This is a genomic window from Piscinibacter lacus (genome assembly GCF_016735685.1).
GTDB classification, from domain to species: Bacteria; Pseudomonadota; Gammaproteobacteria; order Burkholderiales; family Burkholderiaceae_C; genus Aquariibacter; species Aquariibacter lacus.
Map to the genome: position 1 here is coordinate 333,694 of NZ_JAERRA010000001.1, position 109,704 is coordinate 443,397.

Annotated in this window: 103 protein-coding genes, 2 tRNA genes and 1 riboswitch (2 of these 106 cut by a window edge); of the genes, 48 read left to right on the forward strand and 57 right to left on the reverse strand. The window is 71.4% G+C overall.

Going from position 1 to position 109,704, the window contains the following annotated elements; genetic code table 11:
* From JI742_RS01555 to rsmI, 4 genes are all read right to left on the reverse strand, one after another.
* Window positions 1-628 carry the 5' portion of a 3-deoxy-7-phosphoheptulonate synthase gene (locus JI742_RS01555; protein ID WP_201823342.1) on the reverse strand. Its footprint begins 494 nt before the window's first position, so only the first 628 of its 1,122 coding nucleotides appear in the window; its start codon is at window positions 626-628; the stop codon falls past the left edge of the window.
* Between the two features lie 278 nt (window positions 629-906).
* A complete protein-coding gene (tldD, locus tag JI742_RS01560; RefSeq protein WP_201823345.1) occupies window positions 907-2,370 on the reverse strand; it encodes a metalloprotease TldD in 1,464 nt (487 codons plus the stop codon).
* An 81-nt stretch (window positions 2,371-2,451) separates the two neighbouring features.
* Window positions 2,452-2,970, reverse strand: a complete 519-nt coding sequence (locus tag JI742_RS01565; protein ID WP_201823347.1) for a hypothetical protein — start codon at window positions 2,968-2,970, stop codon at window positions 2,452-2,454.
* 164 nt (window positions 2,971-3,134) lie between these two features.
* On the reverse strand, window positions 3,135-4,043 hold the full coding sequence (gene rsmI / locus JI742_RS01570; RefSeq protein ID WP_434057625.1) for a 16S rRNA (cytidine(1402)-2'-O)-methyltransferase: 909 nt from the start codon (window positions 4,041-4,043) through the stop codon (window positions 3,135-3,137).
* Between the two features lie 39 nt (window positions 4,044-4,082).
* Between rsmI and JI742_RS01575 the strand changes: the two genes are divergently transcribed.
* The 3 genes from JI742_RS01575 (at window position 4,083) to JI742_RS01585 (ending at window position 5,844) form a co-directional block, all read left to right on the forward strand.
* Complete coding sequence (locus JI742_RS01575) at window positions 4,083-4,472, forward strand: YraN family protein (RefSeq protein ID WP_201823351.1); 390 nt, start codon at window positions 4,083-4,085, stop codon at window positions 4,470-4,472.
* Window positions 4,473-4,603: 131 nt separating this feature from the next.
* Window positions 4,604-5,200: a phosphoheptose isomerase gene (locus JI742_RS01580; RefSeq protein WP_201823353.1), complete on the forward strand. Its 597-nt coding sequence runs from the start codon at window positions 4,604-4,606 to the stop codon at window positions 5,198-5,200.
* Entirely contained in the window at window positions 5,197-5,844 is a 648-nt protein-coding gene (locus JI742_RS01585) for a BON domain-containing protein (RefSeq protein WP_201823355.1), read from the forward strand. The genes JI742_RS01580 and JI742_RS01585 overlap by 4 nt, the downstream gene beginning before the upstream one ends.
* 69 nt (window positions 5,845-5,913) lie before the next feature.
* On the opposite strand, the gene JI742_RS01590 is transcribed toward JI742_RS01585, so the two are convergent.
* Genes JI742_RS01590 through JI742_RS01600 form a run of 3 tightly spaced genes read right to left on the reverse strand, consistent with a single transcriptional unit; the run spans window position 5,914 to window position 9,068 of the window.
* A complete protein-coding gene (locus tag JI742_RS01590) occupies window positions 5,914-6,822 on the reverse strand; it encodes an NAD(P)-dependent oxidoreductase (RefSeq protein ID WP_201823357.1) in 909 nt (302 codons plus the stop codon).
* A 35-nt stretch (window positions 6,823-6,857) separates the two neighbouring features.
* A complete protein-coding gene (locus JI742_RS01595; protein WP_201823360.1) occupies window positions 6,858-7,991 on the reverse strand; it encodes a PilT/PilU family type 4a pilus ATPase in 1,134 nt (377 codons plus the stop codon).
* 33 nt (window positions 7,992-8,024) lie between these two features.
* Window positions 8,025-9,068 (reverse strand): type IV pilus twitching motility protein PilT, encoded by a 1,044-nt coding sequence (locus tag JI742_RS01600; RefSeq protein WP_201823363.1) that lies wholly within the window; start codon window positions 9,066-9,068, stop codon window positions 8,025-8,027.
* Between the two features lie 63 nt (window positions 9,069-9,131).
* Here JI742_RS01600 and JI742_RS01605 point away from each other — a divergent pair, with 63 nt between their 5' ends.
* From JI742_RS01605 to JI742_RS01615, 3 genes are all read left to right on the forward strand, one after another.
* Window positions 9,132-9,818 carry a YggS family pyridoxal phosphate-dependent enzyme gene (locus JI742_RS01605; protein ID WP_201823365.1) on the forward strand — a complete coding sequence of 229 codons (687 nt, stop codon included), beginning with the start codon at window positions 9,132-9,134 and terminating at the stop codon, window positions 9,816-9,818.
* 38 nt (window positions 9,819-9,856) lie between these two features.
* Complete coding sequence (proC, locus tag JI742_RS01610; RefSeq protein ID WP_201823367.1) at window positions 9,857-10,684, forward strand: pyrroline-5-carboxylate reductase; 828 nt, start codon at window positions 9,857-9,859, stop codon at window positions 10,682-10,684.
* Window positions 10,685-10,756: 72 nt separating this feature from the next.
* The gene (locus JI742_RS01615; protein WP_201823369.1) at window positions 10,757-11,326 is read left to right on the forward strand and encodes a hypothetical protein; all 570 of its coding nucleotides are present in this window, start codon (window positions 10,757-10,759) and stop codon (window positions 11,324-11,326) included.
* Between the two features lie 54 nt (window positions 11,327-11,380).
* Here the strand turns inward: JI742_RS01615 and JI742_RS01620 are convergent, their stop codons facing one another.
* The gene (locus JI742_RS01620; protein WP_201823371.1) at window positions 11,381-12,421 is read right to left on the reverse strand and encodes an acyltransferase family protein; all 1,041 of its coding nucleotides are present in this window, start codon (window positions 12,419-12,421) and stop codon (window positions 11,381-11,383) included.
* 373 nt (window positions 12,422-12,794) lie between these two features.
* On the opposite strand from JI742_RS01620, the gene JI742_RS01625 reads away from it, so the two are divergent.
* Window positions 12,795-12,995, forward strand: a complete 201-nt coding sequence (locus JI742_RS01625) for a heavy-metal-associated domain-containing protein (protein WP_201823373.1) — start codon at window positions 12,795-12,797, stop codon at window positions 12,993-12,995.
* A gap of 6 nt (window positions 12,996-13,001) precedes the next feature.
* Window positions 13,002-13,907: a 4-hydroxybenzoate octaprenyltransferase gene (gene ubiA / locus JI742_RS01630; protein WP_201823376.1), complete on the forward strand. Its 906-nt coding sequence runs from the start codon at window positions 13,002-13,004 to the stop codon at window positions 13,905-13,907.
* Window positions 13,908-13,929: 22 nt separating this feature from the next.
* Here the strand turns inward: ubiA and JI742_RS01635 are convergent, their stop codons facing one another.
* The 9 genes from JI742_RS01635 to rpmH all read right to left on the reverse strand — a co-directional run bounded on the left by JI742_RS01635 (window position 13,930) and on the right by rpmH (window position 21,063).
* A complete protein-coding gene (locus JI742_RS01635; protein WP_236676736.1) occupies window positions 13,930-14,667 on the reverse strand; it encodes an anti-sigma factor in 738 nt (245 codons plus the stop codon).
* Window positions 14,664-15,221, reverse strand: a complete 558-nt coding sequence (locus tag JI742_RS01640; protein ID WP_201823380.1) for a sigma-70 family RNA polymerase sigma factor — start codon at window positions 15,219-15,221, stop codon at window positions 14,664-14,666. The genes JI742_RS01635 and JI742_RS01640 overlap by 4 nt, the downstream gene beginning before the upstream one ends.
* Window positions 15,222-15,325: 104 nt before the next feature.
* The gene (locus JI742_RS01645) at window positions 15,326-16,120 is read right to left on the reverse strand and encodes a metallophosphoesterase (protein WP_201823382.1); all 795 of its coding nucleotides are present in this window, start codon (window positions 16,118-16,120) and stop codon (window positions 15,326-15,328) included.
* Window positions 16,121-16,153: 33 nt separating this feature from the next.
* Complete coding sequence (locus tag JI742_RS01650) at window positions 16,154-16,960, reverse strand: UPF0149 family protein (RefSeq protein WP_201823383.1); 807 nt, start codon at window positions 16,958-16,960, stop codon at window positions 16,154-16,156.
* Window positions 16,961-16,988: 28 nt separating this feature from the next.
* Window positions 16,989-18,398 (reverse strand): tRNA uridine-5-carboxymethylaminomethyl(34) synthesis GTPase MnmE, encoded by a 1,410-nt coding sequence (gene mnmE / locus JI742_RS01655; RefSeq protein ID WP_201823384.1) that lies wholly within the window; start codon window positions 18,396-18,398, stop codon window positions 16,989-16,991.
* Between the two features lie 77 nt (window positions 18,399-18,475).
* Entirely contained in the window at window positions 18,476-20,143 is a 1,668-nt protein-coding gene (gene yidC, locus JI742_RS01660) for a membrane protein insertase YidC (RefSeq protein WP_201823385.1), read from the reverse strand.
* The gene (yidD, locus tag JI742_RS01665; protein WP_201823386.1) at window positions 20,140-20,451 is read right to left on the reverse strand and encodes a membrane protein insertion efficiency factor YidD; all 312 of its coding nucleotides are present in this window, start codon (window positions 20,449-20,451) and stop codon (window positions 20,140-20,142) included. Before yidD ends, yidC begins: the two co-directional genes overlap by 4 nt.
* Entirely contained in the window at window positions 20,448-20,960 is a 513-nt protein-coding gene (rnpA, locus tag JI742_RS01670) for a ribonuclease P protein component (protein ID WP_350309616.1), read from the reverse strand. The genes yidD and rnpA overlap by 4 nt, the downstream gene beginning before the upstream one ends.
* Window positions 20,929-21,063: a 50S ribosomal protein L34 gene (gene rpmH / locus JI742_RS01675; protein WP_182665448.1), complete on the reverse strand. Its 135-nt coding sequence runs from the start codon at window positions 21,061-21,063 to the stop codon at window positions 20,929-20,931. Before rpmH ends, rnpA begins: the two co-directional genes overlap by 32 nt.
* A 375-nt stretch (window positions 21,064-21,438) precedes the next feature.
* On the opposite strand from rpmH, the gene dnaA reads away from it, so the two are divergent.
* From dnaA to gyrB, 3 genes are all read left to right on the forward strand, one after another.
* Entirely contained in the window at window positions 21,439-22,836 is a 1,398-nt protein-coding gene (gene dnaA, locus JI742_RS01680) for a chromosomal replication initiator protein DnaA (protein WP_201823391.1), read from the forward strand.
* A 295-nt stretch (window positions 22,837-23,131) separates the two neighbouring features.
* Window positions 23,132-24,238: a DNA polymerase III subunit beta gene (gene dnaN, locus JI742_RS01685; protein ID WP_201826278.1), complete on the forward strand. Its 1,107-nt coding sequence runs from the start codon at window positions 23,132-23,134 to the stop codon at window positions 24,236-24,238.
* Between the two features lie 112 nt (window positions 24,239-24,350).
* On the forward strand, window positions 24,351-26,891 hold the full coding sequence (gene gyrB, locus JI742_RS01690) for a DNA topoisomerase (ATP-hydrolyzing) subunit B (protein WP_201823395.1): 2,541 nt from the start codon (window positions 24,351-24,353) through the stop codon (window positions 26,889-26,891).
* 646 nt (window positions 26,892-27,537) lie between these two features.
* Here gyrB and JI742_RS01695 read toward each other — a convergent pair.
* A complete protein-coding gene (locus JI742_RS01695; RefSeq protein ID WP_201823398.1) occupies window positions 27,538-28,554 on the reverse strand; it encodes an IS110 family RNA-guided transposase in 1,017 nt (338 codons plus the stop codon).
* 122 nt (window positions 28,555-28,676) lie between these two features.
* Here JI742_RS01695 and JI742_RS01700 point away from each other — a divergent pair, with 122 nt between their 5' ends.
* Together JI742_RS01700 and JI742_RS01705 are read left to right on the forward strand one after the other, a co-directional pair.
* Window positions 28,677-29,171, forward strand: coding sequence for a hypothetical protein (locus tag JI742_RS01700; RefSeq protein WP_201823401.1), 495 nt, complete (start codon window positions 28,677-28,679; stop codon window positions 29,169-29,171).
* Window positions 29,172-29,241: 70 nt separating this feature from the next.
* A complete protein-coding gene (locus JI742_RS01705) occupies window positions 29,242-29,937 on the forward strand; it encodes a hypothetical protein (RefSeq protein ID WP_201823405.1) in 696 nt (231 codons plus the stop codon).
* A 589-nt stretch (window positions 29,938-30,526) separates the two neighbouring features.
* Here JI742_RS01705 and JI742_RS01710 read toward each other — a convergent pair.
* A complete protein-coding gene (locus JI742_RS01710; protein WP_236676737.1) occupies window positions 30,527-31,471 on the reverse strand; it encodes a HipA domain-containing protein in 945 nt (314 codons plus the stop codon).
* Between JI742_RS01710 and JI742_RS01715 the strand changes: the two genes are divergently transcribed.
* Window positions 31,464-32,593 (forward strand): IS3 family transposase gene (locus tag JI742_RS01715; RefSeq protein ID WP_201823411.1). Its coding sequence is split into 2 segments (ribosomal slippage): window positions 31,464-31,725 and window positions 31,725-32,593, totalling 1,131 coding nucleotides; the frame shifts between segments, so codons are not numbered across the junction. The genes JI742_RS01710 and JI742_RS01715 overlap by 8 nt on opposite strands.
* 55 nt (window positions 32,594-32,648) lie before the next feature.
* On the opposite strand, the gene JI742_RS01720 is transcribed toward JI742_RS01715, so the two are convergent.
* The 11 genes from JI742_RS01720 to JI742_RS01770 form a co-directional block, all read right to left on the reverse strand.
* Entirely contained in the window at window positions 32,649-33,152 is a 504-nt protein-coding gene (locus JI742_RS01720; protein ID WP_201823414.1) for an ArsR family transcriptional regulator, read from the reverse strand.
* 41 nt (window positions 33,153-33,193) lie between these two features.
* On the reverse strand, window positions 33,194-35,260 hold the full coding sequence (locus JI742_RS01725; protein ID WP_201823417.1) for a hypothetical protein: 2,067 nt from the start codon (window positions 35,258-35,260) through the stop codon (window positions 33,194-33,196).
* Window positions 35,261-35,269: 9 nt separating this feature from the next.
* A complete protein-coding gene (locus JI742_RS01730) occupies window positions 35,270-35,407 on the reverse strand; it encodes a hypothetical protein (protein WP_201823420.1) in 138 nt (45 codons plus the stop codon).
* On the reverse strand, window positions 35,404-36,540 hold the full coding sequence (locus JI742_RS01735; protein ID WP_201823423.1) for an MBOAT family O-acyltransferase: 1,137 nt from the start codon (window positions 36,538-36,540) through the stop codon (window positions 35,404-35,406). The genes JI742_RS01730 and JI742_RS01735 overlap by 4 nt, the downstream gene beginning before the upstream one ends.
* Window positions 36,537-37,505: a hypothetical protein gene (locus tag JI742_RS01740; RefSeq protein WP_201823425.1), complete on the reverse strand. Its 969-nt coding sequence runs from the start codon at window positions 37,503-37,505 to the stop codon at window positions 36,537-36,539. Before JI742_RS01740 ends, JI742_RS01735 begins: the two co-directional genes overlap by 4 nt.
* Window positions 37,502-39,355: an AMP-binding protein gene (locus JI742_RS01745; RefSeq protein ID WP_201823426.1), complete on the reverse strand. Its 1,854-nt coding sequence runs from the start codon at window positions 39,353-39,355 to the stop codon at window positions 37,502-37,504. The genes JI742_RS01740 and JI742_RS01745 overlap by 4 nt, the downstream gene beginning before the upstream one ends.
* Window positions 39,352-40,881, reverse strand: a complete 1,530-nt coding sequence (locus JI742_RS01750) for a class I adenylate-forming enzyme family protein (protein WP_201823427.1) — start codon at window positions 40,879-40,881, stop codon at window positions 39,352-39,354. The genes JI742_RS01745 and JI742_RS01750 overlap by 4 nt, the downstream gene beginning before the upstream one ends.
* A 441-nt stretch (window positions 40,882-41,322) precedes the next feature.
* Complete coding sequence (locus JI742_RS01755; protein WP_201823428.1) at window positions 41,323-41,736, reverse strand: DsrE family protein; 414 nt, start codon at window positions 41,734-41,736, stop codon at window positions 41,323-41,325.
* Window positions 41,737-41,775: 39 nt separating this feature from the next.
* Complete coding sequence (locus tag JI742_RS01760) at window positions 41,776-41,964, reverse strand: YgaP family membrane protein (RefSeq protein ID WP_201823429.1); 189 nt, start codon at window positions 41,962-41,964, stop codon at window positions 41,776-41,778.
* A 74-nt stretch (window positions 41,965-42,038) separates the two neighbouring features.
* On the reverse strand, window positions 42,039-42,713 hold the full coding sequence (locus JI742_RS01765; RefSeq protein WP_201823431.1) for a Crp/Fnr family transcriptional regulator: 675 nt from the start codon (window positions 42,711-42,713) through the stop codon (window positions 42,039-42,041).
* Between the two features lie 6 nt (window positions 42,714-42,719).
* Window positions 42,720-43,163 carry a rhodanese-like domain-containing protein gene (locus JI742_RS01770; protein WP_236676739.1) on the reverse strand — a complete coding sequence of 148 codons (444 nt, stop codon included), beginning with the start codon at window positions 43,161-43,163 and terminating at the stop codon, window positions 42,720-42,722.
* Window positions 43,164-43,384: 221 nt separating this feature from the next.
* Window positions 43,385-43,482, forward strand: a riboswitch (cyclic di-GMP riboswitch).
* Window positions 43,483-43,528: 46 nt separating this feature from the next.
* Between JI742_RS01770 and JI742_RS01775 the strand changes: the two genes are divergently transcribed.
* Window positions 43,529-45,100, forward strand: a complete 1,572-nt coding sequence (locus JI742_RS01775) for a S8 family peptidase (RefSeq protein ID WP_201823435.1) — start codon at window positions 43,529-43,531, stop codon at window positions 45,098-45,100.
* A 60-nt stretch (window positions 45,101-45,160) separates the two neighbouring features.
* Here the strand turns inward: JI742_RS01775 and JI742_RS01780 are convergent, their stop codons facing one another.
* Window positions 45,161-45,760 (reverse strand): LuxR C-terminal-related transcriptional regulator, encoded by a 600-nt coding sequence (locus JI742_RS01780; RefSeq protein ID WP_201823439.1) that lies wholly within the window; start codon window positions 45,758-45,760, stop codon window positions 45,161-45,163.
* Between the two features lie 50 nt (window positions 45,761-45,810).
* Between JI742_RS01780 and JI742_RS01785 the strand changes: the two genes are divergently transcribed.
* Window positions 45,811-48,051: a CHASE domain-containing protein gene (locus JI742_RS01785; protein ID WP_201823442.1), complete on the forward strand. Its 2,241-nt coding sequence runs from the start codon at window positions 45,811-45,813 to the stop codon at window positions 48,049-48,051.
* Window positions 48,052-48,161: 110 nt separating this feature from the next.
* Window positions 48,162-48,323 carry a hypothetical protein gene (locus JI742_RS01790; protein WP_201823445.1) on the forward strand — a complete coding sequence of 54 codons (162 nt, stop codon included), beginning with the start codon at window positions 48,162-48,164 and terminating at the stop codon, window positions 48,321-48,323.
* Window positions 48,324-48,354: 31 nt separating this feature from the next.
* Here JI742_RS01790 and JI742_RS01795 read toward each other — a convergent pair whose 3' ends face one another.
* From JI742_RS01795 to JI742_RS01810, 4 genes are all read right to left on the reverse strand, one after another.
* The gene (locus JI742_RS01795; RefSeq protein WP_201823448.1) at window positions 48,355-49,392 is read right to left on the reverse strand and encodes a glycosyltransferase family 2 protein; all 1,038 of its coding nucleotides are present in this window, start codon (window positions 49,390-49,392) and stop codon (window positions 48,355-48,357) included.
* 1 nt (window position 49,393) lies between these two features.
* Complete coding sequence (locus JI742_RS01800) at window positions 49,394-50,845, reverse strand: O-antigen ligase family protein (protein WP_201823451.1); 1,452 nt, start codon at window positions 50,843-50,845, stop codon at window positions 49,394-49,396.
* An 85-nt stretch (window positions 50,846-50,930) separates the two neighbouring features.
* A complete protein-coding gene (locus JI742_RS01805) occupies window positions 50,931-51,596 on the reverse strand; it encodes a P-loop NTPase family protein (protein ID WP_201823454.1) in 666 nt (221 codons plus the stop codon).
* Window positions 51,593-53,131: a GumC family protein gene (locus tag JI742_RS01810; protein WP_201823457.1), complete on the reverse strand. Its 1,539-nt coding sequence runs from the start codon at window positions 53,129-53,131 to the stop codon at window positions 51,593-51,595. The genes JI742_RS01805 and JI742_RS01810 overlap by 4 nt, the downstream gene beginning before the upstream one ends.
* Window positions 53,132-53,416: 285 nt before the next feature.
* Between JI742_RS01810 and JI742_RS01815 the strand changes: the two genes are divergently transcribed.
* Genes JI742_RS01815 through fcl form a run of 7 tightly spaced genes read left to right on the forward strand, consistent with a single transcriptional unit; the run spans window position 53,417 to window position 61,153 of the window.
* Window positions 53,417-54,562 (forward strand): acyltransferase family protein, encoded by a 1,146-nt coding sequence (locus JI742_RS01815; protein WP_286184006.1) that lies wholly within the window; start codon window positions 53,417-53,419, stop codon window positions 54,560-54,562.
* 40 nt (window positions 54,563-54,602) lie between these two features.
* Window positions 54,603-55,841, forward strand: a complete 1,239-nt coding sequence (locus tag JI742_RS01820; RefSeq protein ID WP_201823462.1) for a glycosyltransferase — start codon at window positions 54,603-54,605, stop codon at window positions 55,839-55,841.
* A gap of 26 nt (window positions 55,842-55,867) precedes the next feature.
* Window positions 55,868-56,839 (forward strand): NAD-dependent epimerase/dehydratase family protein, encoded by a 972-nt coding sequence (locus JI742_RS01825; protein ID WP_201823464.1) that lies wholly within the window; start codon window positions 55,868-55,870, stop codon window positions 56,837-56,839.
* A gap of 2 nt (window positions 56,840-56,841) precedes the next feature.
* A complete protein-coding gene (locus JI742_RS01830; RefSeq protein ID WP_201823466.1) occupies window positions 56,842-58,071 on the forward strand; it encodes a WcaI family glycosyltransferase in 1,230 nt (409 codons plus the stop codon).
* A gap of 31 nt (window positions 58,072-58,102) precedes the next feature.
* Window positions 58,103-59,044 (forward strand): methyltransferase domain-containing protein, encoded by a 942-nt coding sequence (locus JI742_RS01835; RefSeq protein WP_201823468.1) that lies wholly within the window; start codon window positions 58,103-58,105, stop codon window positions 59,042-59,044.
* A gap of 13 nt (window positions 59,045-59,057) precedes the next feature.
* Window positions 59,058-60,191 (forward strand): GDP-mannose 4,6-dehydratase, encoded by a 1,134-nt coding sequence (gene gmd, locus JI742_RS01840; RefSeq protein ID WP_201823470.1) that lies wholly within the window; start codon window positions 59,058-59,060, stop codon window positions 60,189-60,191.
* Window positions 60,188-61,153 (forward strand): GDP-L-fucose synthase, encoded by a 966-nt coding sequence (fcl, locus tag JI742_RS01845; protein WP_201823472.1) that lies wholly within the window; start codon window positions 60,188-60,190, stop codon window positions 61,151-61,153. Before gmd ends, fcl begins: the two co-directional genes overlap by 4 nt.
* Window positions 61,154-61,196: 43 nt before the next feature.
* Here the strand turns inward: fcl and JI742_RS01850 are convergent, their stop codons facing one another.
* Window positions 61,197-62,354 carry a tannase/feruloyl esterase family alpha/beta hydrolase gene (locus tag JI742_RS01850; protein ID WP_201823474.1) on the reverse strand — a complete coding sequence of 386 codons (1,158 nt, stop codon included), beginning with the start codon at window positions 62,352-62,354 and terminating at the stop codon, window positions 61,197-61,199.
* 608 nt (window positions 62,355-62,962) lie between these two features.
* Between JI742_RS01850 and JI742_RS01855 the strand changes: the two genes are divergently transcribed.
* The 4 genes from JI742_RS01855 to JI742_RS01870 all read left to right on the forward strand — a co-directional run bounded on the left by JI742_RS01855 (window position 62,963) and on the right by JI742_RS01870 (window position 67,951).
* Window positions 62,963-64,072, forward strand: a complete 1,110-nt coding sequence (locus JI742_RS01855; RefSeq protein ID WP_201823476.1) for a sugar transferase — start codon at window positions 62,963-62,965, stop codon at window positions 64,070-64,072.
* A 177-nt stretch (window positions 64,073-64,249) separates the two neighbouring features.
* Window positions 64,250-65,395 (forward strand): glycosyltransferase family 9 protein, encoded by a 1,146-nt coding sequence (locus JI742_RS01860; protein ID WP_201823478.1) that lies wholly within the window; start codon window positions 64,250-64,252, stop codon window positions 65,393-65,395.
* Complete coding sequence (locus tag JI742_RS01865; protein WP_201823480.1) at window positions 65,392-66,417, forward strand: class I SAM-dependent methyltransferase; 1,026 nt, start codon at window positions 65,392-65,394, stop codon at window positions 66,415-66,417. Before JI742_RS01860 ends, JI742_RS01865 begins: the two co-directional genes overlap by 4 nt.
* 22 nt (window positions 66,418-66,439) lie before the next feature.
* Entirely contained in the window at window positions 66,440-67,951 is a 1,512-nt protein-coding gene (locus JI742_RS01870) for a hypothetical protein (protein ID WP_201823483.1), read from the forward strand.
* A 40-nt stretch (window positions 67,952-67,991) separates the two neighbouring features.
* Here JI742_RS01870 and JI742_RS01875 read toward each other — a convergent pair whose 3' ends face one another.
* From JI742_RS01875 to JI742_RS01890, 4 genes are all read right to left on the reverse strand, one after another.
* A complete protein-coding gene (locus JI742_RS01875; protein ID WP_201823487.1) occupies window positions 67,992-68,810 on the reverse strand; it encodes a polysaccharide biosynthesis/export family protein in 819 nt (272 codons plus the stop codon).
* 95 nt (window positions 68,811-68,905) lie between these two features.
* The gene (locus tag JI742_RS01880; protein ID WP_201823490.1) at window positions 68,906-69,871 is read right to left on the reverse strand and encodes an NAD-dependent epimerase/dehydratase family protein; all 966 of its coding nucleotides are present in this window, start codon (window positions 69,869-69,871) and stop codon (window positions 68,906-68,908) included.
* Window positions 69,853-71,952 carry a glycoside hydrolase family protein gene (locus JI742_RS01885; protein ID WP_201823494.1) on the reverse strand — a complete coding sequence of 700 codons (2,100 nt, stop codon included), beginning with the start codon at window positions 71,950-71,952 and terminating at the stop codon, window positions 69,853-69,855. The genes JI742_RS01880 and JI742_RS01885 overlap by 19 nt, the downstream gene beginning before the upstream one ends.
* A gap of 36 nt (window positions 71,953-71,988) precedes the next feature.
* The gene (locus tag JI742_RS01890) at window positions 71,989-72,936 is read right to left on the reverse strand and encodes an FkbM family methyltransferase (protein WP_201823497.1); all 948 of its coding nucleotides are present in this window, start codon (window positions 72,934-72,936) and stop codon (window positions 71,989-71,991) included.
* Between the two features lie 225 nt (window positions 72,937-73,161).
* On the opposite strand from JI742_RS01890, the gene rfaE1 reads away from it, so the two are divergent.
* Window positions 73,162-74,121 (forward strand): D-glycero-beta-D-manno-heptose-7-phosphate kinase, encoded by a 960-nt coding sequence (gene rfaE1, locus JI742_RS01895; protein WP_236676740.1) that lies wholly within the window; start codon window positions 73,162-73,164, stop codon window positions 74,119-74,121.
* Between the two features lie 5 nt (window positions 74,122-74,126).
* The gene (gene rfaD, locus JI742_RS01900) at window positions 74,127-75,134 is read left to right on the forward strand and encodes an ADP-glyceromanno-heptose 6-epimerase (protein ID WP_201826284.1); all 1,008 of its coding nucleotides are present in this window, start codon (window positions 74,127-74,129) and stop codon (window positions 75,132-75,134) included.
* Here the strand turns inward: rfaD and gmhA are convergent.
* Window positions 75,121-75,702, reverse strand: a complete 582-nt coding sequence (gene gmhA / locus JI742_RS01905) for a D-sedoheptulose 7-phosphate isomerase (RefSeq protein WP_201823500.1) — start codon at window positions 75,700-75,702, stop codon at window positions 75,121-75,123. The two genes, rfaD and gmhA, sit on opposite strands and share 14 nt — an antisense overlap.
* Before the next feature lie 118 nt (window positions 75,703-75,820).
* Here gmhA and JI742_RS01910 point away from each other — a divergent pair.
* Window positions 75,821-75,894, forward strand: a tRNA-Gly gene (locus tag JI742_RS01910).
* A gap of 171 nt (window positions 75,895-76,065) precedes the next feature.
* Here the strand turns inward: JI742_RS01910 and JI742_RS01915 are convergent.
* Window positions 76,066-76,140 (reverse strand) — tRNA-Arg (locus JI742_RS01915).
* Between the two features lie 166 nt (window positions 76,141-76,306).
* Here JI742_RS01915 and JI742_RS01920 point away from each other — a divergent pair.
* A complete protein-coding gene (locus JI742_RS01920) occupies window positions 76,307-76,837 on the forward strand; it encodes a c-type cytochrome (protein ID WP_201823503.1) in 531 nt (176 codons plus the stop codon).
* A 94-nt stretch (window positions 76,838-76,931) separates the two neighbouring features.
* Here the strand turns inward: JI742_RS01920 and JI742_RS01925 are convergent, their stop codons facing one another.
* The 3 genes from JI742_RS01925 to JI742_RS01935 are packed head-to-tail and all read right to left on the reverse strand — an operon-like array spanning window position 76,932 to window position 78,941.
* Window positions 76,932-77,471, reverse strand: a complete 540-nt coding sequence (locus JI742_RS01925; RefSeq protein WP_201823505.1) for a DUF2946 family protein — start codon at window positions 77,469-77,471, stop codon at window positions 76,932-76,934.
* Window positions 77,472-77,484: 13 nt separating this feature from the next.
* Window positions 77,485-78,498 (reverse strand): YheT family hydrolase, encoded by a 1,014-nt coding sequence (locus JI742_RS01930; RefSeq protein ID WP_201823507.1) that lies wholly within the window; start codon window positions 78,496-78,498, stop codon window positions 77,485-77,487.
* Window positions 78,495-78,941, reverse strand: a complete 447-nt coding sequence (locus JI742_RS01935; protein WP_201823508.1) for a YybH family protein — start codon at window positions 78,939-78,941, stop codon at window positions 78,495-78,497. The genes JI742_RS01930 and JI742_RS01935 overlap by 4 nt, the downstream gene beginning before the upstream one ends.
* A 60-nt stretch (window positions 78,942-79,001) precedes the next feature.
* On the opposite strand from JI742_RS01935, the gene JI742_RS01940 reads away from it, so the two are divergent.
* From JI742_RS01940 to JI742_RS01950, 3 genes are all read left to right on the forward strand, one after another.
* Window positions 79,002-79,631: a sigma-70 family RNA polymerase sigma factor gene (locus JI742_RS01940; RefSeq protein ID WP_201823509.1), complete on the forward strand. Its 630-nt coding sequence runs from the start codon at window positions 79,002-79,004 to the stop codon at window positions 79,629-79,631.
* A 7-nt stretch (window positions 79,632-79,638) separates the two neighbouring features.
* Window positions 79,639-80,415 carry an anti-sigma factor gene (locus JI742_RS01945; protein WP_201823510.1) on the forward strand — a complete coding sequence of 259 codons (777 nt, stop codon included), beginning with the start codon at window positions 79,639-79,641 and terminating at the stop codon, window positions 80,413-80,415.
* 252 nt (window positions 80,416-80,667) lie between these two features.
* The gene (locus tag JI742_RS01950; protein WP_201823512.1) at window positions 80,668-81,207 is read left to right on the forward strand and encodes a DUF3455 domain-containing protein; all 540 of its coding nucleotides are present in this window, start codon (window positions 80,668-80,670) and stop codon (window positions 81,205-81,207) included.
* Between the two features lie 172 nt (window positions 81,208-81,379).
* On the opposite strand, the gene JI742_RS01955 is transcribed toward JI742_RS01950, so the two are convergent.
* Window positions 81,380-81,613 (reverse strand): hypothetical protein, encoded by a 234-nt coding sequence (locus JI742_RS01955; protein ID WP_201823514.1) that lies wholly within the window; start codon window positions 81,611-81,613, stop codon window positions 81,380-81,382.
* A 108-nt stretch (window positions 81,614-81,721) separates the two neighbouring features.
* Here JI742_RS01955 and JI742_RS01960 point away from each other — a divergent pair, with 108 nt between their 5' ends.
* Entirely contained in the window at window positions 81,722-82,561 is an 840-nt protein-coding gene (locus JI742_RS01960) for a hydroxypyruvate isomerase family protein (protein WP_201823516.1), read from the forward strand.
* A gap of 29 nt (window positions 82,562-82,590) precedes the next feature.
* On the opposite strand, the gene JI742_RS01965 is transcribed toward JI742_RS01960, so the two are convergent.
* From JI742_RS01965 to pcaCD, 3 genes are all read right to left on the reverse strand, one after another.
* Window positions 82,591-83,556 carry a hypothetical protein gene (locus JI742_RS01965; protein ID WP_201823519.1) on the reverse strand — a complete coding sequence of 322 codons (966 nt, stop codon included), beginning with the start codon at window positions 83,554-83,556 and terminating at the stop codon, window positions 82,591-82,593.
* Complete coding sequence (locus tag JI742_RS01970; protein ID WP_201823521.1) at window positions 83,556-84,605, reverse strand: XdhC family protein; 1,050 nt, start codon at window positions 84,603-84,605, stop codon at window positions 83,556-83,558. Before JI742_RS01970 ends, JI742_RS01965 begins: the two co-directional genes overlap by 1 nt.
* A 163-nt stretch (window positions 84,606-84,768) precedes the next feature.
* Window positions 84,769-86,040, reverse strand: a complete 1,272-nt coding sequence (gene pcaCD, locus JI742_RS01975; RefSeq protein ID WP_201823523.1) for a bifunctional 4-carboxymuconolactone decarboxylase/3-oxoadipate enol-lactonase PcaCD — start codon at window positions 86,038-86,040, stop codon at window positions 84,769-84,771.
* A 70-nt stretch (window positions 86,041-86,110) separates the two neighbouring features.
* Here pcaCD and JI742_RS01980 point away from each other — a divergent pair, with 70 nt between their 5' ends.
* The 3 genes from JI742_RS01980 to JI742_RS01990 all read left to right on the forward strand — a co-directional run bounded on the left by JI742_RS01980 (window position 86,111) and on the right by JI742_RS01990 (window position 89,788).
* Window positions 86,111-86,716 (forward strand): septal ring lytic transglycosylase RlpA family protein, encoded by a 606-nt coding sequence (locus tag JI742_RS01980; RefSeq protein WP_201823525.1) that lies wholly within the window; start codon window positions 86,111-86,113, stop codon window positions 86,714-86,716.
* A 76-nt stretch (window positions 86,717-86,792) separates the two neighbouring features.
* Entirely contained in the window at window positions 86,793-88,529 is a 1,737-nt protein-coding gene (locus JI742_RS01985) for a DUF1800 family protein (RefSeq protein WP_201823526.1), read from the forward strand.
* Window positions 88,526-89,788 carry a DUF1501 domain-containing protein gene (locus JI742_RS01990; RefSeq protein ID WP_201823527.1) on the forward strand — a complete coding sequence of 421 codons (1,263 nt, stop codon included), beginning with the start codon at window positions 88,526-88,528 and terminating at the stop codon, window positions 89,786-89,788. The genes JI742_RS01985 and JI742_RS01990 overlap by 4 nt, the downstream gene beginning before the upstream one ends.
* A 15-nt stretch (window positions 89,789-89,803) precedes the next feature.
* Here the strand turns inward: JI742_RS01990 and JI742_RS01995 are convergent, their stop codons facing one another.
* Entirely contained in the window at window positions 89,804-91,327 is a 1,524-nt protein-coding gene (locus JI742_RS01995) for a CoA-acylating methylmalonate-semialdehyde dehydrogenase (protein ID WP_201823529.1), read from the reverse strand.
* 132 nt (window positions 91,328-91,459) lie between these two features.
* Here JI742_RS01995 and JI742_RS02000 point away from each other — a divergent pair, with 132 nt between their 5' ends.
* Window positions 91,460-92,452: a LysR family transcriptional regulator gene (locus tag JI742_RS02000; protein ID WP_201823530.1), complete on the forward strand. Its 993-nt coding sequence runs from the start codon at window positions 91,460-91,462 to the stop codon at window positions 92,450-92,452.
* A gap of 617 nt (window positions 92,453-93,069) precedes the next feature.
* The gene (locus JI742_RS02005) at window positions 93,070-93,681 is read left to right on the forward strand and encodes a TetR/AcrR family transcriptional regulator (protein ID WP_201823531.1); all 612 of its coding nucleotides are present in this window, start codon (window positions 93,070-93,072) and stop codon (window positions 93,679-93,681) included.
* 15 nt (window positions 93,682-93,696) lie between these two features.
* On the opposite strand, the gene JI742_RS02010 is transcribed toward JI742_RS02005, so the two are convergent.
* From JI742_RS02010 to JI742_RS02020, 3 genes are all read right to left on the reverse strand, one after another.
* Complete coding sequence (locus JI742_RS02010; RefSeq protein ID WP_201823532.1) at window positions 93,697-94,113, reverse strand: universal stress protein; 417 nt, start codon at window positions 94,111-94,113, stop codon at window positions 93,697-93,699.
* Window positions 94,114-94,294: 181 nt separating this feature from the next.
* Window positions 94,295-95,884, reverse strand: a complete 1,590-nt coding sequence (aceB, locus tag JI742_RS02015) for a malate synthase A (RefSeq protein WP_201823534.1) — start codon at window positions 95,882-95,884, stop codon at window positions 94,295-94,297.
* A 120-nt stretch (window positions 95,885-96,004) separates the two neighbouring features.
* Entirely contained in the window at window positions 96,005-96,751 is a 747-nt protein-coding gene (locus tag JI742_RS02020; protein ID WP_201823535.1) for a haloacid dehalogenase type II, read from the reverse strand.
* Window positions 96,752-96,948: 197 nt separating this feature from the next.
* On the opposite strand from JI742_RS02020, the gene JI742_RS02025 reads away from it, so the two are divergent.
* A complete protein-coding gene (locus JI742_RS02025) occupies window positions 96,949-97,869 on the forward strand; it encodes a LysR family transcriptional regulator (protein ID WP_201823537.1) in 921 nt (306 codons plus the stop codon).
* 18 nt (window positions 97,870-97,887) lie between these two features.
* On the opposite strand, the gene JI742_RS02030 is transcribed toward JI742_RS02025, so the two are convergent.
* A complete protein-coding gene (locus JI742_RS02030; protein WP_201823539.1) occupies window positions 97,888-99,234 on the reverse strand; it encodes a protein kinase domain-containing protein in 1,347 nt (448 codons plus the stop codon).
* Window positions 99,235-99,354: 120 nt separating this feature from the next.
* Between JI742_RS02030 and argS the strand changes: the two genes are divergently transcribed.
* The 4 genes from argS to JI742_RS02050 are packed head-to-tail and all read left to right on the forward strand — an operon-like array spanning window position 99,355 to window position 103,585.
* On the forward strand, window positions 99,355-101,064 hold the full coding sequence (gene argS / locus JI742_RS02035; protein ID WP_201823541.1) for an arginine--tRNA ligase: 1,710 nt from the start codon (window positions 99,355-99,357) through the stop codon (window positions 101,062-101,064).
* Between the two features lie 31 nt (window positions 101,065-101,095).
* Window positions 101,096-101,725 carry an SPOR domain-containing protein gene (locus JI742_RS02040; RefSeq protein ID WP_201823543.1) on the forward strand — a complete coding sequence of 210 codons (630 nt, stop codon included), beginning with the start codon at window positions 101,096-101,098 and terminating at the stop codon, window positions 101,723-101,725.
* Between the two features lie 52 nt (window positions 101,726-101,777).
* Window positions 101,778-102,485, forward strand: coding sequence for a thiol:disulfide interchange protein DsbA/DsbL (locus JI742_RS02045; protein ID WP_236676741.1), 708 nt, complete (start codon window positions 101,778-101,780; stop codon window positions 102,483-102,485).
* A gap of 11 nt (window positions 102,486-102,496) precedes the next feature.
* Window positions 102,497-103,585 (forward strand): UbiA family prenyltransferase, encoded by a 1,089-nt coding sequence (locus JI742_RS02050; protein WP_201823546.1) that lies wholly within the window; start codon window positions 102,497-102,499, stop codon window positions 103,583-103,585.
* A 10-nt stretch (window positions 103,586-103,595) separates the two neighbouring features.
* On the opposite strand, the gene JI742_RS02055 is transcribed toward JI742_RS02050, so the two are convergent.
* From JI742_RS02055 to JI742_RS02065, 3 genes are read right to left on the reverse strand one after another with little or no spacing between them, the layout of a single operon-like run.
* Entirely contained in the window at window positions 103,596-104,612 is a 1,017-nt protein-coding gene (locus JI742_RS02055; protein WP_201823549.1) for a glycosyltransferase family 2 protein, read from the reverse strand.
* Complete coding sequence (locus JI742_RS02060; protein WP_201823552.1) at window positions 104,609-106,081, reverse strand: FAD-dependent oxidoreductase; 1,473 nt, start codon at window positions 106,079-106,081, stop codon at window positions 104,609-104,611. The genes JI742_RS02055 and JI742_RS02060 overlap by 4 nt, the downstream gene beginning before the upstream one ends.
* A gap of 9 nt (window positions 106,082-106,090) precedes the next feature.
* Window positions 106,091-107,080 (reverse strand): NAD-dependent epimerase/dehydratase family protein, encoded by a 990-nt coding sequence (locus JI742_RS02065; protein ID WP_350309655.1) that lies wholly within the window; start codon window positions 107,078-107,080, stop codon window positions 106,091-106,093.
* Between the two features lie 277 nt (window positions 107,081-107,357).
* Here JI742_RS02065 and JI742_RS02070 point away from each other — a divergent pair, with 277 nt between their 5' ends.
* Both JI742_RS02070 and JI742_RS02075 read left to right on the forward strand, forming a co-directional pair.
* Complete coding sequence (locus tag JI742_RS02070) at window positions 107,358-107,906, forward strand: hypothetical protein (RefSeq protein WP_201823557.1); 549 nt, start codon at window positions 107,358-107,360, stop codon at window positions 107,904-107,906.
* Window positions 107,903-109,704: the 5' portion of a glycosyltransferase gene (locus JI742_RS02075; protein WP_201823559.1), read on the forward strand. The gene runs 1,141 nt beyond the window's last position; only the first 1,802 of its 2,943 coding nucleotides appear in the window; the start codon lies at window positions 107,903-107,905; the stop codon falls past the right edge of the window. Before JI742_RS02070 ends, JI742_RS02075 begins: the two co-directional genes overlap by 4 nt.

Consider the following 109,704-nt stretch of genomic DNA (forward strand, 5'->3'; position numbering starts at 1 on the left):
TGCCGTCGGTGCCGTTCTTGAAGCCGATCGGCGCGCTGATGCCGCTGGCCAGCTCGCGGTGGACCTGGCTTTCGGTCGTGCGCGCGCCGATGGCGCCCCAGGCGATCAGGTCGCCGATGTACTGCGGGCTGATCACGTCCAGGAACTCGCTGCCGGCCGGCAGGCCCAGGCGGCCCAGCTCCAGCAGGAGCTGGCGGGCCATGCGCAGGCCTTCGTCGATGCGGTAGCTCTCGTCCAGGTAGGGGTCGTTGATCAGGCCCTTCCAGCCGACCGTCGTGCGCGGCTTCTCGAAGTACACGCGCATGACCACTTCCAGCTCGCCGGCGTACTGGTCGCGCAGGGGCTTCAAGCGGCGGGCGTAGTCCAGCGCGGCGGCCGGGTCGTGGATGGAGCAGGGGCCGATGATGACGAGCAGGCGGTCGTCCTCGCCCTGCAGGATCTGGCGGATGCTGGCGCGCGTCTGCACGACCAGGTTCTCCACCGGCGTGCCGCGCACGGGGAAGAAGCGGATCAGGTGTTCGGGCGGCGGCAGCGGCACGACGTTGGCAATGCGTTCGTCATCGGTCTGGCTGGTCTTGTCCACGGGCGGGGTCCAGCCCTCGGGCGCGTGGGTGTTGATGGCGTTCATCGGACGGGTCCTCGTCGGGTCAGGTCGTGCAGGGATCGGGTCGGGGCTTCGTTGCGCGCATGAAAAAAGACCGCCGGGGCGTGGGCCCCGGCGGTCTTGAGGATTCGGTCGCGCTGTCGTCGCTTACAGGCTGGCCTCTCCTCCGCCGGGGCGGTGCGAGATCCAAAAGTAGCCAAAAAAGTAGAGCGTCGACATAGCCAAGATGCTAGCACGCAGGCTGTGGTGCCCGGTTCGGGGCAAGTGCTAGCGCGGCGATCGAGCGGCTCAATCGCTGCGCCTCAGGCCGTGCCGCCCACCGTCAGGCCGTCGATGCGCAGCGTCGGCTGGCCGACGCCCACCGGCACGCTCTGGCCTTCCTTGCCGCAGGTGCCCACGCCCTCGTCCAGCGAGAGATCGTTGCCGATCAGGCTGACACGGGTCAGCGCATCCGGGCCGTTGCCGATCAGGGTCGCGCCCTTCACCGGATACAGGATCTTGCCGTTCTCGACCCACCAGGCCTCGCTGGCCGAGAAGACGAACTTGCCGCTGGTGATGTCGACCGAGCCGCCGCCGAAATTGCTGGCATAGAGCCCGCGCTTGAGGCTGCCGATGATCTCCTCGGGCGACTTGTCGCCGGCCAGCATGTAGGTGTTGGTCATGCGCGGCATGGGCAGGTGGGCATAGCTTTCGCGCCGGCCGTTGCCGGTGGGCGCCACGCCCATCAGGCGGGCATTCATCGCGTCCTGGATGTAGCCCTTGAGGATGCCGTCCTCGATCAGCACATTGCGCTGGCTGGCGCAGCCCTCGTCGTCCACATTGAGGCTGCCGCGGCGGTCAGGCAGGGTGCCGTCGTCGAGCACGGTCACGCCCTTGGCCGCCACACGCTCGCCCACGCGGCCGGCGAAGGCGCTGGAGCCCTTGCGGTTGAAATCGCCTTCCAGTCCGTGGCCGATGGCCTCATGCAGCAGGATGCCGGGCCAGCCCGGGCCGAGCACCACGCTCATCGAGCCGGCCGGCGCCGGGCGGCTTTCCAGGTTGGTCAATGCGGTCTGCACCGCGCGCTCGACATAGCCGGCCAGCACCGTCTCGTCGAAGTGGGTCAGGCTGAAGCGGCCGCCGCCGCCGCTGCTGCCCTGCTCGCGGCGGCCGGCCTGCTCGGCGATCACCGTCAGCGACAGCCGCACCAGCGGTCGCACGTCGGCTGCACGCGTGCCGTCGGCCCGGGCGATCAGCACCACGTCGTATTCGGCGGCCACGCTGGCCATCACCTGCACGATGCGCGGATCGCGGGCGCGGGCCATGTGCTCGACCTTTTCGAGCAGGGCCACCTTCTGCGCCGAGTCGAGGGTGCCGATGGGATCCATCGGCGCATAGAGCACCCGGCTCTTGGCCACCTTGCCGGCACGGGCCAGCTTGACCTTGCGGCTCTGGCCGGCCGCGGCGATGGTGCGCACGGTGCGGGCGGCATCCTGCAGCGCGGCTTCGGAGATCTCGTCGCTGTAGGCAAAGGCCGTCTTCTCGCCGGCCACGGCGCGCACGCCGACGCCCTGGTCGATGCCGAAGCTGCCGCTCTTGACGATGCCCTCCTCCAGGCTCCAGCCCTCGCTGCGCGTGTGCTGGAAGTAGAGGTCGGCATCGTCGATGCGGTGCTCGCCGATGGTCGCCAGGGCGCGGGCCAGCGCCCCCTCGTCCAGCCCGAAGGGTTCGAGCAACAGGGACTGGGCAATGCCCAGGCGTTCAAGGGTGGGTTGGCGGGCGCTCATGCGATCGATTCTAGGCAGGCCCCCGCGGGCCGATGATCGAAAGGCCCGATGGCCGCGATCTGCGCGCCGCACCAGGCGGCATCAGGGCGCGGGCCGGAAGCGGAAGTTGTCCATGGCCAGGTGGTTCCAGTCCTTGCCGCTGCTGGGGAAGGCCAGGGCGATCATGTCCACCGCGCCGGTGTAGGGCGGCTTGAGCAGGGTCGGCGTTGCGGTGAAGCGCATGCGCGCCTTGCTGTTGTTGACGCCGGTGTAGACCGTCTTGCCCTTGAGGTAGAGCACGAACCAGAAGGCGCCGTTGGCATCGAGGCCGCGGCGGCTCCAGAAATCGGCGCCGTCGAAGAAGAAGGGCTTGCCATCGAAGCGACGCACGAACAGCGACGCGGTCGATGCCGAGGCGTAGACGGTGGGCTTGTCGGTCGTCTTGTAGGCGTACCAGCCGGCGCCCCACTGGAAGCCCTGGTAGGGCGTGGGCACCTGCACGCTGGAGAGCAGGTCGTTGAAGGTGAGGGTCTGGGCCTGGGCTTGGGCCGGTGCGGCAGCGGCCAGCAGGGCCGCGAGGGGCAGCGCGCGGCACAGGGTCCGCAGGGTCGGGGTGTTCATGGCGCAAGCGTCGGGATGGGGAGGCCCAGGCCCTTGCAGGCGCCGCGCCCGGGCGGTCCGGCCTTGTGAATCAGCCACTTGCGATACATCGCCCCGGCCCCGGCCGGCTCGCCGGGCCAAATGCCCCTGCACGCCACGGGGCATTTGCCCCGCGTGCGGGGGATTCAACCCGGCCCGCGCCGGGCCAGGGCCGCGGCATACAGGGCCTTGCGCGGCAGGCCGTGGGCCTCGGCGCTGAGGGCGGCAGCCTGCTTCAGCGGCAGCTCGCGCAGCAGCAGGTCGAGCAGGCGCAGGGCCTCGGCCGGCAGGGCATCGGCGGCAGCCTCCGCCGCGGGCTCGGCATGCAGCACCAGGACGAATTCGCCGCGCAGGCGGTTCGGATCGGCCGCCAGCCAGGCTGGCAGCTCGGCCAGCGGTCCGGTCACCAGGGTCTCGAACTGCTTGCTCAGCTCGCGGGCCAGGGTCAGGCGGCGGGTCGGCAGGGCGGCGGCCAGCGCGGCCACCAGGGCCTCGATGCGGTGCGGCGCCTCGAAGAGCACCTGCGCCTCGTCGGCTGCGGCGGCCAGGGCCTGGATCTCGCGCTCGCGGGCCTGGGCCTTGGGCGAGAGAAAGCCGAGGAAGCGGAAGCCGCGGGCCTGCGTGTCGCCGGCCGCGCTCAGCGCCGTCAGCACCGCGCTGGGCCCGGGCAGCGGCATCACCCGCAGGCCGGCGGCCTGCACCGCCGCGACCAGGCGCGCGCCCGGGTCGCTGACGGCCGGCGTGCCGGCATCGCTGGCATAGGCGATGCGCTCGCCCGCCTGCAGGCGCTGCACGATCTGCGCGGCGGCCTGGGCCTCGTTGTGCTCGTGCACGGCGATCAGCGGCCGGTCCAGGCCCAGGTGATGCAGCAGGCCGGCGGTCACGCGGGTGTCCTCGCAGGCCACCGCATCGACGCGGCCGAGCAGGTGGATGGCACGCAGGCTCAGGTCGGCCAGGTTGCCGATCGGCGTGGCGACCACATAGAGGGTGGCCGGCGGATACTGCTGGGCACCGGCCGCTTCGGCGGCGGCCTGCTGGATCAGGAGAGGGTTCACGCAGGCGGCACCGGCCGGGGGGAGGGAGGGAAAAAGGCGATGAGCACACCCGCCAAGGGGCCCACGCGCCAGCAAGTCGGCGCCGCCGCGGAGGACCGCGCGCTGGCCCATCTGCAGGCCGCCGGCCTGCGGCTGCTGGCGCGGAATTATCGAGTCGCCGCCGGCCCGCGGGCGCGCGGCGGCGAGATCGATCTGATCCTGCGCGCACGCGACGGCACCGTCGTCTTCGTCGAAGTCCGCCACCGCGCCGACGCCCGCCACGGCGGGGCCGCCGCCAGCATCGGCCCGACCAAGCAGGCGCGGCTGATCTTCGCGGCCCGACACTGGCTGCAACGCCAGCCCGGCGCGCTGCCGCCCTGCCGCTTTGATGTGGTCGCCCTCGACGGCGAGGCCCTGCAGTGGCTGCAAGCGGCCTTCGATGCCTCCTGAGGCGTCACGGCCCGGGCCCGGGCCGGTGCAGATGCGCCGAAAAGTAAGCGCACGCCCACCGCCTTACGCCGGGTGCCGGCGGCGTGCGGGCGGGAACCGGGGCGTCACGGGCCGGCTCGTATGATCGAGCCATGCTTGAACAAAGAATCCAGCGCCAGTTCTTCGACAGCGCCGACCTGAAGTACCAGGCCGCCGAGATCCTGTCGCGCCCGATCGCCGATGCGGCCCAGGCCCTGCTCGGCAGCCTGACGGGCGGCGGCAAGGTCCTGGTCTGCGGCAACGGCGGTTCGGCCGCCGATGCGCAGCACTTCGCGGCCGAGTTCGTCGGGCGCTTCGAGCGCGAGCGCCCCGGCCTCGCGGCGATCGCGCTGACCACCGACAGCTCCATCCTCACCGCCATCGCCAACGACTATGCCTACGAGCAGGTCTACGCGAAGCAGGTGCAGGCCCTGGGCCAGCCCGGCGATGTGCTGATCGCGATCAGCACCAGCGGCAATTCCGCCAATGTGCTGGCCGCCGTGCGGGCCGCGCACGAGCGCGAGCTGACCGTGATCGCGCTGACCGGCCGGGGCGGCGGCGCGCTGGCCACGGCCCTGGCCGACACCGATGTCCACATCTGCGTGCCCCACGAACGCACCGCGCGCATCCAGGAGGTTCACCTGCTGACCCTGCACTGCCTCTGCGACGCGGTCGACCATCAATTGCTTGGCGAACAGGATCCCGCATGAACACCCGTCTCCGATCGCTTCTGCTGTCCACCCTCGGCGCGGCCACCCTGGCCGCCAGCCTTTCGGCCTGCGTGCCGCTGATGGTCGGCGGCGCGGTGGGCACCGCCCTGGTCGCCACCGACCGCCGCACCTCGGGCGCGCAACTGGAGGACCAGGGCATCGAGCTCAAGGGCGGCCAGCGCCTGCGCGAGGTCCTCGGCGACCGCGGCCATGTCAACCTGACCAGCTTCAACCGCACGGTGCTGATCACCGGCGAGGTGCCGACGGCCGAGGACAAGGCGGCGATCGAACGCGCGATCGGCCAGGTCGACAATGTGCGCGGCGTGGTCAATGAGCTCGGCATCGGCCCGGTCAGCTCGATCGGTTCGCGCTCCAACGACGGCCTGATCACCACCAAGGTCAAGGGCCGCTTCGTCGAGGCACAGGACCTGTTCTCGAACGCCGTCAAGGTCGTGACCGAGCGCGGCATCGTCTACCTGATGGGCCGCGTGACCGAGCGCGAGGCCAAGCGAGCGACCGACCTGGCCCGCGGCACCACCGGCGTGCAGAAGGTCGTGACGGTCTTCGACCTGGTCAGCGAAGAAGAGCTGGCCCGCATCGGCGCCCCGGCGCCGAGCACGAACGTGACGCCGACCAAGCCCTGACCGGAACCCGCGCGGCCTGCCGCGCCAGCAGCGCCTCGCAAGGGCCCGCCTCGGCGGGCCCTTGGCCCTTCAGCGCAGGCGCCGGATCAGGCTGGAGGTGTCCTGGCGGCCGCCGCCCTGGGCCTGCACATCGCCATAGAACTGGTCGACCAGGGCCGTGACCGGCAGGCGCACGCCCTGGCGGCGGGCCTCGTCCAGCACGAGGCCCAGGTCCTTGCGCATCCAGTCGACGGCGAAGCCGAAGTCGAAGCGGCCCTCGACCATGGTCGGACCGCGGTTGTCCATCTGCCAGCTCTGCGCGGCACCCTTGCCGATCACGCCGAGCACGGCCTTCATGTCCAGGCCGGCCTTCTCGCCGAAGGCGATCGCCTCGGCCAGGCCCTGCACCAGGCCGGCAATCGCGATCTGGTTGACCATCTTGGCGAGCTGGCCCGAGCCGGCCGGGCCGAGCAGGGTCACGGCCTTGGCGAAGGCCATGGCCACCGGCTGGATGCGGGCGAAGACTTCGGGCGCGCCGCCGCACATCACGGTGAGCGCGCCATTGAGCGCGCCGAGGTTGCCGCCCGAGACCGGCGCATCGACGAAGCCCAGGCCGCGCGCCGTGGCCGCGGCGTCCAGCTCGCGGGCGATGTCGGCCGAGGCGGTGGTGTGGTCGACGAAGACCGCGCCCGGCGCCATGCCGTGGAAGGCGCCGTGCTCGCCGAGCGTCACCTCGCGCAGGTCCGCATCGTTGCCGACGCAGGCGAAGACGATGTCGGCCCCGGCCGCCGCTTCGCGCGGCGTGGCCGCGCTCGCGCCGCCGTAGGCCGCCACCCATTCGGCCGCCTTGGCCGCGGTGCGGTTGTAGACGGTGACCGCGTGGCCCGCACGGGCCAGGTGGCCGGCCATGGGATGGCCCATCACGCCCAGGCCGAGAAAGGCGACCCGGCGGGCGGGGGTGGCGTCGTAGGTCTTGGCGGCGGCAAGCGGGAAGCTCATGATCGATCGTCAGGCAGGAGGCAGGGCCTCGGACCTTACATGATCGTCAGGTGCTCGGTGCCTGCGGCCAGGTCGGGATTGCGCGCCTGCCCGCTGTGCAGCTTGATCTGCAGCCGCAGGTCGTTGAGCGAGTCGGCGTGGCGCAGCGCATCCTCGTAGCTGATCTGCTGCGCCTCGTGCAGGTCGAACAGGGCCTGGTCGAAGGTCTGCATGCCGGCCTCGCGCGAGCGTTTCATCAGCTCCTTCAGCGCGGCCACCTCGCCCTTGAAGATCAGGTCGGCCGCCAGCGGCGTGTTCAGCAGGATCTCCACCGCCGCCGCCCGGCCGCCGCCGGCGCGCGGCAGCAGGCGCTGCGAGACCATGGCGCGCAGGTTCAGCGACAGGTCCATCAGCAGTTGCGCATGGCGCTCCTGCGGGAAGAAGTTCAGCACCCGGTCCAAGGCCTGGTTGGCGCTGTTGGCATGCAGGGTGGCCATGCAGAGGTGGCCGGTCTCGGCGAAGGCGATGGCATGGTCCATGGTCTCGCGGTCGCGGATCTCGCCCATCAGGATCACGTCGGGCGCCTGGCGCAGGGTGTTCTTCAGCGCGGCCTCCCAGCTGTCGGTGTCGAGGCCGACCTCGCGCTGGGTGACGATGCAGTTCTTGTGCGGATGCACGAACTCGATCGGGTCCTCCACCGTCACGATGTGGCCGTGGCTGTGGGTGTTGCGGTGGTCGACCATGGCCGCCAGCGTCGTGCTCTTGCCCGAGCCGGTCGCGCCGACCACGATCACCAGGCCGCGCTTGCTGAGCGTGATGTCCTTGAGCACCGGCGGCAGGCCCAGGCCGTCAAGCGTCGGCAGCGTGCTGGGGATGGTGCGCAGCACCAGGCCGACCTGGCCCTGCTGCAGGAAGGCATTGGCGCGGAAGCGGCCGATGTCCTTGGGCGCGATCGCGAAATTGCACTCCTTGGTCTTCTCGAATTCGGCGGCCTGGCGGTCGTTCATCACCGCGCGGGCCAGGGCCAGGGTGTGCTGGCCGCTCAGCGGCTGGGCCGAGACCTTGGTCATCACGCCGTCGATCTTCATCGCGGGCGGGAAGTCGGCGGTCAGGAACAGGTCCGAGCCCTTGCGCGCGACCAGCAAGCGCAGCAGCTCGGCGATGAACTGGGCGGCGGCATCACGTTCCATCGCGGGGCTCCCGGGGTCAGGCGAGGCAGCGGCTCACAGCGGAAAGCTCTCGGGCGAGCGGGCCTTGCTGCGCGCCTCGGGCAGGCTGATCTGCTTGCGCCGCACCAGGTCGGCCAGGGCCTGGTCGAGCGTGACCATGCCCTGGCCCGCGCCGGTCTGCATGGCGCTGTACATCTGGGCGATCTTGTTCTCGCGGATCAGGTTCCGGATCGCCGGGGTGCCGAGCATGATCTCGTGCGCCGCCACGCGGCCCTGGCCGTCGAGCGTCTTGCACAGCGTCTGCGAGATCACCGCGACCAGCGATTCCGACAGCATGGTGCGCACCATGTCCTTCTCCGCCGCGGGGAAGACATCGACGATGCGGTCCACCGTCTTGGCCGCGCTGCTGGTGTGCAGGGTGCCGAAGACGAGGTGGCCGGTCTCGGCCGCGGTCAGGGCCAGGCGGATGGTCTCCAGGTCGCGCATCTCGCCGACCAGGATGGCGTCCGGGTCCTCGCGCAGCGCCGAGCGCAGCGCATTCGCGAAGCTTTGCGTGTGCGCGCCGACTTCGCGCTGGTTGACCAGGCACTGCTTGCTCTCGTGCACGAACTCGATCGGGTCCTCCACCGTCAGGATGTGGCCATGCTCCTGCTCGTTCAGGTGGTTGACCATGGCCGCCAGCGTGGTGCTCTTGCCCGAACCGGTCGGGCCGGTCACCAGCACCAGGCCGCGCGGCTTCAGGGCCAGCTCGCCGAAGATGCGCGGCGCGCTCAACTGCTCCAGCGTCAGCAGCGTGCTGGGGATGGTGCGCAGCACCGCGCCCGGGCCGCGCTGCTGGTTGTAGGCATTCACGCGGAAGCGCGCCAGGCCCTGCAGCTCGAAGGAGAAGTCGATCTCCAGCCGCTCCTCGAAGACCTTGCGCTGGGCATCGTTCATGATGTCGTAGACCATCGCATGGACGGCCTTCGCATCCAGCGCGTCCATGCTGATCCGGCGCACGTCCCCGTGCACGCGGATCATCGGCGGCAGCCCCGCCGACAGGTGCAGGTCCGAAGCCTTGTTCCTGACCGCGAAGGCCAGCAGTTGGGTGATGTCCATGGTTCATGGTCCCGGCTGCTCGGCGCCGACCCCTGTCGACCCCTTCTTCCCAGGCACCGTACCGTGATCGACCGCAAGCGACAAGAACTGAAGGACCGCATCGCCGCCGCCTGCCGGCAAGCCGGCCGGCCCGAGGACAGCGTCACGCTGCTGGCCGTCAGCAAGACCCAGCCCGCCGAGGCCGTGGCCGCCGCGCTCGCCGCCGGCCAGCAGGCCTTCGGCGAGAACTATGTGCAAGAGGCGCTCGACAAGATCGACGCGCTGATCGCCCATCGCGAGCACCTGCAATGGCATCTGATCGGCCCGCTGCAGAGCAACAAGACCCGCGTCGTGGCCGAGGCCTTCGACTGGGTCCACAGCATCGACCGGCTGAAGATCGCCGAGCGCCTGTCGGCCCAGCGCCCGCCCGGCCTGCCGCCGCTGGATGTCTGCCTGCAGGTCAATGTCAGCGGCGAGGCGAGCAAGAGCGGCATCGCGCCGGCCGAGCTGCCGGCCCTGGCCCATGCCGTCGCCGCCCTGCCGCGGCTGCGACTGCGCGGCCTGATGAGCATCCCCGAGCCGGTCGAGGGCCTGGCCGCGCAGCGCCTGCCGCATGCGCGGCTGCGCGCGCTCTTCGAGCAACTGCGCGACGCGGGCCTGCCGCTGGACACCCTCTCGATGGGCATGAGCGCCGACCTGGAAGCCGCCGTGCTGGAGGGCGCGACGATGCTGCGCATCGGCACCGCCCTGTTCGGCGCGCGAGCTGCCTAGACTCGCAGCCTTCCGCCCCTCCGTGCCCGAGCCGCGCCATGTCCTCTTCCTCCTTCCCAACCATCGCCTTCATCGGCGGCGGCAACATGGCCAGCGCGCTGATCGGCGGCCTGCGCCGCCAGGGCCATCCGGCCGAGGCCCTGGTCGTCATCGAGCCGCATGCGCCGCAGCGCGAGCGCCTGGCCGCGGAGCACGGCCTGCAGGCCCTAGCCGCACCCAGCCCGGCGCTGGCGGCAGCGCAAACCGTGGTCTGGGCGGTCAAGCCCCAGGTCTTTGCCGAGGCCGCCGCGCCCTGCCGCGCGCTGGTGGCCGGCGCGCTGCAGCTCAGCGTGATGGCCGGCATCCGAAGCGAGACCCTGGTCGCCGCCACCGGCAGCGAGCGCGTGGTGCGGGCGATGCCGAACACGCCGGCGCTGATCGGCCAGGGCATGGCCGGGTTGTATGCGCGGCCGGCGGTGAGTGCGGCCGAGCGCGCCGGCATCGAGGCGCTGCTGGCGCCGACCGGGCAGACGCTGTGGGTGGCGCAGGAAGCGCAGCTCGATGCGGTCACCGCCCTCAGCGGCTCCGGCCCGGCCTATGTCTTCCTCGTGCTGGAGGCGCTGATCGCCGGCGGCGAGGCCGTCGGCCTGAGCGCCGCGCAGGCCCGCAGCCTGGCCCTGCAGACCCTGGCCGGCGCGACGGCCCTGGCCGCGCAATCGGACGAGCCGCCGGCCGTGCTGCGCGAGCGCGTCACCTCCAAGGGCGGCACCACCTTTGCCGCGCTGGAGGTGATGCGCGCCGGCGGCCTGCCGGAGACCATCGTCCGCGCCGTGCAAGCCGCGGCGGCGCGGGCCGAGGAGCTCGGCCGGCCCGCCGCGCAGGCGTAAGCCCGGGCGCCCTGCGCCGACCCACTTTTACGCGCGCGCCTGGCCGCCCCCCTCATCCGACCGGAGAACCCCATGCCCTCCCTGCCCCCCTTCGCCGCCGCCCTGCTGCTGGGCAGCGGCCTACTCCTGGGCCCGACGGCCCAGGCCCTGGAGCTGTCCGGCCGCAAGACGCTGTCGGCCCACACCGCGGACGGCGGCAAGATCGAGCTGGGCTCGGTGCTGTTCAGCCCGGCAGCCGACGGGGCGGTGGGCTTCAAGGTCGAGATGAAGCATGAGGCGCTGAGCGACCACTTCCTCTCGATGCGCGAGTTCAAGTGCCTGCCCGGCCCCAAGGAAATCAGTTGCTACGTGCCCTACCCCTACCGCCATCCGGGCCAGGTGCGCCCTGGCCAGTTGGCCTGGCTGGAGCACAACCTGCTGTTCTTCTTCAAGACCCCGGCGGATTTCGGCGCCAAGCTCTGGAACGGCCTCTACTTCGAGTTCAAGGACACCGGCAAGGCCTTGGTGGGCCTGCCCAAGGCGGTCGATCTGAATGCCATCGGCGCCCCGCCGAACGATCTGAACAAGCCGCCCTATGCGCCGGCCGAGCGTCACGCGATCCCGGACGGCGCGCGCTGGATCGTCAGCCTGACGATCGAGTGAGGCCCGGGCGCGCCGGCCGCAGCGTGCTGCCGCTGCGGGGGCCAGGCCGATGATTCACACGATGGCCCGCAGGTAGGGCGTGCGGCGCATCAGATAGGTCAGCAGCGCCGCGCCGAACAGCCCACCGAGGATCCGAACGAGCAGGGTGACGTCAGGCGTAAGGCCGAAGTAGACCGAGAACTTGTCGGCCACGCGGAAGCACAGCGGGTGGGCCAGGTAGACGCCCAGCGTCAGGACCGAAAGCCGCATGACCCAGACCGAGCGCTGCATCGGCACGGTGCAGAAGAGGATGATCACGGCGCCCAGCAGGTAGGCCACTGCCACATGATCGGCCAGCCCGGCCCACCAGGCGATCAAGGCCGAGATCGCCATCGCCACCGACACCGCGATGAAGCGGCGCCGGCGCCCCTCGCCCTTGTAGCGCAGGGCATAGGAGTAGGCGAGGCCAAAGCCAGCCGACGGCACGGAGTAGACCAGGATGGGCTTGGAAGGCACGATGCTTGCGGCCAGCGGCACCATCGTCATCAGAAGCAGGCCCACCAAGCCGCCGATGCCCCAGCGCCAACCCAGGGGCACCTTGCGGACGAAGGGCCGGATGGAGAGCATCGCCGCGGTGGTGACCACGATGAAAGGCAAGTACCACAGGTGGAGTGCCGGCCAGTCCAGAACCGCCCAGATCGAATCGCGCGACAGCAGCCGATCGAAGCCCCGCTCCATCCATACGCGAGCGGCGGCGTAGATAAACCACCAACCCACCCAAGGCAGCACCAGCCGCAGGCTGCGGCGCAGCAGAAAAACTTTCAGGGAAATCGGCTGGGCGAGTTGCTGGAAGGACAGCAGCAGGAATATGCCCAAGGCGGTTGAACCGATGTATTCAGCCGGTTCTCCGACTGCGTGGTAGACCACAATACCGATGGCGGCCACGACGCGCAGGTAGTCGGCGGACGGCACGAGCGCTGGTGGTGCTGAGAGCTCTCCCTCGCGGGACCAGCGCTGCCACACGGACAGCCCGTCAGCCGGTGAACCGGCCGAACTCTCATTGCTGCGCCGTTTGCTGAAAAACCTACCGAATCCGGCCATTGCACGCTTGATCAAGGGGAGCTTTATCGATTGACGGGCTGCCCACCCGATAAAGCACGATGGGATCTCGATGCAGCAGGCAACAGTCCAAGTCTACCGCCACGACATTCTGCACTGCACTTGCGCAGCAATCATGCGGAAGCGCTGGTGACACAAGGCTCAATTAGCCCACCTAAGCCTTGCTTTTCGTGTCGTGGTGCCTGAACGCAACGCGCTCTCAAGAGCCACCGTGCGCTGGCGTATCGACCGCATCTCACGAGCAAATGCCGCGCCCAGGGTGCGCGCAATCGCGATGCCAACGCCGCCCGTGCACCCCGCGAGGCGCAAGCACCGCACGAGACGTGTGCCTCGGCGATGATGGCAGCGTTTCCTCTCGAGCGACCCCGCCATGCCCACCCTGCATCTGCTGATCCCCGACCTGAGCTGCGGCCACTGTGTCCGCAGCGTGACCGAAGCCGCGCAGGCGCTGGACCCACAGGCCCGCGTGCAGGCCGACCCGTCCACCAAGCAAGTGGTCATCGCGACCACCGCCGATCCAGCCGCCCTGCGGGCCGCGCTGACGGCCGCCGGCTACCCGCCGCAGGCCTGAGCGCGGATGCGGACCCGCCTTTCGGCCCGGCTGGCGCTGTGGCTGGACCTGATCCGCTGGAACCGCCCCGCCGGCTGGCTGCTGCTGCTGTGGCCAACCCTGGCCGCGCTGTGGCTGGCGGCGGGCGGCTGGCCGGGCTGGCATCTGTTCGGGGTCTTCGTCGCGGGCACGGTGCTGATGCGCAGCGCCGGCTGCTGCGTGAACGATGTGGCCGATCGCGACTTCGACCGCCATGTGAAGCGCACCGCGCAGCGGCCGGTGACCAGCGGCAGGGTGTCGGTGAAAGAAGCCCTGGCCCTGGGGGCCGGCCTGGCCCTGCTGGCCTTCGCCCTGGTGCTGACGACGACGCCCGCCGCGGTGGCCTGGTCCTTCGTCGCCCTGGCCGTGACGGTGGCCTATCCCTTTGCCAAGCGCCTTGTCGCCATGCCGCAGGCCGTGCTGGGCGTGGCCTTCAGCCTCGGCATGCCGATGGCCTTTGCGGCCGTGCACGGCGGCCGGCCTGACGCGGGCCCCTGGTGGTCGCTGATGCCGGCCTGGGGCTGGGTGCTTTGGACCGGCAACCTGGCCTGGGTGCTGGCCTACGACACCGAGTACGCCATGGTCGACCGCGACGACGACCTGAAGATCGGCATCCGCACCTCGGCCCTCACCCTGGGCCGGGCCGATGTGGCGGCGGTGATGGGCTTCTACGCCCTCTTCCTGGCCCTGTGGGGCGGCGTGGGCGCCTGGCTTGGCCTGGGGGCGGCCTATGCGGCGGGCTGGGCGGCGGCCCTGGCCCAGGTGGGCTGGCATTTCCGCCTGATCCGCGAGCGCACGCGCGAGGGCTGCTTCGCGGCCTTCCGCGCCAACCACTGGGTCGGCGCCAGCCTGTTCGCCGGCCTGGCGCTTGACCTGGCGCTCCGCCAGCCCTGAGGGCCGGCGGAGCGTCCCAGCCTCAAAGCTGCACGGTGCGGCCAAGGTAGAGGATGGGTCCGGTCGGCCTGCCGATCGGCGAACCGGCCTCGGGCTCCAGCGTCAGCTCGAAGAGCTGGCGCGCGCCCAGGGTGGGCATGCGCTCGACCGGCAGCTCGACCACCTGGCCGGGCTGCACCAAGCCCAGCGAGGTCGGGCCCGCCGCGCCCTCGGCCTTGGTCCAGAACTGCAAGGCCTTGCCGGCCGGCACCGCCTCGGGCGGCACGATGGGCACCAGGCGCAAGCGGCCCCCGGCCGTGGCCTCGACCAGCCAGCCATTGCGCTTGTCGTCCGGCGCCTCCAGCACAGCCAGGTAACGCGGCGCGACGGCGCCGCGTGCATCCCGCTCGACCTGCTCGCTCAGCATCACGCCCATCACCAGCGCCGCGGCGGTGGCCAGGGCGCTCACGCCCTGCCAGACGCGAAGCCGGCGCCACAGGCTGTCGTTGGCAGCCTCCACGGCCAGACCATCGACCTCGTCACGCGCTCTCGATGCCGGCAGCCGCGCCTCGATGCGCGACCACAGGCCAGCCGCCGGGGCGGCCGTGCCGACGTGATGGGCCAGGGGCAGCAGGCGGTCCTGCCAGTAGGCGGTCTCGGCCTGAAGGCCGGCATCGTTGACCAGGGCGGCCTCGAAGGCCTGGCGCTCCTCGGCCGACAGGGTGCCGAGCACGTATTCGCCGGCCGAGGCCGTGCGCTCGTCTCGATCGGTGAGGTTCATGACAGGCATTCCTTCAGCGAAACCAGACCGCGGCGGATCCAGCTTTTGACCGTCCCCACCGGCGTGGCCAGTTGCAGGGCGATCTGTTCATGGGTGTGGCCTTCGACGAAGGCCCGGACGATGCACTCGCGGCGCTTGGCCTCCAGCCCGGCCAGGCAGCGCTCGAGCGCGCGCAGCTCGCCCGGCAGGCGCTCGGGGGGCTCGTCGTGCAGGATGGGCAGGGCATCGGCCAGGTCCTCGACGGCATCGCCGACGCTGATCTCGCGGCCGGCCTTGCGCTGCACGTCCAGCGCGCGGTGGCGCACCACCGTGTAGATCCAGCCGCGCGCCGAGCCCAGCGAGCGCTGGTAGCTGCCGGCGCGCTGCCAGATCTGCAGGAAGGCGTCTTGCAGCACGTCATGCGCGGTGTCGCGGTCGCGCACGATGCGCAGCGCCACGCCGAGCAGCCAGCGCGACTCGCGTTCATAGATCTGGCGCAGCGCAAAGCGCTCGCCGCGGGCGCAGGCTTCAAGGGCTGCGGCATGGTCGAAATCGTCCGGGGCGGCGGTGGCCATCAGCGGGGCTTTCGGGTGCGGGGGGACGGGCGGGAGGCGGATCGCATGCGGCTCGCGAAGGTCCAGGTGGGTCTACGGGAAGCTGCCGGCGGCGGATGCAGGCCTCAAAGGCTGAGGCAGGCCAGCGGATCGTGGCCCTCGGCCTCGCCGCGCCGGCTGTGGCCGCGGGCCAGGCAGACGACGCGGGTCTGGCCGCCGCCCTCGTGCACGACGGTGTAGTCGTGGCGGCAGTGCAAGTGGCCGTGTATCCACACCGCCGCGGCCGGCAGCAGGGCATCGTCGGCATTGCAGAAGCTGGCGGTGGCGGGTTGCGCGCCGTAGCGCGGGTCGGCGCTCCTCAGGCTGGGGGCGAAATGCGTCATCACCACCGTGCTGTGCCAGTGGCCGGGGTCGGCCGGGTCGGGCGGCGGCGCCTGGCGCAGCGCGGCGGCCAGCCAGGCGCGGCTGTCGAGCGCCTCCTCGCGCACGGCCGCCGCGTCGAAGGGCAGGCCGTTGCGCGTGCTGCGCATCACGTCGACGAAGTAGCGCGCGGCGCGCAGGGCCTTGTCGCGGCGCGAGGGGCCGAAGAGGTCGAAGTCGCACCAGCGGGTGCAGGCCAGCAGGCGGTGGCGACGGCCGTCGGCGCCTTGCAGCAGCACGGCCTCCTTTTCTAGCAGCCGGATGCCCAGGCCCTGCAGGTGCGCGCGCAGCGCGGGCCAGGCCTCGTTCCACTCGCGCTGGTCGAACTCATGGTTGCCGGCAATCGCATAGACCGGCACCGGCCAGCCCGCGAACTTGCGGTAGCCCTCCCAGCCGGCGTCGATGTCGCCGGCCAGCAGCAGAGCCTCCGCGCCCGGCGCGGGCACGGGCGTGAAGTCCTCGGTTTCCAGGTGCAGGTCGGACAGGATCTGCAGGCGCATGGCGCGGCGGCCCTCAGCCGGCGGCGGCCGGGCTCAACGGCCGTGGCACTGCTTGAACTTGCGGCCGCTGCCGCAGGGGCAGGGGTCGTTGCGGCCCACCTTGGGCTCGCTGCGGCGCACGGTGTCGACCTTCAAGCGCTCGCCGCGCGCGATGTCGGCGATCGCCACCACGTTCTCGATCAGGTCCTCGATGGCCGCATCCAGGCTCTTCAGCGGATGCTCGGCATCCAGCGCCTTCACCACCTCCAGCAGATCGCCCTCGGGCTCGGGCAGGTGGCGGTGGATGCAGTCCAGCAGGTCCGGCAAATCCTCATGGCCCAACTCCTCCAGCATCGGGAAGTGGTTGAGCGCATGCTCGAAGCCCACGGCCCAGGGCGCCAGCGCCGGGCCGATGGCGGCGGCGCCCTTCAGCGGCTTGCCGTCCTCGCCCTCGGGCTCCATCACCAGGGGGTCGAAGAAGGCGTCCTCGCGCAGCTGGCGCTCCAGCGCGTCGTGGTGGCGCAGGATCAGCGCGACCAGGCGCTCGTGCTTGGCCGCATGCCAGCCGGGCGCGTCGGGGCCCAGCGGCTCCTGGCTGCTCGGGTCGGGCGGGGCGCCGTCCTCGCCAGGCTCGCCGAAGCGCCAGTCGAAGACCGGCGGCAGCCAGGCCTCGGGCGGCAGCAGCACCGGCTGGGCCAGCACGCCGCAGAGGTAGCCGTCGAGCATGACGACATCCAGCGCCTCGCGCGGCGCAGGGATGGCGGCCAGCAGGTCATCCAGCTCGCGGATCTCGGCGTCGTCGAGCGGGGTTTCGGGGCGCGGATCCGGCGCGGCGGGCGGGGGGGTCTTGGGGGCGGACATCGGGGCATTGTCGGCCAGCCGACCGGCATCACTTGCCGATGCAGAAGCGGCCGAAGATTTCGCCGAGCAGCTCGTCAGCCGTGGTGTGGCCGGTGATCGCGCCGAGCGCGTCGTGGGCGGCGCGCAGTTCCTCGGCCAGCAGTTCCAGCGGCGCCCCGGGCGCGTCGAGCAGCGCGCGGGCGGCGGCCAGGTGCCCGGCGGTGGCGGCCAGGGCATCGAGGTGGCGCGCGCGGGCGATGAAGCTGCCCTCCCCGGCCGGCTGGGCGCCGGCGGCCTGCAGCAGGCGCTGGCGCAGGGCCTCCAGGCCGGCGCCGCTGCGGGTCGACAGGCTGAGTGCGCCCTCGGGCGGCGGCGTGTCGAGCAGGTCGGCCTTGTTCCAGACCGCCAGCACCGTGTGGGCGCCGGCTTCGGCCAAGCCGGCGGCGATGCGCGCATCGGCGGCGTCGTACTCGGGCTGGCCGCGGCGGCCCAGGTCGCGCAGGAAGATCACCGCATCGGCTTCGGCGATGGCCGCCCAACTGCGGGCGATGCCCAGGCGCTCGACCTCGTCAGCCGTGTCCTCGTCGCGGCGCAGGCCGGCGGTGTCGGTGATGTGCAGGGGCAGGCCGCCGATTTGCAGCGATTCGGAGATGCTGTCGCGCGTGGTGCCGGGAATCGGCGTGACGATGGCCCGCTCGGCCCCGGCCAGCGCATTCAGCAGCGAGCTCTTGCCGACGTTCGGCTGGCCGGCCAGCACCACGCGCAGGCCGTCGCGCAGCAGCACGCCCTGCCGGGCGCGGGCGCGCAGCGCGGCCAGCGCCTCCTCCAGCGCGGCCAGGCGCGGGCGGGCGCGGGCTTGTTCGAGAAAGTCGAGGTCCTCTTCGGGGAAGTCGAGCGTGGCCTCGACCAGGGCGCGCAGCTCGATCAGGCGCTCGCGCAGCGCAGCGATGCCCTGCGAGAAGGCGCCGGCCAGCGCACGGCTGGCACTGCGGGCTGCGGCCTCGGTGCTGGCGTCGATCAGGTCGGCCACGGCCTCGGCCTGGGTCAGGTCCAGCTTGCCGTTCAGCCAGGCCCGGCGGGTGAACTCGCCCGGGTCGGCCAGGCGCAGCCGGGGCAGTGCCGCTGGGCCCTCGGCGGGGGCGGCGGTCTCCAGGCAGCGTGCCAGCAGCAGGTCCAGCAGCACCGGGCCACCATGGGCCTGAAGCTCCAGCACATGCTCGCCCGTGGCGCTGTGCGGGGCCGGGAAATGCAGGGCCAGGCCCTGGTCGAGCAACTGCCCCGCCGCATCGCGGAAGGGCAGGTAATGCGCATGGCGCGGCTGCAGGGCCTGGCCGAACAGGGCGTGGATCAAGCCCTCCAGCGGCTGCGGCGAGGAGATGCGCACGATGCCGATGGCCCCGCGCCCAGGCGCGGTGGCCAGGGCCAGGATGGGGTCGTCCAGGGTGGCCAGGGGGTTCATGCGCGGATTCTGCGGGGCCGGAAACAGCGACGCCCCGGGGCCGGGGCCGCGGGGCGTCGCTGCGCTTCCGTGCAGGCTCAGTTCACGCCGAGCTTGCGGTTGATGACCCACTGCTGCGCGATCGACAGCAGGTTGTTGGTGATCCAGTAGAGCACCAGGCCCGCCGGGAAGAAGAAGAACATCACCGAGAAGATCATCGGCATGATCCACATCATCTTGGCCTGCATGGGATCCGGCGGGGTCGGGTTCAGCCAGGTCTGCAGCAGGGTGGAGGCGGTCATCACCACCGGCAGGATGTAGTACGGGTCCTTGATCGACAGGTCGCTGATCCAGCCGATCCAGGGCGCGCCGCGCATCTCGACGCTGGACAGCAGCACCCAGTAGAGCGCGATGAAGACGGGGATCTGGACCAGGATGGGCAGGCAGCCGCCGAGCGGGTTGACCTTCTCCTCCCGGTAGAGCTTCATCATCTCCTGCTGCATTTCCTGCGGCTTGTCCTTCAGGCGCTCGCGCATCGCCATCACCCGCGGGCTGACGGCCTTCATCTTGGCCATCGAGCGGTAGGCGCTGGCATTGAGCCAGTAGAAGGCGGCCTTGAGCAGCACGACCAGCGCGACGATGGCCCAGCCCCAGTTGCCGATCAGGCCATGCAGCTTGTCGAGCAGCCAGAACAGCGGCTTGGCCAGGATGGTGACCCAGCCGTAGTCCTTGACCAGCTCCAGGCCGGGGGCCAGGGCGGCGAGCTTGTTCTCTTCCTGCGGGCCGACGAAGAGCTGGCTGTCGAAGCGCAGGCTGGCGCCCGGGGCCAGCTCGCCCAGCGGGAAGATCTGGCCCAGGGCGTAGAGGTTGGTGTCGACCTTCTTGGTATAGAACTCGCGCGGCTTGCTGTCGGCATGCAGCCAGGCGCTGGCGAAGTAGTGCTGGACCATCGCGATCCAGCCGTCGCTCGAGGTCTTGGGGTGCTCGGCCTGGCCCTTCTCGATGTCCTCGAAGTCGATCTTCCGGAACTTGTCCAGCTCGGTGTAGAGGGCCGGGCCGGTGAAGGTCTGGTAGAAGCTCGACTCGCCGGGGGGCGGGTTGCCGTCGCGAACGAGCTGCTGGTAAAGCTGCGGACGCAGGGCCTCGCTGCCCTCGTTCTGAAGCTCGTGGCGCACGGCGATGACAAAACTGCCGCGGCTGAAGCGCAGGATCTTGCGCAGCTTCAGGCCCTGGCTGCCCTGGGCGGTGAAGACCAGCTCCAGCGCGTCGGCTCCCGGAGCGAGCGTGGTGGGGCCCGGCTCAAGCTGGAAGGTGCTGAGGTGGGTGGGCAGGTCGGGTTCACCGACCAGGCCGGTCTGCGCCAGGTAGACACGCTCGGCCGAGCGGTCGAGCAGCACCGCGTTCTGGCCCGGCTTCTGGGCATCGTGGTAGCCCAGCAGCTCGACCCGCACGATGTCGGCCCCGCGGTGATCGACCGTGACCTTCAGGGCGTCGGTGGTGACGGTGACCGTCGGCGTCGTGCTGGCGGCGGTCGAGGCGGCCGGCGGGGTGGCGCCTGCCTCCACGCCCAGCGCGCTGGGCGTGGGCAGGGCGGCGGCAGCGGCCGAGCTGCCCGTCGGCGGCGCAGCCGAAGCGGCCGCTTGCTGCGTCGGCGTCGGCATGCCGAAGAGGGTGGGCTGGCCGGTGTGGCGATTCCACGCGTCCCACAGCAGGACCAGCGACATCAGGAAGACCACCCAGAGGATGGTGCGGCGCATATCGGTCATGGCGTGATTTCAGACGATGAAGATGACGAGGGCGGGTCGCTGTGTGGGCGCAGCAACCAGCCGGGCGCCAGGTGCTGGGGCACCGGATCGCAGCCCCCGGCGCAAGCCGGATGGCAGCGCAGCAGCCTGCGGGCCGTCAGCAAGCCGCCGCGGGCCGCGCCGTGCCGCTCGATCGCTTCCAGCCCGTAGACAGAGCAGGTGGGCGTGAAGCGGCAAGCGCTGCCGATCCAGGGGCTGAGCAGCAGGCGATAGGCCTGGAGCAGGCCGCGCAGGGCGCGGGCCGGCCAGGACAGCGAAGGGGAATTCATCGCTTGCGCCCCGCAGCCGCGTCGCCGAACAAGGCCTGGATCTCGGCACGGACGACGTCCCGCAGCGCCTGCGAAGCCGCGCTGGGAAAGCTTGTCCGCTCATAGCCCGTGCGCAGGCGCAGCACCCAGTCCCCCGGGGGGAGCTGGGCGGTGGCGGCGGCAAAGCAGACCTTGGCCTGGCGGCGGATGAGGTTACGCGTCACCGCCCGGCGGGCCTGCTTCTTCGGCAGGATCAGGCCGATGCGGTGGGTGTCGTCCACAGCCCGCGGTCGCTGCGCGCCGGGGGCTGTTGACAAGTCGGTGGACGACACGACCGGCGCCGGGGCTTGGTGGTGGAGCACGAAATGCGCACTCCGCGCACGGGGACGCGTGGCAAGCACAGCCTGGAAGGCCGGCGCCCCGCTCAGGCTGGCATGGCGTGACCGCAGGTCGGGAGACCCCGGATCACCGGACGACACGGCCCTGCGTGCCGCCAGATCAGACGGCCAGGCGCTTGCGGCCCTTGGCACGACGGGCCTTGATGACCTGCCGACCGCCGCGGGTCTTCATGCGGACGAGGAAGCCGTGGGTGCGGGCACGACGGGTCTTGGAAGGCTGGTAGGTACGCTTCATGATGATCCTCGGGCGCCGGCAGGTCGCAAACCCGGGCGCATCGTTCGACAGGGAACAGAGAAAAAGACAGGTCGCAGGGCACGCTGGGCCAAAGCCGGCGTGTCGCAGCGACGGTTTGCCGGCCCGATCGGCCGGATCCTCCGCAAGGCGAAAGCCCGAGGCCGGGCCGCCGCATCACGCGGAAAACCCGCAATTACAACACAGCCCGCATGCGCAGCAGCGCAAGGCATGCGCGCGCTGCGTGAGAAGGACGACTTCCCGGCCGCCTGTCAAGCCACAACTTGCACTCCACAGGCTGTGGATAAGTCCTGCCGGGCGGGGCTTGGCAGGTCTAGAATCCGGCCGCTCCGAAGCCCCTTGTCCACAAGCGATCCGATGGGTGAAACCACCTCGCGCAACCCCCTGTGGCAGCTCGGCTGCGAGCGACTCGCGGCCGAACTGCCCGAGCAGCAATTCAACACCTGGATCCGCCCGCTGCCGCCGGCGGAACTGAGCGAGGACGCCGAAGGCGGCCTCGTCCTCACCCTGAAGGTGCCCAACCGCTTCAAGATGGACTGGATCCGCAGCCAGTACGGCGCGCGCATCGAGGCCCTGATGGCCGAGCTGAGCGGCCAGAGCGTGCGGGTCGAGCTCCAGCTTGCCGCCCGCGAGCCGGCGCCTGCGCGCATCGGGGCCCCCCTGCCGGCCCAGGCCGGCCAGCCCGTCGGCGACAGCGCCCCCGCGCTGCGCCCCAGCGAGCCGCCAGCCCTGGCCACGCATCGCCTGAATGCCTCGCTGACCTTCGAGAACCTGGTCCCCGGCCGGGCCAACCAGATGGCGCGCACGGCCGCGCTGCACGTGGCCGGGGCGCCGGGAGTCATGTACAACCCGCTGTTCATCTACGGCGGCGTCGGCCTGGGCAAGACCCACCTGATCCATGCGGTGGGCAATGCGCTGCTGCGCGACAAGCCCGATGCCCGCATCCTCTACCTGCATGCCGAGCAGTTCATCTCGGATGTGGTCAAGAACTACCAGCGCAAGACCTTCGACGAGCTGAAGGCCAAGTACCACTCGCTGGACCTGCTGCTGATCGACGATGTGCAGTTCTTCGCCGGCAAGGAGCGCACCCAGGAGGAGTTCTTCAACGCCTTCGAAGCGCTGCTGGCCAAGCGCGCGCACATCATCATGACCAGCGACACCTACCCCAAGGGGCTGGCCGACATCGACGAGCGCCTGACCAGCCGCTTCGACGCCGGCCTGACGGTGGCCATCGAGCCACCGGAGCTGGAGATGCGGGTCGCCATCCTGCTGAAGAAGTCGGAATCCGAAGGCGCGCCCATGCCCGAGGACGTCGCCTTCTTCGTGGCCAAGAACGTGCGGGCGAATGTGCGCGAGCTCGAAGGCGCGCTGCGCAAGGTGCTGGCCTATGCGCGCTTCAGCCACAAGGACATCAACATCGGCCTGGCGCGCGAAGCGCTGAAGGACCTGCTGTCGATCCAGAACCGGCAGATCTCGGTCGAGAACATCCAGAAGACGGTGGCCGACTTCTACAAGATCAAGGTCGCCGACATGTACAGCAAGAAGCGCCCGGCCTCGATCGCCCGGCCGCGCCAGATCGCGATGTACCTGGCCAAGGAACTGACGCAGAAGAGCCTGCCCGAAATTGGCGAGCTCTTCGGCGGCCGCGACCACACCACCGTGCTGCATGCCGTGCGCAAGATCGGTGGCGAGCGGCAGAAGAACAGCGAACTCAACCAGCAGCTTCACGTGCTGGAGCAGACGCTCAAGGGCTGAATGCGGCGCGACGGCTGCCCGAGAGCCGGCACAAGCTCCTGCGCACCCGCCCCCGCACCCTTCTAGACCTGTTGAAAACCGGCGTCAAAGCACAAAGCTGTGGATCGTTTGCGGACAACTTCAGGCTTATCCACAGCTTCGGGCCGTCGCGCTGACTTGTTCATCCGCGCGGCACATCGGCGGCTGCCGGCATCCACAGACCTTCGCGAAGGCTAAACCCGCGCCGAAACGGGCGAAAATCGCCTTGTCCACAGGCAGAAGCCGCCTCTACGACTACGACCATCTTGAGGATTCCATGATTGTGTTGAAAGCACCGCAGGACAAGCTGCTCGCCACCTTGCAAACCGTGGCCGGCATCGTCGAAAGGCGACACACGCTGCCCGTGCTCGCCAACGTCCTGCTGCGCAAGCACAATGGCCAGATCGAACTGACCACGAGCGACCTTGAGATCCAGATCCGCACCCGGGCCAGCTTCGACGGCGATGCGGAAGACGCGTCGACCACCGTCGGCGCCAAGAAGCTGATCGACATCCTTCGCTCGCTGCCCAGCGACCAGACGGTCAGCCTCAAGGCCGAGCAGAACAAGCTGGTCCTCAGCGGCGGCAAGAGCCGCTTCAGCTTGCAGACCCTGCCGCCCGAGGACTTCCCCCTCGTCCAAGAGGCCGCCGACTTCGGCCCTGCCTTCGCGGTGCCGCAGAAGGTGCTGAAGGCCCTGATCGCGCAGGTGCACTTCGCGATGGCGGTTCATGACATCCGCTACTACCTCAACGGCATCCTCTTCGTCGCCGAAGGCCAGTCGCTGACCCTGGTGGCGACCGATGGTCACCGCCTGGCCCTGGCCCGCGCCACGCTGGAAACCGACTGTCCGAAGCAGGAAGTCATCCTGCCGCGCAAGACGGTGCTGGAGCTGCAACGCCTCCTCAAGGACGACGACAGCCCCATCGAAATGCGCTTTGCCGGCAACCAGGCGCGCTTCGACTTCAGCGGCCTGGAGTTCGTCACCAAGCTGGTCGAAGGCAAGTTCCCGGACTACCAGCGCGTGATCCCCAAGGGCCACCGCAACTTCATCACCCTGGGCCGTGCCACCCTGCTCTCGGCCCTGCAGCGCGCGGCCATCCTTACCAGCGAGAAGTTCAAGGGCGTGCGGCTCAACATCGAGCCCGGCCTGTTGCGCATTGCCTCCAGCAATGCCGAGCAGGAAGAAGCCAAGGAAGAGCTTGAGATCGACTATGGCGGCGACGCCATCGAGATCGGCTTCAACGTCAGCTACCTGATGGACGTGCTCGCCAACATGGACCAGGAGATGGTGACCCTGGCCCTGCAGGACGCGAACAGCTCGGTGCTGATCACCGTGCCCGGTGGCGAGGACTTCAAGTACGTCGTGATGCCCATGCGCATCTGAGCCCCGGAGGCCCGACCCCTGGCGGGCGGGCCTCGCGGCGTGAAGCGGGCCGGGTGCCCGCTTGTGTTTTTCTTGGGTGGCGCGTTTGCGTGTCGCCCGGCAGCGAATCCCCATGAGCGATCTTCCCGAACAAGCCCCCGCCCTTCCGCCCACCGCCGCGCCGCAGCCGCTGACTGGCGACGGCGCGAGCGCCGCCTACGGCTCGGATTCGATCCAGATCCTCGAAGGCCTGGAAGCCGTGCGCAAGCGGCCGGGCATGTACATCGGTGACACCTCCGACGGCACCGGCCTGCACCACCTCGTCTTCGAAGTGGTCGACAACTCCATCGACGAAGCGCTGGCCGGCCATTGCGACGACATCACCGTCACCATCCACAGCGACAACAGCATCAGCGTCATCGACAACGGCCGTGGCATCCCCACCGGCGTGAAGATGGACGACAAGCATGAGCCCAAGCGCAGTGCCGCCGAGATCGCGCTGACCGAGCTGCATGCCGGCGGCAAGTTCAACCAGAACAGCTACAAGGTCTCGGGTGGCCTGCACGGCGTGGGCGTGAGCTGCGTGAACGCGCTCAGCAAATGGCTGCGCCTGACCGTGCGCCGCGAGGGCAAGGTGCATCACCTGGAGTTCCGCCAGGGCGTGCCGCAGGACCGCGTGCTGGAGCAGCGCGAGGGTTTCGAGGTCAGCCCCATGCGCGTCATCGGCGACACCGACAAGCGCGGCACCGAAGTGCACTTCCTGCCTGACGAAACCATCTTCACGAATGTCGAGTTCCACTACGACATCCTGGCCAAACGCCTGCGCGAACTCAGCTTCCTGAACAACGGCGTCAAGATCCGCTTGGTCGACGAACGCCACAACAAGGAAGACAACTTCGCCTATGCCGGCGGCGTGAAGGGCTTCGTCGAGTTCATCAACCAGGGCAAGCGCACCCTGCATCCGAACATCTTCCATGCCGTGGGCGAGAAGCTCAGCGAGCAGGGCACCACCATCGGCGTCGAGGTTTCGATGCAGTGGAACGACGGCTACAACGAATCCGTCCTCTGCTTCACCAACAACATCCCCCAGCGCGACGGCGGCACCCACCTGACCGGCCTGCGCGCCGCGATGACCCGCGTCATCAACAAGTACATCGAAGACAACGAACTGGCCAAGAAGGCCAAGGTCGAGGTCGGTGGCGATGACATGCGCGAAGGCCTGGCCTGCGTCGTCAGCGTCAAGGTGCCCGAGCCCAAGTTCAGCAGCCAGACCAAAGACAAGCTGGTCAGCTCCGAGGTGCGTGCGCCGGTCGAGGACATCGTCGGCCGCCTGCTCAACGACTGGCTGCTTGAGAACCCGACCGACGCCAAGATCGTCTGCGGCAAGATCATCGACGCTGCCCGCGCCCGCGACGCCGCCCGCAAGGCCCGCGAGATGACGCGCCGCAAGGGTGTGCTCGACGGCCTGGGCCTGCCCGGCAAGCTGGCCGACTGCCAGGAGAAGGACCCGGCGCTCTGCGAGATCTACATCGTCGAGGGCGACTCCGCCGGCGGCTCGGCCAAGCAGGGCCGCGACCGGAAGTTCCAGGCCATCCTGCCCCTGCGCGGCAAGATCCTGAATGTCGAGAAAGCCCGCTACGAGAAGCTGCTGACCAGCAACGAAATCCTGACGCTCATCACGGCACTCGGCACCGGCATCGGCAAGGGCATGGGCGGGGACGATTTCAACCCCGACAAGCTGCGCTACCACCGCATCATCATCATGACCGACGCGGACGTGGACGGCGCCCACATCCGCACCCTGCTGCTCACCTTCCTGTTCCGGCAGATGCCCGAGCTGGTCGAGCGCGGTCACATCTACATCGCCCAGCCCCCGCTCTACAAGGTCAAGCACGGCAAGGCCGAGCAATACCTGAAGGACGGCCACGAGCTCGACAGCTACCTGATGAAGGTCGCGCTCGAAGGCGCTGTCGTCGAGCCCGGCGAAGGCCGCCCGGCCCTCAGCGGCCCCGTGCTGGAAGAGCTGGCCCGCCAGTACGTGCTGGCCACCAACGTCATCGAGCGCCTGTCCAACTGGATGGATGTCGAGGCCCTGCGCGCCCTGGCCGAAGGCCTGGTGCTGAACCTGGACACGCCCGAAGCAGCAGCCGCCAGCGCCACCGCCCTGGCCGCTGCCCTGCACGACGCGCAAGTCAGCGCCGAAGTCGATGCCCGCACCGACAAGCCCTACCTGCGCATCAGCCGCCGCCACCACGGCAATGTGAAGAGCAGCCTCATCACCGCCGATTTCGTCCACGGCGCCGACTACGAAGCGCTCAGCCAGGCCGGCCTCACCTTCAAGGGCCTGCTCAGCGGCGAAGCCGTCGTCAAGCGCGGCGAAGGCGAAAAGCAGAAGAGCGCCAAGGCCGCCGACTTCCGCGCCGCCATGGCCTGGCTGATGCAGCAAGCCGAGAACGGCGTCGCCCGCCAGCGCTACAAGGGCCTGGGCGAAATGAACCCCTCGCAGCTTTGGGAAACCACCATGGACCCGAGCGTGCGCCGCCTGCTGCGCGTGCAGATCGAAGACGCGATCGAAGCCGATCGCGTCTTCACCATGCTCATGGGCGATGAGGTGGAGCCGCGGCGGGAGTTCATCGAGAGCAATGCCTTGAGGGCGGCGAATATCGACGTGTGAGACAGGCCCTGCAAGATGCAGGCGGGGTGAAGCAAAACGCCGCGGCTTCTGTCGCGGCGTTTTGCTTTGGGGGGGGTGATCGTCGGAAGGCGCATGCATCCGGGCCCGAGGGTGTGCCGCTGCCGTGTTGCCGTTGGGCCGCCTAACGCGCCGTTGCAAGCCCTCGCAAGAAGGGGTTGTGTGGTCCCTATGCCTTGGAAGCAGGTCACGGTAGGCTCAAGGCATCTTGAACATTCGGCGTCATGTGGCGAGTGCTGCTGTGATGCCTAAAGTACTACAAGGGCTTCCCCACGAATAGCAACAAGAAAACCAGCCGATCTTGTTGGCGCAGCCAACGAGGTCGGAACTCGGGGTCTTGAATCGCCGCCAGCGTTTGGGGTTTGATCGTTGTCTGCAGAGCAAGTGCGGACTGGGGTTACTACAAACGGTCATTGCGGCAGCTTCAAAGTGCTGCGGACCCTGATGTGAAGACGCGCGCGGGGGTTCTCAATCGTTAGTCGGAGCCGGTTTTCCGCTCCCTTGAATTAACCAGAACCACCCCGCACAGGTCCAACCTTTGCTCATCAACGACAGGCCGGTCATGCGGCGGAAGAAATCGGTGTTGTGGTCTCCGGTTGAGCAGGTTGATCGGTGGGCAGCGTGCCGCTCAAGCCGGCAGCTTGAAGTCCTCGCCCTTGGCCAGCACCGCCCAGGCCAGGCGCGCGTTCTTGGCCGCCATGGCCACCACCGCTTTCCAGTAGCCGCGCCGCTCCTGCAGGCTCACGGCCCAGCGGCTGATCGGGTCGGCCTTGTTCTTGGCCGCGGCCAGCACCGCCCTGGCACCCAGCACCAAGAGGCTGCGCAGGTAGGCGTCTCCTGCTTTGTTGATGCGCCCCAGCCGCGTCTTGCCGCCCGAGCTGTACTGGCCCGGCACCAGGCCCAGCCAGGCGGCGAACTGGCGTCCACACTGGAAGTCGTGGCCATGACCGATGGCCGCCATCAGCGCCGTGGCCGTGGTCTCTCCGATGCCCGACAGGCGCATCAGGCGCCGGGCGGCTTCGCTCTGGCGGGCCAGTTGGCTCAGGTGCCGGTCGTACTCCCGGATGCGCTCGTCGAGCCTGCCGACCTCGCTCAAGCAATCGCCCACGGCGAGGTTGGCCCAGCCGGGCAAGTCCTCCAGGTGCAAGAGCGCCTCGCGCCGCACCGTGGTGGCTTTGAGCGGCAGCACGATGCCGAACTCGCTGAGCAGGCCGCGGATGCGGTTGATGAGGGCGGTGCGCTGCTCGACAAAGCCTTGGCGCACGCGGTGCAGGCACAGCTGACCTTGCTGCTCCAGGCTCTTGGCGGGCACGAAGCGCATGCTGGGGCGCTGGGCGGCTTCGCAGATGGCGGCAGCGTCGGCTGCATCATTTTTGCCGCGCTTACCCGAGAGCCGGTAAGGGATGACGAACTTGGGGGCGATGAGCTTGACGGTGTGGCCGAGCTGCTGGAACTGGCGCGCCCAGTGATGCGCACCCGAGCAGGCTTCCATGGCGACCAGGCAAGGCGGCAGCGCGGCGAGAGCCTCCAGAAGCTTGGCCCGCGGCACCGCCGGGCGCACCAGCGCGGGCTTGCCCGCCTCATCCACCCCGTGCAGGGCAAACACGTTCTTCGCCAAGTCGATGCCGACGCACACAATGGTCATGGACTTCCCCTTTCGAGTGAGTTGATGAGATTCGCAACCCCATCGTGGCACTTTGATGCCGGTCGCCGCTACACGCGGCTAGCTCGGGACGGGGAAGTCCCTTTCATTCGTTAGGCATCTCAATGAACCCTCTTGCAGTCATTAAGGCTAAGCGTCAGCACCTTGCTCGGATGGCGAATCAAAGCGGTGCATTGGGAGAACTGAGCGCATTGGCCGATATGGAACATTGGGTCCCTCGGCCACGAGGTGTTGGCCTAAAGGTCTTGTTGTCCGCTTTGTCAGAGACAGGTGTGGTTATCAAGGGTTCAAGCTTTGATGCCATTGCTTTTCCAACGTCTGAGCAAATTGACTTCACTAATCACGTTGCAGTCCGTACTGCTCTACCAAGAATGACATTCATCGAAATCAAAACCGCTAATCAAGAGAGGGTTCGTCCTGGTTTTACAGGTTTCTTTTTTGCACTCACCGAAGGCGAGATTGCCGCCTCCGATGCATTGAAGGAAAGGCACCGCGTTGCTCTATACAATAATGTGTCGGGAGAGCTACTTCTCACGTCTGTGCCAGAGATTTTGGCGCGGACGAAATCAATGAACTGGCAACTATCAGTTCAACTGTAAAGGTCCATTGCGACGGCGCCCACCACGCAAGGCGCCTGTCGCCCTGCAAGCTCACTGCAAGAGGGACTGTATGAGAAAGATCGCACCCAAAAACATCCGGGATGACTTCAAGACCCAACTGTTCGATCTGAAAAACTTCTACTTAGCAGGTGTGGCGGGCCTTCCTAGTGACAGTGATCAATCGACTTTGACAGAACACAGCCTTCTCGCCGCTGCAGTCGCATGGGAAGGGTTCATCAGTGATCTGTTTGTTGCGTATATCAATGTTGATGCCGCTCGCTTCAAGGTGCATCTTGAAGACTCCTTCAACGAGCACATCAAGACTCAAGAGAAGTCGAACCGCGTCTTTCAGAAGTTCGGCAGACTCGCACTTCCACTTCACCTGAGCAAGGCAGACGTACAGTCCCTAGCCAACGCCTCAGGCAACAACATCACCTTTCCAAACTTCGCTGAGCTGAAAAAGCGGGCTGCAATCTGGCTTGTCGAGGCACATGCCGATAGATTCCGCAGCCTGTCGGCGTCTCAAACGGCTCTCATCGACGCGGTCATTGCTCTCCGAAACCATGTGGCGCACCGGAGCCAACGCTCGCTAGATGCCATGAGCGATGCGCTCGCGGTAGGGGCACTTCACACAACTGGCATCAAGCGGAAAGACAACAAGTTTCACAACGTAGGTGCTTGGCTCAAGGCCACGCCTGTCGGGCGCACCGAATCCAGGCTTCTGATGATCATTTCAAACCTAGAGTTGATTGGCGCATCGTGCTAAATGCCAGTCTGTAGTTCGCGCGCTGATGCCTAACCAGTCGCTGGAGCCGACCCGCACCGGCGTGACACTTGGCCCGCATCCTGGAGTTGTACATCATCCATCCGGCGGGCCATGCACCATACCGGCGCTCGCGCCTCAGCTCAAACGCAAGGGCATCCCTGAAAGTCAACACGAAAGCATTCCCTGATGAATCGCGCAGCGATTCAGCTTGAATCTGAGCCAGTCACCACCAGCGACTCAGCAACATCGACAGGAACAAGGTGCGGACTGCAAAACGACAACCGGCCTCTGCTGCAGCATCGAGTGCTGAGGACCCTGATGAAAGACGCGCGCAGGGTGATGCCGGCTGGCTTGGATGAGCACCAACGCTGCGCAGGCATCTGGAAGCCATCCCACTCCTGAACGATGTCCTCATCGGCGGCCAGCGTGTCCGGCCATGGCTCCTGCGGATCATCGGTGCTGTGCAAGCGCACGCGGGTTCTGATCGCCGACGGGCTGCGCTACGGGTGCAAGGCCGCCTGGGTTGTCCTCAGGATAGATGCCTAAGCTCACCGGCGCTGTACCAACAGAACGGCCTGGGACCAACGCCTCAACCCATCCTCCCCACCCTCCCCTCCACCTCCCGCCACACCCCCTCCAAACCTTCCACACACCGTCCAAACCCCTGCGTGAACCCCGCCTCCCCCCGCAAGCGCCCCAGGTAATCCGCGCTCAATGCCAGCGCCTGTCGCCATGTGGCGGCAGGCACGATGCCTCGAAGATGAACGGGCGGTGGGGTGTCGGGCAGGTTGCCGCTGGCGCGGGGGGCGAAGGCCATGGGCAGCATGTCGTAGGCGGGGGCCAGGGTGTAGGGGCGGCCGCTGTCGCTTAGGAAGGACAGGTTGCCGGCATGCATGTCGGTGTTGCCGATGAGGGTGCCGAAGGCATGTAGCAGGGTGGCGCCGGCGTGGGCTTCCGGGGTGATGACGGCTTCTTTGCCGTTTGCCGCGGGCGTGGCCAGGCGCTGGGTCAGCTCGGGCCAGGCGGCGCCGGCGCCGCCGACGAATTCGGCTTCCACGGCGGCCAGTGAGAGCAGACCCCGGCGGCCCAGCGCGCCGACCCGGTCGAAGCGCTGGGTTTCCAGGAAGCGCTGGCCGGCGTGGTCGATCACGCGGCTCGCTGCGGCCGGCACACCTGCTGCGCTAAGGGTTTGCAGGGCATGGTGTTCGGCCAGCAGCAGGTCGCGCCAGCGGGCGGTGACGGGGTTGTCCTCGGGCAGGGTGAACTTGACGAGCACATGCCGCGGGCCGTCCGGGGTTTCGACATGGGCGCTGAACTTGGGCTGTTCGCCCCCGGCCGAGGAGCTGGGCGCCCCGCCCTGCAAGGCCTCGGCGGCAAGTTGCGCGTAGCGTTGTGCCAGCTCGGCGGCCGGCAGGGCCTGCGGGGCCGCGGCGTTGAGGAAGGCGTCCCGCGCGACATCGTGACCTGCAACCCGCCATCCGTACCAAGGCAATAGAGAAGAATCCGCGCAACCGACAGGAAGCGCGATGCGCAAGAGCAGATTCACAGACGAGCAAGTCATCGGGTTCATCAAGCAGGCCGACGCGGGCATGAGCGTGGCGGACCTGTGCCGCCGAGAGGGGTTCAGCTCGGCAACCTTTTACAAGTGGCGAGCCAAGTTCGGCGGCATGGAGCCCAGCGACGCCAAGCGGCTGCGCGAGCTGGAAGCCGAGAACAACCGACTCAAGAGGCTGCTGGCCGAGGCGGTACTGGACAACGAGGCGCTGAAGGTGGCCTTCGGCGTAAAGCGCTGAGCCCACCGGCGAAGCGACGCGCGGTGGGCACGATGTTGGAAGCGACCTTGATCAGTGAGCGGCGCGCTTGCGCCTTGGTGGGCCTGTCGCGCGATAGCTGGCGGCATCCGCCCCAGCGTGCGCAGCACGACCAAGTCACGAGCCAGCGCATCGTCGAGCTGGCGCACGAGCGGCGGCGTTTTGGCTACCGGCGCATCGCCGACTTGCTGCGCGCCACAGGCACCAAGATCAACGACAAGCGCGTGTACCGGCTCTACAAGCTGGCCGACCTGTCGGTGCGCAAGCGCCGGAGCAAGCAGCGCCTGAAGCTCGAACGCGTGCCGCTGCACGAGTGCCAGACGATCAACGAGGTGTGGAGCATGGACTTCGTCAGCGACAGCCTGGCCAGAGGGCGGCGCATCAAGTGCCTGACCGTCACCGATGACTTCAGCCACGAGTGCGTGGACATCGCCGTGGACCACGGCATCGGCGGCGAGTACGTCGCGCGGGTGCTGGACCAGGTTGCGCGGTTCCGGGGCTACCCGCAGGCCGTGAGGACCGACCAGGGGCCGGAGTTCACCAGCCGCGCCTTCATGGCCTGGGCGCAGGCCAAGGGCGTGCGCCATATCCTCAACCAGCCGGGCAAGCCCACACAGAACGCCTACATCGAGAGCTTCAACGGCAAGTTCCGCGACGAGTGCCTGAACGAGCACTGGTTCCAGAGCTTGAAGCAGGCGCGCGTCGAGATCGCGCGCTGGCGGACCGACTACAACGAGGTGCGACCGCACAGCAGTTGCGGACGGATGCCGCCAGCGACGTTCGCGGCGCAGCATCGCCAGACAACCGGCGGCGCCGTGCCGGCGCCGCAGAAAACCCAGGAGTAATCTCCTTCAACCAAGCGGATTCCTCACAAAGCCTGGTACGGGTGCTGGGGGCAGGTCAATCGCCCAGCAGCAGGTTGCCGACCGCATCGTGTCCGTGGACGAGCAGGGCGCGCAGGGCCTGGGTGTCGCTCCACTCGGCCAGGTTGGGCGGCAGGCCCAGGGCCTGGGCGTGGCGGGCGGCGTAGGCGCGGCCGACGAAGCCCTGTGGCCGCATGTCCAGCAGCCACCAGGGCAGGCCTTCGCTGTGCAGCGTCTTGCCATCGTCTTCCTGCATCAGGAAGCCCTCGGACGCGACCGGGCCGAGCAGGCCGAGGCGGGCGACCTGCCCTTCGGCCGTCACGCGGTAGACGGGGATCGGCGGCAGGCCGCGGGCGCTGTCGCGCAGCAGGTAATGAATGGATCGCGCCGCGCCAAGGCGCAGCACCTCGTCACCCAGTGCCGCCAGGGCGCGCGACAGCGTGGGCTGGCTGATCCCAAGCTTTTCAACAAGTTGCTGCGGTGTGGCCGGCCCGCGGGCCAGCAGGCGGCGCAGGGCCTCGGCGCGATCGGTGGTCTTCATGAATCAATCAGTGAATGGATTCATGAATGGATTAGAACCGTTCAGGCCGGGGTCTGCTCCCCGGCATTGACGCGGGCCACCTCGTCCCAGCCCAGCGCCTCGGCCTGCCACCGCCCCCAGCGCAGCAGCCAGCCCGGCACGCGCGCATCGGCCGGGCCGTCCCGGCCGATCACCCAGGGCTGGAGCAGCAGGCTGCCGCTCAGCCAGTGATGCAGGGGGGCGTGCAGGCCGGCGGCGGGCAGGTGCACGGGGGTGTCCAGCTTGAGGGAGATGGCCGGGGCTGCGGTTTCGCTGGCGTCGGCCAGCACCTGGGCCAGCAGGCCGGTGGGGTCGCCGTCGGCCCCCAGGGCTTGCCAGGGGGCGGGTGAATCATCCGGGCCGGGATCGGCGGGCAGGCGCTGCACGGCGGGGGGGCCGGGCTCCGCGGTCCAGTGCAGCGGGCAGCCGGCCAGGGCGGCGGCCAGGGCGAGCAGGTCCAGCAGGGGGTGATCGCCGCGCAGCCGCAGCGTCGCGGGCGCGAGGCCGCCGGGGGGCTGGCGCAGGGCCTGCTGCAGGGCCTGGATCAAGTGCCGGGCTTCGGCGCCGCTGAGGCCCTCGCCATCGTCCAGGCGCAGCACGGTGCGCGTCGGCTCGGCGGCCCAGCGGTCCAGCCATTGGGTCACGCGCGCGTGCAGGGCCTGGGGGTCGGCATCGGGCGGGTTCAGGGTGTCGGCCTGCAGGGCATGCACGTTCTGCACGTGCAGGGCGCAGCGGTCGACCGGCGCGGCATGCAGCAGCTCATGGCGGTTCAAGCGGGCCAGGCGCTGGTGGCTGCGCGGCGCGGCGGCTTCGTCGACGCAGGCGCGCAGGGCCGCGCCGTCCAGGCCCGCAGCACACAGGGCGAGCAGGGCCCAGTCCCCGCCGTCCAGCCTCAGGCCCTGAGCCGGCAGCCGCGCCTGGTAGACGGGATGCTGGCGCAGCAGGCCCGCCACCGTGCCACCCAGCGCGGCCGGGTGCACCCGCGCCTCGCCGGCCGAGGCCGAGCAGCGCATCAGGGGATTGAGTACCTGGCGCCAGCCGGGGGCCCAGGCGGGGAAGGCAGGGCCGGGCCCGCCCGGCGTTGGGGTGTCGCCCGGCGCCTCGGCGGCTGCATCGCCTGGCCCATCGGCTGGCGCGTGTTCGCTCAGGCGGTCGTCCGCATGCGCGGGCAGCAGCAGCAGCAGGCCGTTGTAGTCGGGGGTATTGGCGCCATCGGCAAGGCGGGTCAGCCGGGGCGTGTCGAAGACTTCGGATTCGCCCAGCACCCAGCCGCGCCGCGGGGGTTCGGCAGCCTCGACGCCGTCCAGCCAGGCCCGCCAGTCGCGACCATGCTCTTGCTGGCAGCCGCGCTCGAAGAAGGGCTCGGGCTCGCTGTTGCGCAGGTGCAGGTGGGTGTGCAGCACGGCGCCCTCGGCATGGGCCACGCGCAGGCTCTCGCCGGCCAGCGGCTGCCAGCCGTGGCGGTGCAGCACGTCGTGGCTGTAGACCAGGGAGAAGGCGGCATCGGCAAAGGGCAGGGGCTGGCGCGGGTCGGAAAAGACCACGTCCAGATTGCCGCGCCGCTGCCCCGGCCCCATCAGGTGGTGCCAGCCCTTGTAGCCCAGCACGCTGTGCGCGCCCTCCCACATCGCCACCACCGGCGTTTCGGGGAAGCAGCCGGCCAGCCACTGCGCGCTCCAGCCGGTGCGGCACCACAGGTCGAGGATGGCGCCGCCTTGGGCCGGCACGCGCGGCCGCAGCCAGGGCAGGAGCGGCTCGATCACCCGCATCGCCTCGTTGAAGGGCTGGAAGGCGGCATAGACCTCGCACGCGCCGCGCTGGCGACGCGCGCGCAGCGCGTCGGCCAGGGCCTCGGCGGGGCCGAACAGGCGCTCGCCCAGGGCGGCCAGGGCCTCGGGGCGGGCCTGGCCGGCATGCAGCAGGGGCTCGGTGAAGAGCACGAAGCCGTCGACGATGGGCGTGACGATGGCGCAGGCCGGGCACTGCAAGTGCCCGAGGTGCACCCGCTCGGCATCGGCCGACCAGGCACGCAGCCGCAGGCCGCGGCGGCAGGCGGGGCAGACGAGGCGGGGCAGCAGGTCGTGGCGCATGGCGGGGCCTCAGTGCAGATAAGCCAGGGTGGCGGACGGGCTGCTCCAGAAGTGCAGCACCGCCAGCAGCATCAGGGCATAGACCAGCACGCAGGCCCAGCCGCCGCGGCGGGCGCCCAGGCGGCGCCGAAGCCAGTCGTGGATCATGGCAAGGCACTCCCCAGGCGCAGCAGCGCCTGCTCGACGGCGGTGGTGATGGGAAAGCTCAGCAGCACCACATGCAGGGTCAGCAGCGTGGACAGGCCGTCCAACGGTCGCCGTGCCCAGGCCGGCGGCTGGGGCAGGCGCGGCGCCAGGGCCTGCCAGCGCCGCAGCAGGGCCAGGGCCAGGCCGTGGTACAGGCCCCAGAGCAGGTAGTGCATCGACAGCGCATGCCAAAGCCCCAGCACCACCATCGACGCCACCACCGCCAGGCCCGGCTGGCGGCGCCAGGCCAGCACCGGCGCGAAGACATGGTCGCGGCACCAGGCGGCCAGCGAGACGTGCCAGCGCTGCCAGAAATCCGCCAGGTTGCGGGCGCGGTAGGGATGGTTGAAGTTCTCGATCAGGCGCCAGCCCAGCATGGCGCTGCTGCCCAGGGCCACGTCGCTGCAACCGCTGAACACCACATAGAGCGGCAGCCACATCAGCAGGGCCGACACGTAGACACCCAGCAGGCCGGGTTGCGCGGCGGTCTCGGCCAGGGCCGGCGCCAGCTTGGCGGCCAGCAGCCCGCCGCCGATCACGACGATCTTGAAGACGCCGACCAGCACCCGCTCCAGGCCTTGCGAGCACTGGGCCGCGTCCCAGCGGCGGCGGCGGCTGTCGCGCAGGAAATCGTCGAAGCGGTGGATCGGGCCGACCGCCAGCGCGCCGGGCAGGAACTGGTAGGCCAGCAGCTCGTCCAGGGTGTGCGGCCGCAGGCTGCCCTTGTAGGACGCGACCAGGTAGTGGATCAGCCGCAGGCTGTAGAAGGCCGCGCCCAGGGGCAGCAGCACCGTCTCGCCCTGACCGGCCAGGGCCTGCACCGGCCCGGTCGCCAGGGCCATGACATAGGCCAGCGCGACCGCAGCCACCGCCACACCCAGCACCCAGCCGCGCTGCGGCCCGCGCTGCACCAGGGCCCGGCTGCCCAGGGTGCCGGCCAGCAGCCAGACCAGCGACAGCGGCGACACGCTGGCCAGCAGCCCGGCGCCGCAGGCAGCCACGCCGCCCAGTTGCCAGCGCGCCGGCAGCCGCCAGCCCAGCAGCACGGCCAGGCCGGACCAGCCCAGCACGAGCAGCAGCAGGTCCGTGCTCATGCCCCCGGCCCCGCAAGCGCCTGCGCCGCCGCACCGGCCGGCAGGCTCGCCGCCCTAGCTTGCAGCCAGCGCGCCAGGGCCTCGCGCAGCCAGGCGCTGTAGCGGGCCTGGCCGGATGCGCGCAGGTGCGCGGCATCGAAGAACTCGGCGTCCTCAAAGCGCAGCGGCGCCGACCAGTGCCGCCAGCCGCGCCCGGCGTCTGCCCGGGCCAGGGCCTCGACTTCATGCCGGGCGAGCGGTCCGGCCATCAGGGCCTGGGCAAAGGGCGCGCGCGGCAGGCTCAGCAGGGCGATCTCGGTGCCTGCGGCGTGCAGGCAGTCCAGGCTGTGCTGCCAGCTTTGCAGGGCTTCGGGCGCGGCGGGCTGCCAGCCGCGCAGGGCCTCGGCCTGGCGGGCTTGCAGCTCGGCAGGGCTCAGGCGCTGGGGCGGCCCGATGCGGCCTTCGGGCTGCCAGCCGTCCCGCGTGCGGCCCAGGTTGTCGGCCAGCAGGTAGGGATGGCGGCGGCCCCAGAGCAGGCCCAGCCGCTCCAGGTTCTCGCGGTAGTGCTGGCGCAGCCGCTGGCCGGGGCTTTCGACCGGCTCGCGCTGCCAGATCAGCAGGTCGGCCTGCACCAGCAGCAAGGCCGGCGGCTGCCGGCACAGGGCGGCCAGGGCCGGGGCCAGGTCCGCCGGCTTGGCGCTGTTCCAGTTGATGCGGACGAAGTCCAGCGGCAGGCCCTGGCGCAGTTCGCCGTCGAAAGCCACGCCGAAGCGCAGCTTGGAATCGCCCAGGGCCACCACCCGCGGGCCATGGCGCGGCGGCTCGTCCAGCCGGGCCAGGTTCAGGTAGGGCCCGGCCAGGGCCGGCAGGCCGGGCCAGAGCCGGTCCAGCGTCAGCATCAGCAGGGCCAGGCCCAGCGCGCCGCCCAGGGCCACGGACCAGACCCAGGCCGGCGCGCCGCCCCCCGGCGCGTGGGCCGTGCTCATGCCTTGGCGCGCACCAGGTCCAGGGCCTTGTCGAGGCGGTCCAGGGCCATCACCTCGCGCGGCGAGAGCTGCAAGCCGAACTCGGCCTCCAGCGCGACGACCAGCTCGATGTGGGCCAGCGAATCCCAGCCCGGCACTTGGTCGGGCGGGGCTTGCAGGTCCAGGGCCTCGGGCCGCTGGTGGAAGCACAGGCCGGCGACACGCCGCAGCCGGCTTTCGAGATCGGCCTCGTGGGCCGCGGCCGGGCGGGCGGCGGGGCCGCGAGCCTCGGTCTCGGCCAGCAGTTGGCGGGCTGCGTCGAGCATCACCTTGCCCGAGCGGCCGCGCGGCAGCGCGTCCACGCAGACCAGGCGGCTCGGCAGCTTGCGCGGCTCCAGGTGCTGCTGGCAGTGGCGGAGCAGCGCCTCGCGGTCCACGCCCTCGGCCACCACCAGGGCGGCCACGGTCTCGCCCCAGGTCGCGTCGGGCAGGCCGAAGGTCACGGCCTCGCGCACGCCGGGGTGGCGTTGCAGCACCTCGGTCACTTCCTCGGGGTGGATGTTGTAGCCGCCGCGGATGACGATGTTCTTCTTGCGGCCGACGATCCAGTGGAAGCCGTCGGCATCGCGGCGCGCGATGTCGCCGGTGTGGAACCAGCCCTCGCGCATCACCTCGGCGGTTTGCGCCGGATCGCGGAAGTAGCCGCTCATCAGCAGGGCGCCGCGCATCAGCAGCTCACCGCTTTCGCCTTCGGCCACCGGCTGGCCCTCGGCATCGACGATGCGCAGCTCGCAATCCACCGGCCGGCCGATGCTGCCGGGCGGGCCGCTGTCGGCCGCCGGGCCGGCGAAGACGCCGCCCACCACCGTCTCGGTCAGGCCGTAGACATTGATCAGCGGCACCTTGAACTGCGCCTGCACGCCGGTCCACAGCTCGGCCTCAAGCTGCGCGCCGCAGGAGATCAGCAGCTTGAAGTCGCCGCCCTGGAAGGCATCGCGCTGCTCGCCGCCCAGCCGCAGCATCAGGGCCAGCATGGTCGGCACCGTCACCATGTGGGTGATGCGCAGTTGCCAGACGGTGTCGAGCAGCGCGGCCAGCCGCGTCACCTCGAAGGCCATCGGCCGGTGCAGGGTGGCGCGGGCGAAGAAGGCCATCACCGGGCCCTGGATCATGCCGTCGGCATGCGAAAGCATCAGGGTGTTCAGGATGCGGCTGGCCGGCGTGTAGCCATAGACCCGCTGCAGCGTGGCCAGGTGGGCGAACAGCGCGCGGTGCGAAACCGCCACCCCCTTGGGCTGGCTGGTCGTGCCGGAGGTGAAGAGGATGTAGGCCAGGCCCTCCGCCGGCAAGGCCGCGGGCGGCGCGGCGGGCGGCTGCGCGGCCAGCTCGGCCAGCAGGCCTTCGAGCTGCGGGCCGCGGCCCAGCAGGCGGCCCATCAAGCGGCCCTTGGGCGGCTCCACCCACGGCACCACGGCGGCTTGCGGCGCCGGCTGGCCGGCCGACCACCATGCGGCTTGCAGCGCCGGGTCCAGCACCAGCAGGGCCGGCTCGGCGGTGTCGACCAGGGCGCGGGCGCGCTCGGGGCCGGTGTCGGGGTCGAGGTGGATGGCCGTCACGCCATTGCAGACCAGGGCGATGAAGAGCATCGCCACCTCGACCTCGTCGCGCATCGAATACACCAGCCGGTCCCCCGGCTTCAGGCCGCGCGCGGCCAGCCAGCCGGCCACCTGGTCGATGCGCTGGCGCAGCTCGCCGAAGCTGACGCTGCGCGTCGGCGTCACCAGCCAGGCCTGGCGGGCGGTCTCGGGATCGGCCAGGGCCGCATAGACGGCATGCACCGGCGAGGCGGAGTCGGGGGCAGTGGGGTTCATGCGGTGAACATCGAAGGAAGCTGGGGCCGCAGCAACTTGCCGTGCGCGCCGCGCGGCAGGCTGGGGACGAAACGGATGCGCGAGGGCGCGCGGGCGGTGCCGAGCAGGCGGGCGACATGCGCGATCAGCGCCGCCTGCAGCGCGGTGCCTTCCGCCTCGTGGGCGGTCGCCGGGCGCAGCACCACCAGGGCCGCGATGCGCTCGATGCCCACGCCGGCGGGCAGGCCGCAGACGGCGGCTTCCAGCACGGCGGCATGGGTTTCCAGGGCCTGCTCGACCTCGGCCGGCGCGACCTTCTCGGTGCCCGCCGTCTTGATGAAATGCGCGAGACGCCCGACCAGATGCACCCGGCCCTGCGCATCGCGCCGGGCCAGGTCGCCGGTGGCCAGCCAGCCCTGGGCGTCGAAGGGCCCGGCCGGCCCCCGCCAGTAGCCCGCGCTGGGGTGGCGCTGGTGCACCTGAAGCTCGCCGACGGCCTCGACCGCGTCCTCGGGCAGGGTGGCGCCCGCGGCATCGACCAGGCGGATGCGGCAGCCCACCGGGCGGCCGAGGCTGCGGTCCTGCGGGTCCCAGCCGGCCAGGGCCTGGCTCAGGCACAGGCCCACCGTCTCGGTCAGGCCGTAGTAGTTCAGTACCGGCAGGCCTTCGGCGGCATGGAAGCGCTGCACCTCGACCGGGTCCAGATCGGCCCCGGTGCAATACAGCGCGCGCACGCCGGTCCAGGTGTCGGCCGGCAGGCGCTGGCGCCAGAGATTGGCCTGCCGCACCAGCAGCGGCGCGGCCACCACGCGCTGGGGCCGGCGCGCGTGGATCTGCCCGAGCAGCGCGAAGACATCGGCCCGCGTGGCCGGCGGCGAAACCAGCCACGCCATGCCGGCCAGCGGCGCGGCCAGCAGGCCGTTGCGCAAGCCGCTCATGGTGTGCGGCTCGGCCAGGTTGAGCAGGCGCTCGCCGGCCTGCCAGCCGAAGCTGCGCACCGCCAGCAGCGCGCTGCGCGCCAGCGCGGCCCGGCTCAGCGCGACCAGCTTGGGCCCGCCGGTCGAGCCGGAGGTGGGCAGCAGCGCGGCCACCGCCCGGCCCGGCCAGACGGGCTCCGCGGCCGGTGCCGCGGGGGCGGTTTCATGTCTTTCGTCCGGCAGGGCGCCCAGCCGCGGCAGGCGGGCCAGCGCCTCGGGCAGCTCGGCGGGGGGCAGGGGCTCGGAACCGGCGTCGATCAGCCAGTCCGCCCCGGCGGCCTCGGCCACCGCCGCCAGCCGGGCCACCGGCCAGGCCGGGTCGCTGGCCAGCCAGACCAGGCCCAGGCGCTGCGCGGCCCAGAAGCTCAGGAAAGCCGGCAGGCCCTGCGCCGCCCGCAGCAGCAGCACCTGCCCCGGCTGCACGCCCGCGGTTTGCCACTGCCAGGCCAGGCGGGCAAGGGCGGCCTCCAGCCGATCGACCGTCCAGGCCGGCTCGCGCTCGTCCTCCAGCAGGCAGAAGCGCTGCTGGCGCCGCACCCGGCGCCACAGGCGCTGAAGCGGATCAGGCACCGGGCTGACAGGATCGGTCGGCGCGGTGGCAGCCGCGCCATGCCTGGCAAGCGGAGCTTTGGATGCAGGAATAAGCGTCAAGGAAATGATGAAGGCAAACAAAACCCCGACCGAGCGCGCAGACACGCCGACACCCTCCGCAGAAGGGGCGGCTCAGGGCGTGAAACAGGGGTGCCGGGCAGCAAGACCGCCCTCGCAGACTTGGCGTGCCTTCCTTCGGCCGGATGGATCCGAAATGAAGGGCTGGGAGCCGCAGGCTTTGCGACGTCTGAACGAGTGCTTCTCAAAAACGCAGGAAGCGCCAATGAGTATGCCGCGAGGCACCGACTCGGTGCCTCGCGGCATGCCCCAGGGAAACCGGGGGCAGGACGGCCGCGTCATCCAAGCTTCGGCGGCCGGGCAGCCGCCGGATCAGGCCCATCCCATGGGCCTGAGGGTCGATCAGAAGGCCAGGGTCTTGACGTCCGGCTTCAGCAGGTGGGCAGCCACGTCGGCCGGCTGGGCGGGCGTGACGCCGGCCAGCAGTTCATCGGCCGCGCGGCCGGTGTTGGGCAGGTAGAGCGCGCAGACCTCGACCCGCGCGCCGTTCTTCACCAGGCCCTGCAGCATCTGCTGCGGGCTCACGCCCTTGGGCTTGAGCGGGGCCGAGGGGCTGCTGCGCAGCGCCAGGTCGGCCGCTGCATCGCAGAGCAGCACGCGCACGCCGGCCTTCTGCTGCAAGGCCTGCATGGCCAGCACCAGGCCGGCGCCCTGCGCCATGGCGCTGCCGCTGTGCAGGGAGACAAAGAGTTCTTCGGCCTGGGCCGAGGCGAGGCTGGCGGCCAGCAGGGCCGCGCCGATGAGGGAGTGCTTCATGAAGGTTCCGGTGAGGGGAGGGGAAAGGATGCGGGCGCCTCAGCGGCGCTTGCAGCTTGTCCAGCCGAAGGGCAGGTAGGCCGGGCACCAGCGGATCAGGCCGGTGGCCAGAGGCAGCACACCGAGGTAGCCCCAGGCGCCGATCACGCCGCCCGCGGCCAGGCCGATCAGCAGCAGGCCGACGAGGATGCGCAGCAGGCGGTCGATGCCGCCGACGTTGGAAGTCATGCAGGGTCTCCAAGCAAGGCCCAGTGGGGCCGGTCGCCCGAGCATCGCCGCCGCGCCCGGCGGCGTCGGTGACCTCAGTCCCCCAGCCCGCCGCCGGCCAGGGCGCGCAGCGCAGCCGGGTCGAGCACGGTGATGCGCTCGCGGCCCAGGCGCAGCCAGCCTTGCTGCTCGAATCGCCGCAGCAGGCGGCTGACGATCTCGCGCACGGTGCCGATCTCGTCCGCCAGGGCCTGGTGGGTCAGGCCCAGCACCGGGCCGCGGCCGAGCAGGGCGCTGGCCAGGCGCTGGTCCAGGCGCTGGAAGGCCACCGCCTCGACGAGCTGCATCAGGTCGGCCAGGCGGCCGGCCAGGGTGCCGATCAGGGTGCTGCGGAATCCGGGATGCGCCAGCCAGCGCTCCAGCCCCGCGCGTTGCAGCATGAGCAACTCGCAGGGCTGGGTGCTGATGGCATGCGCGAACAGCGGCGCGCCGTGTTGCAGGCAGGCGGTCGAGACCACGCAGATCTCGCCGGGCAGCACGCGGTAAAGCTCCAGCGTGCGGCCCTGCGGCGAGCCCCGCGCCACGCGGATCTCACCGGCCAGCAGCAGCGGAAAGCCGCCGCAGCGCCCGCCCTCCTCGAACAGCAGGGTGCCGGCCGGCACGGCCATGCGCTGGGCCTGCTCGGCCAGCACGGCATCGCGCTCGGCCGGGTCGAGCTGGGCCAGGGCGGGATGCTGCCGCCAGACCTCGGGCAGCGGGGGGGCGGCCATCTCGGCTCAGCGCGGCGGCGGCACCAGCGGCCAGGCCCGCTCGGCCCAGGCCGACATGCCGCCGCTGACATAGCGCACATGGCGGAAGCCGCGCGCCTCCAGCTCGGCCAACAGGGCCTTGGAGCGGTTCTGCGTGTTGCAGATCAGCAGGACGGGCGTGTTCGGGTCGCTCGGCAGCTCGGCCAAACGCTGGTCGATCTGCGACAGCGGCAGCAGCCGCGCGCCGGGCGCCACGCCGCGGGCATGCTCCTCGGGCTCGCGGATGTCGATCAGCACGGCGCGGCCGGCGTCCAGCTCGGCGCGCGCTTGCTCCAGGCTGAGCGGCGGGGTCTGCGGCTCCTTGGCGCCGCAGGCCATCAGCAGGGCGGCCAGGCCCAGGCCGAGCAGCGGGCGGGCCCAGCGGCTGCGCCGGGTGGACGGGGGGAGGACAGAAGGCAGGACGATGGGCATGGCCAATTATCACCATCCGCTTATATTGAAGTGTGGCGCGGCCCCGCGACCCTGCCTGCGTCCGGGGCGACTGCCGGTGCCTGGCCAGCAGCGTGCGTCGCACGGGGGCGACGCCAGCCAGGCCATCGTCGGCCACGCGCCGGCCCGATCCGCGCATTCCTGCCGCTTCCAGCCGCGGCTTGCGGCACGGCGGCTGCCCCGGGGCGGGTCCGGGGCCTAGAGTGCAGCCTTGGCAAACCGGCGCGAAAGCCCGGGACGCAAAGCCTCCGGCCTGTCGTCCGCACCCCCCGGTGCGGGCCAAGGTAGCGGGGTTGCCGGTCCGGGTCCGTCATGCCCGGCCGGTCTCTTCCTTCTGGAGACCTGCGATGCAATCCATTCTTCGGGGCCGCTTGCGGCCCCTGTGCGGCCTCGCCGCCACCTTGCTGCTGGCGACCGCCGGCCCCGTGCGGGCCGAGACGCCGGTGCTGATTCCCGAAGAGGTCGCGCGCGGCGAACTGCCCATGCCGCCCCTGCCCGACCGCAGCGCCCGGGCGGCCGGCGGCAGCGCCCGCTACATCGTCACCCTGCGCAGCAGCGGCGCGGCCAGCACGGCCGAGGCCGAGCGTCAGGTGCGCGGTCAGTCCGGCCGCATCCGCCAGCACTTCGGCCGCGCGCTGCGCGGCTACACGGCCGAGGTGCCGGTCGCCCGGTCGGCGGCCTACATCGCCGCGCTGCGCCGCAATCCCGAGGTGCTCGCCGTCGAGCTGGACCAGCCGGTGCGCCTGCGCCAGACCATCCAGTCCGCCGCGCCCTGGGGCCTGGACCGCAGCGACCAGCGCACCCTGCCGCTCTCGGGCGCCTTCAGCTACCTGGGCAGCGGCCAGGGGGTGCGCGCCTACATCGTCGACACCGGCATCCTGGCCGGCCACCAGGACTTCGGCAGCCGCGTGCTGCCCGGCCACAGCACGGTGGCCGATGCCCACGGCAGCAGCGACTGCAACGGCCACGGCACCCATGTGGCCGGCATCGTCGGCGGCGCCACCTGGGGCGTGGCCAAGGCGGTCAGCCTGGTGCCGGTGCGCGTGCTCGATTGCCAGGGCGCGGGCATGAGCAGCGGCGTGATCGCCGGGCTGGACTGGATCCTGGCCCACGGGGTGAAGCCGGCGGTGGTCAATCTCTCGCTGGGCGGCGGCATTTCGCCCGCCATGGATGCGGCGGTGGCCCGCCTGGTGGCCGAGGGCTATGCCGTCGTCGCGGCCGCCGGCAACAGCGGCACCGATGCCTGCGGCAGCTCGCCCGGCCGGGCGCCGCTGGCCCTGACGGTGGGCGCGAGCACCGCCACCGACGAGCGCGCCAGCTATTCCAACTTCGGCCGCTGCGTGGACCTGTTCGCGCCCGGCAGCAGCATCCGCTCGGCCTATGGCACCGGCCCCACGGCCACCGCCACCATGAGCGGCACCTCGATGGCCGCCCCGCATGTGGCCGGCACCCTGGCTTTGCTGCTGCAGCGCGCGCCGGCCGCCACGCCGGCCCAGCTTGCCACCGCCCTGACCGGCGCGGCGACCCCCAGCAAGCTCAAGACGGTGGGCAGCGGCTCGCCCAATCTGCTGCTCTACAGCGCGATCAGCAGCTCGCCCATCCCGCGCAGCAGCGCAGTGGACGCGCTCTCGGGCAGCACCGCCGCCTCGGGCAAGACGGCCTGGCTGGCCACGGTGAACGTCGTCGTGCGCGACCAGGACGGCAACTACCTGCCCAAGGTCAGCGTGAAAGGCAGCTTCAGCACCGGCGGCACCGGAAGCTGCGTGACGGGCAGCACCGGCGTGTGCAGCCTGAAGTCGCCCAAGATCAAGAACGCCGTGCTCGCCACCACCTTCGGCCTGACCGGCCTGAGCGGCGGCGGCGTGGTCTACGACGCGACGCGCAACCGCAGCATCAGCCTGAGCCTGGCCCGGCCCTGAGTGGCAGCCCGCCGCCCGCCGCCGCGCGGCGCCTGGGTCCGGCCCGCTGGCGGGCGGCGCTTAGGCCCAGCCCAGCGCCCGGGCGCGGGCTGCGGCCTCGGTGCGGTTGCCGGCGTCCAGGGCCAGCAGGATGGCGGCCACATGCAGCTTGACGGTGCCCTCGCTCAGGCCGAGCTGCTGGGCGATCTGCTTGTTCGACGCGCCCTGCGCCACGGCCGCCAGCACCTCCTGCTGGCGCGGCGTCAGGTGGGGCAGGGCCAGCGAGCCGGCCGGCTCGGGCGCGGCCTCGATCTCCTCGCCCGCCAGCAGCTTCTGCAGGGCCTGCTGCATGGCGGCCGGTGCCAGCGACTTGCGCAGGAAGCCGACCGCGCCGCGCGCCCGGGCGCGGGCCGCCTCACCGGCTTGCTCGGAGCCCGAGATCACGACGATGGGCACGGCCGGATGCGCGCGGTGCAGGGCCTCGACCGGGTCGCTGTCGAAGCAGCCCGGCATGCGCAGGTCGAGCAGCAGCAGCTCGCAATCCGGGTCGGCGGACAGGCAGGCGCGGATCTCGTCGAGCGAGCCGGCCTCCTCCACCCGCGCCTCGGCCACCAGGCTGCGCACCAGGCGGGCCAGGGCATCGCGAAACAGGGCATGGTCGTCGGCGATCAGGATGCGCATGCGCCTAGCCTAGCGGCTTGACGGCGGCCGGCGCGTGCGACAGTCCCGCGATGCCCGCCGCCCCCGCACCGGATGCGCCCGAGATGGCCCGCGGCCCCCTGCTGCGGGCCGCGGCGGTCTTCGTCGTCGGCCTGCTGCTGACCCTGGCCGGCAGCCTGATGCTCTATGACGCCGCCCTGCAGCGCGAACGCCGCGGCCTGGAGGACGAGGCCAGCGCCCGCGCCCGGCAGCTTGAGCTGTCGATCGAGCTGGCGCTGGAATCGCTGCACGCCCTGCGCGCCCTGTTCGAAGCCGGCCTGCCGGTGGCGGCCGAGGGCTTCGAGCGCTTTGCCCGCGCCGAGGCTGCCCGCCACCGCGGCACCCTGGCCCTGGGCTGGGCACCGCGCGTGGCCGCGGCCGAGCGGCCGGCCTTCGAGCAGCAGCTCGCCCGCTTGCAGGGCCGGCCGGGTGCCTTCATCTTCGAATCGACCGGCCACGGCCTGCGCCGCCCGGCCCTGGCGCGGCCGGCGCACTTTCCGCTGCTGCATCTGGCGGCGGTCGAGGGCGGCGAGATCGAGCCGGGCCAGGACCTGCTGGCGCTCTCGGCGCGCCGCCTGGCCATCGAGGCCGCGCTGGCCAGCGGCCGGCCGGCGGCCACCAAGGTGCGGCGCGCCGACGCCTGGGGCGCGCCGGGCGAGCTGGTCATCCAGGTCTTCCTGCCGGTGCGCGCGGCCGAGGGCGGGCCGCAGGCGCCGCCGCGCGGCGTGGTGATGGGGGTGTTCAGCGTCAGCGAGATCCTCGGCCGCGTCTTCGACCCGGTGGCCGAGCGCCTGCGGGTCGCGATCTTCGACCGCGCCGCCCCGGCAGCCGAGCAGGCGCTCTACACCCTGGGCCTGGACGAGGGCCTGCGCCAGGAGGCCGAGCTGCGCGCGCAGGCCGGGGCCGAGGGCGGCGTGCTGCGGCTGTTCCAGTTCGCCGACCGGCAGTGGGCCGCCCATCTGCTGCCGCCGGCCGGCCGCAGCCCGCTCAGCACCCTGCTCTGGCCCATGGCCGGCCTGGGCGCCGGCCTGCTGCTGACCAGCCTGCTGGCGGTCTACCTCTTCGTCGCGCGGGTGCGCGGGCGCCAGCTCTTCATCCTGCACCGCCAGCTCGACGGCGTGCAGCAGCGCCTGATCGACGAGCAAGTGGCCGCCGAGGTGCAGCGCCGCCTGCGCGAGCAGGCCCAGGCTGCGGCCCGGGCGCGCAGCAGCTTCCTGCAAGCGGCCAGCCACGACCTGCGCCAGCCGCTGCATGCCCTGTCGCTTTACCTGAACCTGCTGGGCGATGCGCCCGAGCGCGGCCGCGACCCGGTCTTCATGGCCCAGCTTCAGCACAGCGCAGCGGCGCTGCAGGGCCTCTTCGATGCCCTGCTCGACATCGGCCGGCTGGAGAGCGGCCAGATCGAGCCGGTGCCGCGCCCCTTTGCGCTGCGGCCGCTGCTGCTGGGCCTGATCGAGGAATCGCGCGTGCTGGCCCAGCGCAAGGGCCTGCGCCTGCTCGACCGGCTGGAGGCGGTCGGCACCGTGTCGGATCCGCTGCTGATCGAACGCATCGTCCGCAACTTGCTCGTCAATGCCCTGCGCTACACGCCGCAGGGCTGGGTGGCGTTGCGCTGCCGCGTGCGCGGCGGCCGGCTGCGGCTGCAGGTCTTCGACAGCGGGCCGGGCCTGGCGCCGGCCCAGCGCCGCCGCCTGCTGGACGAGGCGGCCGGTGCCGCTTCCGCCCGCGAGGGCGCCGGCCTGGGCCTGTCGATCGTGCAGGAGCTGGCGCGCAAGCTCGGTCATCCGCTCAGCCTGCGCAGCCGGCCGGGGCGCGGCAGCGTGCTGACGCTGGAGCTGCCGCTGGCCGATCCGGCCACCGAGGGCGGCCCGCAAGCCGGCCCGGTAGCGGGCCCGCGGCCCTGGACGGCCGGCCGCGTGCTGCTGGTCGACGACGACCCCGAGGTGCGCGCCGCCACCGCCGCGCGCCTGCGCGCCTGGGGCGCGACGGTGGCCGAGGCCGGCAGCCTGGCCGAGGCGCGCCGCGTCCTGGCCGATCCCGCCCAGTCACCCGGCCTGGTGCTGCTGGACCTGCAACTGCCCGACGGCCGCGGCACCGAGCTGCTGCCGGCCTTGCGCGGGGCCGGCGGCCGGCCGCTGCCGACTGTCTGGCTGAGCGCCGATCCCGCCGCCGCCGAACTGGCCGGTGCCATCGTGCTACGCAAGCCGGCCAGCGCGCTGAAGCTGCGCTCCGCCCTGGATGCGGCGGAGCGCGCGGCGCGGTCCGGGGTCTAGTTCTGCACAGGCTTCGGGTGATTCCAACCCGAAACGCAAAACTGATCGGACAAGCATCAGATCCCCTGAAGGTTCACCATAGCGAACCTTATCAATCGAGGGAAAACACCATGACCCGCAGCACCCTGGCCGCCGTCCGCAAGGAACAGCACGCGCTTGAAGCCCGCCTGGCCCGCATGAGCGACGCCGAGCCGACCTTCCATCTGGATCGTCTGGTGCTGGCCACGGCGGCCATCTGGACCGTGTTCACCGTGGCGATGGTCGCGGCCTGAGCAGGCCGACGGAGGCCCCGATCCCCGAGGCCTACTTGTATTCGATCAGCCGCGCCGCCTGGCCGCGCCAGCGGCGCCAGGCATAGGTGAGCACGCCGGCCGATTCGGCCAGCTTGCCGAGCACGCTGTAGGCCGCGCGCAGGCGCCGCCAGGCCGGGGTGTCGGGCAGGGCATTGACGCCCGGCGGCACCGGCCGGCGCGACAGCCGCAGCCACTGCGCCAGCAGCAGCAGCGCCGGCAGCAGGCCGAGCAGCCCGCCGCCCGCGGCCACCGCCAGCAGGCCCAGGGCCGCCAGCAGGGGCAGCAGCAGCCCCCAGAGCAGGGCGCGGCGGGTCTGCGCGACGCAGTGCCGCTCCGGCGGCGCGCCATGCAGGGCCGCGCCCTCGGCATAGGCATGGCCAGCGCGGCGGTTGCGCTGCCACCACTGGCCCAGGCGGTGGATGGCCGCGTCGTGGCGGCTCATCTCAGCATCCAGCCGCCAGATGCGGCCACCGGCGGCGCGCAGGCGCACGCAAAGCTCGGGCTCCTCGCCGGCGATCAGGCTGTCGCGGTAGCCGCCGGCGGCTTGCAGGGCCGCGGCGCGCATCAGCACGTCGCCGCCGCAGGCCCGGGCCTCGCCGATGGGGGTGGCCCATTCCTCGTCGCAGAGCCGGTTGTAGACCGAGGCTTCGGGGAAGCGCTCGCGGCGCCGGCCGCAGACGGCGACGACCTCCGGCCGCCCGGCCAGGAACTGCGCGGCCTGCGGCAGCCAGTCGGCATCGATCTCGCAATCGCCGTCGATGAACTGCAGGGCCTCGGTGTCGGGCCAGCGCGCCAGGGCGTGGCGCCAGCCGGTGTTGCGGGCGCGGGCGGCGGTGAAGGGGCGGCTGAGGTCCAGGTCCAGCACCTCGGCGCCGAGGGCGCGGGCGGCCTCGGCCGAGCCGTCGGTCGAGCCCGAATCGACATAGACCAGCCGCTCACAGCCCGCCCGCAGCGAGTGCAGGCAGGCCAGCAGCCGGGCCCCTTCGTTGCGGCCGATCACGACGGCAGCGACCCGCAGCGCCAGCGGGCCGGAAGCGGCAGCCCTCATCTCATCGCACCGGCGTGGGGCCGGCGGTCCAGAACACGCGCCGCAGCGCGGCCGCGAGGCCGGCCATGATCCAGAAGATCTTCAGCTCCTGCGAATGGCCGCCGATGCCGCAGAGGTAGAAGGACACCAGGCAGGCCAGCAGGCAGGCGGCAAGTTCGCCCTCCCGGCTGTCGGCATCGGCGCGGGCCACCTGGAGCAGCTCGCGCAGCAGCAGGGCATAGGCCAGCATCAGCGGGATCAGGCCCAGCAGGCCGTGCTGCACCCAGATGTCGAGGTAGAGGTTGTGGGCGCGCAGCAGGTGGGCGGGTTCGTCGCCGCTGAGGTCGCGGCGCTCCCATTCGGCGCCGATCTCGCTGGTCGAGCGGGTGATGAACTGCGGGCCGTACTGCTGGTAGCCGTGGCCGAGGAGCGGCTTGTCGGCGATCAGGTCCAGGGCCATGTTGAAGATCTCGCGCCGCATCGGCGTGCTGCCCTCCTCGATGTACTCCTTGGAGGTGAAGCGTTCGATGAAGCCGGCGGGCAGCCACAGCGGCGCGGTGACGCCGGCCAGCACCGTGAGGGCGATGACGGGCGCGAGCGCGATGCGCCGCATCCAGACCAGCAGCAGGATCGCGCCGGCCAGGCCGACCATGGGCGTACGGGTGTAGGAAAAGATCAGGCCGGCGAACTGCAAGAGGGCGGCCCCCGTGACCGCGGCTCGGATCCACAGGCCGGGGTAGGCCCGCCACCAGTAGAGGCACAGCGGCAGCGCGGTGGCCATGGTGTAGCTGAACCAGTTCGCATCGCCGATGCCGCCGGTCACCCGCTTGATGACGGTCGACAGGGAGTTGTCGTCCACGTGGGCGCCCAGGCCGATGCCATCGAAGGCCAGTTGCACGCCCGGCAGGAAACGCTCGACCATGGCCAGGCCGGCGGCCACGGTGGCAGTGAGCGTCAGCGAAGCCGCCGCCACCGTCAGCCCGCGCCGGGTGACGGCCAGGTTGGCCACCAGCAGGTAGGGCAGGAACATCACTGCGTACTTGCCGATGCCGGTGAGCGAATCGTCGAAGACCGGCGTGAGCACCGGTCCCATCAGCACCACCAGGCCGAACAGGCCCAGCGGCAGCATGTGCGGGGCGAAGGTCGGCGGGATGTGCTCGCGCACCGCATGCACCAGCCAGACGCCCAGCGCCAGCAGCAGGGCCAGCTTGGACGGTGCGAGCAGGCTGATGCCGCCCGGCGAATAGCTGCCGAACAGCCAGATCACCTGCGTCAGCACGATCAGCGGCAGCGTGACCAGGGGATCGTGCAGCGTCCACAGCACGAAGACCAGCACCACGCCGACCAGCAGCACCGGCATGCCGCCGCCAGCCATCGTCAGCAGGGCCGAGACCGCGACAGCCGCGATCACCCAGGCCAGCAGGCGCCGGGTGGAATCCGGATCGGGCAGGGAATCGCTGAGCGGTCTCGACATCGGGGCGGTTCAGGACGGAGCCGGGGACCAGGATGGAATCGACCCGGCCGTGCGCCCCTGGGGGCAGCCCGGGCCGGGCGCGGCCTCAGACCGCCAGGCGACGGGTCGAGCGCGGCCAGTAGCGGCCGCAGCGGTTCAGGACGGCGCCGAGCAGGCGCGCATGGCGCCGGTCGAGCACGCCGCGCAGGTATTCGAGCGCACCGACGCGGGTCTCGTCCATCTCGATGACGGCCAGGCCGCCGTCGCTGGCGGCGATCAGGTCGATGCCCTCGGCATGCTGCAGCAGGGCCGGCACGTCCCAGATCGTGTAAGCGTAGTCCTCGCGGTCGGCCTGGGCCAGTGCGGCCAGTAGGCGGTCCGAGGCCGAGGCCAGGCCCATGCGGTCCTTGGGCGGCGAGCCTGGGCCGAGCAGGTGCAGGGCCGGCTGGCGCGCGAAGGGCTGCGAGGGCAGCGGGCTGTTCATGTCCCAGCCCCAGAGGCCCGGGCCTTCGAAGGGCAGGCCGCTCTCGTCGCGCAGCACCCGCTTGTGCAGATTGGCCTGCACCAGCAGCACCCGGCCGCCCGCCGGCTGGCCGCCGGCAAAGGCCAGGGCCAGATGCGCGGCCACCGTGCTTGCGCCTTCCTTGCCGCTGGCGCCGAAGACGACGATGTGGCGCGGACGCGGCTCGCGTGCTTCCAGCTCGCGACGCAGCCGGGTGAATTCATCGCCCAGGGTGTGGGAGCTGAGGAGGGACTTCAGGTTCACGCTCACGACCGGACCTCCGGCAGACGCACCAGCACCGGCACGCCAAGGACTTGGGCGACCCGATCCCGCGAGTGGACCGAGGGACGCAGCGCGTCACGCAGGATGAAGAAGCCCAGGCTGGCCAGCAGGCCGGCGCCGAGCGAGACAAGGAAGAGCAGCATGGCGCGCGGACGCACCGGCTTCACGCTGGCCACCGGCTCGCCGATCATGGCCACGTTCGAGATCTCGGCGGTGTCCAGCGCCTCTTGGATGCGCGCCTCGTCGAGGCGCTGGACAAAGAGGCGGTAGCTCTGCTCGGCGCTGGCGGCCTCGCGGTCGAGGCGGCGGGCCTCCTCGCCGAGCTGGGCCACGCGCTCGATCTCGGCCTCGACCTCGGACAAGGCCTCGGCCTGGCGCGAGGCCATGGCATTGACGCCGGCCAGCCGGGTGCGACGGTCGGTGAGCGCCCGCTCCAGGTCGTTGCGGGCGGGGCTGACCTCGAAGGTCTGCTGCGCGACAAAGGAAGACTGGGTGCGGGCCAGCAAGGCCTCCAGCTCCCTGATCTGCGCTTCCTCGTCCCGCACGCGCTGGCTGTTGGTCGCGAAGTTCAGGCGCAGGGTCGAGAGCACGGCCTTGCGTTCGAGGATGCGGCCCTGCAAGCTCTGCACCGCCGGGCTGACCTGCTCGACGCGCTGGGTCAGCTTCTCGGCGGGCTGCGCGGCCAGGGCCTGCTCGCTGCTGGTGATCTCGGAGGTGATCTGGCTGCGCAGCTCCTTGGTTCGGGTCAGGGCCTGAAGCGCATCATGTCGGCGCACCAGAAGCTGCTTGTGCTGCTCCTGGTAGTCCCAGACGGCATCGCGCTCGCCGAAGCTGCGGCGCTTGGCCTCGATGGCAGCCAGCTCCTCGCGCAACTCGGCCACGCGGGCTTCGAGGAACTCGGTCGAGCCGGGCGTCTTGAAGACTTTGATGTGCTCGGCCTGGTAGAGCTCCAGCAGGCGCTTGAGCACATGCACGCCAGCCTCGGGATTGGCCGCGAACATCTTCACCGAGATCACGTCCGAGCGCTTCACCGACTCGGTGCGGATGCTGCCCTGCAGGGTCAGCACGACCCGCTCGAAAGGCGTCAGCCGCTTCTCCAGGCCGATCCAGATCAGGGCTTCCGTCCAGGCATCGCGCACCGCGCGGGTCACCGTCTTGAACTGCGCCTTGATCTTCTGCAGCAGGGTCTGCGGCGGCGGTTCGGCCAGGAAGTAGTCGACGCCCAGCTCCTTGACCACGCGCTCGATGAGCGCAGGGCTGCTGAGGATCTCCAGCTCCGACATCACGTCCTCGGTGCGCTTGTAGGGCGTGGCCGAGATCTGTGCGGTGCCGGCGACCGGGGGCGGCGTCTGTTCCCGGCCCAGCTTGACGAGCAGGCTGGCCGAAACCTCGTAGCTGCTGGTCAGGAAGGGCAGGGCAATCAGCACGCCGATGCCGAAGGCCAGCACGGTGGCGAAAACCCATTTCCAGTGGCGGATGACGACGACCATGAGGCCGTCGAGGCTCACCGTCGGGACGGTCACCCGGGGGGCATCGCGAGGCTCAACCTCGGGGCTCCGGGGGGTGGTTTGGCGGTAGGCGAAAGCCAAGGGACGGACTCCGTCAGTTCTGCGAAGGTTGCTTGTACAGCACCTTCCGTGCTCAGTTACAGGCCGTCCCCCTTGAAACAGGGGGAGGCTTGCAGGAGCTTGAAAGGTGTCGTTTGCGACACTGCGCCGCGCATCGGTCGGGCTCGGCCTGCCGCTGCTTCCGCAGGCACAGGGCCTGCATGAATCGATGCGTTCTTCACGCACCCAACCGGATCGACGATGAGCAAGACGAAGGCGTCAGCGCCGCGACTGTATGGCATTCAAGGCCTTCGTGGCCTCGCGGTCCTGATGGTGTTCTCCGTTCATCTTTACGAAGTCGAACGCAAGTACAGCCATGGCCCGCGCCTGCTGGGCGACTGGATCCACTTGTCGAACTTCGGCCTGGATCTGTTCTTTGTGATCAGCGGTTTCGTGCTGACCTTCCTTGCCTTCGGCCACTTCGCCGAGCGGAGCTACCTCAAGTCCTACGCCTACAACCGGGTGACCCGGGTCTATCCGACCTACCTGCTCTACACCCTGCCGCTGGTGCCGATCTACCTGTTCAAGCCGACGCTCTTCAATGCGACCGACGGCCACCAGGTCGACCTGTTCCGAACCTTGCTGTTGCTTCCTGACGTAACGCTTCCGCTGATTCCTGTGGCCTGGACGCTGCATCACGAATTGGTCTTCTACCTGTTGTTTGCGGGCGTGCTGCTGTTCCGCGAGACGCTGCTGCCGCGCTTCATCGCCCTGGGCTTCGTCGCCATGGCGGTGCTGGCGACGGCCGGCGCCCTCATCCCGCGGGCCGAGCAGGGCGCCTTCGCCCGCGTGCTGCTCAACCCGATCAACTTCGACTTCCTCTTCGGCATGGTCCTGGCCTGGCTGATCCACAAGGGCGAGCGCCGCGCCGCCCTGCCCTGCCTGCTGCTCGGCGTGGCCCTGGCCGTGGGCGGCTACTTCGGCTTCTATGCGCTGACGGGCGCGGACTGGATCGGCAACTACCACTCGCACCAGCTCTTCGGCCTGCCGGCCGGCTACCACGCGCTGTATGTGTTCGGCCTGCCGGCGGCGCTGGTGGTCTACGGCATCGTCGTGCTGGAGATCGAGAAGGGCTGGGTCTTCGGCCGGGCGATCGCCTGGGTCGGCGATGCCTCGTATTCCATCTACCTGACCCATGTGATGGTGATCGTGCTGGCCGGCCGCCTCTGGGGCAGCTTCGGCGTGCCGGGCTGGCCGGCGCACCTGGCTTTCCTGGCCGGCACTGTCGCTCTCGGCTTGGGCCTGGGCACCCTGGCCTACCACCTGTTCGAGAAGCGGCTGACCGGCTTCTTCCGCCAGCACGACCCCGCCCGCCGCGCCAAGCTGCGCGCGGCGGCGCAGGCCTGATGCCGCGCCGCTGCGGCCCGCGACCGGCGGGGGCTGGCGCATGAAGGTCATCGTCGTCAACGACCACCTCGTGCCCGATGGCGGGGCGGACGTGGCCGCGCTCAACAGCGCCGAGGCCCTGGCCGCGGCCGGGGCCGAGGTCACTGTCTTCGCGGCCGACCGCCTGCCCGAGGCTGACACCCGGCCGCGGCCCTACCGCATCGTCAGCACCGGCCAGGACGACCTGGCCCGCGGCCACCCCATCGGCGCCGCGCTGCAGGGCCTGTGGAATCCCCAGGCCGCGCGGGCCCTGCGCGCGCTGCTGGCCGCGCACGACCCGGCCGACACCGTGGTGCATGTGCACAGTTGGACCAAGGCCCTGTCGAGCAGCATCTTCCCGGTCGCGCCGCAGGCCGGCTTCAAGCAGTTGCTGACGGTGCATGAGTACTTCTCGGTCTGCCCGAGCGGCATGCTCTTCAACTCGCAGACGCGCCGGATCTGCACGCTCCAGCCCATGTCGCTGGCCTGCCTGGCCACCCACTGCGACGCGCGCCGCTATGCGCACAAGCTCTACCGCGTCGCCCGCCATGCCGTGCAGGAGCATGTCGGCCGCCTGCCGCGGCAGGTGGACCGCTTCCTGACGATCTCCCGCCTCTCGCAGCAGCGGGTGGCCGAGCACCTGCCGCCGGGCGCGCGCTTCAGCCCCGTGCGCAACCCGATCGAGGTCGGCCCGCAGTTGCCGCCGGCCGATCCGGGCGCCGGCCGCGCCTTCGCGATGGTGGCGCGCATGTTCGCGCCCAAGGGCTGGGAGGTCTTCCTCGAAGCCTGCGAGCGCGCCGGCGTGCCGGCCCTGTGCATCGGCGAGGGCCCGGACCGCGCCGCCTTGCAGTCCCGCTTCCCGGCCGCGCGGTTCACCGGCCAGCTCGACCGCGCCGGCGTGGTGGCGGCCGTGCGCTCGGCACGCGCCCTGGTGCTGCCCTCGCGCTGGGTCGAGACCCAGGGCATGGTGATCGCCGAGGCGGCGGCCCACGGCATCCCGGGCCTGGCCTCCGACGTGTGCGGTGGCGGCGAGGCCATCGAGCCGGGTGTCAACGGTTTCATCTTCCCGAACGGCGATGTCGCGACACTTGCGGCCCAGTTGCGTCGCCTGGCCGACGACGATGCGCTGGCCCGCCGCCTCGGGGCCGAGGCCTACCGCCGCTTCTGGGCCGATCCGCCCACCCATGCGCAGCATGCCCGCGAGCTGCTGCAGGTCTACCGCGAGCTGCTCGACGAGCGGGCCGCGGCTCCCGTTTTCTGAATGCACCCCTTCCCGGATTCCCCACGATGACCCGAACCCTCGTCACAGGCGGCAGCGGCTTCATCGGCAGCAACCTGATCCGCCATCTCGGCGCCCAGGGGCACACCCTGCTGAACCTCGACGTCGCCGAGCCCATGGATGCCGAGGCCCGCGCGCTCTGGCGCCGCCAGGACATCCTCGATGCCGCCGGCCTGCGGGCGCAGGTCCAGGCCTTCGATCCCGACTTCATCGTCCACCTGGCTGCACGCACCGACCTCGACGGCCGCAGCCTGGCCGACTACCCGGCCAACACCACCGGCGTGCAGAACCTGATCGACGCGGCCGCCGCCGCGCCGAGGCTGCGCAAGGTGATCTTCGCATCCTCGCGCCTGGTCTGCCGCATCGGCTACCAGCCGAGCGGCCCGCGCGACTACCAGGCCACCACGCCCTATGGCCAGAGCAAGGTCGAGGGCGAGAACTTGGTCTACGCCGACCGCAGCCTGCGCGCCGAATGGGCCATCGTGCGGCCCACCTCGATCTGGGGCCCCTACTTCCGCGTGCCCTACCGCAACTTCTTCGACGCGGTGCGGCGCGGCCACTATGTGCAGCCGCGCGGCGTGCGGGTGCACAAGTCCTTCGGCTTCGTCGGCAACACCGTCGTCCAGCTTCAGCGCCTGCTGGAGGCCGAGCCCGGTCGCATCCAGGGCCAGATGTACTACCTGGCCGACTACGAACCGCTGGAGCTGCACGACTGGTCGGGCCGGGTGGCCCGCACCATGGGCGTGCCGGTTCCGCGCGAGATCCCCATGGCGGTGCTGAAGCTGATGGCCCGCAGCGGCGACCTGCTGGCCACCCTGGGCTGGCGCGGCGTGCCGCTGACCAGCTTCCGGCTCGACAACCTGATCACGCCCATGGTCCACGACCTGGAGCCGCTGCGCGCCGTCTGCGGCCCGACGCCGCACAGCCTGGACGACGGCGTGCGCGCGACCGTCGCCTGGATCCAGCAGGGCAAGGCCTGAGCATGCGCATCCTGCTGCATTCGACCTATTACGCGCCCGAGCTGACGGCGATCGCCAAGTACAACGCCGAGATGATGCGCTGGCTGCAATCGCGCGGCCACGAGGTGCGCGTGCTGAGCGCCGCACCGCACTTCCCGGCCTGGAAGGTGCACGAGGGCTACACCGCCGCCTGGTACAGCCACAGCGTCGAGGCGGGCGTGCCGGTCTGGCGCTGCCCGGCCTTCATCCCGCGCCGGCCCTCAGGCCTGCAGCGCCTGGTGCAGATCGCCAGCCTCACGCTCAGCAGCGTGCCGGCCATGATCCGCCAGGCCTTCTGGCGGCCGGACGTGGTCATCGGCGTCGAGCCGCCGCTGCTGTGCTTTGCCGCCGCCCGCCTGGGCGCGCTGCTGTGCGGCGCCAAGGTCTGGCTGCATGTGCAGGACCTGGAAGTCGACGCGGCCTTCGACCTCGGCATCCTGCGCGGCCGGCGCGCGCGCCAGCTTGCGCTGGGCGTCGAGCGCCTGCTGATGGCCGGCTGCGCGCGCGTCTCGACCATCTCCGGCCGCATGGCCGAGCGCCTGCTCGCCAAGGGCGTGGCGCCGGAGCGGCTGTTCATGATGCCGAACTGGGTCAACCTGGCGGCCATGCCGGCGAGCGCCTCGGGCGCGGCCTTCCGGGCTGAGCTGGGCCTGCCGCCGGGCAGCAAGGTGGCGCTCTATGCCGGCAACATGGCGGCCAAGCAGGGCCTGGAGACGGTGGTCGAGGCCGCCCGCCTGCTGACCCGGCGCGAGGACCTGCACTTCGTGATGGTCGGCGACGGGGTCGGCCGGCCGCGCCTGGTCGAGCTGGCCCAGGGCCTGCCGCGCTTCCACTTCCTGCCCATCCAGCCGGCCGAGCGCCTGCCCGAGCTGCTGGCCCTGGCCGATGTGCACCTGCTGCCGCAGCGCCGCGCGGCGGCCGATCTGGTGATGCCCTCCAAGCTGACCGGCATGCTGGCCAGCGGCCGGCCGACGGTGGCCGGCGCCGAGGCCGAGACCGAGCTGGGCCGCGTCGTCGAGGGCCGCGGCTTGCGCGTGACGCCCGAAGACCCGGCCGCGATGGCCGGCGCCATCGAGCGCCTGATCGACGACCCGGCCCTGGCCGCCGAGCTGGGTGCCGCGGCGCGGCGCTACGCTGTCGAAACCCTGGACATGGAAGCCGTCCTGCTGCGCCTGGAACAGGAACTGCAAACCCTGCTTCGGCCCGGCCGCTGAATCCACCGCTCCCCCATCCGCCCGACCCCCCATGAACACCACCGCGACGACGATGACCGCCACCACCTCCGGGGCCGTGAGCTGCCGGGTCTGCGACAGCACCGAGACCCACTGGCTCTGCGACACCCACAACACCCACAGCAAGACGGTCACGCTCGACCACTACCGCTGCCGCAGCTGCGGCTCGGTCTTCGTCGGCAATCAGGTGGACCATGAGGAGCTGGCCGTGGCCTACGGCACGCTGGACTCCGACACCTACTACGCGGAGATCGGCGAGGAGAACACCCGCAAGATGCTCGACTCCATCGCCGACCTGAAGGCCCTGGGCCTGCAGAAGGCCAAGCTGATCGACATCGGCACCGGCGACGGTATGTTCGTGCCCCTGCTGCGCGACGCGGGCTTCGACGACATCAGCGTGCACGAGATCGAGGGCTGCGACCTCTCCAAGGTCAAGCCGCTGGTCAAGGCCGTCTACCAGGACCACGACTACTCGACCCTGCCCGACGCGAGCTTCGACGTGGTCACCCTGCTCGACGTGGCCGAGCATGTGATCAAGCCGCAGGTGCTGATCGACACCGCGCTGCGCGTGCTCAAGCCGGGCGGCGTGCTCTACCTGCACACCCCGGTCGTCACCCGCACCGACCGCTTCATGCACGTGCTGCAGCGCACGCCGGGCCTGGGCCGCATCGGCCGCATGTGGCAGTCGGGCCGCACCTCGATCTTCCACTTGCAGAACTACACCGCGGCCTCGCTGGAGATGGTCGCCCGCCGCGCCGGCTTCCCGGATGTGAAGGTCATCGTGAAGAACGAGCTGTCCTGGCCGGTGAGCCGCTACATCCAGGTCTACCTGCTCAAGCGCCTGCGCCTGCCCAAGCCCTTCGCGGTCCTCTTCCTGCCGATCTTCTATCCCCTGCTCGGCTCGAACTTCTTCAATGCCAACAAGGGCATCGTGACCGCCCGCAAGGCGGCCTGAGAGGCGATCCGCAATGAGTCAAGTCAAGCGCGCCCTCATCACCGGCGTCACCGGCCAGGACGGCAGCTACCTCGCCGAATTCCTGCTGGCCAAGGGCTACGAGGTGCACGGCATCAAGCGCCGGGCCTCGCTGTTCAACACCCAGCGGGTCGACCACATCTACGAGGATCCGCACGTCGACAACCAGCGCTTCAAGCTGCACTACGGCGACCTGGCCGACAGCTCGAACCTGACCCGCATCCTGGCCGAGGTGCGGCCCGACGAGGTCTACAACCTCGGCGCGCAGAGCCATGTGGCCGTCAGCTTCGAGGCGCCGGAATACACCGCCGACGTCGATGCCCTGGGCACGCTGCGCCTGCTGGAGGCCATCCGCTTCCTCGGCCTGGAGAAGAGCTGCCGCTTCTACCAGGCCAGCACCTCCGAGCTCTACGGCCTGGTGCAGGAGATCCCGCAGAAGGAGACCACGCCCTTCTACCCGCGCAGCCCCTATGCGGTGGCCAAGCTCTATGCCTACTGGATCACGGTCAACTACCGCGAGGCCTATGGCATGTATGCCTGCAACGGCATCCTGTTCAACCACGAGAGCCCGCGCCGCGGCGAGACCTTCGTCACCCGCAAGATCACCCGCGGCCTGGCCCACATCGCCCAGGGCCTGGAGCAGGGCCTGTTCATGGGCAACCTCGACGCGCTGCGCGACTGGGGCCATGCCAAGGACTATGTGCGCATGCAGTGGATGATGCTACAGCAGGAGCAGCCGCAGGACTATGTGATCGCCACCGGCGTGCAGTACTCGGTGCGGCAGTTCATCCAGTGGTCGGCGCAGGAGCTGGGCATCACCATGCGCTTCGAGGGTCAGGGCGTCGACGAGAAGGGCTATGTCGAATCCATCGCGGGCGACAAGGCGCCGGCGCTGAAGCCTGGCGACTGCATCGTGCGCATCGATCCGCGCTACTTCCGCCCGGCCGAGGTCGAGACCCTGCTCGGCGACCCGAGCAAGGCCAAGACCCAGCTTGGCTGGGTGCCGGAGATCACCGTGCAGGAGATGTGCGCCGAGATGGTCGCCGCCGACCTGCAGGCCGCCCGTCGCCTGGCGCTGCTGCGCAAGCACGGGCATGAGGTCTCGGTCTCCCGGGAGGCTGGCCAGTGAGCGAGCCCACCGTCTTCGTCGCGGGCCACCGCGGCATGGTGGGCTCGGCCATCGTCCGGCGCCTGCAGGCGCTGGGCGGCGTGCGCCTGCTGACCGCCAGCCGGGCCGAGCTGGACCTGGGCTCGCAGGCGGCGGTGCAGGCCTTCTTCGCGGCCCACCGCATCGACCACGTGGTGCTGGCGGCGGCCAAGGTGGGGGGCATCCATGCCAACAACACCTACCCGGCCGAGTTCATCTACGAGAACCTGATGATCCAGGCCAACGTCATCCACGCCGCGCACACGGCGGGGGTGCAGCGCCTGCTCTTCCTCGGTTCGTCCTGCATCTACCCGCGCATGGCGCCGCAGCCCATGCGCGAGGACGCGCTGCTGACCGGCACGCTCGAGTGCACGAACGAGCCATACGCCATCGCCAAGATCGCCGGCATCAAGCTCTGCGAGAGCTACAACCGCCAGCACGGCCGCGACTATCGCAGCGTGATGCCGACCAACCTCTACGGGCCGGGCGACAACTTCCACCCCGACAACTCGCATGTCATCCCTGCGCTGATCCGCCGCTTCCACGAGGCGGCGCGAGCCGAGGCGCCGGAGGTGGTCGTCTGGGGCAGCGGCACGCCGATGCGCGAGTTCCTGCATGTCGACGACATGGCCGCGGCCAGCGTGCACGTGATGAATCTGCCGGCGGCCGACTACCAGGCGCACACCCAGCCCATGCTTTCGCACATCAATGTCGGCACGGGTGTGGACTGCACGATCCGCGAGCTGGCCGAGGCGGTGGCCCGGGTCACCGGCTTTCGCGGCGCGCTGCGCTTCGACGCGAGCAAGCCCGACGGCACGCCGCGCAAGCTGATGGATGTCTCGCGCCTCAAGGCCCTGGGCTGGGAAGCCCGCATCGGCCTGGAGGACGGGCTGCGCGACGCCTACCGCTGGTTCCTCGCGAACTACACCGAGGCACGGCTCTGAGCCGTTGACCGGCCCAGGGGCCGGCCCCGCGCCGTGCCGCGGCTCAGCCCCCCGGCAGCGTGCAGCGGAGGCTGGCCGGGCTGTCCACGCTGCCGCTGCCGACATAGGTCGACACCTCGGGATAGGGGCAGAGGTTGCACTCGCGGCCCGGGAAGGCGCTGTTCCAGCGGCTGCGCGCGCGCAGGGTGTTGGGCACCTCCTTGTTCTCGACCCAGCGCACCAGCGCGTCCACCGCGTCGAAATCGTCCAGCGCGCGGCCGCCCTCGCAGTGCTGCATGCCGGGCACGAGGAAGAGCCGAAAGAAGTCGCAGGTCTGCATGAAGCTGGCGCCGGCCCAGCCCAGGTCGCGCGCGTACTGGTCGTAGACGGCGACACCGAGGGCCCGGCCGTTCAGCAGCGCTGCCGGTGCCGCCAGCACGTCCAGGTTGCTGGTCGGGCCGCCGAGGAACCACCAGGGCCAGTCCTCGGCAAAGCGCTTGAAGCCGTCGATGCGGCCGTCGCAGAAGCCGCCGCAGTCCTCGCTGCCGGTCAGCGGCAGGCCGGGCGCGACCGCTTCGCCGGCGCTGTTGCGCGGGCCGCTGTAGATCAGCGCGGCGGCCACTTGCTCGATCGTCGTCAGGCAGTTGGCCCCGTCGGTGCCGGCCGTGCAGGCCAGGGACCTGATGTCGAAGTCGCAGCGCGAGGGGTCGCTGACGATGCCGTCGGTCGCACCGTCCTTGGGGTCGCAGTGCTGCATCACGCTCGCGCTGAGTACACGCAGCTTGGGCAGGCTCAGCGGGTAGGCGGTCGCCGCGCGCAGGTTTCGTTGCACGCGCTGCATGTCGCGCGCCACGGCGACCGTCGGGTCGCCGATCACGAAGCCGTCAAGCAGGGCCTCGGCCCGCTCGGCGATGCGCATGCCCTGAACGCCGGCGCCCGAACAGCCGACGCAGTCGGCGCGCACGCGGCTGCGGCGGAACAGCTCGTGCAGCAGGGCTCGGCCGGCGTCGGTGGCTGCAACGGTGCCGCGGTCGGCGAAGGCGCCCTTGCCCTCGATCATCGGCCGGCCGTTCCACCCGCTGCCGAGCGGGCTGCGCAACGCGAAGCGCACCCGGCTACCCAGCGTGGTGCTGCCGGCGAGACAGTGCGCTGCGTGGCCGTTGGCCGCGGCCTGCACGCCGACTTCGCCAATCCGCAAGCCGCCGAGCGAAGCGCTCGCCATGTCCTGGCAGCGGGCCACTGCCCCCGTCGGGATGACGCTAAAAGTGGTCTTGCTGCCACCGCTGCGGGCGGCCAGACCCGGGCTGAAGCTGAGGACGGCGAGAGTGCGCAGGGCAGCGAGCTTCGGAACGTCATGACGGCTCCAGCCCGCCCCGAGCGGGCGAGGCGCGGCGGCGTCGAGGCGCTGCTCCCGGCACCAGTTGGCAAAACGGGGGCCTTGATGCGTGCGACTCGTAAGCACTTGTTAGTTCGGGCCCGCTTGTCGCACCGGTGAACCCTACAACAGTGCATCATTGCCATGGCTCTTTTGGGGGGCCTGGGGCGCACGGCGTCTTGGGGCTAGCCGCGGGGGCCTTGGAGGACGGAAGCGGGACGGATCCGGACTCGAACATGCCCGGATGGGATCGTGTCTTGCGACGGAATTGACGCCCCGCTTGCATTTCGAACCCGTCAGGAATCAGTGATTACACTCAGGCCTGCCCTTTGCTACCGTCCCTGGTTGGCGCTTCTGCCGGGTCGTGACAGGGTCGCGAGGACAGCATGAGAGACAAGAGCTCCCAACTGCGAGAGCAATCAGACATGAGTTCGTCGCTGGCACGCGTTCCTCGCATGAAGCGTCTTTTCGACCTGACGGTGACCCTCGTCATGGCGCCGTTCTGGATCCCGGTCTGTCTTCTGGCCGCCCTGGCCCTGGTGCTGACGGCGGGCTGGTCGCCCATCTACAGCTCCAAGCGCCGGGTGCACGGCCGGGAGGTGCGTACCGTCATCAAGTTCCGCACCATGGTCCGCCATGCCGACCGGGTGCTGAACCGCGACACCATCCCCGTGTCGGACACCGCCTTCCTCAACATCCCGCCCGATCACGAGGTCTACACCCCGGTCGGTCGGCGCATCGAGCGCTACGCCCTCACCGAGATCCCGCAGCTTCTGCAGGTGCTGGCCGGCAGCATGTCGCTGATCGGCAACCGGCCGCTGCCGGTGAATGTGGTCAATGCCCTGCTCCAGCGCTTTCCCTATGCCGAGGACCGCTTCATCGCCCCGGGCGGCCTGACCGGCCCGGTGCAGCTCGTCGGCCGCGAGGACATCTCCGACGAGGACCGCCTCGGCCTGGAGATCGACTACAGCCTGCTGACCACGCTGAGCTACTCCTACCGCATCGACCTCTTCATCCTCTGGAACACGGTGCTGGTCGCCCTGCACTTGCGCAGCGCCTTCACCGTGCCCGAGGTGCGGGCGCTGATGATGCGTGCCGCCGCACCGGTCGCCGTGCCGCCGGACGAGCTGCTCGAGCGCCGCACCTCCGGCGTCCGCTTCCCGGTGGCGCCGCGCAGCCTGCGGCTGGCCGATGGCCGCCAGGTCGATCTCTGCGAGATCGGTTACCGCGGCCTGCGCATCGTGGCCGACGAGTCCATCGCGGCAGGCACGGTCCTCCACATTCCGAGCGCGATCACGGCCTCCGGGCACTTGGTGGCCGTGGTCTGCTGGAGCCGTCCGGCGGACGACGGCCGCATCGCCATGGGCTTGTCGCTGCAGCCTGGGGCCGACACCGTGATGGCCCTGCTCGACCTGCTGCGCGGACCGGGTTCGGGCGGGGGTCGCAAGCAAGGCGAGGCCGCCCCCCCGTCGGCCGCACGCACCGTGCTGCCGCACAGCCTGCCGGCCGCCGAACTGGCCGCCGTGCGCGAACGTCACCGGGACGAGCAGCCGCACGCCGCCTGAGAGGCGCGCCCCGCGGGGCGGGGGCTTCCAGCCTGCGCCCTTGCGCCGTCTTTGTCGTCTTCGCCGTCTGTGCCGGCCGCCCGGCCCGCCCTGCTGCACAAGCCACCCGTCCACGTTCCGGCCCGCCGCCCTCCCTGGCCGGGCCGTCCGATGGGCCGCGACCCGGCCCCCGATCGCATGAAGGTTTCCGAGGATCGTCCCGCGCGCGTGCTGGTCTATCACATCGGCTCGCTCGGCGACACGCTCATGGTGCTGCCCGCCCTGTGGGCGCTGAAGGCGCACTGGCCGCAGGCCCGTTTCACCTTGCTCACCAAGCGAACACCGCTGAAACATGTGGTGGTCGCTGACGCGCTGATTCAGGACGCCGGCATCTTCGAGGACGTGATTGCCTACCCCGGCGAGCGCCAGGGCGGTGACAAACTGGGTCAGCGGCTGCGCCAGATCGGCCTGCTGCTCAAGCTGCGGCTGCGCCGTTTTGAGGCCATCGTCTACCTCGCCCCGTCGGAGCGCCAGCCCGCCCAGGTGGCCCGTGATGCGGCCTTCTTCAAGCTTTCGGGCATCCCGCGCCGGCTCGGCTTCGAGGGCTTCGGCCCCCTGCCCTCGCGCAGCACGGTGCCGCTTCCGACCTTGCCGATCGAGGCCGAGGCCCTGATGCGGCGCCTGCGCGCGGGCGGCCTGCCGCTGCCGCCGCTGGACCAGGCGCGCCGCGACTGCGGCGTCAACGCCCGCGAACTGGGCCGCGTGCGCGACTGGCTGGCCACGCAGTCGGGCGCCGACGGCGGTCGGCCTTGGCTGGCCATCGGCCCTGGCTCGAACATGCCGGCCAAGATCTGGCCGCTGGACCGCTATGCCGAGGTGATTTCCGCGCTGATGCGCGAGTTCGATCTCTGGCCGGTCGTCTTCGGCGGCCCGGAGGACAAGGTGGCCGGTCAGGCCCTGGTCGAGCGCCTGGGCGCCGGATACATCGCCGCCGGCCAGCTTTCGCTGCGCGAGGCGGCGGCCGGCATGCGCGGCTGCGCGCTCTACCTCGGCAACGACACCGGCACCATGCACCTGGCCGCCTCGGAGAACGTGCCCTGCGTCGTGCCCTTCTCGGCCCGCGACTTCCCCGGCAAATGGCATCCCATGGGCCCCGACCATGCGGTGATCCGCCGCCGACCCGACTGCGAGGGCTGCATGCTGGAGCGCTGCGAGGCCCGGCGCATGCATTGCATGCTCGACATCGGCGTTGACGAAGTGCTGGACGCCGCCCGCGCGGTGCTGGCCCGCCGCAGCCCCTCTTCTTCTTCCCCGCCGCGCGGCCGCGCGGCCTTCACGGCATGAACTCCGCTCAGAAGCAGGTCGTCAACCTTCCCTGCGAAGTCTGCGGCGACGCGAAGCCCGCGCCCTGGCGCGCGCTGCGCTACCCGCAATACGGCTACCCCGGCGCCTTCGAGCTCTGCCGCTGCGGCGGCTGTGGCCTGGTCTTCAACAGCCCGCGCCTGGTGCCCGAGGCCCTGGGCCAGCTCTACGACCACAACTACTACATCTTCGCGGAGCCGGCTGCGGACGCCTTCCAGCGCGTCGCTGGCCTCCACCACGCCACCGTGGCGCGGCTGGAAGCCGTGGCCCCGGCGCGCGGTCCGGTCCTGGAAGTCGGCAGTGCCAAGGGCTACATGCTCGGCCTGCTCAAGGATCGCGGCTGGGACGTGCAGGGGGTCGAGCTCTCCAGCCATGCCGCGGCCTATGCGCAGTCTGCCTTCGGCGTGCCGGTCTACAACGGCACGCTGGAGTCCTGGGTCGAGCAGCCCGGCTTCGTGCCGCGGCCGCTGGCCTACAGCACCGATGTGATCGAGCATGTGCCCTCGCCGCGCGACTTCCTGCGCGCGATGCACCGCGCCATCGCCGAGGACGGCCTGCTGCTGATCGGCACCCCCAACATCGCGTCCGACGGGGTCGAGGCCTACGGCGCCGACTGGCTGGGCTTCAATCCCTTCCATATCTGGCTGTTCTCGCGCGAGACCCTGTCGCGCCTGCTGGCGCAGAACGGCTTCGAGGTGCTGGAGGCCTGGACCTTTGGCAATGCCGAGCTCGGCCGCTATCCGGCGATGTCGCCGGCCAAGCGCTGGCTGCGCGACACGGCCGCCCGCAGCGGCCTGCTGAACGGCCTGCGCCGCCTGCGCGGCGGCGAGGCCCCGCCGCCCTCGGCCGAGGCCCTGGCTGCGCTGCGTGCCGAAACCGGCCGCCAGCTCGCCGCCGCCGGCGACTGGCGCGACAGCGTCGACGGCCGCCACCCGCGGGCCGCCGCCTGCCGGGGCGACAACTTGGTGATCCTGGCGCGCCGCCGCCCGGGCGCCCTGGCCTGATGCCGCGCGCAGCCTTCCGGTCATGAGCGGCAGCACCGCGCGCAATGCGCTGAGCGCCGCCGCCCAGACCGCCGTCACCACGGCGGCCGGCCTCTTCTACTTCGGCTTCCTCATGCGCAGCCTCGGCCCCGAGGTGCTCGGAGGCTGGCTGGCCTGGCTGGCGCTGGGCATGGTCGCCTGCCTGGCCGACCTGGGCCTGCGCGAATCGCTGGTGCGCCGCGCCGCGGTCGCGCGGGCCGAGGGCGACACGCCGCGGCTGATCGCGCTGATCGACTCCACGGTCGTCAGCGTGGCCCTCAGCATGGGCCTGGCCCTGCTGCTCCTGATGGGCCTGGGCCCGCGGCTCGTGCACCTGGGTGCAGCGGCCGAGCAGACGCCGGGCTGGATCGTCGCCGGTGTTGCCGTGATGGTCTGGCTGCAGCGCGTGGCCGATGTGCATGCCGCCGCGCTGGAAGGCCTGCAGCGCTACGACCGCGTCGCGCGCAACAACGTGGTCGGCGCGCTGGCCGGCCTGGCCACCCTGCTGCTGACCGTGCCCGTCTGGGGCGTCGATGTCGCCAGCCTAGGCCTGATCGTGCAGTACCTCGTCAGCGGCCTGGCCCACCAGCGCACGCTGCGCGAGCTGCTGCCCGAGCGCGGCTGGCTGCCGCGCCATGCGCGCTATGCCCTGGCCCGCGAAGGCCTGGGCTACGGCCTGTCGGTGCAGACGGCGATCGGCAGCTTCCTGCTGATCGAATCCATCGCCAAGGTGCTGCTGGCCCGTGCCGATGCCCTGGCCCTGCTGTCCTACTTCGACCTGGCCTTCCGCATCGGCCGCGGCCTGCGCAACCTGCTGGTGGCCGGCAACCGGGTGCTGGTGCCGCGGCTGGCCGCCGCCCATGCCGATGCGGCCGAGGGGGACGCGCAGTCCTTCGATGCCATGTACCTGCGCTCCTGCCACCTGCTCTTCCTGCTGGTGCTGGCGGTCTTCTCGGTCGCGCTGGGCGCCAGCAGCCTGGTGGCCCTGGCCACGCGCGGCAGCGTCGAGCCGGACTTCATCCTGGCCTTCCTGCTGACCCTGCCGGTCTGGATGATCTTCGGCGCCGTCGACCCCGTGATCAATGCCAGCATGGGCTCGGGCGCGATGCGCCTGGTCGTCCTTGCCCACGGCGCCATGCTCGGCCTGCTGCTGCTGCTGGTGGGCGCGGGCGCCCTGGCCCTGTCGCACTGGCCGGGCCTGGCGCCCCATGCCGGGCCGGCTACGCTGCTGGCGGTGCTGGTCTCGGTCAGCCTGCCCTGCCTGGCCATGCTGCTGGCCTACCACCGGCGCCAGCGTCTGCCGTTGGCCACGCTGTCGCCGGGCCGCAGCCTGGCGGTGGGCCTGGCCTGTTTCGCGGTGGGGGCCGGGGTCAATGCCCTGGATGCCTCGCCCTGGGTGCAGGGGCCGGCGTGGATCGGCGCCTCGCTGCTCGTGCTGCTGCTGCTGCGCGGCTTGCCGGCCTGGGCCGAGCTGAGCCTGGCGCTGCGTCGCAGGCTCGGCCGCCCGGCCGGCTGAGCGCCCGGGCGCCGTCCCGGCGCACGGGCGGGGCGCGCCCTCAGGGCGCGACGGTGGTGATGCTGGTGCGGTCGCGCGAGACCAGATAGGTCAGCGACAGGCCGAAATTGCGCCACAGCGGCACGATCTGGTTGATGTAGCGCTCGAAGAACTGCGCCACGCCGGCGATGCGGGTCTTGGGCACGAAGACCACATCGAGCGGCTCCAGCACGAAACCCTCGGGCCGCAGCACCTTCATGCCGTCGCAGGCCAGCGGGTTCTGCGGGCTGCAGGGCTTCTTGCGGGCCTCGGCGACGCGGCTCTCGGCCGAGTTGCCGAAATCCAGCAGGATGTACTCGGGCTCGGCCGCACCGTTCTGGCGGATCACGATGATGCTGTCGCGGCGGGCATCGGGACCGAAGTCGCCGGCCCGCACGATGGCCTGCAGCGCCGACATCGTGCCGCCGAGCTGCAGTTCGCCGGGCCGCGCCACCTCGCCGCCCACATAGATGCGCGAGGGCTGGAAGCTGCGGACGATCACGTCGACCTTGGGGTCGGTCAGCACCTCGGCATAGCGCTTCTCGATCTGCGCGGCCAGCTCGGCCGGCGTCAGGCCGGCGGCCTGCACCTCGCCCACCCAGCGCAGCGAGATCAGGCCGTCCGGCCGCACATTGGCGATGTCATTGACTTCGTCGGTGCGGCGGAAGCGCAGGTCCAGCACGTCGCCCACTTGCAGGCGGTAGCGGGCCGGCGCCGCGGCCTTGGGCGCGGCGGCGACATAGGCCTCATGCGAGCGCGCCTGCGCGCTCAGGTCGTTCTGCCGCTCCACCGGCGTGGTCGTGCAGCCCGCAGCCAGCAGGGCAAGGGCCAGGCCGCTCAAGGCAGGACGCAGGTGCGCAGGGCGCGAAAGCTTCGGGGCGTGTGTGGACATGCGAGTGCTCGGAGCCGAAACGGTGGCGGCAGTATAGGGACGACTTATCGCAACAACAGTGCCTGAACCGTGCGCGCCACGGCCTCCTCCTGCGACAAAGGGGGGTGCCAGTCCGAAGCCTGACGCCAGGCGCGGTCGTCCACCGCCAGCGAGCCGAGCAGGCGCCTCGCCACCCCGCCCGCACCGGCCAGGGTGGCCGCGGCGCGCAGCAGGCCGGGCGGGCAGGGCCAGAGCCGGCTGGGCTGCCCGGCGGCCTTCGCGATCTGGCGCAGCCACTCGGCCGTCGACCAGGCGGGCCCGCCGGCGATCACCTGGCAGGCGCCGGTGGCCTGCGGCATCTGTGCGGCGCGGATCAGGGCATCGGTCAGGGCCTCGACATGGATCATGCTGCGGCGGTTGTCCACCGCGCCCAGCGGCAGCGGCCAGCCCGATCGGCCCAGGCGCACCAGCCGGGCGAAGTTGCCGGCATCGCCCGGCCCGTAGACGATGGGCGGCCGCAGCCCGGCCCAGGCGCCGCCGTGGCGCGCAGCGGCTTCGGCGATGCGCTGCTCGCCTTCGAGCTTGCTGCGGCCGTAGGCATCGTCCGGTCGCAAGGGCGTGCGCTCGTCGATCAGGCCCTCGGCCTGGTCGCCGTAGACCTTGATCGTGCTGGCGTGCACCAGGCGCAGGCCGCGCCGGAAGGCGGCCTCGGCCAGCGCGCCGGTGGCTTCGCGGTTGACCTGGTCGATGGCCGCCGCCTGCGGCGCGTGGGCGATGGCGGCGAGGTGGAAGACGGTGTCGAGCCCGCCGTCGAGCGCACGGTCCCAGTCGCAGCCGGCCGGGTCGGCCAGGTCGCCGACGAGCTGCGCCTCGCAGCCCGGCGGCACCGGGCTGCCGGCGCTGCGCACCAGGGCGCGCACCCGCACGCCCTGCGCGACGAGCTGCCGGCACAGCGTGCGGCCGACGAAGCCGCCGGCCCCGGTGACCGCCGCATGGCGCAGGCACGCGCCGCTCACGGCTTCAGCGGCCATGGCGCCTCGGCATAGCCGATGTCGATCGTGCGCTTCTTGCCGAAGCCGTGGAACCACATCCGCACCCGCTCGCCCTCGAAGACGACGGTCGGCGCGATCGGCCCGATCGCATCGAAGCCCTTGGCCGACTTGCGCAGCACCGGCTGCGGATTGATCTCCCAGGGCCCGAAGGGCGAGGGCGCACGCGCCAGGCCGACCTCATGCCCCTTGTCGCCGTAGAGCAGGCTGTAGAACAGGTAGTACTGGCCGTCCGGGCCCTTGCGCACCTCGGCCTCGGCGATGCCTTCCTTCGCGTGCGGGAAGTCCTTCTTGGTCAGGATGGGCGTCGGGTGCTTGGTCCAGTGGCGGCCGTCGGTCGAGGTGGCCGCCAGCAGCGTCACGCCCGCCCCGCCCGGCGGGCACTTGCTGAAGCAGTAGGCGCTGTAGAGCATGACCAGCTTGCCCTCGTGCTCGACGAGGCTGGGGCTGCTGATCGAGTCGCCGTCGAAGCCGCCCGGCGTGGTCTTGAGCACCGGCTCGGTGTCGGGCCGTTCGAAGCGCACGCCGTCCTTCGACACCGCCAGGCCGACATGGGCCGGGAAGGAGGCGAAGAAGCCCCCCTTGTCCTTGTAGCCGATGAAGTACAGCAGGTACTCGCCGCGCCACTTGAACATGAAGGGCGTTTCCTGCGCATCGTCCCACTGGCCGGGGCGGGTCTTGATCAGGCGGCCGGGCAGCTTGTCGTCGCCTGTCGGCACATCGGTCCAGCGCAGGCCGTCGCTGGAGCTGGCCAGGCAGATCGCGCCGCGCTTGCGCTCGATGTCGAAGCAGTTGTAGACCATGCGCAGGCCCTCGCCCTCTTGCCAGACCGTCGGGTCGCCGACGGCCGAGTAGGGGCCGCTGTGCACCGGCTCGATGCGCTTGGTCCAGGCCGACCAGCCGGGGCTCTCGACCGTGACCGTGGCCGCGCCGTCGGCAGCGGGCCGGGCCGGCGGGCTGGCCTTGCCGTCCGCCACCGCGGCGCCGCCCGCCGTCGACAGGCCGGCCAGCCAGAGCGCGTTGTCGCCGCGCTTGCTGAACAGGCCCGCCGCCTCGACCAGCAGCAACTGGCTGACGCGGGCGCCCTCCGGCCGCTCGGCCGAGGTCTTGCTGTCGCCGGCCCGCTTGAAGTCGGCCAGGCGCAGGGTGTGGCTGCGCAGCTTGCCGCCGTCGGCCAGCTTGAGCTTGGTCTCGAACTTGCCGCCGTCGGATTGTTCGAGCACCACCGTCAGCTCGGCCTCCTCGCGCGAGGCCAGCTCCAGCGTGAGCGACTGCGCGCCGCGCAGCGCCTCGGCCGGCAGCGGGCGGATCAGGCTCATGGCGCGGCCGATCTTGCGCTCGTACTTGAGCTGCAAGCCGTTCTGGCGCAGCGGCCCGCGCCGGCCGAAGTCGACCTCGTCGACGCCGAAGACCAGCCACCCCGCCTGCGCACCGCGCAGGCCGTCGAGGCCGCCCGCGGCGCTGCCGGGCGACCGGGCCAGGAAGGCTGCGTCGCGCAGCTCGATGCGGCGCTCGCCGCGCTTGAGGCCGAAGAAGTCCATCGCCGCCGCATTGCCGGCCGCGATGAAGCTGGCCGCGTCGACCAGGGTCAGCGAGCGCACGCGGTCGAAATCCAGCCGGCCGTTGGCGTCGGCCGGCGCGTCGGCGCCGCCGCTCAGCGTGAAGTCCTCCGGCCGCAGCAGCACCGGGGTCCAGTCGCCCTTGGGCAGGGTGAAGCTGCTGCTCCAGCGGCCGCCCCCCTGTTCTTCCAGCGAGATCACCAGCGACACGCTGCTGCCGCTGCGCGCCTGGAAGCTCAGGCCCTGGGCCCCGGCCACGCTGCCGGCGGCGATGGGCAGATGCAGCAACTGCGTCTGGCCGGGGCCGAGGCGGTAGCGGAAGTCGAGCCGGTCGCCGCTGCGATCGAGCGTCGCGCCCTCGCCCAGCACGGTCCAGCGGCCGGCCTCGCGCCGGAAATCGAAACCGTCGATCGCGTCGGCGGCGCCAGCGACCGCGGTGGCGATCAGCAGGGCACCGGCGAACGAGGCCGCGCGCAGGCGGCCCCCGATCCGGGCTTGGGGCATGGGAATCCTTTCAAGAAGCCGGGCGGGTGACATGTCTCAGTGCCGCGGACGCAGCAAGAGGTTCACGTAACCGCCCCGGGTGGGCACCGCCGACCAGTCCAGCCGGACCAGCCGGGTGCTCAGGGTGCTGAAGAAGTAGCCGATGGCATGCGGCCGGACGATCTGCTCGACCTCGTAGTCCGGCGGCAGCATGGCCAGGAAGTCGTCGAAGCTGCCGATGGCCTGGCGCGCGGTGTCGCTCAGCTCCAGCATCAGCACCGGGCGGTAGCGCCGCAGGCTCTGCTTGAGGCCGGCGAGCACATGGGCCTCGAAGCCCTCGACGTCGATCTTGATCAGGTCGACCCGGGGCAGGTTCAGGGCCTCCAGGTAGCGGTCGGCCTGGCGCAGGCTCAGGGTGCAGGTGGCCTCGGGCTGGCCCGAGGGCGAGAGGGATTCGACGAAGGTGCCGTTGCCGACATTGCTGCCGACCGGCGCGAAGTAGGGCAGCTCGTCATCGGCATCGCTCAGGCCCACGCGGTGCAGCACGATCTTCGACAAGCCGTTGCGGTCGATCTTCTCCTGGATGCGGTCACCGACCGGATCGAAGGGCTCGAAGGCATGCACCTGCGCACAGAAGGACGCCATGTAGAGCGCGTGATGCCCCACATTGGCGCCGATGTCCAGGGCCACGGCCTCGGGCCGGGCATGCATCACGCGTTCGACCATCTCGAGTTCGTCGAGCTCGTAGCCGCCGAAGTAATAGACCAGCCAGTCGATCCAGCGAGAAAGCTTGCCGGTGTAGACATAGCCGGCGAAGGGGGCCTCGAAATCATGGTCGGGCAGGCGCGAGGGATCGCACCAGCGTCGGATCAGTCGATCCCGCAGGCCGTAGCGGATCCAGCGCTGGCGGCCCAGCCAGCGCAGGCCTGCATCGATCGACGGGTGTCTGTAGGTCTGCGCGGGCGGCCACACGATGGGCTTGGGAGATACTGAATTCGAGCTCATCAACTTCCCTGGACGTTTGTCATGAGCGCCGGCACGAAGCAAGGCTTGAACCCGCCACGTTGACATCAAGCCGCGCCGTGGGGCCTTGCAAACTGCTGCTGCGCTGCGCGCCGCGCTTTGTACACGCGATGCCTTGCTGCACCCCGCCAACGCTTCTTCAGGCCGTTGCGTCGCCGGCACGAAGGATGCACCAGCTCCGCTGTTTTCGTTACAACCCTTTTGAAGATGCCCTTGCCGATGCTGCTCAGCCAGGAAAGATTGCGTGCCACCCGGGTCCTGATCGTCGGGGATTCGATGCTCGACCGTTACTGGTTCGGCTCGGTCGACCGGATCTCGCCTGAAGCCCCGGTGCCCGTGGTGCGCATCGGCCGCGAGGAGCTGCGCGCCGGTGGCGCCGCCAATGTGGCGCTCAATGCGCGGGCGCTCGGTGCCCAGGTCACCTTGCTCGGCCTCGTGGGCGATGACGAGCCGGCCCGCCAGCTCGCCGGGCTGATGGAGAAGGTCGGCGTGGCCTCGCGCATGCGGACCCACCCGTCCTTCCAGACCATCGTCAAGCTGCGGGTGATCGGCCGCGCGCAGCAACTGATCCGGCTGGATTTCGAGAACCATCCCGAGCCACAGGCCCTGCGCGAACTGCTCGACGATTTCGAGGCCGCGCTGCCGCAGCACGATGTGGTGATCTTCTCGGACTACGGCAAGGGCAGCCTGGGCCATGTCGACGAGATGATCCGGCGTGCCCGCGCCGCTTCCATACCCTGCTTCGTCGACCCCAAGGGCGGCGATTACAGTCCTTACGCTGGTGCAACAGCCATCACGCCCAACCGTGCCGAGTTGCAGGCCGTGGTCGGCTTCTGGCCCAGCGAGGCCGAGCTGCACCGGCGTGCCAAGCGGCTGCGCGAGCAGCTCGCCCTGCACGCCCTGGTGCTGACGCGCTCGGAGGAGGGCATGTCGGTCTTCGACGACGCGGGCGTGCTCGACGTGCCGGCCCAGGCCCGCGAAGTCTTCGACGTGACCGGGGCCGGCGACACCGTGATCGCGACCCTCGGCACCCTGGTCGGCGCCGGCCTGCCGCTGCGCGAGGCCGTGCCCCTGGCCAACCGCGCCGGCGGCATCGTGGTCGGCAAGTTCGGCACTGCCAGCGCAAGCTGGGATGAACTCATGGCTCTGGAGGGGCCTGCGACGTGAAGCACATGAAGCGAGTGGTGGTGACCGGCGCAGCCGGCTTCATCGGCAGCAACCTGGTCCACCGGCTGAACGCGGCCGGCGTCGACGACGTGATCGCCGTCGACGACCTGAGCGACGGCCCCAAGTTCGTCAACCTCGTCGGTGCGCAGCTCAGCGACTATGTCGACTACCGCGAGTTCTACGATCGCTTCGCCGCCGGCCACTACGGCCGCGTCGACGCGGTGCTGCATCAGGGCGCCTGCTCGGACACCATGCAGCACGACGGCCGTTACATGATGGACGTCAACTACCGCTGCTCCAAGCAGCTGCTCGAAGCCTGCACGGCCCAGGGCGTGCGGTTGATCTATGCCTCGTCGGCAGCGGTCTACGGCGGGGGCTCGGTCTTCCGCGAGGAGCGTCCCTTCGAACGCCCGCTGAACGTCTACGGCTACTCCAAGTGGCTGTTCGACGAGATCGTGCGCCGCCACCTGCCGCAGTCGCGCAACCAGGTCGTCGGCCTGCGCTACTTCAACGTCTACGGCCCGCGCGAGCAGCACAAGGGCCGCATGGCCTCGGTGGCCTTCCACCACTTCAACCAGTACCGCGAGCACGGCGTCGTCAAGCTCTTCGGCGAGTACGGCGGCTATGGCCCGGGCCAGCAGCAGCGCGACTTCATCTATGTGGACGACCTCTGCGCGGTCGTCAGCTGGTTCCTCGACCACCCCGAGGCCAGCGGCATCTTCAACCTCGGCAGCGGCCGGGCCCAGCCCTTCAACGACGTGGCCGCAGCGGTCGTCAACGGCCTCGCCCGCCAGGCCGGCGGGGCCGGCGACCAGCCGCTGTCGGCCCTGGTCGAGGCCGGCAAGGTGGCCTACATCCCCTTCCCCGAGGCCCTGGTCGGCCGCTACCAGTGCCACACCGAGGGCGATCTGTCGGCCCTGCGCGCGATCGGCTGCGACCACGTCTTCGCCGACGTGACGACCGGCGTCGGCCGCTACGTCGACTGGCTTAGCGCCCAGCTCAAGCCGGACTGAGGCCGACGCCGAACTGCTCCTCGATCAGGCCGCACAGGGTGTGGCCGATCAGGATGTGCGCTTCCTGGATGCGCGCGGTCGTCGGCGAGGGCACGACGATCGCGACATCGCACAAGGCCTTGAGCGCGCCGCCGTCGCGGCCGAGCAGGCCGATCACCTGCATGTCGCGACCGAGCGCGGCCTCCACGGCCTTGATGACGTTGGCCGAGCGGCCCGAGGTCGAGATGCCGACCAGCACATCGCCGGCCTGGCCCAGGCCCTCGACCTGCCGCGAGAAGACCTCCGCGAAGCTGTAGTCGTTGCCGATGCAGGTCAGGGCCGAGCTGTCGGTCGACAAGGCCATCGCGGCCAGCGGCTTGCGGTCGTGGATGAAGCGGCCCGTCAGCTCGGCGGCAAGATGCTGGCTGTCGGCCGCCGAGCCGCCGTTGCCGCAGAACATGATCTTGCGGCCGCGCCGCAGCGCCTCGGCCATCAGCCGGCCGGCGGCCTGCACCTCGGGCGCCAGCGCGTCGAGGCGGGCGAAGAGTTCACGGTGCTCGTCGAGGTTGCGGATCAGCAGGTCGGTCATGGCGTGCGGTGGCAGGGCGGGCGAGGCGCGGATTCTCCCCTTCGCAGGTGTCGGGGACCTGCACCGCCACGCAAGCCGCGCGCCTGCGAGGCGGCCACGCGGCTAAACTGCGCCCGCCGCGGGTGTAGTTCAATGGCAGAACGGCAGCTTCCCAAGCTTCATACGAGGGTTCGATTCCCTTCACCCGCTCCACGTCTTCGCTTGGCCTGTCTGAGCCAGGCGGCCGATCAGCCCAATCCGCAGGGCCATGCCGCATGCGGAACGTGGTGGGTCGAGCCGAGCAGGGGGTGAAAAGCGGGTGAGCTGAACATCCCGTTCCGCTGACACCACGGGCAGGCCGCGCGGGCCACCCACTTGAATCCTTGGTGCGACCGGCAGGAATCGAACCTGCGCCACAGCCTTCGGAGGGCTGGATGATATCCACTTCACCACGGTCGCTTCTGTGAGCTGTGCAGTGTAGCCGCCCGCCGACGGGCCGCGTCTCCGGCCGCCGGGGTCGGCTTGCGGCAGCCCTCGCTGCCTATAATCCGCGCGCTTTTTTGGCGGGCGCCAGACCGCTCCCGACGAGCTCCATCCCCTCTTTCAACCTGAGCAGCAAGCCCTCATGAGCGCAGCGCCCCACGACGATTCCACCCCCCACGAGGGCCCGATCCGCACGCCGAAGCAACTGGTGGTGGCGGTTGTTCTCGCCTTCGTGGTGCCCATCGCGGTCATCGTGCTGCTGGCCAACTACGTGGCCACGGCGAACAAGCCGGGCGCCGGCACCGACATCTTGGCCGAGGAAGCCGTGGCCAAGCGCCTGGAGCCGGTCGGCAAGGTGCTGGTGAAGGACGCCAGCGATGTGGCGGCGCTCAAGACGGGCGAGCAGGTCTACAACGCCGTCTGCGCCGCCTGCCACGTGGCCGGCGTGGCGAATGCGCCCAAGTTCGGCGATGTGGCCGCCTGGGCGCCGCGCATCCAGACCGGCTACGAGGCCCTGCTGAACTCGGCCCTCAAGGGCAAGGGCGCGATGGCTGCCCAGGGCGGTGGCGACTACAGCGACATCGAGATCGGCCGTGCCGTGGTGCACCTGACCAACAACGCCGGCGGCAACTTCCCGGTGCCGGCCCCGGCGGCCGCGGCTTCGGCCCCCTGAGGCTGCGGTGCCCGGCCCTGGCGGGCCGCGGCGATGCCCAGCAAGCCGGCCGCGTGCCGGCTTTTTCAAGCCCGCATGCCGGCCGCTTGTCGTCTCAGCGGGCGGCTTGCGGGCTCAGGCACAGGCCATGGGCCTGCAGCAGATCGGCATGGCGGGTTTCCGCCAGCGACCAGGCAGCGGCCAGCAGGGCATCGGCCGCGGCATGCATGTCGGCCGAGCGGACCAGGCCCAGGCCCAGGGCGGTGTCGAGGAAGAGCCGGCCCTGCTCGTCGCTCCAGGCCTGGCGCACCGGGCCGGCGTCCAGGCCGGTGTGGGTCTGCACGCGCCAGCCGCCTTCGGCACCGGTCGCCTGCACGCCGAGGATCCACGGTGCGGCTTCAAGCTCGACATAGACCCGCTGCGGCCCGTTCTGGAAGAACCAGGCGCCGTCCGCATCGGCCGCGTAGTTGCGGCCGATGAAGGCGATCAGGCCGGCATGTTCCAGCCGGCTGCCCTTGGGCTGCGGGAAGCGGCCGGCGGCCTGGCAGGCGTCGTCGCGCAGGTACCAGTCGCCGCGCGCATCCAGGCCCAGCCAGCCGCGGCAGGCGGGCACCGCGGGCCATTTGCGCAGGGCGGCTTCGACGCTGGCATCCATGGGCCGGTCCGGTTCAGCCGCCGGCGCCGGCTTCGTGCATCCAGGCCATCACCGCCTCGGGCAGGCCCAGCACATGGCCGGGAAAGCGGCCGGCCGGGAAGCCGACATGGCCGCCGGTCGGCGGTTGCCACAGCGTGACCCAGGGCCCGACCTCGTGCCGGCCCGGCAGGCTGTCGCCAGGCACGAAGGGGTCGTTGCGCGCATTCAGCACCAGGGCCGGCAGGCGGATCTGCGCCAGCCGCGGCTGCGAGGACGCACGCGCCCAGTAGTCCTCCGTGTCGCGAAAGCCGTGCAGCGGCGCGGTGAACACATTGTCGAAGTCGTAGAGGTCGCGCGCGGCCAGCAGCCGCTCGCGGTCGAACAGGCCGGGATGCTGGGCCAGCTTGGCCAGGGCCTTGGGCTTCATCGTGCGCAGGAACATGCGCGTGTAGACCAGCCGGTTGAAGCCGCGGCCGATGGCATGGCCGCCGGCGGCCAGGTCGATCGGCGAGGACAGCGCGGCCACCGCCGCAGCCGTCGCGCGGGCGCTGTCGCCGGCCTCCTGCGCCCAGCGCAGCAGGGCATTGCCGCCGAGCGAGACGCCGATCACCGCCAGCGGCGCCGCGCTGCGCGCGCGCAGACGCGCCAGCACCCAGCCGATCTCGGCATGGTCGCCCGAGTGGTAGGCCCGCGGCGCCAGGTTCAGCTCGCCCGAGCAGCCGCGGAAATGCGGCACCACGTAATGCCAGCCGCGCGCCCGCGCCCAGTGCGCAAAGGCCAGTGCGTAATGGCTGCGCGAGGAGCCCTCCAGGCCGTGGAAGAGCACCAGCCAGGGGGCATCCGGCGCGGTGCCGGGCGCATCGCTGAAGTCCAGGTCGATGAAGTCGCCGTCGGGCGTGGTCCAGCGCTCGCGCCGGTAGCTCGGCGGCGGACCAAGGTAGGACCGCGAGCCCAGGGCCGGCCAGATCGTCTGCAGATGCCCGCCCAGCGCACCGCGGCCGGCCAGCCAGCGCGGGGCATGCGGGGTGGCGCGGGCGGCGCCCTTCAATGCAGCACCATCGGCCGGTCCAGCGGGCCGGGCGCACCGGCTGCGGCGGCCGGCATCGGGCTGGCGTGATGCAGCACCATGCGCCAGCCCTGCGGGGTCAGCAGGTAGACATTGCTGGCGAGGGCCTGGACCTGCCGGGCCTCGCGGCCGCCGCCGAGACGGACCTGCTCCAGCACCTGGTGCACGACGAGTTCCTCGCCGCGCAGGCGCTGCACCGTCGCGGGCTGCACATCGACCGGCCCGCGCGAGAAGATCTCGCCGAAGGACGCCCGGATCGCCTCCAGCCCCTGCAGCGCCGGGCCGCCGGGGTGGATGCAGCAGACCGCCTCCTCCTCGGCCCACAGGGCCATCAGCTTCTCCAGGTCGCCGGTCTGCATGGCTTCATAGAAGCTCGCCTCGACATCGTCGGGCGTCAGGGGCAGGACCGGGGGCGGGACAGGCATGGCAGAGCGGCATTGTAGGAAGCCCGTCCCGGCGAGTCCGTCTCCCTAGAATCGCGGCCCATGCAAGCCCTGCCCCCCAGCGACTGGAGCGAACGCAGCCATGCCCTGGCCGCCCTGCTGGCCCAGGTGGGCTTGGGCAATCGCCTTGCTTTCCAGGAGCTGTATCGCCTGACCGCGCCGCATCTCTTCGCCGTGGTGCTGCGTATCCAAGGCAACCGAAGCCTCGCCGAGGATGTTTTGCAGGACGTCTACGTCAATGTCTGGCGCGCCGCCCGGACTTTCGATGCCCAGCGTAGCCAGCCACTGACCTGGCTGGGCAGCATCGCGCGCCACCGCGCCATCGACAGCCTGCGCCGGCAGCAGACCCAGCCTGACACCGTGCCGATGGAGGTCTTCGACCTGCCGCCGGGCGAGGACGAGCGCGCCCCGGCCGACGAGCTTGCCAGCGCCGAACCCGGCCCGCTTGAACTGCTGGAGCGGGCCGGCCGCGCCCGCGCCCTGCAAGACTGCATGCAGGCCCTGCGGCCCGAGCAGCAGCAGGGCCTGGCCCTGGCCTTCTACCAGGGCCTGTCGCACAGCGAAGTGGCCCAGCACCTCGGCCAGCCCCTGGGCACCGTCAAGAGCTGGCTGCGCCGCGGCCTGCTGGCCCTGCGGAACTGCCTCGACCGCGCCGCCGAGCGCGAGCACTGAACCGGCCATGGACTACGGACGCCCGCTTCTTGCCGACCGCCTGGCGGCCGAGTACGTGCTCGGCACCCTGCGCGGCCCGGCGCGGCGCCGCTTCCAGGCCCTGCTGGCGGGCCATCCGGCCCTGCGCGCCGCGGTGCGCGGCTGGGAGGCGCGCCTGCTGCCCTTCGGCGTCAGCGTCCCGCCGGTCGAGCCGCCGCCGCATGTGTGGTCAGCCATCGAGCAGCGTGCTTTCCCGGCCGATCGACCCGCCACCGCGCCGCCGCGCTGGTGGCAGCGCCTGGGCCTGTGGCAGGGCCTGAGCGCGGCCGGCCTCGCGGCGGTCGTGCTGCTGCTCTCGGCGCGCGGCCCCCTGGCACCCGAGCCCCCGGCGCCGCTGGCCGAGGCGCCCCCGCCTCCGCGGCTGGCCGAGCTGCCCGCCGCGCCGCCGCTGGCCTCGCCCCCCCTGCTGCTGGTGCTGGATCCCCAGGCCGCGCCGGCCGGCCGCCGCCTGCCCGTGCTGCGCTTTGCCGCTGCGCTGAGCGCCGACGGGCGCGCCCTGGTGCTGCGGCCGCTGACCGAGGCGCGTCTGGCGCCGGACCGTGCGCTGGAACTGTGGGCCGTGCCCGCGGCGGGCGCGCCGCGCTCGCTGGGCCTGGTGTCGGTGGACGATGGCACCACCGTCCTGCAGGCGCTGCAAGTCGAGGGCACGAGCGCCCTCGCCATCAGCCTGGAGCCCGCGGGCGGATCGCCGACCGGCGCACCCACCGGCCCGGTGCTGGCCGTCGGCGCGCTGCCGCCGCGCTGAGGCCTGCCAGGGCGCCGCGGCCACCCGGCCGCCGCGCCGGCATGCTGCCGTGCCGCCATGCGGGCCGGCCGCGGCAGTCATCCACCCGCGCGAGGCGTGACACATGCCACGCCCGCCGGGCGCGCTTGCAAGTCCTTGCATCCAGCCTGCATCCGGGATCGGCGTGGCGTCGTTGTGTTGGTGTCAGGGCATGAGCCTGTGCCCGACGTCCCACCCGACACCCTGTCCGACATCCCGGAGTCTCCGCAAGCCATGAGCAAGTTCCTCGTCCTCCCGGTGGCCGCTGCCGCCCTGCTGTCCGCCTGTGCCGCGCTGACAGGCCCCGCCCCCGTGGACAACGCCGCCCTGCCCGAGGCCGTGCGCGCCCCGGCCGGCACCAAGCAGCTCGCGGTCCACATCGTCGACGACGGCAAGATCACCTACGAGTGCCGCGAGAAGGCCGATGCCAAGGGCAGCTACGCCTGGGTCTTCGTCGGTCCCGACGCCGCGCTGAAGGTGGACGGCAAGTCGGTCGGCAAGTACTACGGCCCGCCGGCCACCTGGCTGTCCAACGACGGCTCCAAGGTCACCGGCAAGCAGCTTGCCGTCGCGTCCAACGGCGCGGCCAACATCCCGCTGCAACTGGTGGAAGCCACTTCGGTCGGCGGCGACGGCCTGCTCAAGCCCGTCAGCCACATCCAGCGCCTGAAGACCGTGGGCGGCATCGCGCCGGCCAAGACCTGCGACGCCGCCAGCAAGGGCGCCAAGGAAATCGTCGGCTACAAGGCCGACTACGTGTACTACACGCGCTGAGCCCCCGCCGGGCCGCTGGCCGGCCCGGTGCTTCGGTCGATCGGGCGCGCAGGGCGCGGGCGATCGGTCCGGCAATCCACGCCGCCTTCGGGCGGCGTGTTCACGTGCGGGGCCCGGTCGATGCCGGCTCGGCGCCGGTCGCATCGACCCGGCGCGCCCAGGGCCTCGGGCCTCAGCAGCGGCCGGAGCGGCGGCTGCGCGGTTGCAGCTTGTCCAACTCGGCCAGGCGTTCCTTGAGCAGCAGCATCAGCGTGCGGGCATGCTCGACGGGCAGGCGCAGCGTGCTGTCGGCGCTGTCTTCGCCCGCCTTGCGCGGCAGCACCAGGGCCTGCAGGGCGATGTCGATCGCGCCCTTGTCGTGGCGGGCGGAGACGAGGCGCTGCACCTCGATGTCATAGGTCTTCACGGACGGGCTCGGTGGCTGGAATGGTGCCGATTGTCGGAGCCTGCGGGCCGGGCCGGCCGCGGCTTTGGGCATGATCCCGGCCTGCCTGCTTCTTCCGCCCGCGCTGCCATGCCCCGCTTTGCCGCCAACCTGTCGATGCTCTACACCGAGTGGCCGCTGCTGCAGCGCCCGCAGGCGGCGGCCGAGGACGGCTTCGAAGGCCTGGAGATCCAGTTCCCCTATGCCGAGCCAGTGGCTGCCTGGCAGGACGCACTGGCCGCCGCCGGCCGGCCGCTGGTGCTGATGAATGCACCGGTCGCCGGCCGCACGCCGGCCGAAGCCGCCGCGGCCTGGGCCGCCGGCGAGCGTGGCCTGGCCGCGCTGCCGGGCCGCGAGGACGAGTTCCGCGCCGGCTTCGACCTGGCCTGCCAGTACGCCCTGGCCCTGGGCGTGCCGCGCCTGCATGTGCTGGCCGGCTGCCTGCCGCCCGGCGCGCAGCGCAGCGAACTGCAGCCCACCTACCTGGCCAATCTGCGCTGGGCGGCCGAGCGCCTGCGCGGCAGCGGCCTGACGCTGCTGATCGAGCCGATCAATCTGCGCGACATGCCCGGCTACTTCCTCAACCGCCAGGACCATGGCCACGAGATCCTCGACCTGCTCGAAGCCGGCGGCCTGCAGCCCGAGGTCGCCGGCCGCCGCCTGGTGCAGGTGCAGATGGACCTCTACCACTGCCAGGTCGTCGAGGGCGATGTCAGCCGCAAGCTGGAGCGCTGGCTGGGCAGCGGCCGCGTCGGCCACCTGCAGATCGCCGCCGTGCCCGACCGGGGCGAGCCCGATGCCGGCGAGCTGCACCATCCGCACCTCTTCCGCCTGATCGACGCGCTGGGCTGGGCAGGCTGGGTGGGCGCCGAATACCGGCCGCAGGCCGGCACCCGGGCCGGGCTGGGCTGGCGCCACGCGGCGGGCTGAGCCGGCGCGGGCCACCGCTTCACACCGGCTCAGGGCGGGGCGGGGGGATCGGCCCGGGCGGGCGCAGGGTCGTCGATGCGGCAATCCTGCTGCACACGGTCGGCGGCGATGGCGGCTTCCAGCGTGTCCCGCACGCTGTGCAGGCTGAGGAAGACCGCGCGCGGGCCGCCCGGCGCCTCGCGGCGCGACACCACCATGCCGCCGACCCGCCACTGCGCCGGGTCGTCCGGATCGGCCACCGGGCGGTCGGCCGCCTGCGCCTGTCGCAGCGGCCCGTAGAGCAGCGGCCCGCCCGATTGGCCGGCCGCGCCGCGGCAGGTGGAGCGCCAGCCGCCGAAGGGCGCGTCGTGCTCGCCGGTGGCGCAGGGCGCTTCCAGCACCGCGCGCGGTTCGGGCCCGGGCTTGGCGACGTCGGCCGGCAGGCCCAGCAGGCGCAGCGGCTGGCCCTTGCGCGGCGCCTGGCCCGCCAGGCGTTCGGGCGGCAGCGCGCGGCCGGGTTGGGCGGTATCCAGGCGCAGCAGGGCCCAGTCCTGATGGCTGCCCATGATCTGGCCGACGGCGATGACCCGGGCCTCGCCCCGGGCCGGCGGCTGGCCCTCGCGGCGGGCCATCTGCCAGCGGACGCGGGCGCCGAGCGGGCTGTCGAAGCTGAAGACCGGGTCGCCGTCGGTCCCGGGCGTGGCGGCATTCACGCCATGGCGCACCGTCAGGCCGTAGCGACCGGGGCATTCGGCCTGCGGCCACAGGAAGCCGGTGCTGAGCAGGTCGTTGATGGGCCGCCCGTCCAGCGAGGCGCCCTGCACCTGGAAGAGCGCCGCCACCGCCTCGCGCACCGCCGGAAGCACCGGGTCGGGCGGGGCGGCTTGGGCGGGCGGGGCGGGCGACTGCGCCTGCACGGCGCCCGCGCCCAGCAGCAAGGCGGCGAGCAGGCTTGCGATGGCGGCGCCGGTCCGCCTGCGCACGGGCGGGGACTTGCGGGCGGGGTGCGCGCGCATCAGGCGTCCAGGCCCTGGCAGGCGATCGGCAGGGCCTGGCCCAGCCGCAGCGCGTCGCGGCCCTGCATGCCGGGCGGCAGCTCGCTGCCGTGGCGCACGGCCGTCATCTCGGCCAGGATGGCCACGGCAATCTCGGGCGGCGTGCGCGCGCCCAGGCGCAGGCCGATCGGCCCGTGCAGGCGCGCAAGCTGCGCCGCGCTCAGGCCGAAGTGCTCGGCCAGCCGGGCGTGCCGCTTGCGCTGGTTCAGGGCCGAGCCGAGCGCGCCGACGTAGAAGGCCGGCGAGGCCAGGGCCTCCATCAGCGCGAGGTCGTCCAGCTTGGGGTCGTGCGTCAGCGCGACGATGGCGGTGTGCGCATCCGGCTTCATCGCGAGGACCACGTCATCGGGCATGCCCGGCACGAGCGGCGCGTTCGCCACCGGCCAGCCGCCTGCATGCTCCTCGCGCGGATCGCAGACGCTGACCGCATAGCCCAGCGCGCCCGCCATCTCCGCCAGGTAGCGGCTGAGCTGGCCGGCGCCGATGATCAGCAGCCGCCAGGAGGGGCCGTGGGTGCTGACCAGGGCGCCGCGTCCGTCCTCGGCGGTCTCGTCGAGCCAGGTGCCGTCGGGCGCGTCGCCGGCCAGGGCCTGGAGCTGCACCCGGCCGTCGGCCAGGGCCAGGCGGCGCTGCACGCGCTCGCCGGCGGCCAGGCGCGCGAGCAGTTCGTCGAGCGCCGACTGCGGCCCCAGCGGCTCCATCACCAGCGCCACCGTGCCGCCGCAGGGCAGGCCGAAGCGGGCCGCTTCCTCGCGGCTGACGCCGTAGCGCAGGCGCTCGGGGCCGTGGGCGGCCAGGCGGCCTTCGCGCATGCGCAGCACCAGGTCGTCCTCGATGCAGCCGCCGGAGACCGAGCCGGCCAGCCAGCCGTCGTCGCGCAGCGCCAGCAGCGCGCCCACCGGCCGCGGCGCCGAGCCCCAGGTCCGCACCACGGTGCCGAGCACCACCCGGTGGCCCCCGGCCTGCCAGGCCTGCGCACGGCGCAGCACTTCGATGTCCATGTTGTCCATGGCGGGATCATGCCGCGGGGCGGCCGGCCTGCCTTGCGCTGCGGGTATGCGTAGCGCACTGGGGCGCTTGCCGCGGCCCCGCGGCGCCTGGGGCCTGAAGGGCTGTCGGGCATCTGGTTGCCGGGCTGCCGTACCGCCCCAGCCCGGCCCCGGGCCCGGCCGATCAACCCAGCGCGTCCAGCCAGCCCTGCACGGCCTGGGCGAAGGCCTGGGGCTGTTCGATCACGCCGAGGTGCGCCGCATCGGCCAGCACCTGGAGCTGCGCGCCCGGGATGGCGGCCGCCAGGGCCTGGTGGCCGGCGACCGACATGCTGGGATCCTCGGCGCCGGCGATCACCAGGGTGGGCGCGGCGATCTGCGGCAGGCGGGCCAGGCTGTCGTGGCCGGCCACGGCGCGCAGGGCGGCCAGGTAGCCGCTGCAGTCGGTGCGCGCCAGGCGGCGCTGCCAGCGGGCCACGGTGGCCGGGTTGCGCTCGCGGAAGCCGGGGGTGAACCAGCGTTGCATCGCGGCCTCGGCGGTCGCATCCAGCGTGCCGGCGGCTTCGATGGCGGCGGCGCGCTCGGCCCAGCTGGCCGCCTGCGCGGGGTCGCCCGCGCTGGTGTGGGCCAGCACCAGGCCCTTGAGCAGTTCGGGTCGGCGCAGGGCCAGCTCCTGCCCCACCATGCCGCCCAGCGAGAGGCCGACGAAGACCACCGGGCCGCAGCCGAACTCGGCCTGCAGCTCCTCGATCAGGCGGCTCGCGTCATCGGCCAGTGCGGCCATGCTGAGCGACGGGCCGGCCGGCAGCTCGCTGCCGCCGTGGCCGCGGTGGTCGTAGCAGACGACGCGGCAATCGCTGGCCAGGCGGTTGGCCAGGCCGTCCCACAGGCTGCTGTCGGCACCGAGCGCATGGGCCATCACCACGGTGTGGCGGGGGGTGTCGACATCGCGCGCCTCGCGCACCGTGTAGTGCAGGGCCGGCCTGCCCGCCGTGCGGCGTTGCGCGCCGACGCCGGGGTGCACGGTGTCGGCGGCCGAGCGTGGCGGCAGCTCGTGGCCCAGCTCGCGCAGCAGCTTGACCGTGGTCGCCATGGCCGTGTTGGCCGCCGGCACGCCGGCGTAGATGGCGACCTGCATCAGCACCTCCTTGACCTCCTCGGGGCTCAGGCGGGTGGCCGGATCGCCCATGCCCAGCGAGGCGCGGGTGTGCAGGGTGAACTCGTCCCAGCGGCCCAGGGCGCTGGTCACGGCCAGCACGATCACGCGGCGGGTCTTGGGGTCCAGGCCGGGACGGCCCCAGATCTCGTGCCAGGCGTAGCGGGTGATGAAGTTCTGGAAGTCGGCATTGAAGGCATTGGCATTCGGCACCGAGGCGTCGACCCAGGCATCGCCCAGGATCTGCCGGCGGTTGCGCATGCCGCGTTCGATGTCGTGGTCGTAGGGATCGTGAGGCATGGCGGGTGGGACCGGGCGTTGCAACAGGGTCTTCATTTTCGCGGCCGGCTGCCTGCGCTAAGGTGGCGCCATGCTGCGCCGCGACCGCATCCCTGCCCTGCGCCCCCGGCCCCTGGCCCCGGCCTGGGCTCCGGGCCTGCTGGCCCTGCTGCTGGCGGCCTGCGCCAGCGGGCCGGTGCCGCGGGCCGACCGCGACGGCCCCAGCGAGCGTTCGCCCGCCGAGCTGGCCGAGCTGCCCGATGCGGTGCCGCGTGTGGAGCGCCTGCGGGTCGGCGGGCCGAACAAGCCCTACACCGTGCTCGGCCAGCACTACACGCCGGAGACCGAGGACGTGCCGGTGGTCGAGCGCGGCCTGGCCTCCTGGTACGGCCGCAAGTTCCACGGCCGGCCCACGGCCAATGGCGAGATCTTCGACATGCACGGCATGAGCGCGGCCCACCGCACCATGCCGCTGCCAAGCTATGCGCGGGTGCGCAATCCGCGCAACGGCCGCGAGATCATCGTCCGCGTCAACGACCGCGGCCCCTTCCACCCCGAGCGCATCATCGACCTGAGCTATGCCGCGGCGGTCAAGCTCGGCGTACAGCGCGGGGTGGCGATGGTCGAGGTCGAGCGGCTCACGCACGACATGATCCGCGCCGAGGCCTGGCGCGCCGCGGGCATCGTGCCCGATTGAGCCGGCGGCCTGCCGGGCCCCAGCGCCCTGGGCATACTCAGCGTTCCCGGGATGCTCTCTTTGAGGTCTGCCGAGCATGAAGCCTGCCCATCCGCCGAACCCGGCCCAACGGCCTGACCGCCCGGGCCGCCGCGCGCTCATGCAGCAGGGCCTGGGCGCCCTGGCCGCCCTGGGCCTGCCAGCCGGTGCCCCTGCCGCCCAGGCCGATGCGCGGCTGGCGCCGGCCGGGCTGCGGCTCGATCGCTCCGCGGCCGCCCGCTGGCTGGGCTTCTGCACCTTCGGGCCCACCGAGGAGGAGATCGAGGCGGTCCATCGCATCGGCCCCGCGGCCTGGCTTGACCAGCAGCTCGACGCCCCGCCCAGCCGCAGCGTCACCGAGTGGATCGATCGCAAGGGCCCGCCGGGCCGCGAGGACGCGCGCCAGTCACCCCATTTCGACACCCGGCTCCAGGCCATCGACTGGAAATGCATCTGGGCGCCGGATGCCGTGCGCCAGCGGGTGAGCTATGCCCTATCGCAGATCTTCGTGGTCTCCGAAGTCGGTGCCGACCGCATCGCCAACCCCTATGCCTATGCGCATTTCTGGGACCTGCTGAATGCCGGCGCCACCGGCAACTTCCGCCAGTTGATCGAGGACGTGAGTGCCAGCCTCGACATGGCCTTCTTCCTCACCTACCTCAACAACCGCAAGGCCGACGAAGCCACGGGCCGCCAGCCCGACGAGAACTACGCCCGCGAGCTGATGCAGCTCTTCACCATCGGCCTGTGGGAGCTGGAGGAGGACGGCAGCCAGCGCCTGGATGCCGATGGCCGACCCATTCCGACCTATGGGCAGCAGGACATCGTCGAGCTGGCGCGCGTCTTCACCGGCTTTTATTCCGACGGGCCGCGGCGCGACGGCGTGCGCCTGGCCTTCGGCATCGAGAACCACGGGCTCTATGGCCCGGCGGCCTGGTCGCGCCGGCTCAGCGTCAAGGCCGACGAGCATGCGCCCGAATCGACGACCGCCCTCAAGGGGCGCGTCCGCATCCCCGCGGGCACCGAGGCCTACACCGCCCTGGGCCGCACGCTCGACGCGCTGTTCAAGCACCCGAGCTGCCCACCCTTCATCGCGCTGAACCTGATCCGGCGCCTGAGCACCAGCAACCCATCGCCTGCCTATGTGCGGCGCGTCGTCGCGGCCTTCAAGGACAACGGCCAGGGCCAGCGCGGCGACATGAAGGCCGTGCTGCGCGCGGTCTTCCTCGACCCCGAGCTGTTCGACCCGCCGAGCGACCGGCCCTTCGGTCGCATGACCGAGCCCTATGTCAGCACCATCGCCCTGGCCCGTCAGCTTGGCGCGCATTGCGATGCCGAGCAGCAGCGCTTCGCCGGCCTCTGGCATCACAAGCGCTTTGCCTCGCAGCGGCCCTTCACCGCGCCGACCGTCTTCAATTTCAACCAGCCGGATTTCGCGCCCCAGGGGCCGATCCAGCAGGCCGGCCTGGTCGCGCCCGAGCTGCAGAACTGCGACGAGTACGGCGCCACCCTGCGCTTCAACGGCGTCGGCGCGCTCTGCGAGGGCCTGCCCATGACGCCCGAGCTGCTCGAGCGGCTGGCCACACCGGCCCATGATGCCGAGCTGCTCGACCGCTACGCCCTGCAGCTCTGCGGCAAGACCCTGCCCGCCCGCGACCGTGCCGCCCTGCTTGCGGAGCTGGCCAAGCTGCCACGCGGCCGCGACGCGACCGCGGCACGCACCCAGCGCCTGACGGTGCTGGCCAGCATGGTGTGGTTCATCACCGTCCACCCCGAGAACATCGTCCGGCAATGAAGCCCCCTCTTCCGGCCGACCCCGCCGCCGCGCCCGCCCACCGGCGCCTGATGGTGATCTACCTGGGCGGCGGGCTGGATTGCCACCAGCTCCTGTCGCCGCGCCGCGGCGCGAACCGCCAGGCCTACGAGGCCGCCCGCGCCGGCTTGGCCCTGCCCGACCATCCGCGCAGCGCCCTGGACGCCGACTGGCAGCTCCATCCTCAACTGCCTGCCCTGCACCGGCAGTGGACGCGCGGCCGGCTCGGCGTGGTCCCGAACGTCGGGCCGTTGCTGCGCCCGACCGACGCCCGGCAGTACCGCGAGCGCAGCGCGCTGCTGCCGGTGCAGCTCTTCAGCCATTCGGATCAGAACGAGCTTTGGCAGGCCGGCGCGCCCTTGGCCGAGGTGGAGGGCGGCACCGGCTGGATCGGTCGCTTGATGGAGGCGCTGCACCCGCAGTTCAACGCCCGCGCGCTGTTGACGCCCATGCTCAGTGCCAGCGGTCCGCAGCGCGCCTTCCGCGCCCAAGCGCTGCGCCAGGTCGGCCTGGGCAAGGACGGCGCCGAGCCGCGCTTCCCCGGCTACCGGGTGGCGCCGGGGGTGGTGGCGCTGGCGCAATCGATCATGAACCGGGTGCCCGACGGGCGGGCGCATTTCGCCCACCCGATCGCCGACGAATACGCCCGCGCGCAGCGCCGTGCGCAGGAGACGGTCGAGGTCATCAACGAGGCCATCCGGGCCGTGCCCCTGGCCACGCCCTTCCCGGTGCTGCCCGAGCTGCGCACCGCCGCCCGCCTGTTCAAGGCCGATGCCGCGCTGGGTCGACGTCGCTCGGCGAGCTTCTTCGTCCATGGCGGCTACGACCATCACCGCAACCTCAGCACCTTGCTGGACGCACGGCTCAAGGAGCTGGACGCCGGCCTGGCCGCCTTCTTCGAGGCGCTGGCCGAGCTTCGCATCGAAGATGAGGTGCTGACCCTCATCTATTCCGAGTTCGGCCGCTGCCTGGTGCAGAACGGCTCGGGCACCGACCACGGCTGGGGCGGCCATGCCCTGCTGATCGGCGGCGGCCTGCGTGGCGGCCTCTACGGTCGCACGCCCGACCTGGGTCGCAAGGGCCCGGACCTGGTCGACGCTCGCGGCCTGCTGCTGCCCAGCACCGCGACCGAGCAGCTTCATGCCGAGATCGCGCGCTGGATGGGCCTGCCCGAAGCCCGGCTGCCCGAGGTGCTGCCGCTGCTCCCGCGCTTCCCGCGCCTGGCGCTGGACTGGGCCTGAGCGCGGGCCGGCGCCTCAGCGCGCCGTCGGCATCGTGAATTCGGCCGCCGAGGCCGCGCGCGCCTCGGGCCAGCGCTGCATCACGCTCTTCTGCCGGGTGTAGAAGCGCAGGCCTTCCTCGCCGTAGGCATGGTGGTCGCCGTAGAGGCTCTGCTTCCAGCCGCCGAAGCCCTGCCAGGCCATGGGCACTGGGATGGGCACATTGATGCCGACCATGCCGACCTCGACGCGGCGCGAGAACTCGCGGGCCGTGCCGCCGTCGCGGGTGAAGCAGGCCACGCCGTTGGCATAGGCATGGCCGTTGACCAGGGCCAGCGCGGCCTCGAAGTCCGGCACGCGCACGCAGGCCAGCACCGGGCCGAAGATCTCCTCGCGGTAGATGCGCATCGCCGGCGTCACATGGTCGAAGAGGCTGCCGCCGGTGAAGAAGCCGCCCTCGCGGCCCGGCACGCGCAGGCCGCGGCCGTCGACGACGAGCTGCGCGCCCTCCTCGACGCCGAGGCCCACATAGCCCTCGATCCGCGCGCGCGCCTCGGCGGTGACGATGGGGCCCATCTCCACGCCCTCGTGCAAGCCGTCGCCGATCTTCAGTGCGCGGGCGCGGGCGGCGACGCGCTCGACCACCGCATCGGCGATGTCGCCGACCAGCACCGCCACGCTGATCGCCATGCAGCGCTCGCCGGCCGAGCCGTAGGCGGCGCCGACCAGGGCATCGACCACCTGATCGAGGTCGGCATCGGGCATCACCACCAGATGGTTCTTCGCGCCGCCCAGGGCCTGCACGCGCTTGCCGTGGCGCGCGCCGGTTTCAAAGATGTGGCGGGCGATGGCGGAGGAGCCGACGAAGCTCAGCGCGGCCACGTCGGGGTGTTCAAGCAGGCGGTCGACGGCCAGCTTGTCGCCCTGCACGACGTTGAACACCCCGTCCGGCAGGCCGGCCTGCTTCAGCAGCTCGGCCATGAAGAGCGAGGGCGAGGGATCGCGCTCGCTGGGCTTGAGGACGAAGCAGTTGCCGCAGGCCAGGGCGACCGGGACCATCCACATCGGCACCATCACCGGGAAGTTGAAGGGCGTGATGCCGGCCACCACGCCCAGGGGCTGGCGCAGCAGCCAGTTGTCGATGCCGGTGCCGACCTGGTCGCTGAAGTCGGTCTTCAGCAATTGCGGCGCCGCGCAGGCGAACTCGACGATCTCGATGCCGCGGGTGACCTCGCCCTGCGCGTCGTTGAAGACCTTGCCGTGCTCGGCCGTGATCATCGCGGCCAGGGTGTCGCGGTGCTGGTTCAGCAGGCCGAGGAAGGCGTTCAGGATGCGTGCGCGGCGCAGCGGCGGCGTCTGCGACCAGGCCGGAAAGGCAGCCCGCGCGGCGGCGACGGCGGCATCCACCGTCGCGGCATCGGCCAGCAGCACCTCCCGCGCGGCGGCGCCGGTCGCCGGGTTCCACACCGTCTGGCGGCGGCTGTCTGCGGGCTGCAACACCTGGCCGCCGATGTGGTGGCCGACGGGGGCGTCGCCGAAAAGGGGGCTTGCAAGGGACATGGCGCAACTCCGGACCGTGAGGATCAAGCCTCTCAGCCTACGCAGCCCCCGGCCCGCGGACCAGCCCCGCCGACGAACTACATTGTTCGATGAACTGAACAATCGACGCCGCGCCAGCCCGTCCGACCCGCCATGCCGCCCCTGCCCGACCCCCAGCGCCTCGACCTGCTCTGGCCCCAGGTCCACACCCTGGGCGTGCTCGCCGAGCAGGGCAGCGTGACGGCCACCGCCGCACGGCTGGGCCTGAGCAAGGCCGCGGTCAGCCAGCGCCTGACCGAGTTGGAGCGGGCCGCCGGCCTGCCCCTGCTGCGCCGCACCACCCGCAGCGTGCGCCTGACCGAGGCCGGTCTGCAACTGGTCGAGGCCACCCGCGGCGCCTACACCCAGATCGCCCGCGGCTTTGCCGAGGTGCGCGACCTGGCCGAGGCGCCGCGCGGTCTGCTGCGGCTGACGGTGCCGGTCGCGCTGGGGCGGCAGCACATCGTCCCGCACCTGGCGGGCTTCCTGCGCGCCCATCCGGGCCTGCGCATCGAGCTGGACCTGTCCGACCGCCTGGTGCCGCTGGCGCGCGAGGGCTACGACCTGGCCATCCGCCATGCCAGCACGGCCCCCGAGGACCATGTCGCCTGGACGCTCTGCCCGACCCGCGCCGTGCTGGTGGCCACGCCCGAGCACCTGCGGGCCCGCGGCGAGCCGCGGCACCCGCGCGAGCTGGCCGCCCACGAGGCCCTGGGCTACTGGCGGCCGGGCGAGCCGGCGGCCTGGCGCTTCGAGCCGCTGGTGCCTGCGCCGGGCGAGCCTGAGCCCCCGGTCACCGTGCCGCTGCGCGGCGCCCTGGCCGCCAACAACAGCGAGCTCCTGCGCGCCGCCGCGCTCGAAGGCCTGGGCCTGGCCTTGCTGCCGGATTTCAGCGCCCAGGCCGAAGTCCGGGCCGGGCGGCTCCAGCCGCTGCTGCCGGACTGGCGCGAGGTCTCGGCCTTCGGCCGCCACATCCTGGCCCTCCGGCCCGCCCACGTGGCCCCGACCCGCGCGGTGCAGGCCCTGGTGGCCCATCTGCGCGAGGTGCTGGCCGAAGGCTTCCCGCTGACGGCCGACGGGACGGGCAAAAAAAACCCGCCGACTTGAGGTCGGCGGGTTGAGAGGATCCCCCGGAGGAGACCGTTGGGCCCGTGGGGCTGGCGCGTGCTGCCCGCGGCCCCGGCATCGTGGGAACGACCGTGCTTCGACGGTTGGGCCGGAGGGGGCGGAACGCGCTGCCCGGTTCGAGATCCAGCGTCGCGGGACGCCAGCGTGTGACAGCACGGCGCGAATGGTGAGAGCATCGGAACCCGGGGCGTCTTCCCCCGAAAGAGTGGTGCGCACGAAAGTGCGGCCGACGTCCGCTCAGGGCGGCGGCCGATACCCGGGATTGAGCCCGTCCTCACCCCCATACTGTGGAATCGCTGCGCAGGCCGCCCCGCGACACTGCGGCCATGCCTTCCGACCTGCGCCGCTCCCTCGTCCGGCCCGCCCGGCCCCTGGCCTGGTGGCGTCGGTGGTGGCCTCAGGGCTGGCCCCGTCGGGGCGGCCCGTCGAAGACTGAGCCGGATCCGGCCGACCTCGGCATCTGCCTGGGGCTGGAGCTGAGCCTCGCCTCCCGGGGTGCCGAGCCCACCCCTCCGTCCAAGACGCGCGTGGCGACTTGACGTTCGCGGTGGAGACGGTGCGTCTGCCTGAGCGACGCGCCGTCTTACACTGCCGTCATGGACAAACCCAGCTTTCGCGAACGGGTGCTGGTGGCCCGCGAACAGGCCATCGTCGAAGCCGCCAACCGCCTCCTGGCTGAAAAAGGCTTCGACCTGATGACCGTCGACGAGGTCGCGGCCCAGGTCGGCATCGCCAAGGCCAGCCTCTACAAGCACTTCAGCTCCAAGGAATCCCTGGCCGCTGCGGCCATGGTGAGGTTGATGGACCGGGCCCTGGCCTTCGTGGCCGAGCGCGAGGCCCTGGAGCCGCCACCCGCGCCGCTCGACCAGCTCAAGGCCGTGGCCCGCTGGAGCATGGAGGTGCAGATGGCCGGCGAGATGCCGAGCCTGCCGGCGCAGAACTCCAGCCTGCGTGCCGAACTGACCGGCCGGGCCGATTACCTCGACCGCCTCTTCGAGCTGAGCGACCGCATCGGCGCCTGGGTCGAGGCCGCCCAGGCGGCCGGCGCGCTCAACCCCAAGCTGCCGCCCGAGGTGGTGCTCTACACCGTCTACGCGCGGGCCTGCGACCCGGTGCTGGCCGTGCTGCGCCAGGCCGGCAGCGCCAGCCCCGAGCAGATCATCGACTGGGTGCTGGGCAGTTGCTTCGACGGCCTGGCCGCGCGCTGAGCGCGCGGCCCTCGCTCAGCGCACCAGCAGCACCGGCGTCTCGCAGCCGGCGAGCACCTTGGTCGCCACCGAGCCCATCACCAGATTGCCGAGGGCCGTGTGGCCGTGCGAGCCGAGGATCAGCAGATCCTGCTTGGCCGAGGCCTTGGCGATCAGCTCGGCGGCATGGCCGACCTTGCTCAGGAACTTGGCCTCGACGCCCTGCTTGCTCAGGAAGCTGCGGATGGGCTTGAACACCTTCTCGGCCTCTTCCTCGTAGTAGCCCTGGAGGCTGTCCTTGTCGAACAGCGATGCGGCGCGGGCCGGCACGGCCGGCACGGCGGTGAAGACGGTCAGGGCCTGGCCGCGGAGGAAGCGCTCCTCATGGGCGACCAGGTAGGCCAGCATGCGCTTGGTGGTCGGGCTGCCGTCGACGGCGATGAGGATCTTCATGGAAGGGGCTCCTGAAAAAGGGGGCCGCACGGGGCGGGCTCGCGACGAGTGTTGCACGCCGGCCCGCCCGCCCATGCGGTGAAAAAAGCTCGCCGTCCGGCCATGAAAAAGGGCCTCCGGAGAGGCCCCTGGGGCATGCGGCTTCAGGCGCCCGCGGGCGCCCGGCGCGGCAGCCGGCGGATCAGAAGCTGCCTTCCTCGTACAGCGGCAGGGTGAGGAATTCGGTGAACTCCTCGCTGGTGCTCATCTGTTCGAAGATCTCGGCGGCGCGGTCGACGGTGGTGCCCTCGTAGCCGGCGTCCTTGAGGCCCTGAAGCTCCTCGGCCACCATGGCGCGAACCATCACTTCGGTCACCTTGCGGCCGTCCTCCAGCACGCCCTTGGGCGAGCGGATCCACTGCCAGACCTGGGAGCGCGAGATCTCGGCCGTCGCCGCGTCTTCCATCAGGTTGTAGATGGGCACGCAGCCATTGCCGGCCAGCCAGGAGGCCAGGTAGTAGATGCCGACGTTGATGTTCATGCGCAGGCCGGCCTCGGTGATCGGGCCTTCGGGCTTGAACTCCAGCAGGTGCTCGGCCTCGATGTGGGTGTACTTCTTCTGGCGGCTGATCTGGTTGGGCCGGTCGCCGAGCACATCGACGAACTCCTTCATCGCCACATCGACCAGGCCCGGGTGCGCGACCCAGCCGCCGTCGTAGCCGTCGTTCGCATCGCGGCGCTTGTCCTTGATGATGCCGGCCATCGCGATCTCGTTCTTCTCCGGATCGTTCTTGATCGGGATCAGCGCGCTCATGCCGCCGATGGCGGGCGCGCCGCGCTTGTGGCAGGTCTTGAGCAGCAGCAGCGCATAGGCGCGCATGAAGGGCGAGGTCATGGTGACCTGCTTGCGGTCGGCCAGGCAGAAGTCGCGGTCGTTCTTGAACTTCTTGATGCAGCTGAAGATGTAGTCCCAGCGGCCGGCGTTCAGGCCCGCGCTGTGCTCGCGCAGCTCGTACAGGATCTCCTCCATCTCGAAGGCCGCGAGGATGGTCTCGATCAGCACGGTCGCCTTGATCGTGCCCTGCGGCAGGCCGAGGTGCTGCTGCGCCAGCACGAAGATGTCGTTCCAGAGGCGCGCCTCCAGGTGGCTCTCCATCTTCGGCAGGTAGAAGAAGGGGCCGGCGCCGCGGCCGAGCAGCTCGAAGGCGTTGTGGAAGAGGAAGAGCGCGAAGTCGAAGATGCCGCCGGAGACGCGCTGGCCGTCCACCGTCACATGCTTTTCGTCCAGGTGCCAGCCGCGCGGGCGAACTTGCAGGGTCGCCAGCTTCTCGCCGAGCTTGTAGGTCTTGCCGGCCTGGCCCAGGGTCAGGGTGCGGCGCACGGCCTTGTAGAGATTGACCTGGCCCTGGATCTGGTTGCGCCACTTCGGGGAGTTGCTGTCCTCGAAGTCGGTCATGTAGCTGTCGGCGCCCGAGTTCAGCGCATTGATGACCATCTTGGCGTCGACCGGCCCGGTGATCTCGACCCGGCGGCATTCCAGCGCCTTGGGCAGCGGGGCGATGGACCAGTCGCCTTCGCGGATGTGGCGGGTCTCGGCCAGGAAGTCCGGGCGCTCGCCGGCGTCGAGGCGCTTGGCGCGCTCGATCCGGGCGGCCAGCAGCTCCTGCCGGCGCGGCTCGAAGGCGCGGTGCAGCTTGGCGACCAGCTCCAGCGCCGGCAGGGTGAGGATGTTGTCGAAACCCGGCTCGATGGGGCCGGTGATCTGCATGCCTTGGGGCAGGGTGAGGCTCATGGGAGGGCTCCTGGGGTCGGGGCGCGCGGCGGCGCGGTCGGAGAAAGCGGAAGGACCTGCACGCGGCGGTGCGGTCGCGGGGAGGGACGCTGGGGCCGGTGTTCTGCGGTGGCGGGAAGCTCAGGCGTCGGCCGCATCGCCGGGGTCACCGAGCAGCGGCAGCAGGTCATCGAGTCGCCGGCCTTGGTGGGTCGGCGGGGGATCCAGGGTCTCGCAAGGCAGGCCCGCGCGGTTCAGCCAGAAGCTCGTGAAGCCGAACCAGGTCGCGCCGAGCGCGTCCCAGCCATTGCTCGACACGAACAGCACCTGGCGGGCCAGCAGGTCGGGCTGGCTCTGGCGCAGCACCTCCAGCCCGTGCTGGTACACGCGCGGATCGGGTTTGTAGCAGCGCAGCGGGCCCACGCTGATCAGCGGATCGATCAGGTCGGCGATGCCGGCGCTCTTGACGGCCACGGCGATCATCGCCGGGTCGCCGTTGGAGAGGATGCCCGCCGGCAGGCCCAGCGCCCGCACCTGCTGCAGGACGCGGCGGTTCTCGGGGTAGGCGCTGAGGTGGCGGTACTCGTTCATCAGCCGCTCCTCGGCAGCTTCGTCCAGCGCCAGGCCCAGGGCCTGGGCGGCGTAGCGCAGGGCGGCGCGGGTCAGGTCCCAGAAGGGCTGGTAGAGGCGCCCGCCTGCATCGCCCAGGCTGACCAGGCGGCTGTACTCGATCTGCTTGTCGCGCCACAGCCGGGCCAGGGCCTCGCCGCGGCCGGGGAAGCGCTGCTCGGCGCTGGCGGCCACGCTGTAGACATCGAAGAGCGTGCCGTAGGCGTCGAAGAGCACCGCTCGCAAGGGTGTCCGAGGGTGGAGCGGCAGCTTGTCCATGCGGCCACTGTATGCGCAAGCCGGCGGGCGATTGATGCACCGCAGCGCGCTGCATTCCTGCGCGGCGTGCACGAATCCACCGGCCGGCGGAGGCCGTTGCGGCCCCCGCTTGCATCCCCGTCTTTCCGCTGCCTGACAGGCGCAATCACCCCCTGGCCTGCCGGCAGTCCATTGCCCTGCGACCATAATCCGCTGCCATGGACCGGCTCAAGCAATTGGAGTCCTTCGTCGGCGTCGCCACCAAGGGCAGCCTGACCCAGACCGCCGCCGAGGAGGGCGTGGCCCCCGCCGTGGTTGGCCGGCGCATCGATGCGCTGGAGGAACGCCTGGGCGTGAAGCTGCTGGTCCGCACCACGCGCCGCATCACCCTCACCCACGAGGGCAGCGCCTTCCTGGAGGACTGCCAGCGCCTGCTGGGCGAGCTGGCCAATGCCGAGGCCAGCGTCAGCGCCGGCGGCGTGAAGGCCAGCGGCCACCTGCGGGTGACGGCGCCGGCCGGCTTCGGCCGCCGCCATGTGGCGCCGCTGGTGCCGCGCTTTGCCGAGCTGCATCCCGACGTGACCGTCTCGCTGAACCTGGCCGACCGCATCGTCGACATCGTCCACGAGCGCTACGACTGCGCGGTGCGGGTCGGCGACCTGCCCGATTCCAGCTTGGTTAGCGTACGCCTGGCCGACAACCGGCGCGTCTGCGTCGCCACCCCGGGCTACCTCCAGCGCCACGGCCGGCCGCAGCAGCCCGAGGACCTGGCCCGCCACGACTGCCTGACGCTGACCTCCGAGGCCAGCCAGATCCGCGGCTGGGCCTTCACCGTCGATGGCGAGGTCGTGCGCCTCAAGCCCAGTGGCCGGCTGGATTGCTCCGACGGCCAGGTGCTGCACGACTGGTGCCTGGAAGGCCGCGGCATCGCCTGGCGCAGCCGCTGGGAAGTCGAGGCCGACCTGGCCGCCGGCACGCTGCAAAGCCTGCTCGACGACTATGCCGCGCCGCCCAGCGGCATCTACGCCGTCTTCCCGCAGCGCAAGCACCTGCCGCTGCGGGTGCGGCTGTGGATCGACTACCTCAAGCACAGCTACGGCGACCCGGCCTACTGGTCCGCGGCCAAGGCGCGCGGCTGAGGCTGCGCCCTTCCCGGGCTAGAGGATGCGCCGCGGGTGCGCCAGCGCCTCGTGCGCGGCGTGAAGGCGCCGCACCAGCACGCGGATGAAGGCCTGGTCCATCTGCTGCCGGGTGCCCGCGCCCAGGCTGGCGAGGCGGGCCGGGCTGAAGCCCAGGGTCGTCGTCGGCGCGGTGCAGACGATGTCGGCCTGGTGCCGCTTCAGGGCCGGGCTGGGCGCCAGGTAGGCCATCTCGCCCACCGAGGTGCCGGCGCCGAGCCGGGCGACGCAGCGGCCGTCGCGATGCACCTCGACCTCGCCGCGGGCAATGATGTGGAAGGCGTCGCCCGTCTCGCCGGCCCGGTGCAGCAGGGTGCCGGCCGGGTGCTGGGCCCAGTCGCCGCGGCGCACCAGCTCCCAGCGTTCGACCTCGCCGAAGCCGGCGAAGAACTCCAGCTCGCCGAGCAGGCGGAAGCGTTCGGAATCCAGCAGCTCCTGCGGCCCGGGCCGCGGCACCTGCCGGTCGGCGAGCAGGGCCGACAGCGCGGCCGCGAAGGCCTCGCCGTCGGCCGGCCGCCCGGCGGGCGACTTGCTCAGCGCGCCCCGCACCACCGCCTCCAGCGCCGGGCTGACGCCGGGCCGCAGCGGCGCCAGCGGCGGCGGCGGGCGGTCGAGGATCTGCGCGATCAGCGCCGCCTCGCTCGGCGCCTCGAAGGGCGGCCGGCCGGCGATCAACTGGTAGAGCACGATGCCCAGGGCATAAAGGTCGCTGCGGCCATCGAGGGTGCCGCCCTCGACCTGCTCGGGCGACATGGTCCGCAGCGAACCGACCCGCGCGACCTGGGTGCAATCGGCCCGCAGGTTCAGCACGCTGCCGAAGTCGCCGAGCTTCACCCGCGCGATGCCGCCGGCCGCATCGCGCTCGACCAGCAGATTGGCCGCCTTCACGTCGCGGTGCACCAGGCCCTGGCGCGCGACCTGGGCCAGTGCCAGGGCGAGCTGGATGCCGATCTCGACGATGCGGTCCAGCGGCAGCAGGGCATCGGGCCGGGTGTGCGGCCGCAGCGTGCCGCCATGCACCGGCTCCATCACCAGATAGGGCCCGGCCGGGTCGTCGGCCGCGTCGTAGAGCGTGACCAGGTTGGGATGCTGCAAGCGGCCGATCAACGCAGCCTCGGCGGCGAAGAAGCGCTCGCGCAGGCGGCTGGCTTGCTGGTCGGTCGGATCCTGCGGCGGCAGGCGCTTGATCGCCACCGGCCGGTCGAGGAAGTCGTCGTGGCCGAGGAAGACCTCGCTGCTCGCGCCCGCCCCCAGCCTGGACAGCACGCGATAGCGGCCGATGCGCGAGGGCAGCGGGGGCTCGGTCGGTCCAGGCGCGGCAGGCATGCCGGCTTTGTAGCGCGGCCGGCGCGGCGGCGGTCGGCCGATCAGGGGGCGGACCGCCGCCCTGTCCCCCGCCCGCCCGGCCCGGCCGCTGCAGCAGGGGGGGGCACCTAGAATCTTGAGATGACCCGCATCCAACAGGCGCTCGACCAGGCCCTGGCCGCCGCCCTCGACCATGTGTCCCCCGGCCACGGCCTGAGCCCCGCTTTCGAAAAGCCCAAGCAGGCCGCCCATGGCGACTTGGCCGTGACGGTGGCCATGCAGCTCGCCCGTCCGCTCAAGAAGAACCCGCGCGAGCTGGCCACCGCCCTGGTCGAAGCGCTGCAAGCCCAGCCGGCCGTGGCCGAATGGGTCGAGGCGCTGGAGATCGCCGGCCCCGGCTTCATCAACCTGCGGCTCAAGGCCGCTGCGCGCCAGGCCGTGGTCGGCGAGGTGCTGGCCGCCGGCCAGGCCTTCGGCTGCGCCCCGGCCGGGGCGGGCCGCGTGCTGGTCGAGTTCGTCTCGGCCAACCCCACCGGCCCGCTGCATGTGGGCCACGGCCGCCAGGCCGCACTGGGCGATGCGCTGTGCAATCTGTACGCCAGCCAGGGCTGGCAGGTGCAGCGCGAGTTCTATTACAACGACGCGGGCGTGCAGATCGCGACGCTGGCGATCTCCACCCAGGCCCGCATCCAGGGCCTGAAGCCCGGCGACGCCGACTGGCCGGAGAACGCCTACAACGGCGACTACATCGCCGACATCGCCGCCGACTTCCTCGCGAAGAAGACCGTCACCGCCGACGACCGCGCCTTCACCGCCAGCGGCGACCCGGCCGACCTGGACGGCATCCGCCAGTTCGCCGTGGCCTACCTGCGCCATGAGCAGGACCTGGACCTGCAGGCCTTCGGCGTGCGCTTCGACCACTACTTCCTCGAATCCAGCCTCTACAGCGGCGGCAAGGTCGAGGCGACGGTGCAGCGCCTGATCGAGGCCGGCAAGACCTACGAGCAGGACGGCGCGCTCTGGCTGCGCTCGACCGACTACGGCGACGACAAGGACCGGGTGATGCGCAAGTCCGGCACCGAGGCCCTGCCGCCCGGCGCCAGCCCCTACACCTACTTCGTGCCCGACGTGGCCTACCACCTGGAGAAGTGGGGCCGCGGCTTCGACAAGGCCGTCAACATCCAGGGCAGCGACCACCACGGCACCATCGCCCGCGTCCGCGCCGGCCTGCAGGCGGCCGGCGCCGGCATCCCGCCGGGCTGGCCCGATTACGTGCTGCACAAGATGGTCACCGTGATGAAGGGCGGCGAGGAGGTCAAGATCTCCAAGCGCGCCGGCAGCTACGTGACCCTGCGCGACCTCATCGACTGGACCAGCCGCGATGCGGTGCGCTTCTTCCTGATCAGCCGCAAGGCCGACACCGAGTTCGTCTTCGACGTCGACCTGGCCCTGCAGGCCAATGACGAGAACCCGGTCTTCTACGTGCAGTACGCGCATGCCCGCTTGCATTCGGTGCTGCGGCAGTGGGTCGAGCAGACCGGCGGCGCGCTGGCCGAGCTGCCCCAGGCCGAGCTGGCCCCGCTGACCGCGCCGACCGAGCAGATCCTGCTGGGCAAGCTGGCCGACTTCCCCGTCATGCTGGCCGGCGCCGCCCGCGACCTGGCGCCGCATGATGTGGCCTTTTACTTGCGCGACCTGGCCGGCGCCTTCCACAGCTATTACGCGGCCGAGCGCTTCCTCACCGAGGACCCGGCCCTGACCCGCGCCCGCATCGCCCTGCTGGCCGCCACCGCGCAGGTGCTGCGCAATGGCCTGGCCGTGCTCGGCGTCTCGGCGCCGGAGAAGATGTGAGCCTGCGACCCCATCCCGGAACCCCGACCCGATGAACCGCTCCCCCGCCCCCCGCCGCGCCGCCGGCCCGGCCCGTCGCCAGCGCGGCGGCTTCCTGCTCGGCTTCATCGTCGGCGGCGTGCTGGGCGTGCTGGTCGCGCTGGCTGTTGCGCTCTACGTCAACAAGGTGCCCATCCCCTTCGTCGACAAGGTGCCGCACCGCAGCGCGCAGCAGGACGCGGCCGAGGCCGAGCGCAACCGCAACTGGGATCCGAACGGCCCGCTTTCGGGCAAGCCCGCAGTGCGGCCCCCGGGCGCGGCAAGCCCCGGCCCGGGCGTCGGGCTCGCGCCGTCGACGAGCCCGGCGGCTGCCCCGCCGGCCGCTCCGGCGCAGGCTGCCGCCTCGGCCCCGCCGGCCGTCGCGGCCGACACCGGCCCGGTCCAGTTCTTCGTGCAGGTCGGCGCCTTCGCCAAGCCCGAGGACGCCGAGCAGCAGCGCGCCAAGCTGGCCATCCTTGGCTACGAAGCCCGCGTCAGTGCGCGCGACCAGGCGGGCCGCACCATGCACCGCGTGCGCCTGGGCCCCTTCGACCGGCGCGCCGACGCCGAGATCCGCCGTGACGGACTGGCCGAGCAGGGCTTCGAGGCGGCGCTGGTCCGCGTCCAGCCCGCCTCGCCCTGAACTTCGCCGCACCGGCCCGCTCTACCGCCAGACCTTCCCGAGGATGTTTTCGATGAGCCTGCGCCCGACCCCCGATTCCGCTCCCCTGGCCGCCGAGCGGCCCGACTTGCAGCGCCGCCAGCTTGCGGCCGGCGGCGCGATGGCCCTGGCGGCCCTCGGCCTGGGCCTGGGCGGCCCCGAGGCCCGGGCCCAGGGCGGGCCGGTCGAAGGCCGCGACTACGTGCGTCTGCCGCAGCGCCAGCCCACCAGCGACCCGGCCCGCATCGAGGTCGTCGAGTTCTTCTGGTACGGCTGCCCGCACTGCTACCACTTCGAGGCCCCGCTGGAGGCCTGGCTGAAGAAGCTGCCGGCCGACGTGAGCTTCCGCCGCGCGCCGGTGGCCTTCCGCGAAGTGCCCTTCGTCACACACCAGAAGCTGTTCTACGCGCTGGAGGCCCTGGGGCAGCTCGACGCCCTGCACGGCAAGATCTTCGCGGCCATGCATGTGCAGCGCAATCCGCTGGCGACGCCCGACGTCATCTTCGACTTCGTCGCCAAGAACGGTGTCGACCGCGCCAAGTTCATCGAGGCCTTCAACTCCTTCGGCGTGGCCGGCAAGGCCCGCCAGGCCGCCGCCCTGTCGGCCGGCTACCGCATCGACGGCACGCCCGCCCTGGGCGTGAACGGCCAGTTCTACACCTCGGGCTCCATGGCCGGCACGCACGAGCGCGCGCTGGCCATCGCCGACTGGCTGATCGGGCAGAGCCGCAAGCGCGGCTGAGAGCCCCGGACATGACACAGCCCGTGCGGCAACTGGCCCCGGCGCTGGTCAAGTCCGATCTCTGGTGGACGGACAAGGGCGCGCCGATCCTCGGCCTGATCTACCTGCTGCTGGCGCTGGACCCTGCGCGCCCCGGGTTGCTCCTGACCCTGCCGGCGCTGCTGCTGTTCTTGACGGCTTTCGCCGGCATCGCCGGCTTTGGCTATGTCGTCAACGACCTGTTCGACCTGCGGGCCGATGCCCTGGCCGGCAAGCGCAACACCATGGCCGGCCGCTCGCCCTGGGCCCGCGCCGGCCTGGTGCTGGGGCTGGGCCTGCTCGGCTTCCTGCCCTGGGCGCTGTGGCCCGGCCCGCCTCAGCATGCCCTGGGCATGCTGCTGCTTCAGACGGCTTTGCTGATCGCCTATGCCGCGCCGCCGCTGCGGCTCAAGGAGCGCCATGTCGCCGGCCCGGTCTGCGATGCGCTCTATGCCTTCACGGTGCCGCTGCTCATCACCCTTGCGGCCTGGCTGCCGCTCGGCGGCCCGCCGCAGGCGCTGCTTCTGCCGCTGCTGGCGACCCTGCTCGTCGGTGCCCTGGCCAACGGCCTGCGCGGCATCCTGCTGCACCAGATCCGCGATGCCGACAACGACCGCCGGGCCGGCCTGCGGACTTTTGCCACCACCGTCGGCGTCGAGGCCGTCTGGCGCGTGCTCGCGCGGGTCGTGCTGCCGCTCGATGCCCTGGCCTGTGCGCTCAGCCTGCTGCTGATGGCCTGGGCGCTGCCGGTCTTCGCCCTGATCGTGCTGCTGACCTTTGCGCTGCGCGCCTTCAAGTGGGTCTACCTGCGCGACGAGCCCCTGGACCTGCGCGCCCTGCTGCTGAGCCCGCGCACGCCCGAGCAGCAAGTGGATTTCTGGGGCCGCCAGGTGCTCAATGACCTGCGCACCGTCGTCTTCCCGGTGGCCTTGCTGTTCGCGCTGGTCGGCCACAGCCCGGCGCATCTGCCGCTGCTGATCCTGCACCAGGTGCTGTTCCGGCCGCTGGATTTCGCGGCCCTGCGCCGCGACCTGCGCTGGACGCCGACCGGCCTGAGCAAGCTCTTCGGCCGGCACCGCTGAGCGCGGCGTCTCAGGCCCGGCGGCTGCGACCCAGGCCGCGTTCGCACCAGGCCCAGGCGTAGCTCAGCCCGCTGTAGACATAGACCACTTGGTGAAAGGCCAGCGCGGCCGCTGCGAAGGCCGGCCCGCGACGCCGGGCCAGGAAGGCCGCGAAGCGCGCATTGGCCGCCCAGGCCAGGCCGGCCAGGCCCAGGCTGGGCCAGGCGCTGCCGCCCGGCAGCAGGGCCAGCGGCAGCGACAGCAGCAGGGCGCCGGCCAGCAAGGCTGCGCGCTGCTCGGAGGGCCGCACATTCAGTTCGTCGGCCGGCGCCTCGCCGGCCAGGATCAGGCGCGACCAGGGCAGCGCCCGGCGCCGGATGTCGACCGCCACCATCTGCCGCAGCGGCCAGCGCTTGAGGTGGCTGCAGCGCATCTGCGGATCCAGCAGCATGCGGTGGCCGGCGCGGTGCAGGCGGTGGCCGAGTTCGATGTCTTCGATCGAGGGCGCGCCGAAGCGTCGGGCGTCGAAGCCGCCGACCGCCAGGAAGGCGCTGCGCCGGATCGCGCCACAGCCGGCCCAGAAGCTGGTCGAGGGGCCGCCGCTGGTCTGGTGCTGGTGGTGGTGCAGCAGGTTCTTGTACTGCGAGAAGAAGCCGGGGTCTGGCGGCGCGTCGCAGTAGGAGCCGAAGACCCCGTCCCAGCCGCCTTCGCCCAGGGCCAGACGCAGGCGCGCGCAGGCGCCCTCGTGCACGACCACGTCCGAGTCGACGAACCACAGCACTTCGCCGCGCGCCTCGGCCGCGGCCACATTGCGCGCGGCGGCCGGGCCGAGGCCGCGCCCGCCCGAGGCCAGCACCCGCACGCCCATCGCGCGCGCCAGTGCGGCGGTGCCGTCGGGCGAGCCATCGTCGACCAGCAGGATCTCCATCACCTCACCGGTAGCCTGCAGGGCCAGCAGCGGCGGCAGCACCTTGGGCAGATGGGCCTCGGCCTGGTAGGCCGGCATCACGACCGAGACGGTCGGGCCACCCCCCGCGGGCCGGCTCACGGGCGGGCCGCCGACTGGCCGAGCTGGAAGCGGTCGCGCCCCGGCTCTTCGCCGGGGCGGACGATCTCCTGGTAGCTCGGCTCGGTGTTGACCGCCAGATGGTCCAGCCGGGCGCCCAGCAGGCGCTGCGCGAGCAGCAGGCCCATCTCGACCGAGTGGTCCGCGTTGTTGTAGCGGAAGGTGCCCGAGCGGCCGAGGATGTGCAGGCCGGGCAGGGTGTCCAGGTGCGCACGGATCGTCGCGATGCGCTCGGCATAGCCGAGGTCGTAGACCGGGTAGGCATGGGTGGTCCGCACGATGACGGCGTCGATCACGTCCCCGGCCTCGATCAGGTGCAGGCGCTCGACCAGGTCGCGCACGCAGCGTTCACGCAGGGCCGCGTCATCCAGCGTCCAGATTGCATCGCCACGGCTGCAGAAGCACTCCAGCACCAGCGAGGTGGTGCCGGCATCGGGCACCATGGCCGGGCTCCAGTTCTTCGGCTCATGCAGGCGGCCGAAGATCACCGACTCGTCCTGCACATAGACCCAGGTGTCGGTCGAGACCTGGGGGCGCTTGAGGATCAGGTTGACCGTGATCAGGTCGCGGAAGACCAGGCCGCGTGCGGCCTCGACCACCGGCGCCGGACAGGCTGGATCCAGCATGCCGACCAGCGCGCCGAGCGGCACCGTCGACAGCACCGCGCTGCCGCGCAGCACCTCGGTCTGGCCGTCGCGTTCGCAGACGACCTCCAGGTCCTCCGGCCCGTGCCAGCGCACGCTGCGCACCCGGGTCGACAGCCGCAGCTCGCCGCCGCGGGCGACGATGTCCTCGGCCATGCGCTCGGGCAGGCGGGCGTAGCCGGTGGCCGGGTAGTAGAAGCGGTCGATCAGGCTGGTGACCGGCTCGCGCTGCAGCCGCAGGGCGTCCTTCAGCAGCGTCCACAGCGACAGGCCCTTGCTGCGCTGCGACACCCAGTCGGCCGAAAGCTGCTCGCAGGGCCGGCCCCAGACCTTCTCGCTGTAGCGGCGGAAGAACATCTCGTAGAGCCGTGAACCGAATTGCGCGACATAGGCCTGGCGCATGTTCTTCGGCGGCTCGGCAGCCAGGGCCTGCACCAGGCCGGCGTAGACGCAGCGCAGCCCGGCGTCGAGCATGATCCGCGGCCCGAGCTTGCGCAGCAGGTCGCCGACCTCGATCGGGTACTGGAAATAGCGGCCCTCGAAGTGCACGCGGCTGATGCGATCCACCGGCACCAGCTCGGGCCCGAGCAGGCGGTGGAACCAGGCGTCGAGGTCGGCGTTCTTCGTGAACCAGCGGTGTCCGCCCAGGTCGAAGCGGTAGCCCCGGTGCTCGAGGGTGCGGCACAGGCCGCCGACGCGCGGCGCGGCCTCGACCAGACTGACCGCCCGGCCATTACGGTTGAGTTCATGGGCCGCGGCCAGGCCGGCGGCGCCGGCGCCGAGCACGATCACGGGCAGCTTCGACATGCTCATCGCTCAGCGCGCCGCGACCGCGATGCGGCCTGCCTCCCGTTCGCGGAAGGCCTCGACCAGCGCCCCCAGGCCCTCGCGCAGCATGACCTTCGGCGTCCAGCCAAGCAGTCGCTGCGCGCGGCGGAAGTCGCCGCAGAAATGCGCGACATCGAAGACACGCGACGGCGCCTCGACCACCGCATTGCCTTGCCCGCCCAGCTCGATGGCCAGGGCCGCGAGCTGTCCCAGCGTCGTCGCCTGACCGGTCACGAAGTGGATCGGCGGGTGGGCGATGGCCGGGTCGGCCACCAACTGCTCGATCAGCGCGACGAGGCCGGCCACGCTGTCGCTCAGGTGGTTGAAATCGAAGGTGTTGTCGCTGCCGTCCACGCGCAGCGGTTGGCCGGTGACGGCGCCGCGGGCGAAGGCCGGGATCACGCGGTCCGCATGGTCGACCGTCGAGCCGTAGACATTGGAGAAGCGGACGATCTGCGTGTGCAGGCCGCGTTCGCGGGCCGCCATCACCCGGCGCTCGCCTTCGACCTTGGTCCGGCCGTAGATGTTGACCGGCTTCAGCGGCGCATCCTCGCCCGTCGGCCGGCCGTCGGTGTGGCCGTAGACCTCTCGGCTGCTGGCGAAGACCAGCCAGGGCCGGTGCGGCTGCTCGACCATCTGGTCGAGCAGCGAGACCAGCGCATCGACATTGGTCGTCTGGCAGCGCTCCGGCTCGCGCTCGCCGTCGATCACCCGCGAGACCGCCGCTAGGTGAACCACGCCATCGACGCCCTGCAGGGCGTCCCGCATCCGCGCGGGGTTGCGGGTGTCGCCGTGCTCGGCGCCTTCGCCACGGATATCGATGCCGACGGTTTCATGACCCAGCCGCCGGAGTTCCACCCCGGTCGCGCTGCCGATCAATCCCCGGGATCCGGTAATGAGTATTCGTTGGCGCGGGCCAGGGCCGCGCGGTGTGTGAGGAGCGGCGCGCGACATGGGCTCGTTCAACCTTTGAAACATAGATTGCCTGTCCGATGGATTGACGGAAGGCAAGAAAAACGGAGCGAAATGGGACCACAGCGGAGCCTCTGTGCAATCCCCATGCGGGGAACTAGAGTACACCCGTTTTAGGGAATCTGGGTTCTCACCAGCGTCCGGGCAGGCATGCTGAGCGGGCCTGAGTCGTGGCTGCCCAGCCCGTCCCGCAGGCTTTCCCCCGCTGCGCGGGCAGCGTCCCCCTCGCCCTTTTTTCGCAATGCCTCTGCACCGCGCGTTCCCGAGCCTGTTCCTGCCTGCCGTGCTGACCCTCGCGCTGCCCGCAGCGGGCCAGGCCACGCCGTCCGGGCAGGGTCAGCCCTGCGCGGACCCGCGCTGGCAGCTTGTCGAGCCGGCTGCGGCGCGGCTGGGGCCCGGTCGCGAACAGGCCGGGCATCTGCGGATCGAGCCGGCCGAGGCCGCGGTCCGGCTTGCCTACCGCGGCCTGGTGATCGGCCGCAACAAGGACCTGCTGCTGGCCTTGCGCCTGCGCGCCGACACCCCGCGCACGGTGGAGATTGCCCTGGTCGAGGACGCCCCGTCCGGCCGCAATCTCGGCCTGCGCGAAACGCTCAGCCTCGGGCCGGCCTGGCGCGATGTGGTGCGGATCCTCGTGCCGCACACCTCGGCCCGGCCTGCCCGCCTGCTGCTGAACCTGGGCGGATCGACTGCGGCGATCGAGATCGACACCCTGCTCGTGCGCCGCCGTGCCAGCTCTCGGGTCGAGCCGGTGCTGCCGCCCTTCACCGGCCCGGCGGCGCCCTGCGCCGCGCCTGTCGCTGCGCCTGCCGCCGCGCCCAAGGCCTCATGAAGCACCTCTTCCTTTGCCGCGAATACCCGCCCGCCCCCTATTTGCCGGGCGGCATCGGCAGCTATGTGCGGCAGATCTGCGAAGCCCTGGCCGAGGCCGGCGAGACCGTGCACGTCATCGGCCAGCGCTGGCCCGGCGCAGCCCGGCTGCGCGAGCTGCGCCACGGCGGACGCCTGGTGATCCACCGCGTCGCGCTCGACGACCCCATGCCGGCCGGCCGGCCCCTCGGCCCCCGGCCGCCACCCGGCGCAGTGCAGGCGGCGATGCTGCGCTCGGCCTTTCCCTCGCAGGTCTTCGCCTGGCAGGCCGCCCTGCTGGCCGAGCAGCTCGTCGAGGACGAGGGGATCGAGGTGATCGAGGCCCAGGAGTGGGAGGCCCCGCTGGCCAGCTTCCAGATGCGGCGTGCCGCCGGCCTGGGCCCGGCGCAGCGGCCACCCTGCATCGTCCACCTGCATTCCTCGACCGAGTCGATCTTCCGCGCCAATGGCTGGGATGCGGGGGTGGCCGACCACGATCCGGCTGTCGCGCTGGAGGCCTACAGCATCCGCCAGGCCGACGCCCTGCTCGCGCCCAGCCGCTTCATGGCCGACGAGGTCGAGGCCCGCCACGGCCTGCCGGCCTGCCGCGTCACCGTCATTCCCTACCCGCTGGGCCCTGGCGAGCCGCTGCGGCGCACGCCCGAGGCCTGGGCCCGGCCCGAGGTGCTGCACGTCGGCCGGCTCGAAGGCCGCAAGGGCGTGCACGAATGGGCCGCCGCCGTCGGCCGGGTGGCGGCCGGGCAGCCGGCCCTGCGTGCGGCCTTTGCCGGCGGCGACACGCCGCTGCAGGCCACCGGCGACGGCTCGGTCCAGCGCGCGATGCAGGCCGCCCTGCCGGCCGCGCTCGGCGCCAGCCTGGTCTTCCACGGCAACCTCGACCGGCCGGCCCTGCAGGCCCTGCGCGCGCGCTGCGGCCTGGGCGTCGTGCCCTCGCGCTGGGAGAACTTTCCCTACAGCTGCATGGAAGCCATGGCCAGCGGCCTGCCGGTGCTGGTCTCGCCGACCGGCGGCATGCGGGAGATGGTGGTCGACGGCGAATCCGGCTGGATCGCGGCCGACGGCCAGCCTGCCGGCCTGGCCGAGGCCCTGCGTCGCGCGCTCGCCAGCTCGCCCGCGCAGCGCCGCGCCATGGGCGAGGCCGCCGCCGCGCGCATCCGCCAGCTCTGCGATCCCGCGGCCATCGTGGCCCGGCAACTGGCCTTCCGCCGGGCCGTGGTCGCGGCGGCGGGCGAAACGCGGCCCGCGCCGGCCGCCGCGGCGGTGTCCGTCCCGCCGGTCCTCTGCCTGAAGCCGGGCGCCCGGCTGCGTCCGCAGGCCCTGGCTGCGGCGGCCGCCTGCTTCGAGGCCGATCCCGACCTCGGCTGCCTGGTCGGCTGGGCCCTGGCGGCCGATGGCCGCATCGTGCTGCCCGCCAGCCTGGCGGCGCCGCATCGTGCCGAGGGCGGCGCGCCCCTGCCCGCCCTGCTGCTGCGCGCCGGCGGCCCGCTCGCGGACACCTCACCCGTGCTGGACGAGGCCCTGGCCGGCCGCCTCGACACCTGGCTGGCCGCTGGCGGTCGCGCCGCCGTGTTGCCGGACGTGCTGGCCGAGCTCGACGGCCCCAGCCCCGAGGCCCCGGTCCGCCGGCCCCGCTCGGCCATGGCCCTGGGCGTCCAGCGCCCGCATCGCCCGCTGCTGTCCTGGCTGGCGGACTGCACGCCCGGCCACCGCGCGCTGCTGCTGCGCCATGGCCTGGCCGGCCTGCGCCGCCGCCTGCGGGC

What these genes read in the sequence shown, in the direction of transcription:
- dnaA (WP_201823391.1), top strand. Translation starts at nt 21,439, where the DNA reads ATGGGTGAAACCACCTCGCGCAACCCCCTGTGGCAGCTCGGCTGCGAG.
- JI742_RS02065 (WP_350309655.1), bottom strand. Translation starts at nt 107,080, where the DNA reads ATGTTTCAAAGGTTGAACGAGCCCATGTCGCGCGCCGCTCCTCACACA.
- JI742_RS01755 (WP_201823428.1), bottom strand. Translation starts at nt 41,736, where the DNA reads ATGAAGCACTCCCTCATCGGCGCGGCCCTGCTGGCCGCCAGCCTCGCC.
- JI742_RS01585 (WP_201823355.1), top strand. Translation starts at nt 5,197, where the DNA reads ATGAACACCCGTCTCCGATCGCTTCTGCTGTCCACCCTCGGCGCGGCC.
- JI742_RS02045 (WP_236676741.1), top strand. Translation starts at nt 101,778, where the DNA reads ATGAGCCTGCGCCCGACCCCCGATTCCGCTCCCCTGGCCGCCGAGCGG.
- JI742_RS01925 (WP_201823505.1), bottom strand. Translation starts at nt 77,471, where the DNA reads ATGGATGCCAGCGTCGAAGCCGCCCTGCGCAAATGGCCCGCGGTGCCC.
- JI742_RS01865 (WP_201823480.1), top strand. Translation starts at nt 65,392, where the DNA reads ATGAACTCCGCTCAGAAGCAGGTCGTCAACCTTCCCTGCGAAGTCTGC.
- JI742_RS01760 (WP_201823429.1), bottom strand. Translation starts at nt 41,964, where the DNA reads ATGACTTCCAACGTCGGCGGCATCGACCGCCTGCTGCGCATCCTCGTC.
- JI742_RS01940 (WP_201823509.1), top strand. Translation starts at nt 79,002, where the DNA reads ATGCAAGCCCTGCCCCCCAGCGACTGGAGCGAACGCAGCCATGCCCTG.
- ubiA (WP_201823376.1), top strand. Translation starts at nt 13,002, where the DNA reads ATGCGGACCCGCCTTTCGGCCCGGCTGGCGCTGTGGCTGGACCTGATC.
- JI742_RS01640 (WP_201823380.1), bottom strand. Translation starts at nt 15,221, where the DNA reads ATGGCCACCGCCGCCCCGGACGATTTCGACCATGCCGCAGCCCTTGAA.
- pcaCD (WP_201823523.1), bottom strand. Translation starts at nt 86,040, where the DNA reads ATGCCTCACGATCCCTACGACCACGACATCGAACGCGGCATGCGCAAC.
- JI742_RS01985 (WP_201823526.1), top strand. Translation starts at nt 86,793, where the DNA reads ATGAAGCCTGCCCATCCGCCGAACCCGGCCCAACGGCCTGACCGCCCG.
- proC (WP_201823367.1), top strand. Translation starts at nt 9,857, where the DNA reads ATGTCCTCTTCCTCCTTCCCAACCATCGCCTTCATCGGCGGCGGCAAC.
- JI742_RS01890 (WP_201823497.1), bottom strand. Translation starts at nt 72,936, where the DNA reads ATGAGCTCGAATTCAGTATCTCCCAAGCCCATCGTGTGGCCGCCCGCG.
- rfaE1 (WP_236676740.1), top strand. Translation starts at nt 73,162, where the DNA reads ATGCCCTTGCCGATGCTGCTCAGCCAGGAAAGATTGCGTGCCACCCGG.
- JI742_RS01780 (WP_201823439.1), bottom strand. Translation starts at nt 45,760, where the DNA reads ATGCGCATCCTGATCGCCGACGACCATGCCCTGTTTCGCGATGCCCTG.
- JI742_RS01980 (WP_201823525.1), top strand. Translation starts at nt 86,111, where the DNA reads ATGCTGCGCCGCGACCGCATCCCTGCCCTGCGCCCCCGGCCCCTGGCC.
- JI742_RS01965 (WP_201823519.1), bottom strand. Translation starts at nt 83,556, where the DNA reads ATGCGCGCGCACCCCGCCCGCAAGTCCCCGCCCGTGCGCAGGCGGACC.
- JI742_RS01730 (WP_201823420.1), bottom strand. Translation starts at nt 35,407, where the DNA reads ATGATCCACGACTGGCTTCGGCGCCGCCTGGGCGCCCGCCGCGGCGGC.
- JI742_RS02020 (WP_201823535.1), bottom strand. Translation starts at nt 96,751, where the DNA reads ATGGACAAGCTGCCGCTCCACCCTCGGACACCCTTGCGAGCGGTGCTC.
- gyrB (WP_201823395.1), top strand. Translation starts at nt 24,351, where the DNA reads ATGAGCGATCTTCCCGAACAAGCCCCCGCCCTTCCGCCCACCGCCGCG.
- JI742_RS01870 (WP_201823483.1), top strand. Translation starts at nt 66,440, where the DNA reads ATGAGCGGCAGCACCGCGCGCAATGCGCTGAGCGCCGCCGCCCAGACC.
- JI742_RS01695 (WP_201823398.1), bottom strand. Translation starts at nt 28,554, where the DNA reads ATGACCATTGTGTGCGTCGGCATCGACTTGGCGAAGAACGTGTTTGCC.
- JI742_RS01735 (WP_201823423.1), bottom strand. Translation starts at nt 36,540, where the DNA reads ATGAGCACGGACCTGCTGCTGCTCGTGCTGGGCTGGTCCGGCCTGGCC.
- JI742_RS01650 (WP_201823383.1), bottom strand. Translation starts at nt 16,960, where the DNA reads ATGTCCGCCCCCAAGACCCCCCCGCCCGCCGCGCCGGATCCGCGCCCC.
- JI742_RS02060 (WP_201823552.1), bottom strand. Translation starts at nt 106,081, where the DNA reads ATGTCGAAGCTGCCCGTGATCGTGCTCGGCGCCGGCGCCGCCGGCCTG.
- JI742_RS01830 (WP_201823466.1), top strand. Translation starts at nt 56,842, where the DNA reads ATGCGCATCCTGCTGCATTCGACCTATTACGCGCCCGAGCTGACGGCG.
- JI742_RS01785 (WP_201823442.1), top strand. Translation starts at nt 45,811, where the DNA reads ATGCCCGCCGCCCCCGCACCGGATGCGCCCGAGATGGCCCGCGGCCCC.
- gmhA (WP_201823500.1), bottom strand. Translation starts at nt 75,702, where the DNA reads ATGACCGACCTGCTGATCCGCAACCTCGACGAGCACCGTGAACTCTTC.
- dnaN (WP_201826278.1), top strand. Translation starts at nt 23,132, where the DNA reads ATGATTGTGTTGAAAGCACCGCAGGACAAGCTGCTCGCCACCTTGCAA.
- JI742_RS01600 (WP_201823363.1), bottom strand. Translation starts at nt 9,068, where the DNA reads ATGGACATCACCCAACTGCTGGCCTTCGCGGTCAGGAACAAGGCTTCG.
- JI742_RS01795 (WP_201823448.1), bottom strand. Translation starts at nt 49,392, where the DNA reads ATGAGGGCTGCCGCTTCCGGCCCGCTGGCGCTGCGGGTCGCTGCCGTC.
- JI742_RS01935 (WP_201823508.1), bottom strand. Translation starts at nt 78,941, where the DNA reads ATGCCTGTCCCGCCCCCGGTCCTGCCCCTGACGCCCGACGATGTCGAG.
- JI742_RS01945 (WP_201823510.1), top strand. Translation starts at nt 79,639, where the DNA reads ATGGACTACGGACGCCCGCTTCTTGCCGACCGCCTGGCGGCCGAGTAC.
- rpmH (WP_182665448.1), bottom strand. Translation starts at nt 21,063, where the DNA reads ATGAAGCGTACCTACCAGCCTTCCAAGACCCGTCGTGCCCGCACCCAC.
- mnmE (WP_201823384.1), bottom strand. Translation starts at nt 18,398, where the DNA reads ATGAACCCCCTGGCCACCCTGGACGACCCCATCCTGGCCCTGGCCACC.
- JI742_RS01995 (WP_201823529.1), bottom strand. Translation starts at nt 91,327, where the DNA reads ATGTCCCTTGCAAGCCCCCTTTTCGGCGACGCCCCCGTCGGCCACCAC.
- JI742_RS01565 (WP_201823347.1), bottom strand. Translation starts at nt 2,970, where the DNA reads ATGAACACCCCGACCCTGCGGACCCTGTGCCGCGCGCTGCCCCTCGCG.
- JI742_RS01850 (WP_201823474.1), bottom strand. Translation starts at nt 62,354, where the DNA reads ATGGCGAGCGCTTCGCTCGGCGGCTTGCGGATTGGCGAAGTCGGCGTG.
- JI742_RS01800 (WP_201823451.1), bottom strand. Translation starts at nt 50,845, where the DNA reads ATGTCGAGACCGCTCAGCGATTCCCTGCCCGATCCGGATTCCACCCGG.
- JI742_RS01960 (WP_201823516.1), top strand. Translation starts at nt 81,722, where the DNA reads ATGCCCCGCTTTGCCGCCAACCTGTCGATGCTCTACACCGAGTGGCCG.
- JI742_RS01790 (WP_201823445.1), top strand. Translation starts at nt 48,162, where the DNA reads ATGACCCGCAGCACCCTGGCCGCCGTCCGCAAGGAACAGCACGCGCTT.
- JI742_RS02030 (WP_201823539.1), bottom strand. Translation starts at nt 99,234, where the DNA reads ATGCCTGCCGCGCCTGGACCGACCGAGCCCCCGCTGCCCTCGCGCATC.
- JI742_RS01595 (WP_201823360.1), bottom strand. Translation starts at nt 7,991, where the DNA reads ATGGAACGTGATGCCGCCGCCCAGTTCATCGCCGAGCTGCTGCGCTTG.
- argS (WP_201823541.1), top strand. Translation starts at nt 99,355, where the DNA reads ATGACCCGCATCCAACAGGCGCTCGACCAGGCCCTGGCCGCCGCCCTC.
- JI742_RS01615 (WP_201823369.1), top strand. Translation starts at nt 10,757, where the DNA reads ATGCCCTCCCTGCCCCCCTTCGCCGCCGCCCTGCTGCTGGGCAGCGGC.
- aceB (WP_201823534.1), bottom strand. Translation starts at nt 95,884, where the DNA reads ATGAGCCTCACCCTGCCCCAAGGCATGCAGATCACCGGCCCCATCGAG.
- JI742_RS01580 (WP_201823353.1), top strand. Translation starts at nt 4,604, where the DNA reads ATGCTTGAACAAAGAATCCAGCGCCAGTTCTTCGACAGCGCCGACCTG.
- yidC (WP_201823385.1), bottom strand. Translation starts at nt 20,143, where the DNA reads ATGACCGATATGCGCCGCACCATCCTCTGGGTGGTCTTCCTGATGTCG.
- JI742_RS01635 (WP_236676736.1), bottom strand. Translation starts at nt 14,667, where the DNA reads ATGAACCTCACCGATCGAGACGAGCGCACGGCCTCGGCCGGCGAATAC.
- JI742_RS01625 (WP_201823373.1), top strand. Translation starts at nt 12,795, where the DNA reads ATGCCCACCCTGCATCTGCTGATCCCCGACCTGAGCTGCGGCCACTGT.
- JI742_RS02040 (WP_201823543.1), top strand. Translation starts at nt 101,096, where the DNA reads ATGAACCGCTCCCCCGCCCCCCGCCGCGCCGCCGGCCCGGCCCGTCGC.
- JI742_RS01855 (WP_201823476.1), top strand. Translation starts at nt 62,963, where the DNA reads ATGAAGCGTCTTTTCGACCTGACGGTGACCCTCGTCATGGCGCCGTTC.
- JI742_RS01815 (WP_286184006.1), top strand. Translation starts at nt 53,417, where the DNA reads ATGAGCAAGACGAAGGCGTCAGCGCCGCGACTGTATGGCATTCAAGGC.
- JI742_RS01860 (WP_201823478.1), top strand. Translation starts at nt 64,250, where the DNA reads ATGAAGGTTTCCGAGGATCGTCCCGCGCGCGTGCTGGTCTATCACATC.
- tldD (WP_201823345.1), bottom strand. Translation starts at nt 2,370, where the DNA reads ATGAGCGCCCGCCAACCCACCCTTGAACGCCTGGGCATTGCCCAGTCC.
- JI742_RS02050 (WP_201823546.1), top strand. Translation starts at nt 102,497, where the DNA reads ATGACACAGCCCGTGCGGCAACTGGCCCCGGCGCTGGTCAAGTCCGAT.
- JI742_RS02000 (WP_201823530.1), top strand. Translation starts at nt 91,460, where the DNA reads ATGCCGCCCCTGCCCGACCCCCAGCGCCTCGACCTGCTCTGGCCCCAG.
- JI742_RS01745 (WP_201823426.1), bottom strand. Translation starts at nt 39,355, where the DNA reads ATGAACCCCACTGCCCCCGACTCCGCCTCGCCGGTGCATGCCGTCTAT.
- JI742_RS01990 (WP_201823527.1), top strand. Translation starts at nt 88,526, where the DNA reads ATGAAGCCCCCTCTTCCGGCCGACCCCGCCGCCGCGCCCGCCCACCGG.
- JI742_RS02005 (WP_201823531.1), top strand. Translation starts at nt 93,070, where the DNA reads ATGGACAAACCCAGCTTTCGCGAACGGGTGCTGGTGGCCCGCGAACAG.
- JI742_RS01835 (WP_201823468.1), top strand. Translation starts at nt 58,103, where the DNA reads ATGAACACCACCGCGACGACGATGACCGCCACCACCTCCGGGGCCGTG.
- yidD (WP_201823386.1), bottom strand. Translation starts at nt 20,451, where the DNA reads ATGAATTCCCCTTCGCTGTCCTGGCCGGCCCGCGCCCTGCGCGGCCTG.
- gmd (WP_201823470.1), top strand. Translation starts at nt 59,058, where the DNA reads ATGAGTCAAGTCAAGCGCGCCCTCATCACCGGCGTCACCGGCCAGGAC.
- JI742_RS01825 (WP_201823464.1), top strand. Translation starts at nt 55,868, where the DNA reads ATGACCCGAACCCTCGTCACAGGCGGCAGCGGCTTCATCGGCAGCAAC.
- JI742_RS01740 (WP_201823425.1), bottom strand. Translation starts at nt 37,505, where the DNA reads ATGAGCACGGCCCACGCGCCGGGGGGCGGCGCGCCGGCCTGGGTCTGG.
- JI742_RS01950 (WP_201823512.1), top strand. Translation starts at nt 80,668, where the DNA reads ATGAGCAAGTTCCTCGTCCTCCCGGTGGCCGCTGCCGCCCTGCTGTCC.
- JI742_RS01705 (WP_201823405.1), top strand. Translation starts at nt 29,242, where the DNA reads ATGAGAAAGATCGCACCCAAAAACATCCGGGATGACTTCAAGACCCAA.
- JI742_RS02025 (WP_201823537.1), top strand. Translation starts at nt 96,949, where the DNA reads ATGGACCGGCTCAAGCAATTGGAGTCCTTCGTCGGCGTCGCCACCAAG.
- JI742_RS02010 (WP_201823532.1), bottom strand. Translation starts at nt 94,113, where the DNA reads ATGAAGATCCTCATCGCCGTCGACGGCAGCCCGACCACCAAGCGCATG.
- JI742_RS01885 (WP_201823494.1), bottom strand. Translation starts at nt 71,952, where the DNA reads ATGCCCCAAGCCCGGATCGGGGGCCGCCTGCGCGCGGCCTCGTTCGCC.
- JI742_RS01920 (WP_201823503.1), top strand. Translation starts at nt 76,307, where the DNA reads ATGAGCGCAGCGCCCCACGACGATTCCACCCCCCACGAGGGCCCGATC.
- JI742_RS01970 (WP_201823521.1), bottom strand. Translation starts at nt 84,605, where the DNA reads ATGGACAACATGGACATCGAAGTGCTGCGCCGTGCGCAGGCCTGGCAG.
- JI742_RS01880 (WP_201823490.1), bottom strand. Translation starts at nt 69,871, where the DNA reads ATGGCCGCTGAAGCCGTGAGCGGCGCGTGCCTGCGCCATGCGGCGGTC.
- JI742_RS01765 (WP_201823431.1), bottom strand. Translation starts at nt 42,713, where the DNA reads ATGGCCGCCCCCCCGCTGCCCGAGGTCTGGCGGCAGCATCCCGCCCTG.
- JI742_RS01725 (WP_201823417.1), bottom strand. Translation starts at nt 35,260, where the DNA reads ATGCGCCACGACCTGCTGCCCCGCCTCGTCTGCCCCGCCTGCCGCCGC.
- JI742_RS01770 (WP_236676739.1), bottom strand. Translation starts at nt 43,163, where the DNA reads ATGCCCATCGTCCTGCCTTCTGTCCTCCCCCCGTCCACCCGGCGCAGC.
- JI742_RS01720 (WP_201823414.1), bottom strand. Translation starts at nt 33,152, where the DNA reads ATGAAGACCACCGATCGCGCCGAGGCCCTGCGCCGCCTGCTGGCCCGC.
- JI742_RS01590 (WP_201823357.1), bottom strand. Translation starts at nt 6,822, where the DNA reads ATGAGCTTCCCGCTTGCCGCCGCCAAGACCTACGACGCCACCCCCGCC.
- JI742_RS01575 (WP_201823351.1), top strand. Translation starts at nt 4,083, where the DNA reads ATGAGCACACCCGCCAAGGGGCCCACGCGCCAGCAAGTCGGCGCCGCC.
- JI742_RS01645 (WP_201823382.1), bottom strand. Translation starts at nt 16,120, where the DNA reads ATGCGCCTGCAGATCCTGTCCGACCTGCACCTGGAAACCGAGGACTTC.
- JI742_RS01775 (WP_201823435.1), top strand. Translation starts at nt 43,529, where the DNA reads ATGCAATCCATTCTTCGGGGCCGCTTGCGGCCCCTGTGCGGCCTCGCC.
- JI742_RS01700 (WP_201823401.1), top strand. Translation starts at nt 28,677, where the DNA reads ATGAACCCTCTTGCAGTCATTAAGGCTAAGCGTCAGCACCTTGCTCGG.
- rfaD (WP_201826284.1), top strand. Translation starts at nt 74,127, where the DNA reads ATGAAGCGAGTGGTGGTGACCGGCGCAGCCGGCTTCATCGGCAGCAAC.
- JI742_RS01820 (WP_201823462.1), top strand. Translation starts at nt 54,603, where the DNA reads ATGAAGGTCATCGTCGTCAACGACCACCTCGTGCCCGATGGCGGGGCG.